Source organism: Ancalomicrobiaceae bacterium S20 (assembly GCA_040269895.1).
Classification (GTDB): Bacteria; Pseudomonadota; Alphaproteobacteria; order Rhizobiales; family Ancalomicrobiaceae; genus Methyloraptor; species Methyloraptor flagellatus.
On record CP158568.1, the window covers coordinates 397,726 to 509,170 of the forward strand.

At 68.5% G+C, this 111,445-nt stretch carries 112 protein-coding genes and 3 pseudogenes (2 of these 115 running past the window's edge); 57 read left to right on the forward strand and 58 right to left on the reverse strand.

Annotated elements, in window-relative coordinates; translation table 11 throughout:
• From ABS361_01860 to ABS361_01880, 5 genes are all read right to left on the reverse strand, one after another.
• On the reverse strand, positions 1-522 hold the 5' portion of the coding sequence (locus tag ABS361_01860) for a DUF447 domain-containing protein (GenBank protein ID XBY45065.1). It extends 78 nt beyond the left edge of the window; only the first 522 of its 600 coding nucleotides appear in the window; its start codon is at positions 520-522; its stop codon lies off the left edge, out of view.
• Positions 519-2,114: a DUF6513 domain-containing protein gene (locus ABS361_01865; GenBank protein XBY45066.1), complete on the reverse strand. Its 1,596-nt coding sequence runs from the start codon at positions 2,112-2,114 to the stop codon at positions 519-521. Before ABS361_01865 ends, ABS361_01860 begins: the two co-directional genes overlap by 4 nt.
• A complete protein-coding gene (locus ABS361_01870) occupies positions 2,111-2,980 on the reverse strand; it encodes a hypothetical protein (GenBank protein XBY45067.1) in 870 nt (289 codons plus the stop codon). The genes ABS361_01865 and ABS361_01870 overlap by 4 nt, the downstream gene beginning before the upstream one ends.
• Positions 2,977-3,732, reverse strand: a complete 756-nt coding sequence (locus tag ABS361_01875; GenBank protein ID XBY45068.1) for a (5-formylfuran-3-yl)methyl phosphate synthase — start codon at positions 3,730-3,732, stop codon at positions 2,977-2,979. The genes ABS361_01870 and ABS361_01875 overlap by 4 nt, the downstream gene beginning before the upstream one ends.
• Before the next feature lie 302 nt (positions 3,733-4,034).
• Complete coding sequence (locus tag ABS361_01880; protein XBY45069.1) at positions 4,035-4,682, reverse strand: DUF3280 domain-containing protein; 648 nt, start codon at positions 4,680-4,682, stop codon at positions 4,035-4,037.
• Positions 4,683-4,906: 224 nt separating this feature from the next.
• Here ABS361_01880 and ABS361_01885 point away from each other — a divergent pair, with 224 nt between their 5' ends.
• The 6 genes from ABS361_01885 to ABS361_01910 all read left to right on the forward strand — a co-directional run bounded on the left by ABS361_01885 (position 4,907) and on the right by ABS361_01910 (position 10,579).
• Positions 4,907-6,103 (forward strand): ABC transporter substrate-binding protein, encoded by a 1,197-nt coding sequence (locus tag ABS361_01885; protein XBY45070.1) that lies wholly within the window; start codon positions 4,907-4,909, stop codon positions 6,101-6,103.
• Between the two features lie 99 nt (positions 6,104-6,202).
• Positions 6,203-7,177 carry a PQQ-dependent catabolism-associated beta-propeller protein gene (locus tag ABS361_01890; protein XBY45071.1) on the forward strand — a complete coding sequence of 325 codons (975 nt, stop codon included), beginning with the start codon at positions 6,203-6,205 and terminating at the stop codon, positions 7,175-7,177.
• A 171-nt stretch (positions 7,178-7,348) separates the two neighbouring features.
• Entirely contained in the window at positions 7,349-8,143 is a 795-nt protein-coding gene (locus ABS361_01895) for an ABC transporter ATP-binding protein (GenBank protein ID XBY45072.1), read from the forward strand.
• Positions 8,143-9,108: an ABC transporter permease gene (locus ABS361_01900; GenBank protein XBY45073.1), complete on the forward strand. Its 966-nt coding sequence runs from the start codon at positions 8,143-8,145 to the stop codon at positions 9,106-9,108. The genes ABS361_01895 and ABS361_01900 overlap by 1 nt, the downstream gene beginning before the upstream one ends.
• 5 nt (positions 9,109-9,113) lie before the next feature.
• Positions 9,114-9,812 (forward strand): hypothetical protein, encoded by a 699-nt coding sequence (locus tag ABS361_01905; GenBank protein ID XBY45074.1) that lies wholly within the window; start codon positions 9,114-9,116, stop codon positions 9,810-9,812.
• A gap of 158 nt (positions 9,813-9,970) precedes the next feature.
• Positions 9,971-10,579 (forward strand): hypothetical protein, encoded by a 609-nt coding sequence (locus ABS361_01910; protein ID XBY45075.1) that lies wholly within the window; start codon positions 9,971-9,973, stop codon positions 10,577-10,579.
• A 106-nt stretch (positions 10,580-10,685) separates the two neighbouring features.
• On the opposite strand, the gene ABS361_01915 is transcribed toward ABS361_01910, so the two are convergent.
• On the reverse strand, positions 10,686-11,153 hold the full coding sequence (locus ABS361_01915) for a metallophosphoesterase (protein XBY45076.1): 468 nt from the start codon (positions 11,151-11,153) through the stop codon (positions 10,686-10,688).
• Entirely contained in the window at positions 11,060-11,611 is a 552-nt protein-coding gene (locus ABS361_01920; protein XBY45077.1) for a metallophosphoesterase, read from the reverse strand. The genes ABS361_01915 and ABS361_01920 overlap by 94 nt, the downstream gene beginning before the upstream one ends.
• 267 nt (positions 11,612-11,878) lie before the next feature.
• Here ABS361_01920 and ABS361_01925 point away from each other — a divergent pair, with 267 nt between their 5' ends.
• Together ABS361_01925 and ABS361_01930 are read left to right on the forward strand one after the other, a co-directional pair.
• Positions 11,879-12,361 carry an NUDIX domain-containing protein gene (locus ABS361_01925; protein XBY45078.1) on the forward strand — a complete coding sequence of 161 codons (483 nt, stop codon included), beginning with the start codon at positions 11,879-11,881 and terminating at the stop codon, positions 12,359-12,361.
• A gap of 250 nt (positions 12,362-12,611) precedes the next feature.
• Positions 12,612-13,121: an N-acetyltransferase gene (locus ABS361_01930; GenBank protein XBY45079.1), complete on the forward strand. Its 510-nt coding sequence runs from the start codon at positions 12,612-12,614 to the stop codon at positions 13,119-13,121.
• A gap of 227 nt (positions 13,122-13,348) precedes the next feature.
• On the opposite strand, the gene ABS361_01935 is transcribed toward ABS361_01930, so the two are convergent.
• From ABS361_01935 to petA, 3 genes are read right to left on the reverse strand one after another with little or no spacing between them, the layout of a single operon-like run.
• Positions 13,349-14,215 carry a cytochrome c1 gene (locus tag ABS361_01935; GenBank protein ID XBY45080.1) on the reverse strand — a complete coding sequence of 289 codons (867 nt, stop codon included), beginning with the start codon at positions 14,213-14,215 and terminating at the stop codon, positions 13,349-13,351.
• A gap of 29 nt (positions 14,216-14,244) precedes the next feature.
• Positions 14,245-15,498: a cytochrome b N-terminal domain-containing protein gene (locus ABS361_01940; protein XBY45081.1), complete on the reverse strand. Its 1,254-nt coding sequence runs from the start codon at positions 15,496-15,498 to the stop codon at positions 14,245-14,247.
• 24 nt (positions 15,499-15,522) lie between these two features.
• Entirely contained in the window at positions 15,523-16,047 is a 525-nt protein-coding gene (petA, locus tag ABS361_01945) for a ubiquinol-cytochrome c reductase iron-sulfur subunit (GenBank protein XBY46780.1), read from the reverse strand.
• Positions 16,048-16,498: 451 nt separating this feature from the next.
• On the opposite strand from petA, the gene ABS361_01950 reads away from it, so the two are divergent.
• The 4 genes from ABS361_01950 (at position 16,499) to ABS361_01965 (ending at position 18,894) form a co-directional block, all read left to right on the forward strand.
• Positions 16,499-16,966, forward strand: coding sequence for a tRNA (cytidine(34)-2'-O)-methyltransferase (locus ABS361_01950; protein XBY45082.1), 468 nt, complete (start codon positions 16,499-16,501; stop codon positions 16,964-16,966).
• A gap of 131 nt (positions 16,967-17,097) precedes the next feature.
• The gene (gene hemF / locus ABS361_01955; GenBank protein ID XBY45083.1) at positions 17,098-18,015 is read left to right on the forward strand and encodes an oxygen-dependent coproporphyrinogen oxidase; all 918 of its coding nucleotides are present in this window, start codon (positions 17,098-17,100) and stop codon (positions 18,013-18,015) included.
• Between the two features lie 95 nt (positions 18,016-18,110).
• Positions 18,111-18,470, forward strand: coding sequence for a hypothetical protein (locus ABS361_01960; protein ID XBY45084.1), 360 nt, complete (start codon positions 18,111-18,113; stop codon positions 18,468-18,470).
• Between the two features lie 205 nt (positions 18,471-18,675).
• A complete protein-coding gene (locus tag ABS361_01965) occupies positions 18,676-18,894 on the forward strand; it encodes a DUF2158 domain-containing protein (GenBank protein ID XBY45085.1) in 219 nt (72 codons plus the stop codon).
• A gap of 94 nt (positions 18,895-18,988) precedes the next feature.
• Here the strand turns inward: ABS361_01965 and ABS361_01970 are convergent.
• From ABS361_01970 to ABS361_01985, 4 genes and pseudogenes are all read right to left on the reverse strand, one after another.
• Positions 18,989-20,181 (reverse strand): annotated as a pseudogene (locus tag ABS361_01970) (CCA tRNA nucleotidyltransferase).
• A gap of 98 nt (positions 20,182-20,279) precedes the next feature.
• Entirely contained in the window at positions 20,280-20,564 is a 285-nt protein-coding gene (locus tag ABS361_01975; GenBank protein XBY45086.1) for a DUF6111 family protein, read from the reverse strand.
• A gap of 37 nt (positions 20,565-20,601) precedes the next feature.
• A complete protein-coding gene (locus tag ABS361_01980) occupies positions 20,602-21,273 on the reverse strand; it encodes a CoA pyrophosphatase (GenBank protein XBY45087.1) in 672 nt (223 codons plus the stop codon).
• Positions 21,270-21,947, reverse strand: a complete 678-nt coding sequence (locus ABS361_01985; GenBank protein ID XBY45088.1) for a DUF1285 domain-containing protein — start codon at positions 21,945-21,947, stop codon at positions 21,270-21,272. The genes ABS361_01980 and ABS361_01985 overlap by 4 nt, the downstream gene beginning before the upstream one ends.
• A 336-nt stretch (positions 21,948-22,283) precedes the next feature.
• Here ABS361_01985 and ABS361_01990 point away from each other — a divergent pair, with 336 nt between their 5' ends.
• The 9 genes from ABS361_01990 (at position 22,284) to mazF (ending at position 33,723) form a co-directional block, all read left to right on the forward strand.
• Positions 22,284-23,291, forward strand: a complete 1,008-nt coding sequence (locus tag ABS361_01990) for a MoxR family ATPase (GenBank protein ID XBY45089.1) — start codon at positions 22,284-22,286, stop codon at positions 23,289-23,291.
• Positions 23,292-23,311: 20 nt separating this feature from the next.
• Entirely contained in the window at positions 23,312-24,277 is a 966-nt protein-coding gene (locus tag ABS361_01995) for a DUF58 domain-containing protein (GenBank protein ID XBY45090.1), read from the forward strand.
• Positions 24,277-27,123: a DUF4159 domain-containing protein gene (locus tag ABS361_02000; protein XBY45091.1), complete on the forward strand. Its 2,847-nt coding sequence runs from the start codon at positions 24,277-24,279 to the stop codon at positions 27,121-27,123. The genes ABS361_01995 and ABS361_02000 overlap by 1 nt, the downstream gene beginning before the upstream one ends.
• 10 nt (positions 27,124-27,133) lie before the next feature.
• Positions 27,134-29,209 (forward strand): hypothetical protein, encoded by a 2,076-nt coding sequence (locus ABS361_02005; protein XBY45092.1) that lies wholly within the window; start codon positions 27,134-27,136, stop codon positions 29,207-29,209.
• Between the two features lie 85 nt (positions 29,210-29,294).
• On the forward strand, positions 29,295-30,170 hold the full coding sequence (locus ABS361_02010; protein XBY45093.1) for an S-methyl-5'-thioadenosine phosphorylase: 876 nt from the start codon (positions 29,295-29,297) through the stop codon (positions 30,168-30,170).
• A gap of 121 nt (positions 30,171-30,291) precedes the next feature.
• A complete protein-coding gene (locus ABS361_02015) occupies positions 30,292-32,406 on the forward strand; it encodes a HAMP domain-containing methyl-accepting chemotaxis protein (GenBank protein ID XBY45094.1) in 2,115 nt (704 codons plus the stop codon).
• A gap of 155 nt (positions 32,407-32,561) precedes the next feature.
• On the forward strand, positions 32,562-33,089 hold the full coding sequence (locus ABS361_02020) for an adenine phosphoribosyltransferase (protein XBY45095.1): 528 nt from the start codon (positions 32,562-32,564) through the stop codon (positions 33,087-33,089).
• A gap of 56 nt (positions 33,090-33,145) precedes the next feature.
• Positions 33,146-33,388: an AbrB/MazE/SpoVT family DNA-binding domain-containing protein gene (locus ABS361_02025; GenBank protein ID XBY45096.1), complete on the forward strand. Its 243-nt coding sequence runs from the start codon at positions 33,146-33,148 to the stop codon at positions 33,386-33,388.
• Positions 33,388-33,723: an endoribonuclease MazF gene (gene mazF, locus ABS361_02030; GenBank protein XBY45097.1), complete on the forward strand. Its 336-nt coding sequence runs from the start codon at positions 33,388-33,390 to the stop codon at positions 33,721-33,723. Before ABS361_02025 ends, mazF begins: the two co-directional genes overlap by 1 nt.
• A 12-nt stretch (positions 33,724-33,735) precedes the next feature.
• Here the strand turns inward: mazF and epmA are convergent, their stop codons facing one another.
• Entirely contained in the window at positions 33,736-34,788 is a 1,053-nt protein-coding gene (epmA, locus tag ABS361_02035) for an EF-P lysine aminoacylase EpmA (GenBank protein XBY45098.1), read from the reverse strand.
• 140 nt (positions 34,789-34,928) lie between these two features.
• Between epmA and efp the strand changes: the two genes are divergently transcribed.
• The gene (gene efp, locus ABS361_02040) at positions 34,929-35,495 is read left to right on the forward strand and encodes an elongation factor P (protein XBY45099.1); all 567 of its coding nucleotides are present in this window, start codon (positions 34,929-34,931) and stop codon (positions 35,493-35,495) included.
• Positions 35,496-35,596: 101 nt separating this feature from the next.
• Here the strand turns inward: efp and ABS361_02045 are convergent, their stop codons facing one another.
• From ABS361_02045 to ABS361_02055, 3 genes are all read right to left on the reverse strand, one after another.
• Positions 35,597-37,243, reverse strand: coding sequence for a Na/Pi cotransporter family protein (locus tag ABS361_02045; GenBank protein ID XBY45100.1), 1,647 nt, complete (start codon positions 37,241-37,243; stop codon positions 35,597-35,599).
• A 183-nt stretch (positions 37,244-37,426) separates the two neighbouring features.
• Complete coding sequence (locus tag ABS361_02050) at positions 37,427-37,906, reverse strand: MaoC family dehydratase (GenBank protein ID XBY45101.1); 480 nt, start codon at positions 37,904-37,906, stop codon at positions 37,427-37,429.
• Positions 37,906-38,364, reverse strand: coding sequence for a MaoC family dehydratase (locus ABS361_02055; GenBank protein ID XBY45102.1), 459 nt, complete (start codon positions 38,362-38,364; stop codon positions 37,906-37,908). Before ABS361_02055 ends, ABS361_02050 begins: the two co-directional genes overlap by 1 nt.
• Positions 38,365-38,614: 250 nt before the next feature.
• On the opposite strand from ABS361_02055, the gene ABS361_02060 reads away from it, so the two are divergent.
• Positions 38,615-38,905 carry a DUF4282 domain-containing protein gene (locus ABS361_02060; protein XBY45103.1) on the forward strand — a complete coding sequence of 97 codons (291 nt, stop codon included), beginning with the start codon at positions 38,615-38,617 and terminating at the stop codon, positions 38,903-38,905.
• 147 nt (positions 38,906-39,052) lie between these two features.
• On the opposite strand, the gene ychF is transcribed toward ABS361_02060, so the two are convergent.
• Positions 39,053-40,150 carry a redox-regulated ATPase YchF gene (gene ychF / locus ABS361_02065; protein ID XBY45104.1) on the reverse strand — a complete coding sequence of 366 codons (1,098 nt, stop codon included), beginning with the start codon at positions 40,148-40,150 and terminating at the stop codon, positions 39,053-39,055.
• 88 nt (positions 40,151-40,238) lie between these two features.
• On the opposite strand from ychF, the gene ABS361_02070 reads away from it, so the two are divergent.
• From ABS361_02070 to ABS361_02085, 4 genes are all read left to right on the forward strand, one after another.
• The gene (locus ABS361_02070; GenBank protein XBY45105.1) at positions 40,239-40,739 is read left to right on the forward strand and encodes a hypothetical protein; all 501 of its coding nucleotides are present in this window, start codon (positions 40,239-40,241) and stop codon (positions 40,737-40,739) included.
• 84 nt (positions 40,740-40,823) lie between these two features.
• A complete protein-coding gene (locus tag ABS361_02075; protein ID XBY45106.1) occupies positions 40,824-42,332 on the forward strand; it encodes a PepSY domain-containing protein in 1,509 nt (502 codons plus the stop codon).
• Positions 42,333-42,502: 170 nt separating this feature from the next.
• A complete protein-coding gene (dcm, locus tag ABS361_02080) occupies positions 42,503-43,687 on the forward strand; it encodes a DNA (cytosine-5-)-methyltransferase (protein ID XBY45107.1) in 1,185 nt (394 codons plus the stop codon).
• The gene (locus ABS361_02085; GenBank protein ID XBY45108.1) at positions 43,684-44,103 is read left to right on the forward strand and encodes a very short patch repair endonuclease; all 420 of its coding nucleotides are present in this window, start codon (positions 43,684-43,686) and stop codon (positions 44,101-44,103) included. Before dcm ends, ABS361_02085 begins: the two co-directional genes overlap by 4 nt.
• Here ABS361_02085 and ABS361_02090 read toward each other — a convergent pair.
• From ABS361_02090 to ABS361_02125, 8 genes are all read right to left on the reverse strand, one after another.
• Entirely contained in the window at positions 44,076-44,924 is an 849-nt protein-coding gene (locus ABS361_02090; GenBank protein XBY45109.1) for a hypothetical protein, read from the reverse strand. The genes ABS361_02085 and ABS361_02090 overlap by 28 nt on opposite strands.
• A 92-nt stretch (positions 44,925-45,016) precedes the next feature.
• Positions 45,017-45,736: an aminoacyl-tRNA hydrolase gene (gene pth, locus ABS361_02095; protein XBY45110.1), complete on the reverse strand. Its 720-nt coding sequence runs from the start codon at positions 45,734-45,736 to the stop codon at positions 45,017-45,019.
• A gap of 214 nt (positions 45,737-45,950) precedes the next feature.
• Positions 45,951-46,541: a 50S ribosomal protein L25/general stress protein Ctc gene (locus ABS361_02100; GenBank protein XBY45111.1), complete on the reverse strand. Its 591-nt coding sequence runs from the start codon at positions 46,539-46,541 to the stop codon at positions 45,951-45,953.
• 242 nt (positions 46,542-46,783) lie between these two features.
• Positions 46,784-47,395, reverse strand: coding sequence for a Uma2 family endonuclease (locus ABS361_02105; protein ID XBY45112.1), 612 nt, complete (start codon positions 47,393-47,395; stop codon positions 46,784-46,786).
• 63 nt (positions 47,396-47,458) lie between these two features.
• Entirely contained in the window at positions 47,459-48,286 is an 828-nt protein-coding gene (gene proC, locus ABS361_02110) for a pyrroline-5-carboxylate reductase (protein XBY45113.1), read from the reverse strand.
• Positions 48,283-48,783, reverse strand: coding sequence for a YbjN domain-containing protein (locus ABS361_02115; GenBank protein XBY45114.1), 501 nt, complete (start codon positions 48,781-48,783; stop codon positions 48,283-48,285). The genes proC and ABS361_02115 overlap by 4 nt, the downstream gene beginning before the upstream one ends.
• A 462-nt stretch (positions 48,784-49,245) precedes the next feature.
• A complete protein-coding gene (locus ABS361_02120) occupies positions 49,246-49,524 on the reverse strand; it encodes an accessory factor UbiK family protein (protein ID XBY45115.1) in 279 nt (92 codons plus the stop codon).
• Between the two features lie 218 nt (positions 49,525-49,742).
• Positions 49,743-51,440: a methyl-accepting chemotaxis protein gene (locus ABS361_02125; GenBank protein XBY45116.1), complete on the reverse strand. Its 1,698-nt coding sequence runs from the start codon at positions 51,438-51,440 to the stop codon at positions 49,743-49,745.
• A gap of 397 nt (positions 51,441-51,837) precedes the next feature.
• On the opposite strand from ABS361_02125, the gene lgt reads away from it, so the two are divergent.
• The 8 genes and pseudogenes from lgt to ABS361_02165 all read left to right on the forward strand — a co-directional run bounded on the left by lgt (position 51,838) and on the right by ABS361_02165 (position 59,430).
• Positions 51,838-52,662 carry a prolipoprotein diacylglyceryl transferase gene (gene lgt, locus ABS361_02130; GenBank protein XBY45117.1) on the forward strand — a complete coding sequence of 275 codons (825 nt, stop codon included), beginning with the start codon at positions 51,838-51,840 and terminating at the stop codon, positions 52,660-52,662.
• A 67-nt stretch (positions 52,663-52,729) separates the two neighbouring features.
• Positions 52,730-53,783, forward strand: a pseudogene (locus ABS361_02135) (class I SAM-dependent methyltransferase).
• Positions 53,784-53,952: 169 nt separating this feature from the next.
• Positions 53,953-54,720, forward strand: coding sequence for a peptidoglycan editing factor PgeF (pgeF, locus tag ABS361_02140; GenBank protein ID XBY45118.1), 768 nt, complete (start codon positions 53,953-53,955; stop codon positions 54,718-54,720).
• A gap of 133 nt (positions 54,721-54,853) precedes the next feature.
• Positions 54,854-56,008 carry a Xaa-Pro peptidase family protein gene (locus ABS361_02145; protein ID XBY45119.1) on the forward strand — a complete coding sequence of 385 codons (1,155 nt, stop codon included), beginning with the start codon at positions 54,854-54,856 and terminating at the stop codon, positions 56,006-56,008.
• A gap of 203 nt (positions 56,009-56,211) precedes the next feature.
• Complete coding sequence (locus tag ABS361_02150; protein XBY45120.1) at positions 56,212-56,763, forward strand: hypothetical protein; 552 nt, start codon at positions 56,212-56,214, stop codon at positions 56,761-56,763.
• Positions 56,764-56,960: 197 nt separating this feature from the next.
• Positions 56,961-57,893: a ribose-phosphate pyrophosphokinase gene (locus tag ABS361_02155; protein ID XBY45121.1), complete on the forward strand. Its 933-nt coding sequence runs from the start codon at positions 56,961-56,963 to the stop codon at positions 57,891-57,893.
• Positions 57,894-58,013: 120 nt separating this feature from the next.
• Positions 58,014-58,844, forward strand: coding sequence for a TetR/AcrR family transcriptional regulator (locus ABS361_02160; GenBank protein ID XBY45122.1), 831 nt, complete (start codon positions 58,014-58,016; stop codon positions 58,842-58,844).
• Positions 58,783-59,430: a dihydrofolate reductase family protein gene (locus tag ABS361_02165; GenBank protein XBY45123.1), complete on the forward strand. Its 648-nt coding sequence runs from the start codon at positions 58,783-58,785 to the stop codon at positions 59,428-59,430. The genes ABS361_02160 and ABS361_02165 overlap by 62 nt, the downstream gene beginning before the upstream one ends.
• Before the next feature lie 22 nt (positions 59,431-59,452).
• On the opposite strand, the gene ABS361_02170 is transcribed toward ABS361_02165, so the two are convergent.
• The 3 genes from ABS361_02170 to ABS361_02180 all read right to left on the reverse strand — a co-directional run bounded on the left by ABS361_02170 (position 59,453) and on the right by ABS361_02180 (position 62,086).
• On the reverse strand, positions 59,453-60,745 hold the full coding sequence (locus ABS361_02170; protein XBY46781.1) for an ATP-binding protein: 1,293 nt from the start codon (positions 60,743-60,745) through the stop codon (positions 59,453-59,455).
• 154 nt (positions 60,746-60,899) lie between these two features.
• Positions 60,900-61,637 carry a response regulator transcription factor gene (locus tag ABS361_02175; GenBank protein ID XBY45124.1) on the reverse strand — a complete coding sequence of 246 codons (738 nt, stop codon included), beginning with the start codon at positions 61,635-61,637 and terminating at the stop codon, positions 60,900-60,902.
• Between the two features lie 8 nt (positions 61,638-61,645).
• Entirely contained in the window at positions 61,646-62,086 is a 441-nt protein-coding gene (locus ABS361_02180) for a MarR family transcriptional regulator (GenBank protein XBY46782.1), read from the reverse strand.
• Positions 62,087-62,611: 525 nt separating this feature from the next.
• Here ABS361_02180 and ABS361_02185 point away from each other — a divergent pair.
• Both ABS361_02185 and ABS361_02190 read left to right on the forward strand, forming a co-directional pair.
• A complete protein-coding gene (locus ABS361_02185; protein ID XBY46783.1) occupies positions 62,612-63,502 on the forward strand; it encodes a branched-chain amino acid aminotransferase in 891 nt (296 codons plus the stop codon).
• A 128-nt stretch (positions 63,503-63,630) separates the two neighbouring features.
• The gene (locus ABS361_02190; protein ID XBY45125.1) at positions 63,631-63,990 is read left to right on the forward strand and encodes a hypothetical protein; all 360 of its coding nucleotides are present in this window, start codon (positions 63,631-63,633) and stop codon (positions 63,988-63,990) included.
• Here the strand turns inward: ABS361_02190 and ABS361_02195 are convergent.
• The 8 genes from ABS361_02195 to ABS361_02230 form a co-directional block, all read right to left on the reverse strand.
• Positions 63,977-64,450 carry a molybdenum cofactor biosynthesis protein MoaE gene (locus ABS361_02195; protein ID XBY45126.1) on the reverse strand — a complete coding sequence of 158 codons (474 nt, stop codon included), beginning with the start codon at positions 64,448-64,450 and terminating at the stop codon, positions 63,977-63,979. The two genes, ABS361_02190 and ABS361_02195, sit on opposite strands and share 14 nt — an antisense overlap.
• A 1-nt stretch (position 64,451) precedes the next feature.
• Positions 64,452-64,703 (reverse strand): molybdopterin converting factor subunit 1, encoded by a 252-nt coding sequence (moaD, locus tag ABS361_02200; protein XBY45127.1) that lies wholly within the window; start codon positions 64,701-64,703, stop codon positions 64,452-64,454.
• Between the two features lie 111 nt (positions 64,704-64,814).
• Positions 64,815-65,402, reverse strand: a complete 588-nt coding sequence (gene pgsA / locus ABS361_02205) for a CDP-diacylglycerol--glycerol-3-phosphate 3-phosphatidyltransferase (protein ID XBY45128.1) — start codon at positions 65,400-65,402, stop codon at positions 64,815-64,817.
• A 131-nt stretch (positions 65,403-65,533) separates the two neighbouring features.
• On the reverse strand, positions 65,534-65,917 hold the full coding sequence (locus tag ABS361_02210; protein ID XBY45129.1) for a VOC family protein: 384 nt from the start codon (positions 65,915-65,917) through the stop codon (positions 65,534-65,536).
• Positions 65,918-65,989: 72 nt separating this feature from the next.
• On the reverse strand, positions 65,990-66,688 hold the full coding sequence (locus ABS361_02215) for a YafY family protein (protein ID XBY45130.1): 699 nt from the start codon (positions 66,686-66,688) through the stop codon (positions 65,990-65,992).
• 103 nt (positions 66,689-66,791) lie between these two features.
• The gene (locus ABS361_02220; GenBank protein XBY45131.1) at positions 66,792-67,376 is read right to left on the reverse strand and encodes an NYN domain-containing protein; all 585 of its coding nucleotides are present in this window, start codon (positions 67,374-67,376) and stop codon (positions 66,792-66,794) included.
• 139 nt (positions 67,377-67,515) lie between these two features.
• A complete protein-coding gene (uvrC, locus tag ABS361_02225; protein XBY45132.1) occupies positions 67,516-69,606 on the reverse strand; it encodes an excinuclease ABC subunit UvrC in 2,091 nt (696 codons plus the stop codon).
• Positions 69,607-69,914: 308 nt separating this feature from the next.
• Positions 69,915-70,685 carry an SDR family oxidoreductase gene (locus ABS361_02230; GenBank protein ID XBY45133.1) on the reverse strand — a complete coding sequence of 257 codons (771 nt, stop codon included), beginning with the start codon at positions 70,683-70,685 and terminating at the stop codon, positions 69,915-69,917.
• Between the two features lie 488 nt (positions 70,686-71,173).
• Between ABS361_02230 and ABS361_02235 the strand changes: the two genes are divergently transcribed.
• Both ABS361_02235 and ABS361_02240 read left to right on the forward strand, forming a co-directional pair.
• Complete coding sequence (locus tag ABS361_02235) at positions 71,174-71,878, forward strand: outer membrane protein (protein XBY45134.1); 705 nt, start codon at positions 71,174-71,176, stop codon at positions 71,876-71,878.
• Between the two features lie 339 nt (positions 71,879-72,217).
• Entirely contained in the window at positions 72,218-72,895 is a 678-nt protein-coding gene (locus tag ABS361_02240) for an outer membrane protein (protein XBY45135.1), read from the forward strand.
• Positions 72,896-73,003: 108 nt separating this feature from the next.
• Here the strand turns inward: ABS361_02240 and ABS361_02245 are convergent, their stop codons facing one another.
• The 8 genes from ABS361_02245 to ABS361_02280 form a co-directional block, all read right to left on the reverse strand.
• A complete protein-coding gene (locus tag ABS361_02245; protein ID XBY45136.1) occupies positions 73,004-73,612 on the reverse strand; it encodes a glutathione S-transferase family protein in 609 nt (202 codons plus the stop codon).
• A gap of 129 nt (positions 73,613-73,741) precedes the next feature.
• Positions 73,742-74,971: a DUF1176 domain-containing protein gene (locus tag ABS361_02250; protein ID XBY45137.1), complete on the reverse strand. Its 1,230-nt coding sequence runs from the start codon at positions 74,969-74,971 to the stop codon at positions 73,742-73,744.
• A 57-nt stretch (positions 74,972-75,028) separates the two neighbouring features.
• A complete protein-coding gene (locus ABS361_02255) occupies positions 75,029-75,745 on the reverse strand; it encodes a ribonuclease T2 (GenBank protein ID XBY45138.1) in 717 nt (238 codons plus the stop codon).
• Between the two features lie 74 nt (positions 75,746-75,819).
• Positions 75,820-76,284 (reverse strand): hypothetical protein, encoded by a 465-nt coding sequence (locus ABS361_02260; GenBank protein ID XBY45139.1) that lies wholly within the window; start codon positions 76,282-76,284, stop codon positions 75,820-75,822.
• A 206-nt stretch (positions 76,285-76,490) separates the two neighbouring features.
• Positions 76,491-77,366, reverse strand: a complete 876-nt coding sequence (gene rlmJ / locus ABS361_02265) for a 23S rRNA (adenine(2030)-N(6))-methyltransferase RlmJ (protein XBY45140.1) — start codon at positions 77,364-77,366, stop codon at positions 76,491-76,493.
• Between the two features lie 741 nt (positions 77,367-78,107).
• A complete protein-coding gene (locus ABS361_02270) occupies positions 78,108-78,347 on the reverse strand; it encodes a cold-shock protein (GenBank protein XBY45141.1) in 240 nt (79 codons plus the stop codon).
• Positions 78,344-78,739, reverse strand: coding sequence for a hypothetical protein (locus ABS361_02275; protein ID XBY45142.1), 396 nt, complete (start codon positions 78,737-78,739; stop codon positions 78,344-78,346). Before ABS361_02275 ends, ABS361_02270 begins: the two co-directional genes overlap by 4 nt.
• Positions 78,740-79,027: 288 nt before the next feature.
• Entirely contained in the window at positions 79,028-79,657 is a 630-nt protein-coding gene (locus tag ABS361_02280) for a DM13 domain-containing protein (protein XBY45143.1), read from the reverse strand.
• Positions 79,658-79,907: 250 nt separating this feature from the next.
• Here ABS361_02280 and ABS361_02285 point away from each other — a divergent pair, with 250 nt between their 5' ends.
• Complete coding sequence (locus ABS361_02285) at positions 79,908-80,576, forward strand: MBL fold metallo-hydrolase (GenBank protein ID XBY45144.1); 669 nt, start codon at positions 79,908-79,910, stop codon at positions 80,574-80,576.
• A 52-nt stretch (positions 80,577-80,628) separates the two neighbouring features.
• Here ABS361_02285 and ABS361_02290 read toward each other — a convergent pair whose 3' ends face one another.
• Positions 80,629-81,003, reverse strand: coding sequence for a DUF3775 domain-containing protein (locus tag ABS361_02290; protein ID XBY45145.1), 375 nt, complete (start codon positions 81,001-81,003; stop codon positions 80,629-80,631).
• Positions 81,004-81,525: 522 nt separating this feature from the next.
• Here ABS361_02290 and ABS361_02295 point away from each other — a divergent pair.
• From ABS361_02295 to ABS361_02320, 6 genes are all read left to right on the forward strand, one after another.
• Positions 81,526-82,020: a DUF1097 domain-containing protein gene (locus ABS361_02295; GenBank protein ID XBY45146.1), complete on the forward strand. Its 495-nt coding sequence runs from the start codon at positions 81,526-81,528 to the stop codon at positions 82,018-82,020.
• A 188-nt stretch (positions 82,021-82,208) separates the two neighbouring features.
• Positions 82,209-82,562 (forward strand): DMT family protein, encoded by a 354-nt coding sequence (locus ABS361_02300; GenBank protein XBY45147.1) that lies wholly within the window; start codon positions 82,209-82,211, stop codon positions 82,560-82,562.
• Between the two features lie 7 nt (positions 82,563-82,569).
• Positions 82,570-82,833 carry a SemiSWEET transporter gene (locus ABS361_02305; GenBank protein XBY45148.1) on the forward strand — a complete coding sequence of 88 codons (264 nt, stop codon included), beginning with the start codon at positions 82,570-82,572 and terminating at the stop codon, positions 82,831-82,833.
• Between the two features lie 95 nt (positions 82,834-82,928).
• Complete coding sequence (locus tag ABS361_02310; GenBank protein XBY45149.1) at positions 82,929-83,186, forward strand: type II toxin-antitoxin system ParD family antitoxin; 258 nt, start codon at positions 82,929-82,931, stop codon at positions 83,184-83,186.
• A 3-nt stretch (positions 83,187-83,189) separates the two neighbouring features.
• Positions 83,190-83,489, forward strand: a complete 300-nt coding sequence (locus tag ABS361_02315; protein XBY45150.1) for a type II toxin-antitoxin system RelE/ParE family toxin — start codon at positions 83,190-83,192, stop codon at positions 83,487-83,489.
• Between the two features lie 131 nt (positions 83,490-83,620).
• Positions 83,621-84,823 carry a pyridoxal phosphate-dependent aminotransferase gene (locus ABS361_02320; GenBank protein ID XBY45151.1) on the forward strand — a complete coding sequence of 401 codons (1,203 nt, stop codon included), beginning with the start codon at positions 83,621-83,623 and terminating at the stop codon, positions 84,821-84,823.
• Positions 84,824-84,899: 76 nt separating this feature from the next.
• On the opposite strand, the gene ABS361_02325 is transcribed toward ABS361_02320, so the two are convergent.
• Positions 84,900-85,619 carry a cytochrome c biogenesis CcdA family protein gene (locus ABS361_02325; protein ID XBY46784.1) on the reverse strand — a complete coding sequence of 240 codons (720 nt, stop codon included), beginning with the start codon at positions 85,617-85,619 and terminating at the stop codon, positions 84,900-84,902.
• Positions 85,620-85,633: 14 nt separating this feature from the next.
• A complete protein-coding gene (locus tag ABS361_02330; protein XBY45152.1) occupies positions 85,634-86,026 on the reverse strand; it encodes a thioredoxin family protein in 393 nt (130 codons plus the stop codon).
• Positions 86,027-86,329: 303 nt separating this feature from the next.
• On the opposite strand from ABS361_02330, the gene ABS361_02335 reads away from it, so the two are divergent.
• Both ABS361_02335 and ABS361_02340 read left to right on the forward strand, forming a co-directional pair.
• Complete coding sequence (locus tag ABS361_02335; GenBank protein XBY45153.1) at positions 86,330-87,598, forward strand: glycosyltransferase family 87 protein; 1,269 nt, start codon at positions 86,330-86,332, stop codon at positions 87,596-87,598.
• 123 nt (positions 87,599-87,721) lie between these two features.
• On the forward strand, positions 87,722-88,219 hold the full coding sequence (locus ABS361_02340; GenBank protein ID XBY45154.1) for a DUF992 domain-containing protein: 498 nt from the start codon (positions 87,722-87,724) through the stop codon (positions 88,217-88,219).
• A gap of 176 nt (positions 88,220-88,395) precedes the next feature.
• On the opposite strand, the gene ABS361_02345 is transcribed toward ABS361_02340, so the two are convergent.
• Positions 88,396-89,715 carry a hemolysin family protein gene (locus tag ABS361_02345; protein XBY45155.1) on the reverse strand — a complete coding sequence of 440 codons (1,320 nt, stop codon included), beginning with the start codon at positions 89,713-89,715 and terminating at the stop codon, positions 88,396-88,398.
• Positions 89,716-90,165: 450 nt separating this feature from the next.
• On the opposite strand from ABS361_02345, the pseudogene ABS361_02350 reads away from it, so the two are divergent.
• Both ABS361_02350 and msrP read left to right on the forward strand, forming a co-directional pair.
• Positions 90,166-92,187 (forward strand): annotated as a pseudogene (locus ABS361_02350) (elongation factor G).
• 294 nt (positions 92,188-92,481) lie between these two features.
• Complete coding sequence (gene msrP / locus ABS361_02355) at positions 92,482-93,462, forward strand: protein-methionine-sulfoxide reductase catalytic subunit MsrP (protein XBY45156.1); 981 nt, start codon at positions 92,482-92,484, stop codon at positions 93,460-93,462.
• A gap of 717 nt (positions 93,463-94,179) precedes the next feature.
• Here msrP and ABS361_02360 read toward each other — a convergent pair.
• Positions 94,180-95,070: a LysR family transcriptional regulator gene (locus ABS361_02360; GenBank protein XBY45157.1), complete on the reverse strand. Its 891-nt coding sequence runs from the start codon at positions 95,068-95,070 to the stop codon at positions 94,180-94,182.
• A gap of 340 nt (positions 95,071-95,410) precedes the next feature.
• Positions 95,411-96,370 (reverse strand): thioredoxin-disulfide reductase, encoded by a 960-nt coding sequence (gene trxB, locus ABS361_02365; protein XBY45158.1) that lies wholly within the window; start codon positions 96,368-96,370, stop codon positions 95,411-95,413.
• A 443-nt stretch (positions 96,371-96,813) separates the two neighbouring features.
• Between trxB and ABS361_02370 the strand changes: the two genes are divergently transcribed.
• The gene (locus ABS361_02370; GenBank protein XBY45159.1) at positions 96,814-97,278 is read left to right on the forward strand and encodes an Lrp/AsnC family transcriptional regulator; all 465 of its coding nucleotides are present in this window, start codon (positions 96,814-96,816) and stop codon (positions 97,276-97,278) included.
• A gap of 320 nt (positions 97,279-97,598) precedes the next feature.
• Positions 97,599-98,678: an ELM1/GtrOC1 family putative glycosyltransferase gene (locus tag ABS361_02375; GenBank protein XBY45160.1), complete on the forward strand. Its 1,080-nt coding sequence runs from the start codon at positions 97,599-97,601 to the stop codon at positions 98,676-98,678.
• Positions 98,679-98,682: 4 nt separating this feature from the next.
• On the opposite strand, the gene ABS361_02380 is transcribed toward ABS361_02375, so the two are convergent.
• The 3 genes from ABS361_02380 to carB all read right to left on the reverse strand — a co-directional run bounded on the left by ABS361_02380 (position 98,683) and on the right by carB (position 104,074).
• Positions 98,683-99,720 carry a glycosyltransferase family 4 protein gene (locus ABS361_02380; GenBank protein XBY46785.1) on the reverse strand — a complete coding sequence of 346 codons (1,038 nt, stop codon included), beginning with the start codon at positions 99,718-99,720 and terminating at the stop codon, positions 98,683-98,685.
• Between the two features lie 128 nt (positions 99,721-99,848).
• Positions 99,849-100,322 (reverse strand): transcription elongation factor GreA, encoded by a 474-nt coding sequence (gene greA / locus ABS361_02385; protein ID XBY45161.1) that lies wholly within the window; start codon positions 100,320-100,322, stop codon positions 99,849-99,851.
• Positions 100,323-100,594: 272 nt separating this feature from the next.
• A complete protein-coding gene (carB, locus tag ABS361_02390) occupies positions 100,595-104,074 on the reverse strand; it encodes a carbamoyl-phosphate synthase large subunit (GenBank protein XBY45162.1) in 3,480 nt (1,159 codons plus the stop codon).
• A gap of 332 nt (positions 104,075-104,406) precedes the next feature.
• Here carB and ABS361_02395 point away from each other — a divergent pair, with 332 nt between their 5' ends.
• Complete coding sequence (locus tag ABS361_02395; protein XBY45163.1) at positions 104,407-105,654, forward strand: GTP-binding protein; 1,248 nt, start codon at positions 104,407-104,409, stop codon at positions 105,652-105,654.
• A gap of 61 nt (positions 105,655-105,715) precedes the next feature.
• Here ABS361_02395 and ABS361_02400 read toward each other — a convergent pair whose 3' ends face one another.
• Entirely contained in the window at positions 105,716-106,396 is a 681-nt protein-coding gene (locus ABS361_02400) for a class I SAM-dependent methyltransferase (GenBank protein XBY45164.1), read from the reverse strand.
• Positions 106,397-106,668: 272 nt separating this feature from the next.
• On the opposite strand from ABS361_02400, the gene ABS361_02405 reads away from it, so the two are divergent.
• From ABS361_02405 to ABS361_02415, 3 genes are read left to right on the forward strand one after another with little or no spacing between them, the layout of a single operon-like run.
• Positions 106,669-107,634 carry a neutral zinc metallopeptidase gene (locus ABS361_02405; protein ID XBY45165.1) on the forward strand — a complete coding sequence of 322 codons (966 nt, stop codon included), beginning with the start codon at positions 106,669-106,671 and terminating at the stop codon, positions 107,632-107,634.
• Positions 107,635-107,692: 58 nt separating this feature from the next.
• Entirely contained in the window at positions 107,693-108,187 is a 495-nt protein-coding gene (locus ABS361_02410; protein XBY45166.1) for a hypothetical protein, read from the forward strand.
• 52 nt (positions 108,188-108,239) lie between these two features.
• Positions 108,240-108,728: a hypothetical protein gene (locus ABS361_02415; GenBank protein XBY45167.1), complete on the forward strand. Its 489-nt coding sequence runs from the start codon at positions 108,240-108,242 to the stop codon at positions 108,726-108,728.
• Between the two features lie 24 nt (positions 108,729-108,752).
• On the opposite strand, the gene ABS361_02420 is transcribed toward ABS361_02415, so the two are convergent.
• Positions 108,753-109,466, reverse strand: coding sequence for an HAD family hydrolase (locus ABS361_02420; GenBank protein ID XBY45168.1), 714 nt, complete (start codon positions 109,464-109,466; stop codon positions 108,753-108,755).
• Positions 109,467-109,695: 229 nt separating this feature from the next.
• Here ABS361_02420 and ABS361_02425 point away from each other — a divergent pair, with 229 nt between their 5' ends.
• Positions 109,696-110,907: a TCR/Tet family MFS transporter gene (locus ABS361_02425; GenBank protein ID XBY45169.1), complete on the forward strand. Its 1,212-nt coding sequence runs from the start codon at positions 109,696-109,698 to the stop codon at positions 110,905-110,907.
• Between the two features lie 53 nt (positions 110,908-110,960).
• Here the strand turns inward: ABS361_02425 and carA are convergent, their stop codons facing one another.
• On the reverse strand, positions 110,961-111,445 hold the final stretch of the coding sequence (carA, locus tag ABS361_02430; GenBank protein XBY45170.1) for a glutamine-hydrolyzing carbamoyl-phosphate synthase small subunit. The gene runs 730 nt beyond the window's last position; 485 of the gene's 1,215 nt are visible here — the last part of the coding sequence; the start codon falls outside the window, past its right edge; its stop codon occupies positions 110,961-110,963.

A 111,445-nucleotide genomic window follows, 5' to 3' on the forward strand; every position in this document is an offset into this window, starting at 1 on the left:
CGGGCCGGCGGTCTTGTCGATGGCGATCTTCAGATAGGCGAGTTCGGTCTCGACCTTGTCGGGCGACAGCATGCCGAGGCGCGTCGACAGGATCGCGGCCTCGAGCACGGCCGCCTGGGCGCGGTTGAAGCCGAGGAAGGGCGTGTGGCTCGCGGCATGGACGACGCGGCAGGCGAAGCGCGGCCGGGTCGCGTCGTCGGTGAAGCCGACGACCTCGAGCTCCATGTGGCCATGGGCGTCGGCCAGGCGTACGCCGTCGACCTGTTCGGCGGGCAGCATCGGCCAGTCGCGCCGGCCGGTGACGTGGCCGGCGATCACGCGCACATCTGACGGGCACGAGGCGACCGCGAAGGGGTGGCGCGCCAGATTGTCGATCGCCGGGGAGGGCCGGAACGGCGCCAGCACCCACTCGGCGCCGGCCTTGCGCTCCGCGTCGCTGGCGCGGATCAGGCCATAGGGCGCGACATGGAAACGGCCGTCGGCGTTCCGGGTCGCGACCACGGTTTCCAGGATGAAGGTCATGGCGCGTCGGTTCCCTCCGGGTCCGGGGTCTCACCAGCCGCAGCGGCGGCATCGCCGGAAGTGTCCTCCGGGCCATCGTCCTTGGCCCCGCCCTTGCGCTGGCGGCGGGTGGCGAGCGTGTGGCCGGCGTCGCGCAGCCGGGTCAGATCCTCGGCGCCGCGCGGGGTGGCGACGCCGAAGTCGAGCGGCTCGTCCTGGGCGTAGCGCTTGCCGAGCGCATGGGCGAGCTCGGCCTTCATCAGTTCGGTGCCGAGATAGAAGGCGTGGCCGCCATCGGTCTCGACGCCGAGCTGCGGGAAGAACTCGAGCGCGTCGCGGCCGACCGCATGAACGTCGCGATTGTAGATGTGGACGCCGTCCTCGGCGACCTCGATGCGGTAGTTCTTGTCCTTCACCTGCGCCGCCGCCTCGGCGATGCCGGCCGGCGTGTTGGCGTAGGGCCGACGGTCGTGAAGACCGCTCAAGGCCCCCGAATAGCCCTTGGGCAGGCCGCCGTCGCGCTTGGCGGCGTACATGATCCGGCGGGCGAGGTCGTGTTCCTCGATGGTGCGGCGCGTGTGCGGGCTCACCTGCACGACCAGCACCGCGCCGATGTCGAGCTCCGAGCAGATGCCGAGGAGCGTGGCGGTGATGCCGGTCGTGTCGGCCTCGGTCAGTTCGGTCAGATTGCCGGTGCCCATCAGCATCGGCGCTTCGGGGAAGCGGTCGCGGAACGCCTGGTAGCGCGTCACCGAGCGGGTGAAGCCGAAATGGATCGGGTCGAGGATCGGGTCGGCCAGATAGGGCAGGCCCCAGGCCTCCATGCGCTCGACCGCGCGATAGAGGCTGTCGAGGTCGTGCGGCCGGGCCGGCACCAGCACCGGCACGGACGCGACCTCGCGGGCGAGGTCGAGCGTGTCCTCGTTGAGCGAGAGCAGGAAGTCGGCGCCGGCGAGCGCGCCGGTCCTCAGTTCGTCGACCGAGGCGGAATCGACGCTGACCCGGAAGCCCTCGGCCTTCAGCGCCCGCACGGTGTCGGCGAGATGCGGGAACGGCGTATCGGGCAGGCAGCCGAGGTCGATCACGTCGGCGCCGGCGGCCGCGAGCACCCGCGCCTTGGCGACCACGCCGGCGACGTCCATCTCGGCCGCATCGACGATCTCGGCGAAGATGGTCAGGCGGTGCTCGGAAAGGTCGGGCTTCTTCTGGCCGCGGCCGAAGAACTGCGGCAGGTCGACCAGCTCGTCCGGCCCACGGACCACGGCCGCGCCGAAATGGTGCGCGAGCGCATCGAGATCGGCGCGGCAGCGGCCGGGCACGATGATCTGCGTCGCGCCGTCCGGGATCGTGACGCGCCGGCGAATGATGTCCTCGGTCATCAGCGCGGCGACCTTCACGCCGACGTCGACGATATCCCACTCGAAGGTCGTGCCGTCGGCGCGCTTGCCGGCGATCTCGGCCATCACCGTTTCGACGCGCGGCCGGGCGTAATGGCCGGTCAGGAGCACGATGCGTTCCGGCGCCGTCGCCGGCGCCAGCGGGGCGGGCGCGGCCGGGGCGGCGGGGTGCTTGTCGGCGGGTATGGCGGCCGGTTCGTCTCGGCGGTCGTTCATCGCGTCATGTCCGGGTTTCCGGTCCGGCCGGCCGGAGTGGCGTCTTCGTCTCGGGCGTCTCGCGGCTGCACCCTATCGTCTCGGGTCGGCGGTGCGAAGTCCGCCGGCGTGACGCGCCGGCCGAGGGATGTTTCGGGCTCGGCCAGTGCCTCGGCGAGGCGCGGCCAGTCGCGCGGGCCGACGAGGCGCACGATCGGGGCGCGTCCGGCACGGTCCATCTGCGGGGCGGCAAGTCCGGGCGCGGTCTGCGGTTCCGCTTTGCCCGCGGCGTCGGGTAGGGCCTCGGCTGCGAGGAAGTCCGGGAACGCCGCGTCGAGAATGTCCGGCCTCAGCCGCGTCGGATCATCGTCGGCGGCCGGCTCGGCCGACTTCACCAGCACGAGCGTCGCGGCACCGATCGCGCGGGCGACGATCAGCGCGGCGCTGTCGGAGGTCAGCGCCCAGCTCTCAGGGATGCCGGGGACGCCGGCGCGCCAGTTCGATGGTGTCCACAGCACCGGGCGGCTGGAACGCGCCGCGGCTGCCGCGACGGCGGCCTCGGCATGGATGGGGGCGCCGCCGAGCCGCTCGGCCAGCACCTCGGCGAAGGCGCCCATGGCGTCGAGCGCCAGCCGGTGGGCGAGGCCGTCGGAGAAGCCGAGCCGTGCCTGCGCGGCGCGCACCGCATCGGCGAACAGGCCGCCGCCCGGCACGATCACCACCGGCACCGGGCAGGCGACGACTTGGCCCAGCAGCGCGTCGAGCGCGTCCGATCCCATCAGACTGCCGCCGAGCTTCACGACGGCCACACGCGACTTCACGTTCACGGCAACCGGGGTGCCGGTCGGCGTCTCGCGCGGGGTCGCTTCGGGTGTCGGGGCGGTCATTCGGCGGCGTGGCGCGATGTCGCGGCGGCGCCCGTGGAGGCGGCCGTGGCGACGAGCGCGCCGAGGCCGGCGGCCGCGGCGCGGACGCGCTCGGGGTCGAGCGGGCGGGTGCGGTCGCCGCCCTCGCAGAGCCCGCCGCGGAAGCCGATCAGGTCGGGGCCGAGCGGCACCAGACGATCGATGTCGGCGACCTTCAGCGAGCCGGCGAGGCCGGTCATCAGGCCATGCGATCGGGCATGGCCGATGAAACCTGCGAGTGTATCGAGACCCGTGATGGTCAGCAGGCCGTCACCCTTGCCCATGGTGTCGATCATCACGCCGGCAAAGCCCGCGTCGGCGATCCTCACAACCAGAGACAGGTCGAGGCCGTGGTCGGCGAGCAGCACCGCGACCAGCCTTGTCCGCCCGGCGAGGCGCCGGCCGAGCGCGGCGACGAGTGCGGGCCGGTCGAGTTCCGGGTAGAGCCCGACCTTGACCATGTCGACGCCGGTCGCCGCGATCCGATCCGCCGCGACGAGCGCGGCATCGGCATCGCGGTGATCACCGATCACCGCGGTCACGAGCCGGTCGGCGAACGAGGCATTCGCCCGCACGGCGCTCACGATTCCGGTCACGGTCTCTGGCGTCAGCGCGCCGAGCGGGCCGGCGGAAGGATCCTTCGCGTCGATCAGATCCGCGCCGGCCTCGGCCGCGAGCAGGGCCTCGGCCGGGGTGGAGACGCTGACGAGAAGGCGGGTGCGCGGGCGCGACATGGCGATCGGATCGTTGGAGGAGCGGCGGTTCGGCGGCACGATAGTCGAGCCGGCGGCGCGACGATAGCCGTCCGCGTGTCGCGGCTTCCGATCCGTGATGAAGGGGCTGATGTTTCGATTCCGCCGGCTCGCGTGAGCGGCGAGGCGGTTGTTCAACCACTTCAACAGCGGGCAGATTCACGAGTCGGCAGAATCGGTTGCGGATGATCGCTGCGGGCGGGAATCATCGGCCTGCGGTCGTGGTTCCGGGCGAGCGAACAGCGTGGGCCGTCGGTGTGGGCTTGAAATTTCAGGCTGAGATTTCACTTCAGCCGCGGTTCGCTGAGCCGGTTCTTGAACAGCCAGCGGACGCCGCGCAGCCACATCTCGTCGGTGTCGCCGTTGACGTCGACGCTGACCGAGCGGACCAGATCGCCGCTCGCGGCATCGCGGACGGCAATGTCGAAGTGGATCAGCACCGGGGTCAGTTTCTGCACTCGGCCGAGCACGGAGAGCTCGGCGCCGGCCGCCTTGGCGATATCGGCCTCGCAGCCGTTGCATTTGGTCAGTGGGCTCTTGTCGTCGATCTCCTTGGCCTGGGGCCCGAGATCGACGACGGCGTAGGAGGCGCCGGCGAGCAGCTTGCGCATCTCCTCGGAGACGAGCGTCAGGCGCCGTTTGTCCTCGGCCGAGGCGCCGCCGTTCATGAGCGCCATGGCGGCCGCGGCGGGGTCGCCGGTCGCGTCCTGCGCCGCGCCCGGGTCGCCCAGCTCGAAGGGAAGGACTGCAACCGTCGCGGGTGCGGCTTCGGCGGATCCAGGGGCACCGAGGAAGGCCGCGAGCACCAAGGCGGCGACCCTGCCCGCGCGCCGTAAGGTGGCGTTCGGCGATGCTGTCGATGCCGGGTCATGGCAGACGCCGGTTGCATCACGGCGACCGACCTCGGCCGTAGTCGGTGCGGTGGCGGCCATGGCGGACATCCGGCGGACGGGGGGCAATTGAGCGCTCATGGAGCCAAGGGTAGGGCATCCCACGGGGTGCGCAAGAGTGTCGCGGCGGATGCTTCGAACCGCGCGAAGCTTAGGGAACTCTTACGCTATTTGAGTTGCCAGTCGGTCCCCCCCTGATAAGGTCCGCCGCAAAACGGCATCCGGCGGGACACGTATCCGGCCGGCCATCATCCGGGAGGATGTCCATGACGAAGGCGAACCCCTTGGCGCGGGTCGCGCTCATGACGGCCGTCGGCGCGGCATTCGCGGCGACCAGTTTCCTGTTCGGGGCTGCTCGGGCCGAGGCCGACGAACTCGCGGTCGGCATGCTCTGGCAGAAGCGGCCGCCGCCGGACATCTACGACGCCGATCCGCCGCCCGACGACGAGGGCATCGCCGGCGGCCAGCTCGCGATCAAGGATACCAACACCACCGGCCGCCTGATCGGCATGTCGTTCAAGGAGGAGGAGAAGGTCCTCGAGCAGGACGACGATCCGATTCCGCCGCTCAACGAGCTCCTCGACGCCGGCATCAAGTTCATCATCACCAGTCTGCCTTCGGACAAGCTGCTCAAGGTGTCGGACGCGGTGAAGGGCAAGGACGTCGTCCTGCTCAACGCCGGCAACGCCGACGACCGGCTGCGGCAGGAGGACTGCCGCGCCAATGTGTTCCATGTCGCGCCGTCGCGGGCCATGCTGACCGATGCGCTGGCGCAGTTCCTCGTCTTCAAGCGCTGGCGCAAGTGGATGGTCGTCTACGGCCCGCACGACGGCGACAAGCTCTATGCCGACGCGCTGCGCAACTCGGCGAAGAAGTTCGCGGCGAAGGTCACGGCCGAGAAGCTCTGGGAATTCGGGCCGGACGGCCGCCGCACCGCGCAGCAGGAGGTGCCGCTGTTCACGCAGGGGCTCGACTACGATGTCGTGGTGATCGCCGACGAGGCCGGCGAGTTCGGTCAATATGTCGAGTTCCACACCTGGGATCCGCGTCCGACCGCCGGCACCGCGGGCCTGTCGCCGGTCAGCTGGGATCCGGCCGCTGAGCAGAACGGCGCGGTGCAGCTCAACAACCGGTTCAAGAAGCTCGCGAACCGGAAGATGAACTCGCTCGATTTCAACGCCTGGCTCGCGGTGCGCGCCGTGACCGAGACCTCGGCGCGGCTGAAGTCGACCGACTATGCCACGCTCAGGAAGGCGATCCTGTCGCCCGAGCTCGATCTCGCCGGCTTCAAGGGCGTCGGCTTCTCGTTCCGCGACTGGGACCAGCAGCTCCGGCAGCCGATCCTGCTCGCCAGCGCCGCCGCGCTCGTGTCGATGTCGCCGCAGCCGGGCTTCCTGCACCAGCGCAGCATTCTCGACACGCTCGGCGTCGACAAGCCCGAGAGCAAGTGCAAGCTGCAGTGACAGCCGGGACTGAGTGACCGGGGGTCGCGACGACCCGAAAACCATCAAGGCCGCACGGCTCCGCCCGCAAGCGGCCTCTCGATCCGGGAGGGATTACCCATGAAGAGCCGCATCGCCGCCGCCATCCTCGCGCTCGGCACGATCGCCGCCGCCGCACCGGCGGACGCCTATACCGTGTTCGTCTCCAACGAGAAGGACAACACGATCACGGTGATCGACAGCAAGACGCAGACCGTGACCAAGACCTTCAAGGTCGGCCGCCGTCCGCGCGCGATCACGCTCTCGAACGATCAGAAGGTGCTCTATATCTGCACCTCCGACGATCACCACATCGAGGCCTACGATACGACGACCTTCCAGCGCATCGCGACGCTGCCCTCGGGTCCGGATCCGGAGCTGTTCACGCTGTCGCCGGACGGCAAGTTCCTCTACGTGGCCAATGAAGACGATGCGATGATGACCACCATCGACATCGCCCAGAACAAGAAGGTCGACGAGATCCCGGTCGGCGTCGAGCCGGAAGGCATGGCGGCGAGCCCGGACGGCAAGCTGGTGATCGTGACGTCGGAGACGACGAACATGATCCACTTCATCGACGTCGCCAGCCGCAAGCTGATCGACAACGTGCAGGTCGATGCGCGGCCGCGCTACGCCGAATACACCGTCGACGGCAAGCGCCTGTGGACCTCGGCCGAGGTCGGCGGCACCGTGACCGTGCTCGACGGCGAGACGCGCAAGCCGATCAAGAAGATCACCTTCGAGGTGCCGGGTCTCAACAAGGAGGCGATCCAGCCGGTCGGCATCCGTCTGACCAAGGACGGCAAGAAGGCCTTCGTCGCGCTCGGTCCGGCGAACCGCGTCGCGGTGATCAATGCCGAGACCTTCGAGGTCGAGAAGTACCTGCTCGTCGGCCAGCGCGTCTGGCAGCTCGCCTTCACGCCCGACGAGAAGCTGCTCTACACCACCAACGGCGTCTCCAACGACATCTCGGTGATCGACGTGCAGAACCTCAAGACGATCAAGTCGATCAAGGTCGGCCGCTATCCCTGGGGTGTCGTGGTCAAGAACGACTGACGTGGGGCAGGAACCGCTGCGGCAACCCGGCAACGGGGTCATCCGGTCGGAGCCATGGTTCCTGCCGGATCACGCGTCGGGCCCGTGAGCGCATTCGCGCGTTGACTCGAGCCGGCCGCGACCGTCTCGATAGAGGCTTTCGCAGTTGGCGGATCGGACGAGGGAAGCGGAATGGTCGGAGTGATGGAAGGGGCGCGCGGCGCGCCGCCCGCGATCGGAGCCGGGCCGTTGGCGCTGGACATCGCGCATGTCAGCCACGCCTTCGGCGCCCGCAAGGCGCTCGACGACGTATCGCTGACCGTGCCCGAGGGCCGGTTCGTCGCGCTGCTCGGGCTCAACGGCGCCGGCAAGACCACGCTGTTCTCGCTCGTCACCCGGCTCTACGACAATGTCTCCGGCTCGATCCGCATCTTCGGCCACGACCTGCGCCGCCAGCCGATGCAGGCGCTCGCGCGGCTCGGCGTGGTGTTCCAGGCCAAGACGCTCGATCCGGAACTGACCGTTCTGCAGAACTTCACCTACCACGCCGCGCTGCATGGCTACGGCAAGGCCGAGGGGCGCCGCCGCGCCGAGGTGCTGCTGGCGCGTGTCGGCCTTGCGGACCGTATCGGCGACAAGGTGCGCAATCTCTCGGGCGGCCAGTCGCGCCGGATCGAGATCGCCCGCGCGCTCTTGCACGAGCCGCGCTTCCTGATCCTCGACGAACCGACCGTCGGTCTCGACATCAAGGCGCGCGCGGCAATCGTCGAGGTGGTGCGGTCGCTGATCCGCGACGAGGGCCTCAGCGTCTTGTGGACGACGCATCTCTTCGACGAGGTGCGGCCCGAGGACGATGTCGTGCTCCTGCACCAGGGCCGTGTGGTCACGACCGGCACCGGCGCCTCGATCGTCGCGGCGACCGGTCAGGACAATCTCCAGGCCGCGTTCCGACAGTTGACCGGCACCGCCGCCGAGGAGGTCCACTGATGCACGGAACGCTCGATCGTCCCATGCCGGCTGCCGAGCCGGCGCGATCCGTCGATGTCGGCCTGCCGCGCTTCGGCTATTGGCACTGTTTCTACGGCATCCTGAAACGGGAACTGCTGCGCTTCCTGCTCCAGCGCGGCCGGTTCATGTCGGCGCTGGTCCGGCCGCTGGTCTGGCTGTTCATCTTCGCCGCCGGTTTCCGGTCGGTGCTCGGCGTCTCGATCATCCCGCCATACGAGACCTATGTCCTCTACGAGGTCTATGTCACGCCGGGCCTGATGGCGATGATCCAGCTGTTCGGCGGGCTGCAGTCGTCGCTCTCGATGGTCTACGACCGCGAGGTCGGCTCGATGCGCATCCTGCTCACGAGCCCGTATCCGCGCTGGTTTCTGCTCACCTCGAAGCTCTTCGCCGGTACCGCGATCTCGGTGATCCAGGTCTATGTCTACCTCGCCATCGCCTGGTGGTGGGAGGTGGAGCCGCCGCACATCGGCTACATCATGGTGCTGCCGGCGCTGATCCTGTCGGGGCTCATGCTCGGCTCGATCGGCCTGTTCCTGTCGTCGCTGATCAAGCAGCTCGAAAATTTCGCCAGCGTGATGAACTTCGTGATCTTTCCGATGTTCTTCACCTCGTCGGCGCTCTATCCGCTCTGGCGGGTGCGCGAGGCGAGCCTGACGCTCTACTACGTCTGCAACTTCAACCCCTTCACCTATTGCGTGGAGCTGATCCGCTTCACGCTGCATGCGAAGTTCGACGTGCCGACCTCGTGGGATCAACTGGTCCTGATGTTCACCTCGATGGACAAGGGCAACGTGTTCGACCCGCTGTCGTCGGACTATCCGGGCTTTGTCGCGTTCCTCGTCGTGTTGTTGACCACGGCCGTGTTCCTCGGCCTGTCGATCCTGGCCTATGATCCGTCGCGGGGGCTCATCGGCCGCCGCGGTGGCCCTGAAGGAGCTTGATGATCATGTCGCGTTGGTTCTCCCGTCGTCCGCTCTCGCGTGTCCCCGACCGCCGAGACCCGGAACGCCGTGGCCCGGCCCGTGCCGCGCGCACCGGCTTCGCCGCGCTTGCGGCCGTGCTGGCCATGGCGGCAGCGACGTCGCAAGGACGGGCTGCCGCCGCCGATCCGGATTGGCCCTGCATCCAGGTGCGCAATCCGGAGATCTCGGCGACCGCGATCTGGGGCGGGCCGGAGCTGAAGGGCGAGGCGCTCGACTGGACCTCGGACTATAAGATCGCCAACGTCGTGCGCGAGATTGCCTCGCGGCGCACGCCGATCGAGCAGGCCGAGAAGACCATCGATGCCTTCGCCGCCGGCGAGGGGCCGAAGGATCTCCGCCTGACCCGGCTGTTCGTCGGCATGCTCGAGGTGGTCAATCAGGAGCGCCAGCGCGTGATGTCCGGCATCGTGCGCTATTCGCGCAAGCAGCACGCGCTCGCCGACCGGATCGAGAAGGTCGGCGACCAGATCAATGCGCTGAAGGCCGGCAAGCCCGTCGAGGGCGTCACTCAGGCCGACCTGCAGAAGCTCGAGGACGAACTCGTCTGGGACCGCCGCGTGTTCGACGAGCGGAACCAGGCGCTTCAGTATGTCTGCGAGAGCCCGGTCAACCTGGAACAGCGCGCCTTCGACCTGGCGCGGATGATCCAGGAGAAGATGTGAGGGAAGGGGTACAGGATTCCGTCGCGCTCTGCCCGGCAGGGCTGCATCCATCGATCCGGACCGTCGAATCGAATCGTGGAGCATTGCCGTCGGCCCTTTCGCGCCCGGCCCCGTTCGGTTAAAATTCCGTCAACGAGGGTTTTGCGTCGGGGCGGGTGATGGTCGAGCGGATCGGGACGGGCGAGGGGGCGAAGGTCAGGAGCCTGCAGGACGCGCTGCGCAAGATGCGCGTCGTGTCGACCGAACGTCAGGACGTGCTCGCGGACCTGTCGCAGGCCGAGAAGGCCAGGCTGGAGCTGCTCGCCGAGGAGCTCGCCGACGTCTTCAAGGAAGTGCCCGAGAACGCCGACATCTTCGCCTTCTCGGTCGCGGGGGGCGAGCCGCCGCGGCTCTGGATCGACATGACCAGCCATGTCGTGATGGCGCGCGACCGGCGCACGTATCGGTTCCTCAAGGATACCCGCCTCGGCCGTACCATCATTCTCGAGACGCCCAGTCTCGACGACATGGCCGACTGCATCACCAATTATGTCGCCGAGCGGCTGATCGAGCGCGAGCGGGCGATCGAGGCGGACTGGCTGGTCACCAAGCTGCGCGAGGATCAGGCCAAGATCGCCCATACGCCGGCGGCCGAACTCGCCGCCGCCGTGAAGCCGGAGCCGAAGCGCGGCAACCCGCGCCTGCGCGGCGTCCTGACTTTCCTCGCCGGGCTCCTCGTCGGCTCGGCGGCGATCGTCGGCTACGCGTGGTTCCAGGTCGGGCACTGACGGGCGACCCCTTATACCCACGGTCCGGACGTCGGCTCGGTCGCTCTCAGCTTCGGCTCGAGCAAACGGCGCTCACCGCTGCCTGCACAAGAATAACGCCCCCCGCTCAGCCCGAACGCAGGGCGCCGCCGCGTGCTTCCGACGGGTCGATGATCTGACGGGCGATTTCGACAGGCCCACGCGCAGTGTCCGGAAAGCCGCGCTCTATCCGGGTCGTGCGCCACGCCCCCGGACCGCCTTCGATCTCGAACAGGCTCCAGCCGGCCCCGCGTTTCTCCGGGCCCGGCGACTTCGATGCCGAGGGCACGCCGATGACCGGCACCGCCGCATCGGAACCGTCGATCCAGTCGATGCTGGAACGGTGGGTATGACCATGCAGCACCAGTTCGGCGCCGGATTGCCGGATCACCTGCCGGAAGCGTTCGGCGCCGACCAGCCGGGCGGCCCAGTGGATGGCGTTGCGCGACGGCGGATGGTGGATCAGCACGGCGCGGTAGAGCCCTTCGCGGCCGAGATGGGCGAGCAGTTCGGCCAGCCGCAGCGCCTGGCTGGCGTCGAAATGGCCGGTCGCCATGAACGGACCGGTGGGCTTCGCCGACGAGACGCCGACGATCGCGACGGGGCCGCGCCGGCGCACGAAGGGAAGCGCACGATGTCGCCGTCGTCGCCGCACATGTAGTCGCCCCAGCTCTCGGTCGCGCGGTGCAGCGCGCCCGGCACATAGGCGTCGTGGTTGCCCGGCACGACCGAGACGTCGTGCGGGCTGCCGAGGCTCGCGATCCACTGCCGGGCCGGCTCCAGCTCGGCGTCGAGCGCGATGTTGACGATGTCGCCGGTCACGGCGACATGGTCGGGCGCATGGGCGCGCAGGTCCGCGACCAGGGCGTCGAGCACCGCGGGCCGCATGCCGCCGCGGCCGCGGTTCAGTCGCCAGTTGAGGTAGCCGAGCACGCGCTTGCCGATGAGCTCGCGCAGACGGGGCTCGGGCAGCGGCCCGAGATGCGGATCGGAGATATGCGCGAGACGGAACATGCGGGGACGGGATCCTCGGACAAGCGCAGCCGCGCCTTCCATGTGGTTCGGCAAGGTCGGCGGCCGCCTCGGCGCCAGGCGACCTCTCGCGGGCAGCGGCCCCGCATCACGCTGTTGGATTTAGACAATAGGGCGGTAACCGTCCAGAGTGAGATATCGGGTGCGCATTCATGATAAATTGTCCGAGTGATTGCGCGTGACCCTGCGGAATGGCTAAGTGATTGCCGTTGCTGATGCCGGCTCGGGGGCCGGGTTGAGGGGCTTGTCGTGAACCCAGTCGTCGAGGCCATGAAGCCGCTGATCGAGCGGGCCGTGACGTGGGGTGCGCTCATTGTGCGCCCGATGTCGCTCGGCGTCCGGGCGGTCATTGCCGATGGCGAGGGCGGCGTGTTCCTGGTCAAGCACAGCTATGTGCCGGGCTGGTACCTGCCGGGGGGCGGCGTCGACGCCGGCGAAACCTGCGACGCGGCGCTGCGCCGCGAGGTGCGAGAGGAGGCCGGGTTCGAGGTCGAGGACGAGCGGTTGCGCCTGTTCGGCCTCTATCAGAACGCGCGCGTCTCCCGGCGCGACCACGTCGCGCTCTACGTGGTCGAGCGCACCCGCCGGATCGAGCCGGTGCCCTACCCGAATCGCGAGATCGTCGAGGCGGGGTTCTTCCCGCTCGATCGCCTGCCCGACGACACCACGCGCGCGACCCAGGCGCGGCTTGCGGAGGTGTTCGCGGGCGCGGCGCCGTCGGAGATCTGGTGAGGCCGAGGTCCGCGGGCGCGTGGCGAACCCGCGGCGAGGCGCTTGCAGTCGCGCGCCCTTCGTGTTAGCTGCGTCCCCCATGTCCATGATGACGATCGCACGACGACGATAAGACGGCCCCGCGGGTTTCGCCCCGCGCTTGCCGCATCGCGTCGTCACGATCGTCTGCTCGCCGGCAGGGATGACCCCGGCAGCGTCGGTTCGAGCCGCGTCGAACTCTCGACCCGCATACCCTCCGGGACCCATGGACATGCTGAGCCCCCTCTTCATTCTCCGGCCGATGGAACACGACGATCTTCCGGCCGTCGACGATCTGCTCGATCTTGCCTTCGGCCCCGGCCGGCACGCGCGGACCGCGTCGCGGCTGCGCGAGGGCGTGGCGCCGGATTTCAATCTGTCGCTGGTCGCGCTGTTCGGCGGTCGGCTCGGCGGCACGCTGACCATGACGCCGATGCGGATCGGCAACCATCCGGCGCTGCTGCTCGGGCCGCTGGCCGTGCATCCCGACTTCGAAGGCAAGGGCGCCGGCCGCGCGCTGGTCCGGGCGGCGCTCGCCGCCGCGGCCGAGCGGGGCCACGAGATCGTGCTGCTGGTCGGCGACGAGCCCTATTACGGCCCGCTCGGTTTTGAGCACGTCTCGCCGCAGAAGATCCAGTTGCCGGGACCGGTCGCCCCGAACCGGGTGCTGGTCGCGGAGCTGAAGCCGGGCGCGCTGGCACAGGTCTCGGGCCTCTGCATGCGGGCGCTCAAGGCCAGCTGAGACGGCACCCGCGGGTCGGCGCTCCGCCCGCCCGCATCCATTGCGAGGACTGTCGAGGTCATGGAGCGGCACGGGCGCCCGCGCCGCCGAGGCGATCGGCCGCGCTCCGATCCGCCAGACCTGCCCGCGTAAGCCGCGCCCGCCGATCCGGATCCTTGTGCTTCCCAAAATAAAAGGGGCCCCGCGAACGGGGCCCCTCGATCATGTCGGATCGGAACGACTTCGCCTCAGTGGGCGATGTCCTTCCAGACCTTCTGCTTGGTGTAGTAGAGCAGGCCCGCGAAGACGACGAGGAAGAGCATGACCTTGAGGCCGACGCGCTTGCGCTCCTCGAGCTTCGGCTCGGCCGTCCACATCAGGAAGGCCGAGACGTCGCGGGCATAGTTCTGCAGCGTGCCCGGGGTGCCGTCGTCATAGGTGACCTGGCCGTCCGAGATCGGCTGCGGCATGGCGATGCACGAGCCGGAGATGAACGACGTGTTGTAGTTCAGGCCCGGGCCGCATTCGTGACCCTTCGGCGCGTCCTTGTAGCCGAGGAGCAGGCTGTAGATGTAGTCCGGCCCGTACTCCTGGTACTGCGTGAAGGCGTCGAACACGAACCACGGGAAGCCGCGGTGCACCGCGCGCGCCTTGGCGAGCAGCGACATGTCCGGCGGATAGGCGCCGCCGTTGGCCGCGCGCGCCGCCTGCTCGTTCGGGAACGGCGAAGGGAAGCGGTCCGACAGACGGCCGGCGCGCTCGAACATGTCGCCGCTATCGTTCGGGCCGTCCTGGACCTTGTAGCCGCTCGCGAGCGCCTTGGCCTGATCCGCGGTGAAGCCCGGGCCGCCTTCTTCCGCGAGGTTGCGGAACGACACGTACTTCATCGAGTGGCAGGCCGAGCAGACCTCCTTGTAGACCTTGTAGCCGCGCTGCAGCTGGGCCTTGTCGAACTTGCCGAACGGACCGGCGAAGGTCCAGCTCTGCCGATCGACGACCGGGCCGTGCGCCGCGGCGGCTTCTTCCGCCGCCTGCACCGAGCCGGCGAGGCCGAGGGCCACGACCGCCGCGCCGAGGAGCTTGGCGACCGACTGACCGGAAAGGATCGTCTTCATGAGGGATATCTCCTGATCTTTTCCGGCTCTCAGCCCTTGTGGTCCGACGCCGCGGCGCCGCCGTGCTTGGCGAGGATGGCGTCCGAGATCGAAGCCGGCAGCGGCTTCGGGGTCTCGATCAGACCGAGCACGGGCAGGATCACGAGGAAGTGGAAGAAGTAGTAGAAGGTCAGCACGCGCGACCAGATGACGAAGGCGCCCTCCGGCGGCTGCGAGCCGAGGTAGCCGAGGCCGACGCAGACCGCCGCGAAGATCCAGAAGAACTGGCGATAGAGCGGACGGTAGGTGGCGGAGCGGACCTTCGACGTGTCGAGCCACGGCAGGACGAACATGACCGCGATCGCCGAGAACATGGCGATGACGCCGCCGAGCTTGTCCGGGATCGCGCGCAGGATCGCGTAGAACGGCAGGAAGTACCACTCGGGGACGATGTGCGCCGGGGTGACCAGCGGGTTCGCCTCGATGTAGTTGTCCGGGTGGCCCATGTAGTTCGGCACCCAGAACAGGAACCAGCCGAACAGCACGAAGAAGCACACCATGCCGAACGCGTCCTTGATGGTCGCGTAGGGGGTGAAGGCGACCGAGTCCTGCTCGCTCTTCAGCTCGACGCCCGCCGGATTGTTCTGGCCGACCACGTGCAGCGCCCAGACGTGGAGGATCACCACGCCGACGATGACGAAGGGCAGCAGGTAGTGCAGCGAGAAGAAGCGGTTCAGCGTCGGATTGTCGACCGAGAAGCCACCCCAGAGCCAGGTCACGATCGGATCGCCGACGAAGGGCAGCGCCGAGAACAGGTTGGTGATGACGGTGGCGCCCCAGAACGACATCTGGCCCCACGGCAGCACATAGCCCATGAAGGCGGTCGCCATCATCAGCAGGAAGATCAAGACGCCGAGGATCCAGAGGACCTCACGCGGATCCTTGTAGGAGCCGTAGTAGAAGCCGCGGAACATGTGGATGTAGACCGCGATGAAGAACATCGAGGCGCCGTTGGCGTGCATGTAGCGCAGCAGCCAGCCCCAGTTCACGTCGCGCATGATCGCTTCGACGGAGGAGAAGGCGAGGCTCGTGTGCGGGGTGTAGTGCATCACCAGCACGATGCCGGTGATGAGCTGCACCGCGAGCATGGCGCTCAGGATGCCGCCGAAGGTCCACCAGTAGTTCAGGTTGCGCGGCGTCGGATAGGCCACGAACGAGGAATGGACGAGGCCGACGATCGGAAGGCGCTTCTCGAGCCACTTCGCGGCGCCGCTCTTGGGAACGTAGGTCGAATGACCCTGCATGGGACTGCTCCTTGAGACTTGGCGTCAGCCGATCTTCACGACCTTTTCGGAGATGAACTCGTAGGGCGGCACGATCAGGTTGAGCGGCGCCGGGCCCTTACGAATGCGGCCGGAGGTGTCGTAGACCGAGCCGTGGCACGGGCAGAACCAGCCGTCGTACTCGCCGGCGTGGCCGAGCGGCACGCAGCCCAGGTGCGTGCAGGTGCCGACGACGATCAGGAGCGAATCGTGACCCTTCTTGACGCGCTCCTGATCCGTCTGCGGATCCGGCAGCGTCTTGATGTCGACATTGCGGGCCTCTTCCATCTCCTTCGCGGTGCGATTGCGAATGAAGACCGGCTTGCCGCGCCACTTGACGGTGACGATCTGACCCGGCTGGACCGAGGAGACGTCGACCTCGGTGGAGGCGAGGGCGAGCGCGGAAGCGTCGGGATTCATCTGGTCGATGAAGGGCCAAGCCAGCGCCGCAACGCCGACTGTGGCGACCGCGCCCGTCGCGAGATAAAGAAAATCGCGTCGGGTCGGTTCAGCCGTATCCAAAGTAGCCAAGGTCGGATCCTCTCGATGACGTCGGATCGATCGTCCTCCGATCGATCCCTTCCGCAGATGCTGACCGATCGCGTCGGGCACGGGTCGGCACAGCCATGCGGCGCGCGGGGCGCGATGATCATAGATCCGATGTTTGCGAGGAGCATACACCGGATCGGACAGACCACATGCCCATGTCGTCGATGGCCCGATCGAAACGGATACTGGAAATCCGTTTCGATCGAACCACCGGGCGCTGAGGATCGGGGCGGAAGAGGGCTGACGCCCTTGCCCGATCGCGCGGTGTTTTGACACCACTCTCAACGCTTGTCCAGCACGCCGAAAGGCATAAACGACCGTCCTGTCGCACTGCGGCAGGGAAGACGCGCTCCGCCGTTTAACGCCGAGCCAAGGCTCGCGAAAGAGCGTGGTTTTCCGCAGCAACGCCCGTCACCTTTCCGAAAGGTTCGTCATGCCGCGTCTGGCGCTCTACCAGCCCGACATTCCACAGAACACCGGCACGCTGCTCCGCACCGCCGCCTGTCTCGGGATCGGCGTCGATCTGATCGAGCCGGCCGGGTTCGCGCTGACCGACAAGAACTTCCGCCGTGCGGGCCTCGACTATCTGCCGGCCGCCACGCTGACGCGGCACATCGACTGGGCGGCCTTCGAGACGGCGCGCCGCGCCGAGCGACGCCGGGTCGTGCTGCTGACCACGCGGGCGGCGCTGCCCTACACGGCGTTTTCGTTCTCGGCCGAAGACGTGCTGATGGTCGGTCGCGAGTCGGCCGGCGTGCCGGACCATGTTCACGACGCGGCGGACGCGCGCGTGACCATCCCGATGCGGGAAGGCATGCGCTCGCTCAATGTCGCGATCGCCGCGGCGATGGTGCTCGGCGAGGCGCTGCGGCAGGTCGAGGGGTTTGCGCCTGTCGCGTAGAGGCCGTCGGGCCGCCGCGGTCCGGGCGCTGGGCTCGACCCGGACGCCAAGTCTTTTGCGGGCGGAGGTTCACTCCGACCAGACCTTGTTCTAAGACGCAGATCCCGCCACCCGACCCCGGAGCCCCGCCCATGTCCACTCACGCTGCACCGTCCGCGCATCCGCTACCCGCCGATATCGAGGCGAAGAAGGCCGCGGCGAAGGTCTGGTTCGAGGCGTTGCGTGACCGGATCGTCGCGGCGTTCGAGGTGATCGAGGACGATCTGCCGGCCGGGTTGCCGCAATCGGGCGATGCGCCCGGCCGCTTCGTCAAGACGCCGTGGTCGCGTACGGACCATTCCGGCGCGCCGGGCGGCGGCGGCGTCATGGCGATCATGAAGGGGCGGGTGTTCGAGAAGGTCGGCGTGCACGTCTCGACCGTGTTCGGCGAGTTCGCGCCGGAGTTCCGCAACCAGATCCCGGGTGCGGCCGAGGATCCGCGCTTCTGGGCGAGCGGCATCTCGCTGATCGCCCATATGCAGAACCCGAACGTGCCGGCCGTGCATATGAACACGCGCATGGTGGTCACGACCCGGCAGTGGTTCGGCGGCGGCGCGGATCTGACGCCCGTGCTCGACCGGCGCCGCACGCAGGACGATCCTGATACGATCGCCTTCCATGCGGCGATGCGGACGCCCTGCGCGGACCACGGGCGCGACTACGACCATTTCAAGCAGTGGTGCGACGAGTACTTTTTCCTGAAGCACCGCAACGAGATGCGCGGTATCGGCGGCATCTTCTACGACTATGTGAACACCGGCGATTTCGACGCCGATCTCGCCTTCACCAAGGCGGTCGGCCTCGCCTTCGCCGATATCTATCCCGCGCTGGTGCGCGCCAATTTCGCCACGCCCTGGACCGAGGCCGATCGCGAGGAACAGCTGATCCGGCGCGGACGCTATGTCGAGTTCAACCTGCTCTACGATCGCGGCACGATCTTCGGCCTGAAGACCGGCGGCAATGTCGATTCGATCCTGTCGTCGATGCCGCCCGTGGTGAAGTGGCCCTGAGCGCGGCGAGGCCCAGGTTACCCCTTGTCAGGACAGGGAAACCGTCATCAAAATCCTTCCCTAAGGGCATTTCAGCTCTTGAGGGGGGATTTGTGATGAGACTTTGGATCATGGCCCTTGTCGCCCTGGTCGTTTCGACCGGCGCGGCCTTCGCGGACCCGATGAAGTGGAACATCCGCGCTTTCGACAAGTACGCCGTCGACGTCACCTTCTATTCGCAGAACCGCAAGGCGGCGTGGCCGGGCAACGGGCAGGTCTGGACGATCCGCGACTACAAGGTTCACAGTTTTTCCCTGAACTGTATCGCCGGCGAGAAGATCTGCTACGGCGCATGGGTGCGCGGCAATGACAAGAAAAGCTGGGGTGTGGGGCACCACAATTCTCATCGCTGCACCAGTTGTTGCTATACCTGCGGCAATACCGCCTCGACGCCGGTCATCAATTTGAACGAGTGATCGCGACCCCTTGCCGGGCGCAGGAGGCCGGGGGCGCAAGGCGTCGTCCTCGACCTTCGGCACGGCGACGCCTGAACTTTTCCCGCGTGCGCGTCATTGCCCCGTCGTCGGGTCCAGACAGGATCTGCCCGCCCGAACCGGGCGCCGGCGGGGCGTGCGACAATCAGGGTCCGCCGCCCCGCTTCAAAACAGACGGGAGCGATCCATGACCGAACAGACCTACACCCCCGGCGACGTCGTGACACTCAAGTCCGGCGGCCCGGCCCTGACCGTGACCCGCCTGCTCGAAGCCGAGATCGAGGTCGTCTGGTACGCCGACGCCGAAGAGGTGTTCCGCAAGGACGTCCTGCCGATCGTCGCCGTGACGGGCCTCGAGCTCGACGAGGACGTCGAGGACGAAGAGGAAGAAGAAGACGAGGAGTGATCCCGGCTTCGGACCATGATCGCGGCCGGGGTGACCGGCCGCGTTTTCATGCCGACGGCCCCGTGCGTGTCGAACGCTGACCGGGGATCGCGCTTCAAGGCGGCGTGAGGCCGAGCCGCGACAGGATCGCGGCGCGGTCGAGTTCGAAATCGCTGTCGATCCAGAGCTTTTCGGCCGCGCGCACCAGTTCGCCGATGCGCGGCCCCTTCTCGATACCGAGCGCGGCGAGATCGCGCCCCGCGATCGGGGTCGCCGGCGGCGTCCAGCGGAACGGCAGCGACAGGAGATGGACGAAGCGCTCGTCCGCCGCGATGCGTGCCCGTGCCGCCGCCAGCGCCAGCGCATCGCGAAAGCCCTGTGGCCCGAGATCGTAGAGCAGTACGCGCGCCGCACGCTCGTCGAACTCCCCGCCGACCCGGAACGCGCCGGTCACGGCGGTCAGCATGCGAAAGCGTTCGGCATTGAGAGGCGCAGCCTCGTGGCGAGCGCGCTCGCGTCGGCCTCCGTCCATGCCGCGAGCGCGGCGAGGAACAGCGGCGCGTCGGCCTTGCCGCCGGGCGCGACCACGGTGTCGCGGGCCACGGCATGCAGGCGCGCGAAGCCGCCGAGATCGGCGGCGCGGCCGAGGACGCGGCCGAGGATGCCCCAGTCGCTCATGATCCTGATGCAGCCCGGGGCGCCGGCGGCGACGACCAGCTTGGCCATCTCCTGGCCGACGCGTTCGGCCGAGAGACCATCGAGACCGTCCCGATTGCGCAGGATCGCCTCCAGGCCGGCGCGGTCCGGGGCGCCATGGCCGTAAGCCGCGTGGAAACGGAAGAAGCGCAGCGAGCGCAGGTAGTCCTCGCGGATGCGCGCGTCGGGATCGCCGATGAAGCGGACGCGGCGGGCAAGGCAATCCTCGATGCCGCCGACGAAGTCGTGCACGGTGCCGTCGGCCGAGCAATAGAGCGCGTTCATCGTGAAGTCGCGCCGGTGCGCGTCGGCGGCCCAGTCGCGGCCGAAGGCGACGACGGCGCGGCGGCCGTCGGTCTCGACGTCGGTCCGGAGCGTCGTCACTTCGAACGGGTGGCCCTCGACCACCACGGTGACGGTGCCGTGCGCGATGCCGGTCGGGATCACCTTGAGGCCGGCGGCGGCGGCGCGGCGGCTGGTCAGTTCGGGAACGGCGGTGGTCGCGACGTCGACGTCAGCGACCGGCAGGCCCATCAGCGTGTTGCGCACCGCGCCGCCGACGACCCAGGCGGCATCGCCCTCGACCTCAAGCGCGGCGAACAGCCGTCGGATCGGGCGACCCGTGAGCCAGGGCGCGTCGGCGAGCGCGGCCCGATGCGTCGCAGGTCGCGCGTCGGGGCGCGTCTCCGAATGATGGCGCGGGCCGGGCGTCATTCGAAATGGCCGGGAACCACTTTCCCGTCCTTGAACTGGTCCGGCACATAGGTCTTGCCGAGCGGGGAGTCGCGGAACGCCGAGAGCCCGAGAAGGCCGGCGACGACCAGCACCAGCCCGATCAGCACCAGCGTCTGGAACGGCGCGCCGACGAACAGGCCGGGGCGGCCGTCCGGGCCGACCGGCAGCGTCGAGCCGCGCCGGCTGAGCAGCGTGGCGACGGCATAGCCGATGAAGGGCAGGGCGAACAGGCCGGCGAGGATCAGGACGAGACGCAGCATGGGGATGGGGCTCGGGATGCCGGCGCGGCGCGGGCGTTCAGGGGATTTCGGCCGCGGCGCCGTAGACGTGCTCGTAGACCTGCCGGAGGATTCCGGCGGTCACACCCCAGATATAGCGACCTTCCCACGGCATTTCATAGAAGTACCGCGTCGTGCCCTGCCACTGGCGGCTCTGCAGCACGTGATTGACGCCGGTCATCAGGAAGGAGAGCGGCACTTCGAACACGTCCGCGACCTCGCCGGGGTTCGGCACCAGCCGGAAGCCGGGTCGCACGAGGCCGATGACCGGGACGATCCGATAGCCCGAATTCGTCACATAAGGCGTGAAGCAGCCGACCGGTTCCACGAAGCCGCGGTCGAGGCCGATCTCCTCCTCGGCCTCGCGCAGCGCGGTCGCCACGGGGTGCGGATCCTCGGCGTCCATCTTGCCGCCCGGAAAGGCGACCTGGCCGGCATGCGACTTCAGATCCGCGGTGCGCAGGGTCAGGATGATGCCGGCCTCGGGCGAGCGATCGACGACCGGGATCAGCACGGCCGCGTCGCGCGGCGCGGCGTGGCGCGCGAGGCCGGGGTTCAGCACGTGGTCGCCGAGCGGCGTCCGGAGTGCGAGCTCGGCCTCGTCGAAGGTCAGATGCGGCGCGGCGCGGCGGCGGAAGTCCTCGGCCGTGAAGGGCAAGGGCGGCAGGTTTTGGGGCGCGAGATCGGTCACGGGAGCCCCGCCTCGTCGGCCGGCACGGCGGGGAAGAAGCGGCCGCCGGCATGAACGCCGAACCAGGCGCGGCCATCGACGACCGCCTCCGTGCCATGCTCCACCAGCTCGTACATGACCGCGCGGCCGAGCCGCGCCTCGAGCCGGCCGCGCACCAGTACATAGGGCTTCAGGCCGCCGTTCTCGGCGTCGATCACGAAGCGCAGCGGATGCTCCGCGCCGGCCTCGATCACGTCGCCGACATTGGTACGGAAGGTCAGCCGCTGATCGGGGCCGTCACCCTGCGCATGCATCTCGACCGCGACGAAGGGGGCGTCGTCGACCGTGATGCCGCATTTCTCGACCGGGGTGACGAGATAGGTCTTCCCGTCCTCGTCGCGGCGCAGCACGCTCGCGAACAGCTTCACCAGCGCCTCGCGGCCGATCGGCGTGCCCATGTAGAACCAGGTGCCGTCGGCGGCGATGCGCATGTCGATGTCGCCGCAGAAGGGCGGGTTCCAGCGCTCGACCGGCGGCGGACCCTTCGCCCCGGCCGATCCGGCGCGCGCGATCAGTGCCTCCAGGCCGCCGGCCGGAGCGCGCACCGCTTCGCTCGCGCTCGTCCGGTCCGCCGGCGCGCGGCCGGAGGTTTCGCCTGCCGTCACGTTGTCGTGAGCCCGAGCCTCGTCGGCCATTGCTTATCCACACTTGGTTTGGCGCTGGCGCGCTGTCTCGGTCGTCTTCGGCCGCGCCTCTCGCGCGCCGCCGACGGCCTTGAACCGCTGATGTAGAGGCCGGAAAGGCCGAAGAAAAGCATGCGGCCGTCGATCGAGGGTCGCGGCCTCATGGTTTCGCCATGATCGCCCGCGCGCAATGGCTGCGACAAGCACGGATGGTCTTGTCGCGCATTCGGGGGTGCGCGTGACCGGCGATCCTGTCAAACTCAATCGTACGACGGTTCGAAGAACGACGGCAGGCGGCGCGCTCCCGCACATCGAGCGGCCGTTTCGGGACAAGAAGAGGCGACGCGCATGAGCGCCATGGTGGACACGATCCGGGTCGACGAGAAGGCGATCGTCGAGGAGGCCGAGGGCGCGGTCGCGACGCTCGCCGAGGTGCGCCGCGCCATCGGCAAGGTGATCTTCGGCCAGGAAAGCGTGGTCGAGCGCTCGCTGGTGACGATCCTCGCCGGCGGCCACGGCCTCCTGGTCGGCGTGCCGGGCCTCGCCAAGACCCGGCTGGTCGAGACGCTCGGCACCGTGCTCGGGCTCGACGCCCGGCGCATCCAGTTCACGCCGGACCTGATGCCCTCGGACATTCTGGGCTCGGAAGTGCTCGACCAGGCGCCGGACGGCAGCCGGTCGTTCCGGTTCCTGAAGGGGCCGATCTTCTCGCAGCTCCTGATGGCCGACGAGATCAACCGCGCCTCGCCGCGCACGCAGTCGGCGCTTCTGCAGGCGATGCAGGAGTATCACGTGACGGTCGCCGGCGCCCGGCACGACCTCGCCCGGCCGTTCCACGTGCTCGCCACCCAGAACCCGCTCGAGCAGGAGGGCACCTATCCGCTGCCCGAGGCGCAGCTCGACCGGTTCCTGATGCAGATCGACGTGCATTATCCGGATCTCGCCTCCGAGCGGCGGATCCTGACCGAGACGACCGGCGTCGGCGAAGGCGCGGCGAGCGCCGTGCTCAACGCCGAGAGCCTCGCCTCGATGCAGCGGCTGGTCCGGCGCATGCCGGTGTCGGAGAAGGTCGTCGACGCGATCCTGTCGCTGGTGCGCTCGACGCGGCCGAGCGACGAGCCCGACGACATCACGCGCCACATCGCCTGGGGCCCGGGGCCGCGCGCCGGGCAGGCGCTGATGCTGACGGTGCGTGCGCGTGCATTGTTCGACGGCCGGCTGGCGCCGTCGCTCGACGACGTGCTGGCGCTGGCCGAGCCGGTGCTGCAGCACCGCATGGCCTTGACCTTCGCGGCGCGCGCCGACGGCGTCACGCTGCGCGACGTGATCACGCGCGCCAGGGCGCGGCTCGGCTGAACCGGACCGAAGGAGGCGACGTGGCGGCAGAGCTGAGGTCCGGCAAGGCAAACAACGGTGAGGACGCCGGGCGGGCGGGGCTTTCCTACGTCCGTGCCGCGAAATCGCTGTCGTCGACGCTGCCGGATCTGCTGGTCGAGGCCCGGCGCGTCGCCGCGACGGTCGCCGCCGGCTGGCACGGCCGCCGGCAGGCCGGGCCGGGCGAGACCTTCTGGCAGTTCCGGCCGTTCTCGGCGGGCGAGTCGATCACGCGCATCGACTGGCGCCGCTCGGCCAGGGACGATCATCTCTATGTCCGCGAGCGGGAATGGGAGAGCGCACACACGGTCTGGCTCTGGCCCGACCTGTCGCCCTCGATGGAGTTCCGCTCGCGCCTCGCCACGGTCTCCAAGCGCGACCGTGCCGTGGTCGTCACGCTGGCGCTCGCCGATCTGCTCGCCCGCGCCGGCGAGCGCGTCGGTCTGCCGGGCATCCTGAAGCCGACGCCGAGCCGGCAGGCGGCCGAGCGCGCCGCCGACGCGGTGGTGCAGCTGGCCGAGAAGCGCGCGCTGCCCGATCCGACGCCGATCCGGCGCTTCTCGGACGTCGTGCTGATCGGCGATTTTCTCGATCCGCTCGAGACGATCGAGGCAAACGCCGCCCGCATCGCCGGATCGGGCGCGCGCGGCCATCTCGTGCAGGTGATGGACCCGGCCGAGGAGACCTTCCCCTTCGCCGGCCGCACCGAATTCCGCGATCCGGAGACCGGCGAACGCATCGTCGCCGGCCGCGCGGAGACCTGGAGCGAGGCCTATCGCGAGCGGCTCGCCGTGCATCGCGACGGTTTGCGTGCGCTCGCCGCGCGGCTCGGCTGGACCTTCATGCTGCATCACACCGATCGTTCCGCCGCCGAACCGCTGCTCGCGCTGCATGCGCGGCTCGGTGCGGGCGGGGGTGCCAACATCAGGGCCGGGGGGAGCCTGCCGACGATGGAGGTCGCATCCTGATGGGCTTCCTGCCCCTCTCCTTCGTCTCGCCCTTCGTGCTCGGCGCGCTGATCGCGCTGCCGGCGATCTGGTATCTGCTGCGTCTGACCCCGCCGAAGCCGCAGGAGGTGACGTTCCCGCCGACGCGGCTCCTGTTCGAGATCATCAAGCGCGAGGAGACGCCGTCGAAGAGCCCGTGGTGGCTGACGCTGCTGCGCCTGATCCTCGCGACGCTGGTGATCCTGGCGCTCGCCGGTCCGGTCTGGCGGCCGGCGGCCGATCTCGACGACGCCAAGGGGCCGCTCTGGCTGGTCGTCGACAACGGCTGGGCCGCCGGCGACCATTGGCAGGCGCGGGTCGAGCACCTGACCCGCATGGTCACGCGGGCCGGCGACCGCGCGCGCCCGGTGGTGCTGGTCGCGACCGCCGACGGCGCCGCGCAGCGCTTCGAGCCGGCGGCAGCGGAAGATCAGGCGACCCGGCTCGCGGCGCTGGAGCCGCGGCCGTGGAGCGTCGATCGCGCGGCCCTGGTCGAGGGTCTGCGCAAGAGCGCCGAGAAGACCAAGCCCGGCTCGATCGTCTGGCTCGCCGACGGCATCGACGATGGCAATGCCAAGAGCTTCGCCGAGACTTTGACGTCGCTCGCCGCCGGTGCGCCGGTGACGGTCGCCTCGACCGGCGACCGTCCGCCCTTGGCACTTACCGAGGCCGACAACGGCCTCAAGGCCATGACCGCGACGCTCGTGCGCCCCGATCGCGACAGCCCGCTCGAGGGCAAGCTGCGCGCCTTCGACGCCAAGGGCCGTGTCGTCGCCGAGACGCCGTTCGCCTTCGCAACTGGTGCGACCGCGACCACCGGCGCCTTCGATCTGCCGATCGAACTCCGCAACGAGATCGCCCGCGTCGATGTCGTCGACGAGAGCCATGCGGCGGCTGTGCAGTTGCTCGACGAGCGCTGGCGCCGCCGCGCGGTCGGGCTCATCTCGGGCGTCACCGCCGACCAGCAGCAGCCGCTCCTGTCGCCGGTGCACTATCTTCAGAATGCGCTCAGGCCCTTCGCCGAGGTCCGCGAGCCGAAGGGCGATCTCGCCCAGTCGGTCAGGGATCTGGTTCGGCAGAACGTCTCGGTGATCATGACCGCCGACGTCGGCACCATGGTCGGCGAGGTCGAGAAGACGCTCGCCGACTGGGTCGGGCAGGGCGGCGTGCTGGTGCGCTTCGCCGGTCCGCGGCTCGCGGCCGTGCGCGGCGGCGACAAGCTGGTGCCGGTCGAATTGCGCCAGGGCGGCCGCACGCTCGGCGGCGCCCTGTCCTGGGCCGAGCCGCAGACGCTCGGCTCGTTCTCGCAGAGCTCGCCCTTCGCCGGGCTCGCGGTGCCGAAGGACGTCAGCGTCACGCGGCAGGTGCTCGCCGAGCCGAAGCCCGATCTGGGGCCGAAGACCTGGGCGAGCCTCGGCGACGGCACACCGCTCGTCACCGCGGCGCGGCTCGGCAATGGCTGGGTGATCCTGTTCCATGTCACCGCCGACACGAGCTGGTCGAACCTGCCGCTCTCCGGCGCCTTCATCGAGATGCTGCGCCGGGTCGTCGCCTTCTCGGCCGCGCTCGGCGCCAAGGACACAGGCGAAGCGGCGAAGTCGACGGACGGCGCCGTGCTGCTGCCGCCGCTCCGGCTGCTCGACGGTTTTGGCCGTTCGGTCGGTCCGAGTGCCGAGGCGAAGCCGATCGCCGAACACAGCGAGACCGCGCTTCGGCCGAACCGCGAGCATCCGCCCGGGCTCTACGGCTCCGAGGACGCTTTCGTGGCGCTGAACCTGATGCGCAAGGGCGATGTCGTGGCGCCGGTCGACCTCTCGGGCGTCGGCGGCGTCCGCCAACTGACCCTCAGCCGGGAAGGACCGAAGGACCTGAAGCCGTTCCTGTTCGCCGCCGCGCTTCTGGCGCTTATCCTCGATGCGCTCGCCGTGCTCTGGCTCGGCGGCCGGCTGCACGGTCGCCGTCCGGCAGCCGCGGTGGTGCTGTTGGCGCTCGGCGTCGGCGCCGGGCTCGCGGTCGTCGCGCCGGCCCCCGGCCTCGCGGCCGAGCCGGCGCGGTCGAAGGCGGCGGAGGATTTCAACCGGCAGGCCGCGCTCGGCACGCGCCTCGCCTATGTGATCACCGGCAATGCCGAGATCGACGACACCTCGAAGCGCGGTCTCGAGGGCCTGACGCGGGCGCTCGCCGACCGTACGGCGCTCGAACCGGCCGCGCCGGTCGGCGTCGATCTGGCGCGCGACGAACTGGCCTTCTTCCCGCTGCTCTACTGGCCGGTCGACCCGAGCGCCGGCCAGCCGAGCGCGGCGGTGCTGGCGCGCATGGACGCCTTCATGAAGAACGGCGGCACCATCCTGTTCGATACGCGCGACGCGCTCTCCGCGCCGGCGCTGCGCGGCAACGGCCGCACCACGCCTGCGACCGAGGCATTGCGGCGCATCCTCTCCGGCCTCGATGTGCCGGAGCTGGAGCCGGTGCCGTCCGACCACGTGCTGACCAAGAGTTTCTATCTCTTGCAGGATTTCCCCGGCCGCTACGAGGGCGGCCAGCTCTGGGTCGAGGCGACGCCGGCGCGCGATCCGGCGCAGGCGAACGAGCGTCCCGTGCGCCCCGGCGACGGCGTGACGCCGATCATGATCTCGTCGAACGATCTCGCCGGCGCCTGGGCCCTGACCGACGGCGGCGATTTCCTGTGGCCGACCGTGCCGCCCGATCCGCGCCAGCGCGAGATGGCCTACCGCGTCGGCATCAACGTCGTCATGTACACGCTGACCGGCAACTACAAGGCCGATCAGGTCCATGTGCCGGCGCTGCTCGAACGGCTCGGACAGTGAGGGCGCGCGGATGAACCTGTCGCTCGCCTTCGCCCCCGTCCTGCCCTTGGCCCTGATCGCCGCGCTCGGGCTCGTCGCGCTGGCGCTCGCCGTCTGGGCAATCGTCTCCGGCATCCGCGGCTCCTGGCTCCGGCTCGCCGCCGTCGCGGCCTTGCTGATCGCGCTGCTCGACCCGATCGTCAGCCGCGAGGACCGCGAGCCGCTGCCGAGCGTGGTCGCGCTGGTCACCGACAAGAGCCAGAGCCAGATGCTCGGCAATCGCGCCGCCGAGACCGAGGCGGCGCGGGCGTCGCTCGCGAAGTCGCTCGCCGCGATGCCCAACGTCGAGCTGCGCGAGGTCGCGGCCGGCAACGACCGCGACGGTGTGGAGACCGACGGCACGCGCCTGTTCGAGGCGGTCGGGCAGGCGCTCTCCGACGTGCCGCCGGACCGGGTCGCCGGCGTCGTCATGCTGACCGACGGCCAGGTCCACGACGTGCCGAAGGACGTCGGCCAGCTCGGGTTCAATGCGCCTGTTCACGCGCTGATCTCGGGGCGCGACGGCGAGATCGACCGGCGCGTCGCGGTGACGCTCGCGCCGCGCTTCGGCCTCGTCGGCCAGAAGCAGAAGATCGCCTATCGCGTGATCGACAGCGGCACGGCTGGCGGCGGCCGCGTGAAGGTCTCGATCCGGCGCGACGGTCAGCCGGTCGGCGAGGCGAGCGTGATCCCCGGCGAGACGGCCAATGCCGAGGTCGAGATCACCCACGCCGGCGACAACATCGTCGAGATCGACGCCGAGCCGCTCGCCGGCGAGCTGACCGCGCTCAACAATCGCGCGGTGGTGACCGTCGAGGGTATCCGCGAGCACCTGCGCGTGCTGCTCGTCTCCGGCGAGCCGCACGCGGGCGAGCGCACCTGGCGCAATCTGCTGAAGTCCGACGCCTCGGTCGATCTCGTCCATTTCACCATCCTGCGCCCGCCGGAGAAGCAGGACGGCACGCCGATCAACGAACTGTCGCTGATCGCCTTCCCGACCCGCGAGCTGTTCCAGGAGAAGATCAGCGAGTTCGACCTGATCATCTTCGATCGCTATCAGCGCCGCGGCATCCTGCCGGCGATCTATTTCGACAACATCTCGCGTTACGTCCGTGACGGCGGCGCGGTGCTGGTCGCCTCGGGGCCGGACTTCTCCGGTGCCGGCAGTCTGTTCCGCACGCCGCTCGCCAGCGTCCTGCCGGCCGATCCGACCGGCGGCGTGGTCGAGGATCCGTTCGTGCCGCTGGTCAGCGACATCGGTCGCCGCCATCCGGTCACGCGCGATCTGCCGGGCGGCGCCGGCGACAAGCCGTCCTGGGCGCCGTGGTTCCGCATGGTCGAGGTCGCGCCCTCGGGCGGCACCTCGGTGATGCAGGGACCGGGCGGGAAGCCGCTGCTTCTCCTGTCGCGCGAGGGCAAAGGCCGCGTCGGGCTCCTGACCTCGGATCACGTCTGGCTGTGGGCGCGCGGCTTCGAGGGCGGTGGGCCGCACGGCGTGCTGCTGCGCCGGCTCGCGCATTGGCTCATGAAGGAGCCGGACCTCGAGGAGGAGGCGCTCAGGCTCACCGCGCGCGGCCGCGATCTCGTGGTCGAGCGCCAGACCCTCGGCACGGAGGTCAAGCCGGTCGAGGTGACCCGGCCGACCGGCGCCAAGCAGACCGTGGCGCTCAGGCAAGAGCGCGCCGGGCTCTGGCGGGCTACGCTTGAGGGGCGCGAACTCGGGCTCTGGCGCGTCACCGATGGCGAGCGGACCGCGCTCGCCAATGTCGGGCCGGCCAATCCGCGCGAATATACCGACGTCCTGTCGACGCCGAAGGTGCTGGCCCCGATCGCCGCGGCGACCGGCGGCAGCGTGCGGCGCATGATCAAGGACGACAAGCTCGCGCTGCCGCGCGTGCTGCCGGTCCGCGCCGGCGCCACCATGGCCGGCTCGGACTGGATCGGTGTCAGGCTGACCGAGGCGAGTGTGCTCAAGGGCGTTGATCGCCTGCCGCTGTTCACGGGCTTCCTGGGCCTCGCGATCCTGCTCGGTCTGGTCTCGGCCATGTGGTGGCGCGAGGGGCGGTGACCGGCTTTATGTCGTTGCCTCGCGCGGCGGAATCGGCAAACTCTCCCCGGCGTCGCATCGAGGCGGCGCGGGCGGGAGACCGGGCATGACGAAATCGATCGTGGGCATCATCGGCGGCTCGGGCCTCTATGATCTGCCGGGTCTGCACGATGCGCGCTGGGTCCGGCAGGAGACGCCCTGGGGCGCCATGTCGGACGAGGTGCTGCGCGGCGCGATCGGCGATACCGAGATCGCCTTCCTGCCGCGCCACGGCCGCGGGCACCGGTTCTCGCCCTCCGACATCAACTACCGCGCCAATATCGACGGGCTGAAGCGGATCGGCGTTACCGATGTCGTCTCGGTGTCGGCGACCGGCTCCTACAAGCACGAGCTGGCGCCCGGCACCTTCGTGCTGATCGATCAGTTCGTCGACCGCACGGTGAAGCGCGAGAGCTCGTTCTTCGGTGCGGGCTGCGTCGCGCATGTGCCGTTCGGCCATCCGACCAGTCCGGGCCTGATGGACCGCCTGCAGGCGGCGGCCGAGGCGGAGCAGATCCCGGTTGTGCGCGGCGGCACCTATGTCTGCATGGAGGGGCCGCAGTTTTCGACGCTGGCGGAGAGCCTCTGGTACAAGTCGGCCGGCTTCGACGTGGTCGGCATGACCAACATGCCGGAAGCGAAACTCGCCCGCGAGGCCGAGATTCCTTACGCCACCGTTGCCATGGTCACCGACTACGACTGCTGGCACCCGGACCACGATCATGTCGACGTGCAACAGGTCATCAAGGTCCTGCTGGCCAACGCCGACAAGGCCCGCCGCCTGATCGCACGTTTCGCCAAGGATTTCCCGGCCGAACATCCGGCCTGCCCGATCGGCGCCGACACGGCACTCGAATTCGCGCTGATGACCGCGCCCGACAAGCGTGATCCGGCGCTCTTGGCGAAGCTCGATGCTGTCGCCGGTCGCGTCATGGGCCGATGAGCAAATCGGATGACGTGGAATTTCGAGGCTTCGACGAAGATAATGCTTCGCATTTAATCTCACATATACGTTTTGAGGCTGACTCTGTCGCCCCGAGGGAACAATTCTCGGGGAGATGGTCGTGGCTGGTGTCGAAGGTCGTGCCCGGTTCGGGATCAGTTATCGTCTGCCGTTGATGATGATCGGGCTTTGCCTGCTGGTGGCTGCCGGTGTCGGTTACGTCGGCTACCAGAACGCCCGCGACGGCCTGATCGCAGCCGCCCAGCGCAATCTGGAATTCGTGGCCGAGACGCGCGACGATGCCGTCGCGACGCGGCTGGCAACGGTGCTCGGCGCGACCACGACGCTGGCCGACAGCGTCACGGCCAAGACCGCCGCCGAGAAGTTCACCGGTGCCTTCGAGTTCAGCGAGGCGGACGTCGCCAAGATCATCGAGTTCTACAAGACGCCCGCGACGCCTAAGGAGCGCATGGCGCTCGACGGCAACCGGCACCCGACCATCTATTCCTTCGCCCATAAGGATCTGCACGGCACGATGCGCGTGCAGGCCGAGCAGCTCGGGCTCGACGACATCTTCATCATCGAGCCGAAGGGCCGCGTGGTCTATTCGGTGACCAAGTCCGCCGAATTCGCCCGCAAGATCGGCGAAGGCGATTTTCCGCGCCCGGCGCTGAGGACGCTGGTCGAGCGCATCAAGGCGGATCCGGGGAAGCTGGCGGTGCTCGATCTCGATCCGACGGCCCCGCCGGCTGCACGCACGCTCTATTTCGGGCGAGGCATCGGCGCGGATGGCGAACTCGGCGTGCTCGTCGTCGCGCTCTCGGCCCGGGGCCTCGGCGAAGGCAGGGCCTCCGACGGTGTTTCGACGGCCATCGTCGGCGCGGACGGCAGCGCGCGGCTCGGCACGATCCCGCCCGAAAAGGCGGAAGGCGTGGCTGCGCTGGTCCGTGGTCTGCCATCGACGGAGCGCAGCGGCTTCTCGTCGCTCGCGGACCGGGGCGGTGCCGGCGCCTTCGCTGCCTGGCGCAAGGTGCATGCGCCGGGGCTCGACTGGACGGTGCTTGCGATCCAGGACGCGGATGTGGCACTCGCCAGTGTCGATGCCATGCGGACGCGTCTGACGCTCACGACGTTGGGATTGCTCGTCCTTGCGGTGGTCGTGGCGGTGATCGGCGTCCGGACCGTCACACGGCCGCTCGCCGCGCTGGTCGTGTCGCTGCGCGGCATGGCGGCCGGAGCGCGGGATATCGAGATCACGGTGGCGAACCGCTCCGACGAGATCGGCGAGATCGGCCGCGCGGTCGATGCGATCCGCGGCCGGCTCGATGCGGAGGCGCGCGAGCGCGAGACGGCGGCTGCCGAAGCGAGCCGCCGTGACGAGACCGAGCGCCATCGCCTGCTGCTCGGGCTTGCCGACGATTTCGAACGCGAGGTCGGCTCCGCCATCGCTGAGGTCGGCGAGCGAGCTCGCGCGCTCAAGGTGGCGGCGTCCGGCATGGCCGACCTGGCGAGGGGCGCCCTCGGCCGCTCCGACAGCGTCGCCGAGGCCGCAGCGACGGCGAGCAGCGAAGTCCAAGGTGTGGCCGGGGCGGCCGCGCAGCTCGATGGCGCGATCCGCCGGATCGCCGGCCTGATCGACCGCTCCCGTGCGGTGGCCGAGGAGGCGACGCAACAGGCCTCCGCGACCACGGGCATCGTCGGCTCGCTCGAGGTCTGCGCCAACCGCATCGGCGACGTCGTGACGCTGATCGATTCGATCGCGAGCCAAACCAATCTGCTCGCGCTCAATGCCACGATCGAGGCGGCGCGCGCCGGCGAGGCGGGCAAGGGCTTCGCCGTGGTCGCGTCGGAGGTCAAGCAGCTCGCCGGGCAGACTTCAAAAGCCACTGAAGAGATCGCCCGGCAGGTGAGCGAGATCACCGCGGCGACCGCCGCGGCGGTGTCGGCGATCGGCACGATCCAGACCAAGGTCGGGCATATCTCCGACGCGGTGGTCGATGTCTCCGGCGCGATCGAGGAACAGACCGTCGCGGTCGGCTCGATCGCCGCCGGCGCGAGCGGCGCGACGCGCGGCACCGCGCGGGTCACCGACGACGTCGATGCGCTGCGCGACGCGGCCGGCCGCACCGACATGGCCGCCGGCGAGGTCGCCGGCAGCGCCGACGCCCTCGATCACGAGGCCGATGTGGTGCAGAAGCGCGTCGGCTCGTTCCTGGCGCAGATCCGCGCGGCGTGAGGGGGGCGGGGGATGCGGAGAGGGCGGGCTGATCAATCGTCCGCCGCCCACTTTACGCTCGCCGCCCGCGCCGATAGGTTGCCGCACCGGCGCGTCTCGGTTGGCCGGTCCGGCGGTTGCGCGTCCTCTCGTTCCTCGTCAGGGCAGCCGCCGTCATGAACCTCCGCGATACGATCCGCACCATCCCCGATTATCCGAAGCCGGGGATCATGTTCCGCGACATCACCACGCTGCTCGGCGATCCGCGCGCCTTCCGCCGCACGGTCGACGAGCTCGTGCAGCCCTATGCCGGCACCAAGATCGAGAAGGTCGCCGGCATCGAGGCGCGCGGCTTCATCCTCGGCGGGGCGGTCGCGCACCAGCTCTCGGCCGGCTTCGTGCCGATCCGCAAGAAGGGCAAGCTGCCGCACACGACCGTGCGCATCGCCTACAGCCTCGAATACGGCGTCGACGAGATGGAAATCCACGAGGACGCGATCCTGAAGGGCGAGCGCGTGATCCTGGTCGACGACCTGATCGCGACCGGCGGCACCGCGACCGCCGCCGCCCAGCTCCTGCGCAATCTCGGCGCCGAGGTGGTCGCGGCCTGTTTCATCGTCGACCTGCCGGAGCTGGGCGGCGCCGCGAAGCTGCGCGATATGGGCGTGCCCGTACGGACCCTGGTCGAGTTCGAGGGGCATTGACGGGACGCGCGGCTGTAGCCATCTTGTGTCGATACAATGTATCGACGGAGGGCGTCATGCACGTGCGGGTCAAGAAGTGGGGCAACAGCGCCTCCGTACGCCTGCCGGCAGCCATTCTCGAAGCGGCCAATTTGTCGATCGACCAGACCGTTGACATTCGCGAAGAGAACGGTCGGGTGGTGATCGAGCCCGTTGCGGATCCTGCCGTGGATCTCGATGCGTTGGTCGATGCCATTACCGAGGAGAACCGTCACGACGAGGTCTCGACTGGCGCGTCGGTCGGTGCCGAGGCGTGGTGATGGCGTCGGACTTCGTCCCCGAGGCCGGCGACATCGTCTGGCTCGCTTTCGACCCGCAGGCGGGGCACGAGCAGGCCGGCCATCGGCCGGCGCTCGTCCTGTCGCCGGCCCGCTACAATGAGCGGTCGGGACTGATGCTCTGCTGTCCGCTGACGACCAGGATCAAGGGCTATCCGTTCGAGGTCGCGATCGCGGGCGATCCGCCGACGGTCGTGCTGAGCGATCAGGTGAAGAGCCTCGACTGGCGCAGTCGCGGGGCCCGGCTGAAGGCGCGCGCCACGCATGACGAGCTCGCCGCCGTTCGCGCTCGGGTTAAGGCGCTGCTCGGCGGTTGAAGCCGTCTCGCGTCACCCCGCCACCGGCGCCCACAGCACATCGTCGATCCGGGGGGCGCCGAGCGCCAGCATGACCAGGCGATCGAAGCCGAGCGCGATGCCACTCGTCGCCGGCATGGTCGCGAGAGCTGCGAGGAAATCCTCGTCGAGCGGGTAGTCCTCGCCGTAGATCCGGCGCTTCTCGGCCATTTCGAGCCCGAACCGGCGACGCTGTTCGATCGGGTCGGTCAGTTCGCCGAAGGCATTGGCCAGTTCGACGCCGCAGGCGAACAGTTCGAAGCGCTCGGCGACGCGCGGATCGTGCGCGGTCGGGCGGGCGAGCGCGGCCTCGTGGCTCGGGTACTCGTAGAGGATCGCCGGCCGGTCGTCGCCGAGGTGCGGCTCGACCTTTTCGGCCAGCACGCGCGAATAGATGTCGGACCAGGTGTCGTCGGCGGCGAGCGCGACGCCGGCGGCGCGGGCGCCGGCCGCGAGCCGCTCGCGGTCGGGTTCGCCGGCCGGGTCGGTCGGATGCAGCGTCGCGAGTAGGTCGATGCCGGCGAAGCGGTCGAAGGCCTCGGCGACCGTGATCCGCTCCGGCTCGGCATAGGGATCGGCGCTGCGGTCGCGGAAGCGGAACGGGCCGCCGCCGGCCGTGGTCGCGGCGATCGCGAGGAGGTCGGCGCAGTCGCGCATGAGGTCTTCATAGGGGCTGCCGACCCGATACCATTCGAGCATGGTGAACTCGGGATGGTGCAGGGCGGTGCGCTCGCGGTTGCGCCAGACGCGGGCGAAATCGAAGATGCGCGTCTCGCCGGCTGCGATCAGCTTCTTCATGGTGAATTCCGGCGAGGTGTGCAGGTAGCGCTGCCGCGGCACGCCGTCGGGGCCGAGGAGCGTGGTCGCGAAGGCATGCAGATGTGCCTCGTTGCCGGGCGAAACCTGCACGGCGGGACACTCCACCTCGGTGAAGTCCTCGGCCTCGAACCAGTCGGTCAGCGTACGGCGCAGGCGATTGCGGGTGATCAGGGCCGCGCGGCGGTCGGCATGGCGGGCAGGGGACCACCAGCGCGCATCATTCGTCATCGACCCACTTCCCTTCCGCGCTCGAAAATGCCAGAGAGACGCCCAACGAAGCCGGCTCCGTTCCCGTCAATCAGGAACGGAGCGTTCCGCGTTTGCGCGGCCGGCTCCCCGATTCGCATCATTCTTTCGAGGTTCCACCCGTGAAGGTCAACGCTCAGTCGCTCCGCAAGGGCAATGTCGTCGAGATGGACGGCAAGCTCTACGTCGTTCTCTCCGCCGAAAGCTTCCACCCGGGCAAGGGCACGCCGACCACCCAAGTCGACATGCGCCGCATCTCCGACGGCGTGAAGGTGTCCGAGCGCTGGAAGACCACCGAGCAGGTCGAGCGCGCCTTCCTCGACGAGCGTCCCTACACCTACCTCTACCAGGACGAGGAAGGCTACACGTTCATGAACAAGGAGAACTACGAGCAGGTCGTGGTTCCCAAGGACGTGATCGGCGACATGGCCGTCTATCTCCAGGAAGAGATGGAAGTGCAGCTGTCGCTGTTCGACGGCGTGCCGGTCTCGATCGAGCTGCCGGCGCGCGTGATCCTCGAGATCGTCGACACCGAGCCGACCGTGAAGGGCCAGACCGCGTCGTCGTCCTACAAGCCGGCCATGCTGTCGAACGGCGTCCGCACCATGGTGCCGCCGCATGTCGCGACCGGCACGCGCATCGTCGTGATGACCGAGGACGGCTCCTACGTCGAGCGCGCCCGCGATTGATTTTCCGCCCGACGACGGTGTGAACGAGGCGCCCGGTCGCAAGGCCGGGCGTTTTTTGTTGGGCGGCTGCCCGTCGAGACGGAGTTGAAACGCCGCCGCGCTCACACCGAGCGGAGCCGGCTCGAACGCAATTCGCCGCTGCGCTCCAGGACGCCGTGGGCGGTCGCGGCGATGTGGGCCTCGATGCGCTTCAGGTCGCGGGTCAGGTCGAGTTCGAGCGCGCTGACCGGCAGCAGGAAGGTCTCGCCCGTGCGCATCAGCGCCATGTGGCGGTCGCGCACGGCCTGTTCGAGATCGCGGAAACCTTCCTTCTCGGCGACCAGCCGGCGCGCGGCATCGGCATCGGCGAACATGAACACCGCCATGGCGAGCCGCAGGTGCTCGGCGAGGCGGGCATGCATCGCGTCGATGGCCGTGACGGTCTCGGGCGGCAGGCGCATCTGGTTGCGCAGGCGCTTGCGCGCGAGCTCCATGACGTTCTTGTCGATGATGTCGCCGATATGCTCGAGGTTGATCGCCAGCGACAGGATCTCGTCGACACGCCGGCGCTCATCGTCGCCGAGATCGTCCTGCGGGATGGCGGCCATATGATGCTGGATCGCGGTGTTGAGCCGGTCGAGCACGTCGTCCATGCGGCTGACCGCACCGATCCGCTCGCGATCGTCGTCGCGGAACACGGCGCGGGAGCCGGCGATCATCGCCTCGACCGTATCGACCATACGCATGGTCTCGCGCGCCGCGTCGGAGATCGCGACCGTCGGGTCGGAATCGGGCGTGGCGCCGAGATAGACCGGCTGGCCCGGGCGACCTTCGGAGCGGTCGGGCAGCAGGCGTTCGAGCACGGTGGCGAGCGGCTTCAGCACCGCCAGGAAGGCGAGCGCGGTCGCCAGATTGAACTGGACGTGGAAGTCGGCGGGTATGCGCGCGAAGGGCTCGCCGCTCGCGACGAGCAGGCGGGCGACGGGCGCCGCGAAGGGTAGCGCGATCGCGGCGCCGAGCAGGCGGTTGGCGAGGTTGCCGAGCGGCAGACGCAGCCGCGCCGGCTCCGCGCCCCATTCGGCGACGACCGGGTTCAGCGCCGTGCCGATGTTGGCGCCGAGCACCATGACCAGCGAAGCTTCGGGCGTGACCACGCCGGCGGCGGCGAGCGACATGACGAAGATCACGATCGCCACGCTCGAATGCGCCGCCCAGCCCAGCAGGGCGGCGAGCGTCAGTGTGACGAAATGGTCGCGCGTGACCAGACCCATCAGCTCGCGCAGCGCATCGGACGCTTCGAGTGGCTGCAGGCTCTCGACCAGCATCCGGAGCGCCAGCAGCATCAGGCCGAGGCCGATCACCGCCCGGCCGCATTCGCGCAGCACGGCGCCGCGGCTCTTGGCCGACAGCAGGACGCCGATCAGCACCAGAACGGGCGAGACGGCGGCGATGTCGAAGGACACCACCTGCACGACCAGCGTCGTGCCGACATTGGCGCCGAGCATGACCGCGAGCGCCGGCACGAGGCCGATCAGCCCGGCCGAAGCGAAGGCGCTCGCCATCAGCGCGGTCGCGGTGCTGCTCTGCAAGAGCGCGGTGACGACCAGGCCGGCGAGCATCGCCTGCAGGCGGTTGCCGCGGCCCTGGCCGAGCCAGGTGCGCAGCGTGGCGCCGAAGGCCGATTGCACGCCCGCGGTGACGAGCTTCACCGACCAGAGCAGCAAGGCCACATCGCCGGCGAGCTGCAACAGGACGCGCGCTGATGACATGGCCAATCCTTCCCGGACTCCGTGCGAAGCGCGCCGACGGATGACCCGGTCCGATGGCTCCGTCAGGGAAACAGCGTAGACCCGATGACGCGGCGGGTCGATATTTTTCCGCAAGTGCGTTGGTGGATCATCTGAAAGTGTGCAGCCGGCTATTTTGTTTCGCTCGACGTGCCGGCTCTAGCCTCAGGCCTTGGGGCGCGTCGGCCACATCACCGTGCCGATGAATTCGAACACCAGCTCGCCGTGCTGGTTGAAGCCCTGATTGCGGCTGCGCAGCACGCCCCAGCCGGGGCGCGAGGCAGAGGGGCGGGCCTCGATCACCTCGTTCTTGTAGGTGATCGTGTCGTCGACATAGACCGGCTTCAGCCAGCGCATGTCGTCGAAGCCGGGCGAGGGGCCGACGGTGACGAGGTCGTCGCCACGGGCGAGCGCCGCGCGCGTCTCGCGCTCGAAATGGGCGACCATCAGCTTCATCCAGACCGCCGCGGTGTGCCAGCCGGAGGCGCAGAGCCGGCCGAACAGCGAATTCCGCGCGCCTTCCTCCGACAGGTGGAACGGCTGCGGATCGAAGCGGCGGGCGAAATCGACGATCTCCTCGGCGCTGAAGCGGTAGCTGCCGATCGTCTCGGTGTCGCCGATCGCGATGTCGTCGAGATACTTCATCACGCGGCTCCCCGGCGGCGGAAGATGATCGGGCACTGCATGGTCATGACCGTGTCGCCGTGCTGGTTGTCGACCGTGAAGCGGAACCGCACCAGGCCGATCTCGGGCCGGCTCTTCGAGGGACGGGCGTCGAGCACTTCGGTCCGCGCGGTCAGCCGGTCGCCGGGCCTGACCGGCTTCGTCCAGCGCAGCGTCTCGATGCCCGGCGAGCCGAGCGAGGTCGAGCTGGAGAGCAGGTGGTCGCACAGGAGCCGCATCATCGCCGAGGCGGTGTGCCAGCCCGAGGCCGACAGGGAGCCGAGCAGGGAGGCCTTGGCCGCCTCCTCGTCGACGTGCATCGGCTGCGGGTCGTAGAAGCGCGCGAACTCGAGGATCGCCTCGCGCGTCATCTCGGTCGCCCCGAGGGCGATCGTCTCGCCGGGGTGGAAGTCTTCGAAATGCCTGATCCCGTCGGTCATGATCCGTCCGTGTTGGTTCCGGGGGCCTCGAATCTGGATATCGGACCCGAGCGCCCGATCCGCGCGTCGGCGGGTGCGCGGCAAGGAGCGCGCGATCGAATTCCGTTCGATCCCCCATGCGCGATCGTCTCGGATCGCGTATGGAGGGGGGATTGTCGGCTCCGGCCTGGCTTGTCTGGCCGCCTCGGGCGCCTGCGCCGGGACGCGGCGGCCACGATCCGATTTTCAGTCTCGAAGAGGACGCGACCTCATGATCTCGAAGTTTCTCTCGCTGGACGAGTTCATCACGCCGGGGCTCATCAAGCCCTTCTATCTGGTCGGTCTCGCCTGTCTGTCGCTCTATGCGCTGCTCGGTCTCCTCGGCGGGCTCGGCTCGCTGTTCGTGTCGCCGAGTGTCGGCCTGACGATTCTCCTGTCGACGGTCGTGTCGGTGACGCTCGGCTTCATCGGCCTCCGGATCACCGCCGAACTCTATCTGGCGATCTTCCGTCTGCACGATCGCTTCGTCGGCGGCCATCCGAAGGACGGCATCCCGGAGTGATCGGCGAGACACGGCCGCGACAGTAGCGGAGCCTCTCATGATGACGAAAGGGGCCCGCGGTGCCGGGCCCCTATGCGTTTCTGCGGATCAGACGTTGGTCGAAAGCCTCGCCGCGCCGTCTCATGACGGGTGCCGGCGGGCCTTGGATCAGGCGTTGAAGCGGAACAGCATGATGTCGCCGTCCTGGACGACATATTCCTTGCCTTCGTCGCGGGCCTTGCCGTTCTCCTTGGCGCCGGCTTCGCCGTTGAAGGCGACGTAGTCGGCATAGGCGATCGTCTGGGCGCGGATGAAGCCGCGTTCGAAGTCGGAATGGATCACGCCGGCGGCGCCCGGGGCCTTGGTGCCCTTGACGATCGTCCAGGCGCGCGCCTCCTTCGGGCCGACCGTGAAATAGGTGATCAGACCGAGCAGCGCGTAGCCGGCGCGGATCAGGCGGTCGAGGCCGGGCTCCGCGAGGCCGAGCGTGTCGAGGAATTCCTTCTGCTCGTCGTCGGCGAGCTGGGCGACCTCGGCCTCGATGGCGGCCGAGATGACGACGCTGCCGGCGCCCTGGCGGGCGGCCATTTCCTCGACCCGCGCCGAATGGGCATTGCCGGTCGCGGCCGAGGCTTCCTCGACGTTGCAGACGTAGAGCACGGGCTTCGAGGTCATCAGCGTCAGACCGTCGAAGGCCGCGCGGTCCTCGGCCGAGACCTTGAGCACGCGCGCGGGCTGGCCGTTCTGCAGCAGCTCGAGCGCGCCTTCCATGAGCGGCAGCAACTGCTTGGAATCGCGGTCGCCGCCGGCGGCCTTCTTGCGCAGCGGCACGATGCGGCGTTCCAGGCTGTCGAGATCGGCGAGCATCAGCTCGGTCTCGACGGTCTCAGCGTCGGCGACCGGATCGACCCGGCCTTCGACATGGGTGATGTCGCCCGACTCGAAGCAGCGCAGCACGTGCACGATCGCGTCGACCTCGCGGATGTTGGCGAGGAACTGGTTGCCGAGGCCTTCGCCCTTGGAGGCGCCGCGCACCAGGCCGGCGATGTCGACGAAGGTGATGCGGGTCGGCACGATCGAGCCCGACTTGCCGATCCGGGCGATCGTGTCGAGGCGCGGATCCGGCACCGCGACCTCGCCGGTGTTCGGCTCGATGGTGCAGAACGGATAGTTGGCGGCCTGCGCGGCGGCGGTCTTGGTCAGCGCGTTGAAGAGGGTCGACTTGCCGACGTTCGGCAGGCCGACGATGCCGCATTTGAAGCCCATGGGAGGTCTTTCCGGATCGGTGTTCTGGAGAATTTCGTGGCCGTGTTTAGAGGGGAGGGCAACGGCCGCGTCAAGGGCGGAAAGCGCCGTGGGCGTGTCCTGCCTGCCGCATCCGCCCTCCGCAGTCCTTCGGGGCTTGTCGCGTGGGGGCGTCTCGGGGCACAGTCGCCGCCATGAGGGGCCTGAATTCCATCCGTCGCGCGATCCGCGGCTGGCGCGACGTCGCCGGCATGCTGGCGCTCGTCGCGATCCTGGCGCAGGCCGCGCTCGCGGGGCCGCGACGCCGCGCGCCGCGCTCGATCCTTACGTCGCCGCGCTCGGCGTCTTCTGCTCCGGCGACCATGACGGCGCGGGTGTCGTCGGCTCCGGGGCGCCCACGCCGGCCGACCACGACGGTCATGGCGACGCATGCTGCCTCGCCGCCTGTCTCGGCGGCTTCCCGGCCGGTCCCGCGCTCGCGGCCGCTTCGGCGCCGGCGCTCGTCGCGCCGCGTCTCGTGGTCGTCGACCGCCTGATCCCCGATGCATGGCGGGCCCGGCCGACCGTCGGTCGTTCGGGCTTCGACGCCCGCGGCCCGCCACGCGTCTGACCCCCGACACGTCAGCACCCTCTCCCGTTTCTCCCGACCGCCGGCATCGTGCCCGTGTGCGGTCGCGTCGGAGTTCAATTCCCCATGTCCACCACCCTCGATGCCGCCGATGCGGCGGCGCCCGCACGCGCGGCTGATGTCAGTCCGCTCTATCGCGCGATCTGGCGCTGGCACTTCTATGCCGGCCTGATCGCCGTGCCTTTCATGATCCTGCTGGCCGTCACCGGCTCGATCTACCTGTTCCACAACGAGATCGACCGGACGGTCTTCGCTTATCGCCACATCGTGACGCCGTCGGCGACGCCGCTTGCGCCGAGCGCGATCGTCGAGAAGGCGCTCGCCGCCAACCCGGGCGCCAAGGCGCTCAGCTACCGCGATCCGCCCGCGGCCGACCGCTCGGCGATCGTCAAGATCACCTCGGCCGACGGGCCGACCTTCGTCTATGTCGATCCGGGCAGCGGCAAGGTGCTCGATCAGGTGGCGCGGCGGCTCGAGTTCCATCAGGTCACGCGCAAGATCCACAGCCTGGAGTTCTTCGGCATGGTGCCGAACCGGATCATCGAGGCGATCGGCGGCTTCGGCCTCGTGCTGGTGGTGACCGGCGTCTATCTCTGGTGGCCGCGCAACCAGACCGGCGGCGTCTATACGGTGCGCGGCACGCCGGCGCGGCGCGTCTGGTGGCGCGACCTCCACGCCGTCACGGGCGCGGCGGGCGCGATCGTGATCTTCTTCCTCGCCGCGACCGGCATGCCCTGGACCGGGTTCTGGGGCGAGCGCTTCAACGACGCGGCGCGCGAGGCCGGGCTCGGCTTCCCGGCGCTCGCCTGGGGTGACACGCCGAAGATCGCGCCGGTCTATCTGCCGGCGGGCACGGCGGCTCCGGCGGCTGCTCCTGCTGATGCCCATGCCGGACACGTCATGGCTCCCGCCGACGCCGGCGGAGACCATGCGGGCCATGGTGCGGCGGCCGCGCCGGCGCCGAAGACCGGCGATGTGCTGGAGAAGCCCGGCTGGGCGGTCGAGCGCGCCGACCAGCCGGCGTCGAAGCCGGTGCTGGCGCCGTCGATCGGGCTCGATCGGGCGGTGAAGATCGTCATCGACCGCGGCCTGATGCGCGGCTTCGAAATGGCGCTGCCGCAGAGCGAGACCGGCGTCTATACGGCGGCGATCTATCCGGCCGATCTCGCCAAGGAGCGGACGATCCACCTCGACCAGTACTCGGGCGCGCCCATCGCCGACATTTCGTTCGCGGATTACGGCCCGATCGGCAAGGCGGTCGAATGGGGCGTCAATGTCCACATGGGCCAGGAATGGGGGCTCTTCAACCAGCTCCTGATGGTCGCCGGCTGCCTCGCGCTGGTGGTCGCTGCCGTCTCCGGCACGGTGATGTGGTGGAAGCGGCGGCCGGCCGGCAAGGTCGGCGTGCCGCCGATGCCGCAGGACCGTCGGATCTATGTCGTGCTCTGGACGATCGCGGTGGTGTTCGGTGCGCTGTTCCCGATCACGGGTCTGGCGATCCTCATCATGATCGCGCTCGACCTTGCGGTGATCCGTACGGTGCCGGCATTGCGCTCGGCGTTCGGGCGTGGGTGAGAAGATCGTCCGACGCGGGCAGATTGCCCGCGTCGGATGTCGGCAGAAGCGAGAATCTGCTTTCATGCGTAGGAACATTGTGCGAACATCGCACGGCGTTCTTTCACCTGGAGACGCCCTCGCCCAAAGTGGGAGAGCGATTCTCGCATCTGTCGGAGCGTTGGAACGAAATGAAGGTCGTCGGTCTCTTCGCCGGTATCGGCGGACTTGAGAGTGGCCTAGCGGAGGCTGGACACGAGGCCGTCATGCTCTGCGAAGTGTGGGAGCCGGCGAGGGCCGTCCTTTCCCATCGCTACCCGAATGTCCCGCTCGAGCCGGACGTGGTCGATCTGCGTGCCGTACCTGTCGAGGCGGATCTCGTCGTGGCCGGGTTTCCGTGTCAAGATTTAAGCCAGGCTGGCCTGACCGCCGGCATCGCGGGAAGACGATCCGGCCTGGTCGGACATGTCTTCCGCCTGCTCGACGAACGGCGCGTGCCTTGGGTCGTACTCGAGAACGTCTCGTTCATGTTGCATCTCGACGGAGGCAGGGGTCTCCGTACGCTGATCGAAGCGTTCGAGGAACGCGGCTATCGCTGGGCCTATCGGATTGTAAACTCGCTCGCCTTCGTGCCGCAGCGGCGCGAGAGGGTTTTGTTCGTAGCGACGACGACCGATGTAGATCCGGCAGACGTTCTGCTCTGCGACGAGGTGACGGCTACTCAAGTCGAGACGACGCTCGCGACACATGCCCACGGTTTCTACTGGACGGAGGGGGTCCGTGGGCTCGGCTGGGCGCCCGATGCGGTGCCGACGTTGAAGAACGGCTCGACGGTGGGCATCGCCTCACCGCCTGCAATTCTCCTGCCCGATGGGCGTGTCGTGACCCCCGATATCCGCGATGCGGAGCGCCTCCAAGGCTTCTCGGCCGACTGGACCGCCGCCGCCGAAGCTGTCGGGCGGCCGTCGTTGCGCTGGTCGTTGGTCGGCAATGCCGTGACGGTGCCGGTCGCAACATGGCTTGGCAGTCGCCTCGCCACTCCCGGCCGTTATGATCCCGACCGCGACCGTGACCTCTCGGGCGATACGCGTTGGCCGAAGGCAGCGCGTGGCGATGGCCGCAGGCGTCTCCGGGTCGACATCGGTCCGTTCCCGGTCTGGATGCACAGGCCGGCGCTCGACGACTTCCTAAAATATGAGGGCAAGGCGCTGTCGGCACGGGCCACCCGCGGTTTCCTTGGCCGTACGCAACGCAGTACCCTGCGATTTGTGCCCGGATTCCTCGATCGGATCAGGGCACATCTAGACCGTATGGAAGCGATTGCTCCGGTACCGAGAGTGTCTTTGCCACGGATCGCGGCCGTCGCTGCGGAATGAAGGCGCCAAAGCCGGATGATCCCCGCCGCAGTGCACTGATGGCACGAGTTCGACAACGTGGGACGGCACCTGAGTTGGCTGTAGCGGCCATCCTGCGCAGTCTCGGTCTCGCATACCGCCTCAACGTTCGCTCGCTCCCGGGCTCCCCCGACTTTGCGAACAAGCACCGCAGGTGGGCCATCTTCGTGATGGGATGCTATTGGCACCATCATACCGCTTGCCGATCTGCAACCGTGCCCAAGACCAATGAGGCCTTCTGGCGCGGGAAATTCGCTGCCAATCGGCTGCGCGATGCGCGCGCTGTCCGGTCGTTGCGCGCTGCCGGTTATCGAGTGCTTCTGGTTTGGGAGTGCGAGGTCGACGCGCCCGATGACCTGCGTCGCCGACTTCAGAGATCCTTGAACCGGGTCGCATAGATATGGGCGAGTCGATCGATCATCGAAGCATAATGGTAGATGTCGCCTTCCTGCGGTGCGGGTGGCGTTTCCATCAACGACACGGGGGAGCCGTCGTTGACGCAATCCACGAGTACGATTGAGATCGCGTCGTAGCCGACATCTCCGGGTTTGGATCGCTTCGGCAACTGGCGGATCTTGTCGACGGCGAGGCCCGCGTCGCGCGGCTGGCGGTGCAGGCTCCACTCCGGATCGGTCGCCCGCGTCTTCTTGTTAAGGTCCGGGCTCAGGTAGCGTTCAGCGACATTGACCATCGTGAAACCTGCCGCGATCGCCTGATCCGTCGCTCCATGCACGGTCAGATGTGACGAGTTGAGCTCGTCATAGAGACGAGGTAGCGCGCGCTGGTGTGCCGTCATGCAGGCCTTGGCCTCGAGGGCCATCAACACGCTGCCGACCGGCGCCTCGCGCAGTGTCGGGAGAGTAGACAGAATGGCGCGTTCTTCGTCGCTCAGGTCGACCTCGTAGTCGGCAGCCATGATCTCGAGTGTTCGGCCGGCTGTGGGCGCCTGCCCTGCGGAGGGCGTACATAGCACGAGGTCGAGATTCTTCTTTCGATCGTGGACGAAATCGCGCATCTCGTGATTGATGCCGAACGCGACCCGTCCCTCATCCACGTGCCGCCGCAGCAAGGAACAACCGAGCATCAGATCGAAGACGATCCCCCAACAGGCCACCTTCGAATGGTGATCGCTGCGCGAATGGTATTGCCAGCGATTGCCGAAACGGTCCTCGCGCGTCGGTTTCGACAGCGTGCGTACCAGGATTTGTGTACCGCGCATAGAAGAGCTCGCCCGAGTCGCTGGAACTGCGACCGCGTGACGTTAGAGACGCAACGGACGTGTGTCGAGATCGGCAGGCGCCGGCGTAAGAATCACCCGCCGGGCCGCCGGCCCGGGCCCTTCTTCAGGGCGAGCAGCTTTTGCAGTGTCTCGGCCATGGCGTTCTTGGCCGTCGCCGTCGGGCCGGACGGCTTCGGGGCGACCGGAGCGGCCGGGGTCGGCTTCTCGATGCGCGCGGGCTTGTCGCCGCGGGCGAGCAGGGCGACGTCGTTCTGGTAGCCGGCATCGTCGCCGGCGACGAGCTTCGGCGCGGCGGCGGCGAGCGCATCGATCAGCGCATCGAGCCAGTCCTGATCGGCCTTGGCGAAATTGCCGAGGACCCAGCCGGTCACCAGTTCCTTGGCGCCGGGGTGGCCGATGCCGAGGCGCACGCGGCGGAACTCGGGCCCCATGTGGGCCTGGATCGAGCGCAGGCCATTGTGGCCGGCGTGGCCGCCGCCGGTCTTCATGCGCATCTTCGACGGCGGCAGGTCGAGCTCGTCGTGGAAGACGACGATGTCGGCGAGCGGGATCTTGTAGAACTGCGCTGCGGCGGCGACCGAACGGCCGCTCTCGTTCATGTAGGTCAGGGGCTTCAGCGCCACGACCTTCTCGCCGCCGATCGTGCCTTCGCAAAGCTCGCCGGAGAACTTGCTCCGCCAGGGCGAGAATGCGAACTTCCGCGCGATCGCGTCGATCGCCATGAAGCCGATGTTGTGGCGGTTGCGGGCGTATTCATCGCCCGGATTGCCGAGACCGACGAGGAGCAGCATCGCGGATCACTCGGATGGGGTCGGACGGGTAAGGTCGGACCGCGTGGGGAGGCGGGACGCCTCGACCCGGACGTGGGCGGTCGAGGCCGACGTCATGGCGCGGAGCCGAGGATCGCGGCACCGGAGCGGAGCACGGGCCGGGGCCTGGTCCTGCGCCCACGGCTTTCAGTAAGAAGCGCGGCGGCGCGAGGGGACGCGCCGCCGCACAATCCGATCACGCGGCGTCTTCGCTGAAGCCGGCCGGCGGAGCGATGGTGACGATCGTGAAGTCGCGATCGCCGATCACCGGCTTGGCGCCTTCCGGCAGCTTCACGGCCGAGATGTGCACCGAATCGTTGATGTCGAGCGTCGACACGTCGACGTCGATCGCTTCCGGGATCGCGTCGGCGCGGACCGACAGCTCGATGTCGTGGCGCACGTAGTTCAGCGCACCGCCACGCTTGATGCCCGGCGACTTGTCCTGGCCGTGCACGTGCACCGGCACGAAGACGGTCACGGTCGCGCCAGCGGCGACGCGCAGGAAGTCGACGTGGACCAGCGTGTCCTTGACCGGATCGAGCGAGTAGTCCTTCGGGATGACGAGGATCTTCTCGCCGTCGATGTTGATCGTCGCGACGGTGGTCTTGAAGCCGCCGGCGCGCAGACGCTTGTCGGCTTCCTTGAAGTCGATCGCGATCGGCAGCGGGGCCTTCTTGTCGCCGTAGATGACGGCGGGAATCTTCTTCTCACGACGAAGCGCGCGCGCGGACCCCTTTCCCACGCGTTCACGCGACGACGCCTGCAGTTCGTAAGACTGACGGCTCATGGTCACGTTCCTTCAAAAACACGAAGAGCCGACCGGGGGATTGCGCCCGCCGTGGCTCTCGGGTCTTCAGTCCCAATGTCGCGACGCGCGGCACCGGGGTCCCGCACCGCCTCCAGGGGGGTCGATCACGGGGACGGGGGTCCATACACGATGGGGGGGCGGAACGCAACGCGCGGGCGTAAATCGATGCCGGGGAAAATGCCGGCCGCCCGGGGCGCGGACGGTGCCGGGCGCGCGCCCGTTCAGGTCCCGGGAATGTCGGCGAGGCGCAGTGTCAGGCCGCGGATCCGGTCCGGGGTCAGCGCCGTCTCGGCCGGATAGGCGCGGCGCTCGGCGTAGCCGGTCGGGGTCGGGGTCTTGTGCACATGGGTGACCCGCTCGGCGGCGTCGATCACCCAATATTCGGTGACGCCGAGTTCGGCGTAGAGCCCGGCTTTGACCCCGAGATCATAGCCGAGGCTGGTGTCGGAAATCTCGATCACCAGGGAGACGTCGCCAGCCTTCAGCTCGGCATAGGGCGTCCCGGCGGAATAGAAGATGAAATCGGGCTCCAGATAAATGAATTCCGCAAGACGCCAGCCCGGCTCGGGAGCAAAGGAGATCTCTTTTGGCCGATTGTCGCCCAGATAAAGATTGAGATTGATCCTCAGGATCTCGTGTCGCGCGCCCTTGGCTGCCATGGGGATGAGCTCTCCACGCACGAGCTCGATGCGCTCGTCCGGCTCCAGCACGCCGACCTCGACCATGCGGTCGAGGTCGGCCACCCGGAACAGGCGGCGCGCGAGGCCATCGGACTTGAGGGCGATCGGCTGGTTCATGGGGCGAAGCCTACCACGGGCGCGGGCAACCCCCAAAGCCGCGGCTGCGGAACGACAACCGCGATCGAGGGCAGGCGCAGCGATAGGCCAGGACCGAGTTCAGCCGGCCGAGAGCTCGCGGGAGCGGTTGGCCGCCGCCGCGACGGCTGCATCCATCAGCGGCTGCAGCGCATCGTCTGCCATCAGCACGGCGAGCGCGGCCGCCGTGGTGCCGTTCGGCGAGGTGACGTTCTTGCGCAGCGTCGCGGGATCGAGCGGCGACTGGAACATCAACTCGCCGGCACCTTCAACCGTGGCGCGGGCGAGGCGGGCGGCGAGGTCGGCCGGCAGGCCGGCCTTGCGGCCGGCTTCGGCCAGCGCCTCGGCGAGCAGGAACACATAGGCCGGGCCGGAGCCCGAGACCGCGGTCACCGCATCGATCAGGTCTTCGGTCGCGACCCATTCGACCTTGCCGATCGCCGACAGGAGCGCGGTGACGAGTACGCGCTGCGGCGTCGTCACCGCCGCGTTGGCGGCGCAGGCGGTGATGCCGCGGCCGACCTGCGCCGGCGTGTTCGGCATGGCGCGCACGACCGCGCGGGCACCGAGACCGGCCTCGATCGAGGCGATGGTCTTGCCGGCGGCGACCGAGACCGCGATCGTCTCCGGACCGATCAGGCCGCGCAGCGTCGGCAGCACGGCGTCCATCACCTGCGGCTTGACGGCGATGAGGATTACGGCGGCGGTGACGTCGGCCGGCGGCGTCGTCTCGAGGCGCAGGCCCTTTTCGGCCGCCAGCGCGGCCATTTCCGGCGCCGGGTTCGGATCGAGGATCACGACACCGTTCGCGGGCAGGCCGCGCTCGATCCAGCCGGCGAGCATGGCGCCGCCCATCTTGCCGGCGCCGACCAAAACCAGCGGCACCGCCGCGCGCAGATCTCCGCTCATGCTTCTCCCGCCGTCTCGAACAGCGCGCCATCCAGCGCCTCGCGGGCGCTCTTACCCGCCCAGACCACGAACTGGAAGGCCTGATAATACCGTTCGCAGGCCTCGATCGCGCTGGTCAGCATGGTCTCGACCTGCCGCGTGGTCGGCTCGACGCCGCCGGCGAGCAGCAGCGCGTGGCGATACATCACCACGCCCTCGGAGCGCCACAGATCGAAATGGCCGAGCCACATCTGCTCGTTGACCGCCGCGAGCAGCCGCGTGACCTCGGTCTTGCGCGCCTCGGTGACCTTGAGGTCGAAGGCGCAGGCGAGGTGCAGCGCCTCGACTTCCTCCATCCACGAGAACGAGACGTGATAGTCGCACCAGCGGCCATTGACCGAGATGGTGATCTCGTCGTCGCCGGAGCGTTCGAAGCTCCAGTCCTCGAGCGCAGCGATGTGCTCGATCACGTCCACCGGGTTCGATTGCCGCTCGAAGTCGAATTCGATCAGGCTCATGAGCCTTGTCCTCGCAAGCGAGAGGGACGGTCAGAGGCGGGAACGCGACGCTACCGAACGCGACAGAAGAAAGCCCCGGCACCGTCGGACGCGCGAAACCCGGTCGCGCGACACCTCCGGCGGGGAAAACTCGCCCACGTGTTCCACGGTCGCCGGCCGGATCGCCGGGAGACCGCGAATCTCTGTTGTTATTCAGTATAGGGACCGATGACTCCCGTGCGACAGCGCCCGAAGGACACGGTGAGCCGAAAAATGTGGACCACTGAGGTGCCGGCTGTGGACGAGGTGTGAATAACGACGTCTCGAAAACTGTCCCCGCCGGGGTGTGCCGCGCGAGAGACGGAACGGCTTCGCGTACCGGACCGGCACCGCCCAAGCAAAACACCCGGCCGAGAGGCCGGGTGTTTTGCTTGGGCATGGAGAGCGCCGAAGCGGGGCGCTTCCGTCCGGTGCGGCAGCCGGTCAGGGCGCGTCGGTGCTGCGCGCTTCGTCGCCGGAAAGCCTGGTCTCGAGCGCGGCGATGCGCTCCTTCAGGGCCTCGTTCTCCTCGCGTGCCTTGATCGCCATTTCGCGGACGACGTCGAATTCCTCGCGCTTGACGAGGTCCATGTCGGCGAGAAACCGCTCGGCCTGGGCGCGGAAGGCGGTCTCGACTTCGCGCCGGACGCCCTGGGCGACGCCGGCGGCGTCGGTCATCAGCTTGGCGAACTCGTCGAAGATGCGGTTCGAGGTCTGCGTCATCGGGAACTCCTTCGAGCTGGCGCTGGTCCGCGAACCTCACGGACGCCGCAGAGGGGGCGAACGATTTCGGTGTGGCGGCGACGTCCATTGCGGCTGTTATGGGGACCGGCGCGGCGCTCCGCAAGACGGGGGAGGACCGCATCCCGGTACAAAACAACGCCGGCCCCTGTATCAGAGGCCGGCGGGGTCGTCGCTGGTGTGGGCGCGCGCAGCCGGCGTCAGGCGGCCGCGTTCAGATCCCTGACGAAGGTCTCGACGGTCTGGCGCAGGGAAGCCGCCTGGCCGGACAGGTCGCCCGACAGGCCCATCAGCTGGGTCGCGGCGGCACCGGTCATTTCGGCCGCCTGACCGACGCCGCCGATGTTGGCGGTGACCTGGGTCGCGCCGGTCGCCGCCTGCTGGCAGTTGCGGGCGATTTCGCCGGTCGCGGCACCCTGTTCCTCGACCGCGCTGGCGATCATCGAGGCGATGCCCTTGATGTCGGCGATCACGCGGACGATCTCGGTCATCGACCTCACGGTGCCGTCGGTCGCCTGCTGGATCTCGCCGACCTTGGTGCCGATCTCCTCGGTGGCGCGGCTCGTCTGCGAGGCGAGCTGCTTCACTTCGGCCGCGACCACGGCGAAGCCCTTGCCGGCCTCGCCGGCACGGGCCGCCTCGATCGTGGCATTGAGCGCGAGCAGGTTGGTCTGGTCGGCGATGCCCTTGATCAGGTTGATCACGTCGCCGATCGCCGCGGCCGACGAAGCGAGCGCCGCGATCCGGCCATTGGAGGCTTCGGCCTCGGCGAAGGCCTTGTCGGCGACGTTGGCGGAGTGTGACACCTGTCCGTTGATCTCGCGGACGGAGGCGGCCATCTCCTCGGCCGACGCGGCCACGGTCTGCACGTTGGACGCGGCCTGTTCGGCGGCGGCGGAAACCGACTGCGCCTGCCTCGAGGTCTCCTCGGCGGTGGCGGAGAGGTTTCGAGCGGCCGAGGCAACGTCACCGGACGACTTGGCGAAGGCGTTCGACAGGCCCTGCATCTGCTCCACGAAAGCCTGCGCGAGGCGCTCGCGCTTTTCGAGGACCGTGCGTTCGCGCTCGTCGCGCGCCGCCTGTTCGCGGCGGTGCTGTTCGGCCTGGCCGAGCTGTGCGCGCAGCACGTCGACCGCCTTGGCCATCGCGCCGACCTCGTCGCCGCGACCGGTCCCGTCGACGGGCTGATCGAGATCGCCGCGGCCGAGACCGTCGAGGCGGGCCATCAGGCCCCGGATCGGGGTGACGACGCCGGTGCGCGTGAGGTAGACGGCGGTGCCGGCGATGAGCAGGATCGCGAGCGTCACGCTGCCCACCGCCTTCAGGAACGTCGCATTGGCGATATCGGTGACCTTCCGGGCCTGATCGTCGCGGATCGCGTCGAGCTTCTTTCGAATGTCGGCGACCATCGCGTAGATGCGATCGATCGCCGGCCGGCATTCCTGCGTCATCAGCGCGGCCGCCTTCTGGACCGACGAAGCATCGGTGCCCTGGCCGGCCCGGATCGTTTCGGCACAGGGACCGTTGAGCGCGCTTTCATAGACCTGACCGATCTGCCGGATCTCGGCGGCGAGCGAGGGCGTCGCGCGGGTGGCTTCGTCCAGCCGCTCCTTCATCGTCGCCCTGGCTTCCTTGATGTCGGCCATCGCCTTGGCGTCCTGTTCGGGGGCGTCCGCCAGGACCAGCGCGTAGATGGCCATACCGGTTCGGACCGCCGTGACATTGGCTCTGGCGATCAAGGTCGCTGCGGCGGCCGGGCCGTCGATGACCTCCTGATTGAGATCGTCGATCACATTGAGCTGTCGCCCGGTCATGACCACACCCGCCAGGCTCGCCGCTCCGAGCATGAGCAAGAGCGACAGGATCTTCCAGATCAGGGACCAGTTCTGGTAGCGCATGGCGGGTCTCGTTAAGTTGGGGCTTTGTAGAATTTCAATTGCCGGAGTCCTGAAAGAATAGTGATATCTATTTGGTTAATCAGATATAAAAATCGCGTTTCATCGACGTAAAATATCAGTAAATGCGACCGTTTGATTGTATTGGATTGCCTCTTCGAAGCGAAAATTGCTTTTTTATATCTCTTTTCTTACAGATAACCCATCGCCGTGGTGTTATTGGGCGATGATCGTCCCGCTCGCTTGGGGCCAGCTTCCGCACGCATGATTGCCGGCTCATCGGTCCGCTGGATCCGTGCGGTGGCCGATCCGTGCCACCTCGGGTGATCCGCCTTGACGCCGTCGCAGGGCGAGAACACTGTCCGACCGCGCTTCAACGGTAGAAGGCCGGCCGGATCCGATGCCCCTCTATGCAATCCCGTTTCCCGACATCAATCCGGTGCTGATCTCCGTCGGCCCGCTGGCGATCCGCTGGTATGCGCTCGCCTATATCGCCGGCATCCTGATCGGCTGGTGGTATCTGCGCCGGGTCGTGGTGGCGGATCGGCTGTGGGGCAGCCTGCCGCGGCCGACGCCGCTCGAGCTCGACGACTTCGTCGTCTGGGCGACGCTCGGCATCATTCTCGGCGGCCGGCTCGGCTATGTGATCTTCTACAATCCGGCGCATTACCTCGCCGACCCCTACGACATCCCGCAGCTGTGGAACGGCGGCATGTCGTTCCATGGCGGGCTGGTCGGCTCGATCGTCGCCATGTGGTGGTTCACGCGCGGGCGCGCCTTCTCATTGATGACGCTGTTCGACCTGTTCTCGGCCGCCGCGCCGATCGGGCTCCTGTTCGGGCGGCTCGCCAACTTCATCAAGCCGGAACTGTGGGGCCGGCCGACGGACGTGGCCTGGGCCATGGTGTTTCCCGGCGCCGGGCCGCTGCCGCGTCATCCGAGCCAGCTCTACGAGGCGGGGCTCGAGGGGATCGTGCTGTTCGCCGTCCTCGCGGTCATGATCTGGAACCGCGACGCGCTGAAGCGCCCCGGGACCATCGCCGGCACGTTCGGGATCGGCTACGGGCTCGCGCGCATCTTCGTCGAGTTCTTCCGCGAGCCGGACGCGCAGCTCGGCTACCTGCTCGGCTTCGTGACGATGGGGCAGATCCTGTCGCTGCCGCTGGTGATCGCCGGCGCGGGTCTCCTGATCTGGTCGGCGCGCCGCCGGACCGCCATTGCCTGAGGGGGATCCGGTGGGGCCGACGCCGCTCGAACATCGCGTCAAGGCCCTGATCCGGCTCGACGGGCCGATGCCGCTCGCCGACTACATGGCGCTGTGCCTCGGCGATCCCGAGCACGGCTATTACATGGCGCGCGAGCCGTTCGGCCGCGACGGCGACTTCATCACCGCGCCGGACGTCAGCCAGATGTTCGGCGAGATGATTGGCGCCTGGGTCGCCGAGGTCTGGACCCGGATGGGGCGGCCGGCGCCGTTCCAACTGGTCGAGCTCGGGCCCGGGCGCGGCACGCTGATGAGCGATCTCCTGCGCACCGCGCGGCTGGCGCCGGGCCTCACCGAGGCCGCGCGGCTGACGCTGGTCGAGACGAGCCCGCGGCTGCGGGCGCGGCAGGCGCAGGCGCTCGCCGGCGGGCCGGTCGTGCCGACCTGGGTCGGCGGCATCGCCGAGATCCCGGCCGGGCCGATGATCGCGGTCTCGAACGAGTTCTTCGATGCGCTGCCGATCCGGCAATACCAGAAGCACGACGGCGTGTTCCGCGAGCGGGTGATCGGCCTCGATGCCGAAGGCCGGCTCGCCTTCGGGCACGGGCCGGCGAGCCTCGCGGAGACCGACCTGCCGGTGCAGGCGCGCAAGGCGCCGGATGGCGCGATCCTCGAACTGGCGCCGATCGCCTTCTCGGTCATGCTGGGGCTCGCCGCGCGGATCGCCCGCGACGGCGGCGCGGTGCTGGCGATCGACTACGGCTATGTCGGCCCGGCGCTCGGCGACACGTTCCAGGCCGTGCGCTCGCACGAGCCGATCGCGCCGCTCGCCCGCCCCGGCGAGGTCGATCTCACGGCGCATGTCGATTTCGCCGCGCTCAGCCGCGGCGGCGGCCGGTGGCGCCCGCGTGTTCGGGCCGGTCGAGCAGGGCGACTTCCTGTTGTCGCTCGGGCTTGCCGAACGCGCCGGCGCGCTCGGCCGCGGCAAGGACCCGGCCGTGCAGCAGGGCATCGTCGAGGATGTCACGCGGCTGGTCGCGCCGGCGGAAATGGGCACGCTGTTCAAGGTGATCGCCGCGACCGGTCGGGACGTCGTGCCGCCGGGCTTCGGCATCGACGAGAGCTTGCGCGATCACGCCTGAGTGGCATGGCCGATGCCCTGCAGCGGGCAGCGCGATGTGGCATCAGCAGGGCCGACGGCGTGTCGTGGCCGCTGAGCACCCCGGCGTTGCCGGGGTTTGACAGGCCGGGCGGCGGTCGACACGATCGCGCCCGCTCAGACGACCGTTCACCGACCATCCGGAGGCCGCCTTGATCCGTTCCGAGACCCTCGACCGCTTCGGCGGCATCCGTCACGGCTTCTTCACCCGCGAGGGCGGCGTCTCGACCGGGCTCTACGACAGCCTCAACATCGGCTTCGGCTCCAACGACGATCGCGCGGCGGTGACGGAGAATCGCGGCCGGGTCGCGGAGGCGCTCGGTGTCGCGCGCGGCCGGCTCGCCATGCCGTTCCAGATTCATTCGGCCGATGTGGCGATCGTCGACGAGCCCTGGGCGGCCGGCGAGGGGCCGCGCGCCGATGCGGTGGTCACGAATCGGCCGGGTGTCGCGGTCGCGGTGTCGACCGCCGATTGCGGACCGATCCTGTTCGCCGATCCGGCCGCACGCGTGATCGGTGCGGCGCATTCGGGCTGGAAGGGCGCGTTCGGCGGCGTCATCGAGGCGACGCTTACGACCATGGAGACGCTCGGCGCCGAACGCAGTCGCATCGTCGCCGTGCTCGGGCCGACGATCTCGAAGGCGGCCTACGAGGTCGGGCCGGAGTTCGTCGCAAGGTTCGAGGCCGCCGATCCGGCCAATGCGCGGTTCTTCTCGGCCTCGACGCGCGACGGTCACGCCATGTTCGACTTGCCGGGCTATGTCGTGTCGCGGCTTCAGGCGGCCGGGGTCGGCTCGGCCGAATGGCTCGGCCTCTGCACCTATGGCGAGGAGGCGCAGTTCTTCTCGTATCGGCGCATGACCCACCGAGGCGAGCCCGACTACGGCCGGCTCGCCTCGGGCATCGCGCTCGCCGACTGACCGGCCCGCTCGCGCAACGACACGGCCCGCGAAGGCGTTTGCGGACCGGTGCGGGATCGCTCGAACATCTAGGGTCACGTCCGTGGCCGGTCACGACAGGATTTCGCCGGGCGAAATCACCGGGGAGGGTGCGATGGCGCTGCATTTTTCGGCCGAGGAGTTCGCCGCCCGCGAGGCGCGCGTGCTCGCCGCGATGAAGACGCAGAAGCTCGATGCGATGCTGCTGTTCGCGCAGGAGTCGATGTACTGGCTGACCGGCTACGACAGCTTCGGCTACTGCTTCTTCCAGTGTCTGGTGCTCACGGCCGACGGCACCAAGGTGCTGATGACCCGCGCGCCCGACCTGCGTCAGGCGCGGCACACGTCGAACCTGCAGGACATCCGGGTCTGGGTCGACAAGGGCGAGGCGAGCCCGGTGCTGCAGCTGAAGGAGATCCTGTTCGAGCTCGATCTGCTCGGCACGCGGCTCGGCGTCGAATACGACACGCACGGGCTCACCGCTCGCAACGGCCGGCTGATCGACGAGCATCTGGCGAGCTTCGCCGATCTCGTCGACGCCTCGGAGGTGATCCCGCCGCTCCGGGCGGTCAAGTCGCCGGAGGAAATCGTCCATATCCGAGAGGCGGCGCGGCTCGCCGACCGCGCGCTCGAGGCCGGGATCGCCGAGATCCGGCCGGGCGCCGACGAAGGCCGCATCCTCGCTGCCATGCAGGGCGCGGTGTTCGAGGGCGGCGGCGACTATCCGGCCAACCCCTTCATCATCGGTTCCGGCGCCGACGCGCTGCTCTGCCGCACCAAGACCGGCCGGCGGGTGCTCGACACGCAGGACCAGATCACGCTCGAATTCGCCGGTGCCTACCGGCACTACCACGTCGCCGGCATGCGCACGGTCGTGGTCGGCGAGACCCGGCCGCGGCATCTGGAGCTGCACGACGCGGCGAGCGAGGCGCTCGCGGCCGTCGAGGCCGAGATGGTGCCGGGCAAGAGTTTCGGCGACGTTTTCGACGCTCATGCGCGCGTGCTCGACGGCCGGGGCCTGCTCGCCCACCGGCTCAATGCCTGCGGCTACTCGCTCGGCGCCCGCTATGCGCCGTCGTGGATGGACTGGCCGATGTTCTATCGCGGCAATCCCGCGCCGATCGTGCCGAACATGGTGCTGTTCGCGCACATGATCCTGATGGATTCCGAGACGCAGACCGCCATGTGCCTCGGCCGCACCTATCTGACCACCGAGGGCCTGCCGGAGGCCCTGAGCCTGGCGCCGATCGATCTCGTCGCGCGTGGCTGAGGGCCGCGCGGCGCTTCGGCGACGGCTTGCGATCGGCGGCGTGCGATCGTCCGGGCGCCGTGTTGCGCGCGGGCCGCATCCTGTGGCGGGACGGCATCGCGCGGTGGACCGGCGGCGGCTTTCCCGCTAGGACTCATGGCCGTCGTGTCGCATGAGGACGCCGTTCGGCGGGCCGGCGCATGCCACCAGTTCGGGAATACGAGATGGGCCTTCGTTCCGGGCGCCTCGCCGCCGTCGTCAGCACCGCGCGCATCGCCGCGATCGCCTGTCTCGCGCTGTTGCCGGCGGCCTGCGGCCGCAGCGACACGATGGTGGGTGTCGAGCAGGCCATGTCGGCGACCGGCGGGCCGGCCCGCCTGCCGCCGCTCAAGGTCGCGCCGCCGGTCGGCAAGCCGACCGTCCTGTTCCTGCCGTTCTCCGGTCTGCCGGTGAACACCGCCGACGACATCTATCGGCGCATCCGCGCGCGCGCCGACAAGGAAGGCCTCGCGCTGGTGCTCAGGCTCGAGGAGCCGGCGACCTACCGCGTGCGCGGCTATTTCGTCGCACTCGGCGGCGATGCGAGCTCGGTCGTGACCTTCACCTACGAGATCTTCGACGCCTCCGGCCGGCGCGTGCACACGTTCACCGGCCAGGAACTGTCGCCGCAGGCCGACGGCGATCCTTGGTCGGGCGTCGAAGGCCCGACCAACGAGCACCTCGCCGAACGCGCCGTGCAGGCGATCAAGGCCTGGGTGACGCGCGCCGAGCCCTGACCCCGGGGACGCGAGGACATGCCGCGACGGACCGGCGTCGTTCGCCATGTTCGCCGCTCGTGGGTGCCGGTCCGGATTCCGCGGTTTACGCGCCGGGTTCACGTTGCTAAAAGCGCGGCACTCCCTGAGGCCGGCGCTGTCCCGACGTGCTCTTCGTCCGGTCCTCCCGTGTTCCCAGATGCGATGAGGCTGCGCCCATGAAACTCGTCAGCGGCAACTCGAACCGCGTGCTCGCCGACGCGATCGCCGGATACCTCGACCAGCCGCTCGCGAATTGCCTCGTGCGCCGGTTCGCCGACCAGGAGATCTTCGTCGAGCTGCAGGAGAACGTCCGTGGTGCGGACGTGTTCGTCATCCAGTCGACGAGCTACCCGGCCAACGACCATCTGATGGAACTCCTGATCATGATCGACGCTCTGCGCCGGTCCTCGGCCAAGCGCATCACCGCGGTGCTGCCCTATTTCGGCTATGCCCGCCAGGACCGCCGCGCCGCCGGCCGCACGCCGATCTCGGCCAAGCTCGTCGCCAATCTGATCACCCATGCCGGCGCCGATCGCGTGCTGACGCTCGACCTGCATGCCGGCCAGATCCAGGGCTTCTTTGACATCCCGACCGACAACCTGTTCGGCGCCCCGGTCATGATGCGCGACATTAAGGAGCGCTACCGGCTCGAGAACACCATGGTCGTGTCGCCGGACGTCGGCGGCGTGGTGCGCGCCCGCGCGCTCGCCAAGCGCATCGACGCGCCGCTCGCCATCGTCGACAAGCGTCGCGAACGGCCGGGCGAATCGGAAGTCATGAACATCATCGGCAACGTCGACGGCCGCGACTGCATCCTGGTCGACGACATCATCGATTCGGGCGGCACGCTGTGCAACGCCGCCGAGGCGCTGCTCGCCAAGGGCGCGGCTTCGGTCACGGCCTATTGCACCCACGGCGTGCTGTCGGGCGGCGCGGTCACGCGCATCTCGTCGTCGCGGCTGAAGGAACTGGTCATCACCGACTCGATCCAGCCGACCGAAGCGGTCAAGGCGGCGCCGAACATCCGCACGATCTCGATCGCGCCGCTGATGGGCGAGGCGATCGCCCGCACCGCGCTCGAACAGTCGGTGTCTAGCCTGTTCGACTGATCGGGCCGGCTCCGCAGCCGGCCGATCGCCATTCGGGTGGGTCCGAAACGGCCCGTCCGATATGGCGGGAGCGGCCGGTCGGTCCTATCTTCGGATGGGAACCCGAACGGAGCACCGCCCATGGCCACCGAGAAGCAGAAGACGCGCATCGTCGAGGCGCTGCTGGCGCTCGCCGCCGAGAAGGACTTTTCCGCCATCGGGCTCGCCGAGATCGCCGAGCGGGCGGAACTCGACCTCGCCGAGCTGCGCAAGGCCTATGACGGCCGGATCGCGATCCTGGCCGAATTCGTCCGCCGCATCGATGCCACCGTGCTCGCGGGCGACGATCCGGCGATGAAGACCGAGCCGGTGCGCGATCGGCTGTTCGACGCGATCATGCGCCGCTTCGACGCGCTGACGCCGTACCGCGCCGGCGTGAAGGGCCTGATCCGCGCCGCGCGCCGCGATCCGGTGCTCGCGGCCGAGATGAACAAACTCGCGCTCGTGTCGCAATCCTGGACGCTGGCCGCCGCGGGGCTGGAGACCGGCGGGCTCAAGGGCCTCGCCCGCGCGCAGGCGCTGGCGCTCGCCTATGTCCGCGTGCTCGAGGTCTTCCTCGAGGAGGAGGACCCGCAACTGCCGAAGACCATGGCCGCGCTCGACAAGGCCTTGAAGCGGCTCGAGGGGCTGGCCGAGCGGGCGCGCAAGGTCGAGGGGCTGCTGGCGCCGTTGAAGCGGGTCGCGTGCGGCCTGGCGTCCTGGCGTGGCCGGTCGCGTCGTGACGCCGAGCCGCCCCGTCCCCCGCGCCGGGCGGCGAGGCGACCGCGACCGGGGCGGTCTAGGGAACTTCCGCGCTCCCCGGGCATTTGGCGCTACGCGCGACCGCGCGTCGTCGCGCTTGGGGGGAGACATGATCAAGGTTCGCGTTGCGGCATTCTCGATTTCGCTCGACGGCTACGGGGCCGGACCTGATCAGAGCCTCGAAAATCCGCTCGGCGTGCGCGGCATGGAACTGCATGGCTGGGCTTTTCCGACGCGGACCTTCCAGACGATGTTCGGGAAGGACGACGGCGAGACCGGCGTCGACGAGAGCTTTGCGGCACGCAGCTTCGAGAATGTCGGCGCGTGGATTCTCGGGCGCAACATGTTCGGTCCGGTGCGCGGGCCTTGGCCCGATGAGAGCTGGCGCGGCTGGTGGGGCGACGAGCCGCCTTATCACGTGCCGGTCTTCGTGCTGACGCACCATGCCCGGCCGCCGCTCGACATGCAGGGCGGCACGACGTTCCATTTCGTCACGGACGGGCTCGAGGCCGCACTCGATCGCGCCAAGGCCGCGGCCGGAGGGCGGGACGTGCGGATCGGTGGTGGCGTCGCCACGATCCGTGGCTATCTCCAGTCGAAACTGATCGACGAGATGCATCTGGCGCTCAGCCCGGTGCTGCTCGGGACCGGCGAGGCGCTGTTCGCGGGGCTCGACCTGCCGCGGCTCGGCTATGCCTGTCGCGAGCGCGTCGAGGGCGAACGCGCGACGCATCTGCTGATCGCTCGGGACGGCTGATGACCGGCGGTCCCGCCTCCGTTCAGCCCGGAATCCGAACCACCGCCCGCAACCCGCCTCTCGGGCTCTTGTCGAGCGTGATGTCGCCGCCATGGCCGCGCGCAATGTCGCGGGCGATGGCGAGGCCGAGGCCGGTGCCGCCCTCGTCCTGATTGCGGGCGCCGTCGAGCCGGTAGAACGGCCGGAACACGTTCTCGCGCTCGCTCTCCGGCACGCCGGGACCGTCGTCGTCGACCTGGATGGTCAGCCAGCCGTGCGTGTGCCGACCGGCGATCTCGACATGGTCGGCATAACGGCAGGCGTTGCCGACCAGATTGCCGATCAGGCGCTTGAACGCGTTCGGGCGCACGGTGACGACCGGGGCGCCCTCGAAACTCTGCGCCACCTCGAAGCCGGCGCGCTCGGCCTCGATCTGGATCGCGCGCAAGGTCTCGGCGATGTCGGTCGCGACGCTGTCCTCGTCGCCGTCGCCGCGGGCGAAGGCGAGATAGGCCTCGAGCATAGCCTGCATCTCGCCGACGTCGGCCTCGAGCGCCTCGATCTCGGCGGAGGGCGGGAACAGTGCCAGTTGCAGCCGGAACCGGGTCAGGATCGTGCGCAGGTCGTGGCTGACGCCGGCGAGCATGGTCGTGCGCTGGTCGATCTGACGTTCGATGCGCCGGCGCATCTCGATGAAGGCTTCGGAGGCCTTGCGCACCTCGCGGGCGCCGCGCGGCGCGAAGGCCGCGACCGGGCGGCCCTTGCCGAAACTCTCCGCGGCGCGCGCCAGCATCTGGATCGGGCGGATCTGGTTGCGCAGGAACAGGATCGCGATGCCGATCAGCACGAAGGCGGTCGAGACCATCCAGACGATGAAGATATGCGAGTTCGACGCATAGGCCTGGCCGCGCTTGGCGAAGACGCGCAGGATCTTGTCGGGGAGCAGGACGCGGATCTCGATCAGGTCCGACTTGCCGACCGTGTCGATCCAGAACGGCCGGCCGATGTAGCGGACGATCTCTTCCGACAGCGCCGAATCGAGCAGCGAGAAGAACGGCTTGGGGATCGGCGGCGGCAGGCCTTCCTGCGGCAGGATCGAGATCGAGACGTTGAAGTCGCGCCGGGCGATCTCGGTGATCTTGTCGTAGTTCGGGTCCTGCGGGTAGGTGTCGATGATGGCGATGATCGCCGCCATGTCGCGCGCCAGCGCCTCCGACAGGCGGCGCGTGACGAGCTGCCAGTGCCGCTCCATGAACACGTAGGCGACCACCGACTGCAGGATGAGCATCGGCAGGATCACGATCAGCAGCGAGCGGCCGTAGAGGCCCTTCGGCATGCGATCGGCGAGCCAGCGCGCGAACAGCCGATAGGCCGAGACCGGCCGCGTCAGCGTCTTTACCGCGCGCACGGCCGGGGCGGCCGCGGAGCGGTCGCCGTGCGGTGGCGGCTCGGTCTTCGGTGCGGGGTGCTCGGCAACGCTCATGACAGGCTCAGTCGATCTTCAGCCTGTAGCCGATGCCGCGCACCGTCACCAGATAGATCGGGTTGGCCGGGTCGATCTCGATCTTGCGGCGCAGCCGGTTGATCTGGACGTCGGCGGTGCGGTCGCCGAGCGTGCTCTCGCCGGCGACGATTTCGTGGCGCGGGATCGTCTCGTCCGGCCGCTCGGCGAACATCTTCAGGAGCTGCCGCTCGCGATCGGTCAGCCGGATCATCTCCTCGCCGCGCCACAGTTCCTCGCGCTCGACCTGGAACACGAAGGGACCGAAGCGGATCTCCTGGCCCTTCGGCTTAAGCGCCGGGCCGCCGCGCTTCAGGATATTGTTGATGCGCAGCAGCAGTTCGCGCGGGTCGAACGGCTTCGACAGATAGTCGTCGGCGCCGATCTCGAGGCCGCGGATGCGGTTCTCGGTCTCGGTCAGCGCGGTCAGCATCAGGATCGGCACCTGCGAGCCGGCGCGGATCGACCGGGTCAGGTCCATGCCGCTCTCGCCCGGCATCATCACGTCGACGACCAGGAGATCGAAGTCGAACGAGCTGAGCTTCTTGCGCGCCTCGGCGGCGCTCTCGGCGACCGTCACGCGGAAGCCGCGGTCGGCGAGGAAGCGCGAGATCAGCGTGCGGATGCGGCTGTCGTCGTCGACGACGAGCAGATGCGGCGCCTCGTCGGCCGGCGGGGCGGGCGTGGGCACGATCGACGACGGTGCGGCGGGCGATCGGTCGGTCATCTACGCCCTCACGGTTTGGAGGCGGAGGAGGCGATGCGGCCCCGCTCGTGTTCGTTGATCATCAGGCGCAGGAACTCGCGCGCCGCCGCGGCTGCGTCCGGGCCGAGCGCGTCGAGCGCGGCGCGGATGCGCGTCGACTGCGGGGCGGCGAGTTCGCTCGCAAGCGCGCGGCCCTTGTCGGTGGCGTAGAGCAGCCGCTGACGGCGATCGGTCGGGCCGGGCTGCTGCACGACATAGCCGGCATCGAGCAGCTCGCGCAGCACGCGGCCGAGGCTCTGCTTGGTGATGCGCAGGATGTCGAGCAGCTCGGCGACGGTCATGCCGGGATTGCGGTTGACGAAATGCAGCACCCGATGATGCGCGCGGCCGAAGCCGAAACTGTCGAGGATCGCGTCCGGATCGCCGACGAAGTCGCGGTAGGCGAAGAACAGGAGCTCGATCATCTCCATCGGCGTCGTCTCGCCCGGCGCCGGCTCGGCGCGGCGGGGTGAGCGGGGAAAGGGCACGCGCGCCGGGGCGAGTACCGCGACGTCGTCCGGCTCCGGGCCGTCACCGGGCGCATGGCCCCTCTGTTTGGAATTTATGTCAGCCATGTTGACTTAAAACATTCCATTCGTTACCCGTGAAGCCGCCCGGACGAAAGGATCTGTCCCACGTCGCCGGCCTCGGGAACGGAACGATTCCGTGCCCTGTCAGGGGCGGGCGCGTCGATCCTGCCGGGCGAGACGGCTGGCGCGGCCCGAACTCCGGGTGCAAGATATCGGCTGCGGCGCGCCAACGCAAAGAACGTGTCGCTGCGATGATGATCCCGCCCGGCGGCGGCGTCCGGACCTCTGGTCCGGGCCGGCGCCGAGGAGCGGGGCTCTCGCGGCGGATCGTCCGGGCCCGAACCACGGGGGCGCGGCCCGGGAGGAAAACGATCGGCCGATCCGGCGGACGGAGGTCCGCGGAGCCGGCCGACAAATCGGAGAAGCATCATGGCTCTGCCATTCGATCAGCGCGAGGGCGTCATCTGGTTCGACGGCGAGTTCGTCGACTGGAAGGACGCCAAGGTCCATGTGCTGACGCACGGCCTGCATTACGGAAGCTGCGTGTTCGAGGGGCAGCGCGCCTATGGCGGCGTCGTGTTCAAGCAGCGCGAGCACCACGAGCGTCTCAGGACCTCGGCCGAGATCCTCGGCTTCGAGCTGCCCTATAGCGCGGCCGAACTCGATGCGGCCTGCGAGGAACTGCTCCGGCGCATGAACTTCGTCGATGCCTATGTCCGGCCGGTCGCCTGGCGCGGTTCGGAGATGATGGGCGTCTCGGCGCAGAACAACACCATCCATGTCGCGATCGCCGCCTGGGAGTGGCCGAGCTACTTCTCGCCGGAAGAGCGCGCCAAGGGCATCCGGCTCGACATCGCCGAATATCGCCGGCCGGATCCTCGCACCGCGCCGTCGAAATCGAAGGCCGCCGGCCTCTACATGATCTGCACGATCTCCAAGCACGCGGCCGAGCGGAAGGGCTATGCCGACGCGCTGATGTGGGACTACGAGGGCTATGTCGCCGAAGCGACCGGTGCCAACGTGTTCTTCGTCGAGGGCGGCAAGATCCACACGCCGCTCGCCGACCGGTTCCTGGACGGCATCACCCGCCGCACGGTGATCGATCTCGCCAAGCGTCGCGGCCTCGAGGTGATCGAGCGCCGCATCAAGCCGGAAGAGCTCGCCGGCTTCTCCGAGTGCTTCCTCACCGGCACGGCGGCGGAAGTGACGCCGGTCTCCGAGATCGGCCCCTATACGTTCAAGCCGGCGGAGATCACGCTCGGCCTGATGACCGACTATTTCGCCGAAGTGCAGCCGAAGCGCGCCGCGGCGGAGTGATCGGCAGGGGACATGAGTGCGAAGGGGCGGCGGTGAGCCGCCCCTTTTTTGTTTGGGTGGCTGCGATTGCTCCCGCGTCCCCCTTGCGGCAGTATCGCGCCGTCCGTTCGGGACCCTTGGAGGTTTTCATGTCGTTTGTTCGCAGGAGCGCTGTCGCGCTCGCCTTCGCCGCTTGCCTCATGCCCGCCGTTGCGCTCGCCGACCCGGTCGGGAAATACGACGTCGAGGGCAAGGGGCCGGATGGCGAGGAGTATTCCGGCACCGTTTCCGTCGAGCGCACCGGCGAGACGTTTCGCGTCGTGTGGCTGATCGGCGGTGAGAAGTCGGTCGGCACCGCAGTCGGCAACGACAATTTCTTCGCCGTCTCCTACAAGCAGAAGAGCGACACCGGCATCGCGGTCTACGAGAAGGACGCCGACGGCTGGATCGGCGTCTGGACCTATGCGGGCGGCAGGAAGATGGGCACCGAGCGGTTCACCCGGAAGTGACGCCCCAGCGCGCGGCGGCCGCGTCGTCGGCCTCGCGCGCGTCGACCCAGCCGCCCTCCGTGCCGTCTCGGCGGTGTTCCTTCTTCCAGAACGGCGCGCGCGTCTTCAGGAAGTCCATCAGGAATTCGGCCGCCTCGAAGGCGGCGCGGCGGTGCGGCGAGGTCGCGATCACCAGCACGATCGGCGCGCCCGGCGCGATCTTGCCATAGCGATGGATCGCGGCGAGGCCGAGCACCGGCCAGCGCCGCGATGCCTCCTCGGCGACGCGCGCGATCTCGGCTTCGGCCATGCCCGGATAATGTTCGAGTTCGAGCGCGGCGAGCGTGCCGTCCTCGGAGCGGCACAGGCCTTCGAAGGTCACGACCGCGCCGACGTCGGTACGGCCGGCGGTCAGCTTGGCCGTCTCGGCGGCGGTGTCGAAGGGCTCGGCCTGGACGCGGACGGTGATCGGGATCGCCATCTCAGCCCCCGGTCATCGGCGGGAACAGCGCCACTTCGCGCGCATCGCCGAGCGGCGTGTCGGCCGTGACATGCATCTGGTCGATCGCGACGCGGATCACCTCCGGGCGCTCGAAGGCGTAGTCGTATTCCTCGCCGCGCGTCTTCAGCCAACGGACCAGCTCGCCCGCCGTGGTCACCTCGGCGGGAAGAGCGATCTCCTCCTCCGGCTTGCCGACGCGCTCGCGCACCCAAGCGAAATAGCGGATCTTCATCGGGACCTCTTCGGCGCCCGCGCGTGGCGGGGCCTCTCTTGGACACGCTGCTGTTAGACGCGCCGGGTCCGGGCGCGTTTCATGCGCCGAGGCCGTGCGGCAGCGCCGGTCTCACGGCCGGCGTTCAGGCTCGGCGATCAGATGCCCGATACCGGCACGGAAATAGTCGTAGCCAGTATAAAGGGTCAGGATGGCGGAAATCCAGAGCAGGACGAGGCCGATCTCGACCGTGTAGGGCAGCACGCGTTCGCCGGCCGGACCGACGACCAGGAAGCCGACCGCGACCAGTTGCGCGGTGGTCTTCCACTTCGCGAGCCAGGTCACGGGCACGCTGACGCGCAGTTCGGCCAGGAATTCGCGCAGGCCCGAGACCAGGATCTCGCGGCAGAGGATGATCACCGCCGCGACGATCGACCAGCCGTGAATGATGTGATCGTCGACGAGGACGAGCAGGCAGGCTGCGACCAGGAGCTTGTCGGCGATCGGGTCGAGCATGCGGCCGAGCGCCGACTGCTGTTGCCAGGCGCGGGCCAGATAGCCGTCGAAGAAGTCGGTGATCGCCGCGGCCGCGAACAGGCCGAAGGCGATCCACCGCGACGTCTCGGTCGGCGTGCCCGGCAGCGTGAAACACGCCACGACCGCGGGAACGGCCAGAATCCGTCCATAGGTCAGGATGTTGGGAAGACTGAAGGCCGACATGTTCAGCGGGTGTCCCTCTCGCCCGCCAGAGAGCACACCGGTCAGCCCCGCGTCAACTGCGCCGGCCGCAAGGCGGAAGCCTCGCGACCGGCGGGCTGTCTCGGACGGTCGGGTCGTTACGGCCGCCTTCGTCAACGCGGGTCGGGGGCGAGCACGAAGGCGCGCAGCCGGTGGCCATCGGGATCGAGCGCCGTGAAGGCGCGGCCGAAATCATGCGTCGTCGGCGGCTCGATGATCGTGACGCCGGCCGCGGCCCAGTCGGCATGCAGCGCGTCGAGCGCCGCATGGTCGGCGAGGGCGAAGCCGAGTTCGGTCATGCCCGGGCCGGCCCCGGCGGCCGGGCGCGGCGCGACCGTATGCTGCGACCACAGGCCGAGTTTTGTGCCGTTCGGCAGCACGAACGGGACGAAGGTCGGCGAGACATCGACCGGCGCCAGCCCGAGCACGCGCTCATAGAAGGCCGCGCTCGCGACGGGATCATCGACATAGAGGAGCGTGTAGTTGGGGATGTTCATGTGCGTTCCCTGATCTCACGGCCGGCCCCTGGTGCAGGGGCGGCGACGGGAACGGTCTAGACGCTGCTGCTGTCAGATTTTGTCAGCAATCTTCGCGGGCAGCGTCTTGCGCCAGGCCCGCAGCAGGGCGGCGCGCCGCTTCGGGTAGTGCGTTTCGGTGGGCGCGATCTCGCTGATCCGGTCGACGCGGAAATGCCGGAAGTCGCTGCGCATCTCGCACCAGGCGGCGACGATGCGCACGGATTCGAAGAAGGCGAGCGCGAAAGGCCAGATGCGCCGCCGCGTGACGCGCCCGGCCTCGTCGCGGTAGCCGATGTCGAGGCGATGTTCGCGGCGGATCGCGATGCGGACCGGATCGAGGTCGATATCGCCACCGACGATCGCGGCGCCGGGGCCGATCAGGAGACCGCTGTCGTCGAGCATCGTCCTGAGGTCGGGCGGCAGCACGGCGCCGACCTTGGCGAGCACCGTCTCGGCCGCGGCACCGAGCCGGCCATCGGCTCGGGCACGGACCCAGCGCGCGCCGAGCACGAGAGCCTCGATCTCGTCCTCGCTAAACATCAGCGGCGGCAGCATGAAGCCGGGCTTCAGCACATAGCCGAGCCCCGGCTCGCCGGCGATATCGGCGCCCTGCGCCTGCAGCGTGGCGATGTCCCGGTAGAGCGTGCGCAACGACACACCGAGCCGGTCCGCGAGCACAGTCCCGGTGACCGGCGCGCGATAGCCGCGCAGGATCTGGATCAGGTCGAGCAGGCGTTCGGCGCGGGACATGGGCGTGTGGTCGGCTGGCGGACTTCAGACGCCGGAGCCTAGCACAGGTGCTGACGAAATCTGGCAGCAGAACGCTGGTCGAGCGGCATGCCCGACCGAGTGTCTACGCTGCGGGCCAAGCGATGCGGCGCTCGAAATCGGAGTGCCAGAGCAATTCCGGGGCGATCTTGTGGTTTGGGAATGTGACGAGAGCGACTTGCAGGCCATTGATGCGCGCATGCTTCATCGCGGGGATGCAATCGGTGTCGCCGGTGATCAGAATCAAGCGTTCGACGGTTTTCAGTGCGGAGAAGTTTGCCATGTCCAAGCCAATTCGCATGTCCACGCCCTTCTGTTCGAAATCGGGCTTGAAGTCGGCGTCCGTCAGCGGCTTGGCGGCGATCGGGATACGCTTCGGTTTGAAGCCTCGAAACTTCAGTACACCGCGGCGCACAGCGAAGAGGTTTCTTGCTGCGAGATCGCGCAGCCAGTGATCGGACCCTGTGAACTCGTGAGGCTCACCCGACACGGGCAGGGTTGTCGTTCCTACATAAGGCGCGCAGTCGTAATAGAGGATGCGCAACAAATTCTCAGTTGGCTCGATGCAAGCGTGCGCGACCTTCTCGATATAGTCGGGCTCATGCTTGAAGCCGGCCTTGCGTGCGAGAACACGCAGATGTCCGCCATCGATGAGAACGGCAACACGCAATATAAAACCCCCGAGCGTCGCCGCGCGGGGGTTTGATAAATGCCCGCCTACGGGCGTAGCGGATATGCGCGCAATATGAGTTGCGCCGTCGCGTGTGTCAACGTGATGCGCAGCTTCCGATCAGTCAAAGACGCCCGCCTCACCCCTCCACCACACCCTCGTGGAAATAATCGTAGATCGTCTCCGCCATGGTCTCGGAGATGCCGTCGACGGTCATCAGGTCGCCGACGCCGGCGCGGCCGATCGCCTTGACGGTGCCGAAGTGATTAAGGAGCGCGCGCTTGCGCGTCGGGCCGATGCCGGGGATCTCGTCGAGGCTCGATTGGCGGATCGCCTTCGAGCGCTTGGCGCGGTGCGTGCCGATCGCAAAGCGGTGCGCCTCGTCGCGCAGGCGCTGGACGAAATAGAGCACCGGATCGCGCTCGGGCAGCATGAAGGACGGCTTGCCGTCCTGGAAGAACTTCTCGCGCCCCGCGTCGCGATCGGCGCCCTTGGCGATGCCGACCAGCGGGATCTCGGTCGCGAGGCCGAGCTCTTCGAGCACGGCGCGGGCGGCCTCGAGCTGGCCCTTGCCGCCGTCGATGAAGACCAGATCCGGCCAGGGGCCGAAGCCGGTCTCGTCGCGCGGCGCCTCGGCCTTGGAGCCGCATTCCTTGACCAGGCGCGAGAAGCGGCGGGTCAGCACCTCGGTCATCATGCCGTAGTCGTCGCCGGGGGTGAGCTCGGTCGAGCGGATGTTGAACTTGCGGTACTGGCCCTTCACGAAGCCCTCGGGGCCGGCGACGATCATGCCGCCGACCGCGTTGGTGCCCATGATGTGGCTGTTGTCGTAGACCTCGACGCGCTTCGGCGGCTCGGGCAAGCCGAAGACCTCCGCCAACCCGGCGAGCAGCCGGCCCTGGCTCGAACTCTCGGCGAGCTTGCGCCCCAGCGCCTCGCGGGCGTTGAGCGCGGCATGGTCGACCAGATCCTTCTTCTCGCCGCGCTTCGGCACGGCGATCTCGACGCGCATCTCGGCGCGCTCGGAGAGCGCGGTTTCAAGCAGCTCGCGCTCCTCGAGATCGTGGCTGAGCAGGATCAGCTTCGGGATCGGCTTGTCGTCGTAGAACTGCGCGAGGAAGGATTCCAGGATCTCCTGGGGGCCGAGCGTCTTGTCCGCCCTGGGGAAGAAGCCGTGGTTGCCCCAGTTCTGGCCGGTGCGGAAGAAGAACACCTGAATGCAGGTGTGGCCACCTTCCTGCGCGATCGCGAAGACGTCCGCCTCCTCGATGCCCTGGGGGTTGATGCCCTGGTGCGACTGGACATGGCTCAGCGCCGCGATGCGGTCGCGGTAGACCGCCGCGCGTTCGAAATCGAGATCGGCGGAGGCCGCCTGCATCGCTTCGGCGAGCTCGGCCTTCACGGCGGAACTCTTGCCGGACAGGAACGCCTTCGCCTCCTTGACCAGTTCGGTGTAGTCGGGGATCGCGATCACGCCCGTGCAGGGCGCGGCGCAGCGCTTGATCTGGTGCAACAGGCAGGGCCGCGTCCGGGTCTCGTAGACGGAATCGGTGCAGGTGCGGATCAGGAACGCCTTCTGCAGCGAATTGATCGTGCGGCCGACCGCGCCGGCGGAGGCGAAGGGGCCGAAATAGGTGCCCTTGCGCTTGCGCGCGCCGCGGTGCTTCACCAGCGCCGGCGCCTCGTGATCCTCCGAGATCAGGATGTAGGGGAAGCTCTTGTCGTCGCGCAGCAGCACGTTGAAGCGCGGCCGCAGGCGCTTGATCAGGTTCGCCTCGAGCAGCAGCGCCTCGGTCTCGGTCCGGGTCTGGACGAACTCCATCGCCCGCGTCTCGCGGATCATCCGCGCGATGCGATTGTTGGAAAGGCCGTTGCCTCGCGCGTAGTTGGAAACGCGCTTCTTAAGGCTGCGCGCCTTGCCGACGTAGAGCACGTCGCCGTCCTGGTCGAGCATGCGATAGACGCCCGGCGCATTCGGCAGCCGCTTCACATAGGCCGCGATCAGCTCGGCGCCGGCCAGCCCCGGACCGGTCGGATCGAGACCGTCGGCGGCCGTCGAGGCAGCGGCTTCGATCGCGTCGGGCTCGACGGCTTCCGGCTCGTCGCCGTCCGGGAGGACGTCGGCGTCCTCTTCGTCTTCGTCCTCGCCGTCCAGCTCGATATCGGCATCGAGCAGGCCGAGCGCTTCGTCGTCCGCGTGGGCGCGTGCGGAAACGTCCGTCGCGTCCATGGACGGCGGCGTCGTGCTGTGGGTCGGTTCGGAGCGGGCCGGTAGCGGAGAGGCGGGCTCTGCGCGCCGGCCGGTATCGTCTTCGATCATCGCCTTGTAGGGCCAAGTGGCGGGTCGGGTGGCGCGTCACGGGTCGAGTGCCTCGCCGCGGAGCGGGCGCGCGGTCTTGCGACTCGGGCAGGCCGGCGCGCGGCGTCGGTCTTCCTATATGGCGTGTCGGCGGTGAAAAATCACGCGCGGACGCCGCCCACGCACATCATTCGCAGGCGTGTGCGACGGAGCCCATTCACCGACGTCTACGACGCGGCTCACTCACCGACGTCGACGACATCAGGCGTTTCCCACGCCAGATGCTGGCCGCCGTCGAGGCAGACCATCTGGCCGGTGATCGACGGGGTCTCGACGAAATAGCGGATGGTGCGGCCGAATTCCTCCAGCCGCGGGCCGTAGCCGAGCGGCACGGCGGCGGCCTGGCGGGAGAAGTCGTCGCCGATCTGATGCGTGCTCTGCAGGGTCGGCCCTGGGCCGATGGCGTTGACCCGGACGCGCGGCGCCAGTCCCTGCGCGAGTGTGCGCGTCGCCATCCACAGCGCGGACTTTGCCAGCGTATAGGAGAAGAACCGCGGCGTCGGCCGCAGCACGCGCTGGTCGATGATGTTGACGATGTGACCCTCGGTGCCCTCGGGCAGGCGGTTGACGAAAGCGTCGGCGAGCAGGCACGGCGCGGTCAGGTTGACCCGCAGCTGTCGTTCGAACAGGTCCGGATCGAGCTCGCCGATATCGTCGCGCTCGAACATCGAGGCGTTGTTGACCAGCAGGCCGAGCGGCCCGAGCGCGGTTTCGGCCGCGGTGACGATGCCGTAGATCGCCTGGATGTCGGCGAGGTCGCCGGTCACGACGGCGGCGCGGCCGCCCTCGGTGCGGATCTCTCGCGCCAGCGCCTCGGCATCGGCGCGGCTCGACCGGCAATGGATCGCGACGCCCCAGCCGTTGCGGGCGAGATCGCGGACGATCGCAGCGCCGATCCGTCGGGCGCCGCCGGTCACCAGCGCATTCTTCGGGGCGATTACGCGCAGCATGGCGGCCACTCGCTGTTGTTACGTCGGGAGCGTGCATCGGGCAGGCGGCATCGCCGGCGCGACGTCGTTCAAAATACGCCAGCTGAGACGCGGCGGATCGCCGCCTTGCGAAAAAGTGTCTATTGCCCGGTGGTGGTAACGATCGGCCGGAAGCCTTGCGAGGCGAGGCCGATCAGCGGAACCGCATGCTCGTTCAAGGGCGTCCCGCGCAAGCGGAGAAGGGCGGATTTCGGCGCCGATGTGTGCGCAAGCCGGTCGGCGCGAGGGGCAGGGTCCGCCGGCGCCCGGTCGGCGGAACTGTTGTTGCCGCATGGAGATCCTGGGGCGGCGACGCCACGATATCGTCCCGGACCGATCACATTGCCTTCGACCTGTCGCCCCAATGGGGGGCTTCACTCCGGATCGAACGCCGGAGGCTCGAGCTTCGGCGTCACGGCATCCCGCGCCCCCTCGCGTATCGGTGGGGCGATCTGACGAAAGGTCCAGACATGAACCGCTCCATCCTCCGCTCTGCCCTGGGCGCGACCGCGCTCCTGGTGTTCGGCGGTGCTGCCCAGGCCGCCGATCTCTATCGTGCGCCCCCGGCGGTCGCGCCGGCCGCCGTGCCGACGGCGATCCCGGCCTATGCCTTCAACTGGACGGGCTTCTACGTCGGCGCGAACCTCGGCGGCCGCTGGCTGCAGGATCGCGGCAACATCGCCGGCAACCCCTATGGCCTGAACTCGACGAGCTTCGTCGGCGGCCTGCAGGGCGGTTACAACTACCAGATCGGCAACATCGTGCTCGGCCTGGAGGCCGACGTGGACTACGGCCGCAACAGCCGGACCTCGCTGCTGGCGACCGGCGACCAGATCCGCACCCGTCTCGACTGGTCGGGCTCGGTGCGCGGTCGTGCCGGCTACGCCTTCGACCGCTTCCTGGTCTACGGCACCGGCGGTCTCGCCTGGGCGAACTTCGACACGCGCGGCACGGATGCGGCCGGCAATACGTCGTCGTCGAGCCGCACCCGCGCCGGTTGGACGGTCGGTGGCGGCCTCGAATATGCCGTGACCAACAACGTCTCGGTCCGGGGCGAGTATCTCTATGCCGACTACGGCAGCCCGACGATCAGCTACCCCGGCACGGCGGTCGGCTCGCATCGCGAGACCCTGACGTCGCACCTGGCCCGGATCGGCGTGAACTGGAAGTTCTGAGCCGCAGCCCGAACGTCCGAGAGCGGTATCCGATCAGACCGGATCGGGTACCGCTTTCCTGTTTGTCGCATCCGTTTCTTCCGATCGGCGCGGTTCGCCGCGATCCGGCCTTTGCTCCCAAGCGACGGCGTCCGGTTCCGCATTGCGCGGCCGGGCGCCGTTGGTGTTTTCGGCGTCGTCTGACAGCGGGAGCGGTGCACAAGTCTCGTTGCGCTGCGGCAGCCTCAGCGGTGTTAACCACGTTTCCGAACCGCTCCTTAACCGCGATCGCCCTATTAGGGTTACCAGTTCCCCGGCAGAGCCTCCGGGGCTCGGTCTCATCAACGAAGGATATTTTCCATGTTCCGCGTTTCCTTCGCCTTCGCGAGCGCGCTCACGCTCCTGGCCGCCGGCCCGGCTCTGGCTGCCGACATGTACGGCGGCAACCCGCCGCCGGCCGCCTACACCGCCTATCAGCCGGCCGGAACCGCGCCGGGCAACTGGCAGGGTGCCTATATCGGCGTTCAGGCCGGCTACAATTTCGGTGGCGCCCGTGACCGCTTCAATGGCGGTCCGACCGTGAGCCCGAGCTTCGGAGGCGCCGTTGGCGGCGTCTACGGCGGCTATAACGCCAATATCGGCCAGAACGTCGTGGTCGGCGTCGAAGCCGACGCCAACCTCTCGGGCCAGAGCTCGACCTCGACGGTCGGCGGCGTGAACTACAAGAACCGTTCCGGCTGGAACGCCAGCCTGCGCGCCCGCGCCGGCGTCGGTTTCGAGCGCGTCATGCCCTACGCCACCGCCGGTGTCGCGCTGGCCGAGAACAAGGTCTCGACCCCGACCGCCTCGTCCACGCCGACCAAGGTCGGCGTCGCGCTCGGCGTCGGCATGGAAGGCCAGATCACCAACAACATCATCGCGCGCGGCGAATACATGTATCAGGGCTTCGGCAACTCGACCCACACGCTCGGCGGCCAGACCCTGACCAGCTCGTTCTCGAACAACCAGCTCAAGGCCGGCGTCGCCTACAAGTTCTGAGATCGCGACCCGCCGGCATCCGGCGCGATCCTTCGCCAACCAAAAAAGCCCGGCCGCATCTGCGGCCGGGCTTTCGCATTTGGGCGATCCGCGTGACGCAGGCTCGTCTCAGGGGACGACCTTGGTCTTCTCGAACGACGGAACGCGCGCGGCGAAGGCGTCGAGCCAGGTGACCAGCTTCGGATGCTCGGCGCGCCAGGCACCGGCGAAGCGCAGGTCGAGGTAGCCGAACGCGCAAGCGAGCGCGATCTCGCCGACGGTCAGCTGTTCGGGCAACGCCGGCGGCGCGGCCTCGAGCATGGCGAGCACGCGCGCGACCTTGCCGGCCTGATGGTCGACCCAGGTCTTCGAGCGCTCGTTCTCGGTGCGCATGCGGTTCTCGTAGACCTGCAACAGCGCGGCATCCATCAGGCCGTCGGCGAGCGCCTGCAGGCGCAGCGCGGCGAAGCGGGCCTTGGGCTCGGCCGGCAGGATCTTGCCGCCGCCGGCGAGGTGATCGAGGTACTCGACGATGACGCGCGAGTCGTAGAGCGCGAAGCCGTCCTCGCCGACCAGCACCGGGATCTTGCCGAGCGGGTTCTGGCTGCGCAGCGAATCCGAGGGGTTGTTGGTGTCGGCGACCTCGATCGTGATCCGATCCATCAGGCCGAGTTCATAGGCCGCGATCTTGACCTTGCGGCCGAAAGGCGAGGGCGGGGAGGAGCGGAGCACGTACATGGGGAGCGCGAACCTTGTCCTTGGTCGAACGGAGCCTCGGGTATAGGGCCGCGCATCGGGGAGGGGAAGCGCGTCCAGGGCATGGACGGATGCGCGTTTGCGTGAGCCGGCTCCGCCGCCCGTCCCGGCTCAGCGCGGGAACACGCGGGTCCAGCTGTCCGGCTCGCCGCCGCCGCAATCGGCGTTGGAGCGGAATTCCTCCATGGCGAAGGCGAAATCCTTCCAGCGCCACTGACCGCGGCTGCCGCAATCGGCGCCGCCGCGGCCGCGGAAGGTCGAGGTCAGCCGGGCTTCCTTGCTGTCGAAGGCGATGTTGAACACCAGATCCGAGCCCCTCCAGCCGAAGGCCGGATCGAAACTGGCGAAATAGAGCGGCGTGATGCCGCCGATCTCGCCCGATTCGACAACCCAGATCCGGTAGCTGACATTGCCAGCCGAGGCGGCACAGGGGATGCCGTAGAGCATCGCCGTCTTCGACAGGGGGCCGATCACCGGCTTCACCGCCTTCAGGAGCGGCGAATTCGGCGCCTCGCAGTCGCTGGCGGCCATGTGGCGCTCGATGAGGCGCGGCGGCACGCCCTGGCGGACGATCAAGTCGGCCTTAGTCACGACAGGCGCGGGCGCGAGGCCCGGCGGAGCGACCGCCTCGCGCTTGGCGCCCTTCTTGCCGAGCCGCTCGTCGGTCCAGGCGAGGAGCTTGTCGAGGCCGTCGAGCGTGAAATCGGCGTCGTGAGGCGCGCCGGCGACGTCGATATATTCGAGCCGCAGCGTCTTTGCCTTGAGGAGGCTCGCGAGCAGCGTCGCGGCCGTCTTCTGGTCGGTCAGCCAGAAGGCGTCCGGGCGCTCGAACGGCGCATAGCCCGTGCGCGGGTCGAGATCGAACAGGCGCTTGCCGTCGACGCGGACGCTGATCGGGCGCTCGCGGTCGGCGATGGCGCCCGGCATGATCACGCCGAGCGCGATGCCGTCGCTGCCGGGCAGCCGGCCAATCAGCAGCGCCTGCAGGCCGCTCGCCGAGGCGAGGCTGGCGCGGCAGAGGCCCGCGGCCGGATCGCAGGCGCCGTTCCAGCCGGCGAAGGCCTTTGTCTCGAAATTTGCCGGGCTGGCGGGCGACTGGGCTGCGGGTGGCTGGGCTGCGGCCGGCTGACCAGCCGAGGGGTGGACGACCTCGCCCGGTGCGGCTTGGGCCGGGGCGGCGGGCGCGGCTTCGGCCGGCTTTGCTTCGGTGCTGGCGGGCGCCGCGCCGCCGGGCGCTTTCTGGGCTTCGGCGGAGCCGATCACGCCGAGGGCGAGACCGCAGGCGAGGACGCGGCCGAGAAGCGGCGCGCGGCGCGGAAATACGAAAGACACGGACGTCACGACGGCTCCGTTCCAATCACGAGGACCAAATGGGATATGGGGCTCGAGCGAGAAAAATCAGCCGCGCACGGCGGGCATGAAGACGCGATCGATGCGGCAGGCGCGGCGATCGACCTCCGGGCAGGCGCGAAACCCGCTCAGATCCTTCTTGATGCAGAGCCGGACCTCCTGGAGGTTCCGGCGGTCGCAGAGCACGGCGATCTCGCCGGCATCGAGCGTGCGGTTGCTGTCGCGAAACGCGCGTTCGACCTCGCCGGGGGCGACCATCTCGGGCTTTGCGGGCGCGACATAGGCGGCAGGGATTCGGATTTTCGACACGAGCGAGCGGATCGCGGCGAAGTAGCGCTCCGCGGTCATGCCGGAGCAGGTGCCGTGCTTCTCCCATTCGTGGCGGATCAGAGCAGGGTTCGGCATCAGATCGAGCATGCCGCGCACGAGGCCTTCCGGCAGGCGGCGGTCGCCGGGGCACGAGGACGGGAAGCCGCGATCGTACTGCGGCCACAGGCCGTGGACGACGAAACCGTAGGGCCGCGTGCATTGCACGTCGCCGCGCGCAGCGCCCGGACCGGCGCAGTAGGTCGGCGACCAGGACAGCGACAGAACCCAGAAATCGAAGTCACCGGGCACGCCGCCGGCACGCGCGGAACCCGCGAAGGGCGTCGCGACCACGAGCAGCATCGCCGCGATCAGGCCGAACATCGTCGCGCGCACCTCGCCGAGCAGGCCGGTAACAGGCCGGCGAGCCAGCATGGAGTTCGGACTACGTTCGGACATGGGCGGGCTTCCGGCGAGAACGGGATCGGCAATCGGGCGAACGGCGGGCAGGGACGAGGCGCCGCGCGGGCGCCTCACCACCACTTGCGCACGGTCCGGCAGGTGCCGTCGTGCTGGCGCCAGGGTTCGCGGCCGGCGAGGCAGAACTCGACGTTCCAGCTCACGCCGGCGAAACCGTAGTTGTTCTCGATCAGATAATAGAGCTGCGGATGCTTGCCGTTGTTCAGCAGCGCATGCGCCTGACAGTAGCGGCGCACGGTCGGGCTGTTGCGGTCGAAGGCCCAGAGGCGGATCTGGCGGACCTTTTCGACCGCGCCGAGGCTCTCGCCGCGGTGATTGACGTTCATGTCGGCGTAGGAGAACCGGTCGCGGATCGTGTCGAGCACGGCGGCATCGTCGCAGGACGGCAGCGCGGCGGCGGAGGGCATCGCCAAGACGGCCTGTTCGACAATCCCGGCTGTGGCCGGCGCGACGGTGCCGAGAAACGACGCGAGCAGGGCGGAGCCGGCGAGGATGGGGGCGGCGAGACGGCGAGACATCGTCGGACTCCTCGAAGTTGACCCGACTCGGGTTAACGCACGTTAACGAATGTGGTCGGGACGATGCTCGACCCCGGTCCTGCGGTCAAGGCCGCGCCGGGGACATGCGTGCCCGTGCCGTCGATCGATTGCAAACGGAAAACAGGAGAGCCCTGCCGCGGTTCCCTCGGGCGGGGCGCTCCGTCGTGGTCTGGTAAATCGGAGCTTTACTCCGGCACGATCCAGCGCACCGAAGCGCCCGCACCAGGGCCGACGGAGAGCCGCTCGGCCAGCGCGCGGCCGAGCGTGGCGATCTCGCCGTCGAGCTGCCAGGGCGGACTCACGACCACCATGCCGCAGGCCGACAGAGGCCGGTCGGCCGCGACACGCGCGACCCGGAACTCGGCCGCGAGGATCTTACGAATGCCGGTGTCGGCGAGGCGCGCGTAGAAGCGCTTCACCTCGGCCTCGTCCTTGATCGGATACCAGAGCGCGAAGACGCCGGTCGCGAAACGGCGATAGCCCTCGACGAGCGCATCCGTCAGATGGCGGAACTCGTCGCGGCTCTCGAACGGCGGATCGATCAGGACGAGCCCCCGGCGCTCCTTCGGCGGCAGGAAGCTCTTCGGCGCGAGCCAGCCGTCGAGTTCGATCACCTTGGTCTGGATGTCGCCGGCGAAGCGCGCGGCGAGCGTCTGGGCGTCGGCCGGATGCAGTTCGGTCAGGGTCAGCCGATCCTGCCTGCGCAGCAGGGTTCGGGCGATGGCGGGCGAGCCTGGATAGTGGCGCAGGGCCTCGGGCGCGAGCGGGCCGGCGGCGGACTCGTGGTCGTTCGCGTGGGCGACGGTCGCCAGATAGGGCGCGATCAGCTCGGCGGCGGCGCCGGCGAGCGGCTTGGCGAGCAGCCGGGCGATGCCGTCGCGCCACTCGCCGGTGCGGGTCGCCTCGTCGGCCGCAAGGTCGTAGAGGCCGATGCCGGCGTGGGTATCGAGGATCCGGAACGCGGCGTCCTTGCGCTGCAGGCCGAGGATCAGGCGCACCAGGACGGCGTGCTTGAAGACATCGGCGAAGTTTCCGGCATGAAAGGCGTGGCGATAGTTCATCGGGTGTACGGCAATTGGCGTGCGGTGATCAGCGTGCGGGGATCTCGATGCGGCGGCCTCGGGCGAGCGGGGGCGCGCTATGCGGACGGGCTGAGAGCGGGCCGACGACCGGCCGGGGGCATGGCGGCGAGCCCCGGCGGATCATCGTGGATATGGGTGGTCACGGGTCGTGAGCAGCGCCGCGATCGGAGATACGGGGCGGCGCGACATTCTCGTCGCCAAGCCACAGGGCTCGGCGCTGCTGCCGAATGCAGCGAAGTCTCGGACGGCCGTCTGTGGCCGGTGGTTTGGCCCCGAAGCCGACGAGTTCGGTCGGCGCCGTGGCCGACGGCAGCGAATTCCAATGTGGTCATCGGGTCGCCCTTCCGCGGGAAAGGCTGGTCCGACAACAGGTCTGGCCGCGGGATCGGCCGGTCGCTGGAAGACGGGCTCTGTAAAATCGAGGGCCCGAAGATTGGGGTCCAGGCAAAAACAATGGACCGGGAGGCGCGTCGAACCGACGACTGCCCGCGTGGCGCATACGCCCGATGGGCTACCCGGTGGGCTGGACGACGGACTCGACCGTCGCGGCCGGTCCCCGCCACCTTGGGAGCGCTCGCGTTCCGGATGGCGCCCCTGGCGCGCCGATCGCGCGCGAAACGCGGTCTGGCGTGCCCGCATCGCCGGGAAGCGATGCCCGGACGAAACTGCACCATCGAAAGATCAGGGCACCGGCGGCGTCGCCGGTGCCCGGTATCACTATCAGTCTTCCGGCATCTCAAAAGCCGGGGCCTCAGCCTCGCCGCCCTCGAGCGGCTGCAGGTTGACGGCCTTCGGGCCCTTGCCGCGCTTGTCCGGCTCGGTCTCGAACGAGACCTTCTGGCCCTTGTCGAGCGTGCCGAGACCCGAACGCTCGACAGCGCTCACGTGCACGAACACGTCCGCACCACCCTCTTCCGGGGTGATGAAGCCGTAGCCCTTCTCGGCATTGAAGAACTTCACGATGCCGTTCTGACGCGGGCCGCGCTCGACGGTCGGGCGCGGGGACGCGGACGGAAGCCGCCCTCGGCGCCACCGCCGAAGCCGCCGCCCTCGTCGCCGCCCTCGAAGCGACGGCGCGGACGGAAGCCGCCCTCGTCACCGCCGCCGCCGAAGCCGCCGCCACCGAAACCGCGGTCGCCACCGCCGAAGCCGCCACGGTCGCCGCCGCCGAAGCCGCCGCGACCACGTCCACCGCCGCCGCCGAAGCCGCCGCGATCACCACCACCGAAGCCACCGCGGTCCCCGCCGCCGAAACCTTCGTCGCGACCGCCGAAGCCGCGATCACGCCCGCCGCCGAAACCGCCGCGATCACCGCCACCGCCACGGCCGCCGCCGAAACCACGATCTCTCATTCCAAAGTCCTTTCCCGCGGGGATTGCCCCGTCACACGACAGCAGGCCCGAAAGCAGTCGCCTTCGCGCCCGAGATAGGCAGTCACGTTACGTCGGGACCAGGAATTGCGCGTTTGTCTGAAAAGAACCGGCCGCGCCGCCGTCTCGCCCAAGTTCCGAACCGCCGCCGATACGATTTATGACCGAGACGGGGCAAAAGGGCAAGGGCGCGCATAGAACGAAACCGCCCGCGCGCCGAAGGAAAAGGCGGCGGGTCAACTTGACCGGAGGGTCAATCCTCCGAAGACATCAGGTCGTCGGCTCCAAACGGGCACTCGCGACCACGATCTTGCGTCGTTTGCTCCAGATCACCACGGATCTATAGGTCGAAGGATCGACTTCGGCCGGCATCCGATAGATCTGACGGCCGACGATCTTCTTCAGTCGGCCAAGGGATACGCGTTTCGACGTGAGCACGTCGTCGGGCTTGGCGATGCGGTCGCCGGCGACGAGCAGGATTTCGAGATCCGGAACTTCGGAGACCTGAAAATCCTCGAGTTTCAACTCTCGGGCGGTGCTGGTCGGCTGAACGGTCACGGTGCCGGAGCCGCCATCCGGGATGGCGGCGCGGAACACACCTCTGAACCGCCGTTTCAGCGGATCCTTCTCGACCGTGGAGGCCGTGGCGGCGATCTTCTTGCCGGCCTTGCCCTTCTTGTCGGCGGCCTGGGGCGTCGGCTGGGCCGCGGGAATGGTGGTCGTGGTCGGCGGATTGTCGATCTTGAAGGCGCGCAGCGGTCCGGGGACCGCGGCGTCGCCGGCCTCGGTCGAGCCGGCAAAGGCCGGCCCGACGGGCAGGGCACCCGCGACGCCGCACAGCATTGCGATCCCCGCGAGGGCGGAGCCGGCAAAGGCGGGTCGGCATGCGATCGGAGGCATCGCGAAATCCTCGTCGCGCCCCACCGGGCGGCCACGGACTTGAGGCCGTGGACAAGAAGCGAAGCGTGAAATCGGGCGAAGGCTCGTCAGTTCCTCCCGATTAGCACGATCATCCTTAATACGAAACAAATTCGAGCGGCTTGAACGATCCGTCGCCGCAGGGCGACTGTCGCGGTCTCGATGCCGACGCTATATGGGGTTCATCGCCTTCGCGTGCACCCCCGCCGCACCTCCGTGGAGACCGGTTTCGATGTCCGATCAGACCCCGCCGTTCCGCATCGCCGTCGTTCCGGTCACGGCGTTCCAGCAGAACGCCAGCATCCTGTTCGAGACCGCCACCAAGACCGCCGCCGTGGTCGATCCTGGCGGCGACGTCGACAAGATCCTCGCGGCGATCGGCGAACTCGGCGTCTCGATCGAGAAGATCCTGATCACCCACGGCCATATCGACCACGCCGGCGGCGCGGCCGAGCTCAAGGAGCGGCTGGAGGCCGAAACCGGCCGCACGATCCCGGTCGAGGGGCCGCACCGGGCCGACTTCGTCCTGCTCGACCGCCTGCCCGAGACCGCGGCGCGCTGGGGCATGGAAGGGGTGCGCAAGCTGTCGCCGGATCGCTACCTCGACGAGGGCGACACCGTCACGGTCGGCTCGATCGGCTTCGAGATCCTGCATTGCCCCGGCCATTCGCCGGGCAGCGTGGTATTCTTCCAGCGCGAGGCGCGGTTCGCGCTGATGGGCGACGTGCTGTTCCAGGGCTCGATCGGCCGCACCGATCTGCCCGGCGGCGACCATGCGACGTTGATCCGCTCGATCACCGACAAGGTGCTGCCGCTCGGCGACGACGTGGCGTTTCTGCCGGGCCATGGCGGCATGAGCACGGTCGGCGAGGAGCGGCGGTCGAATCCGTTCCTGCGCTGATCGCGGGCGGGTCTTGCCGGCCGGGCGGGCGCTCGTCTCGGCCCTCGCGCGTTCAGGCCTCGTCGTCGAGGCCCATGGCGGCGAGCCCTTCCTCGAGCAGGTCGCCGACGTTCGGGATGCCGAGAAGGTAGCGCGCTGTCGAGCGGGTCGCGCGTTCGCCGGCCCGGCGCACGGCGGCGGGCCATTCGGTCGGCTCGAAATCGCCGCGGCCGATCCACACCAGGGCGACCAGATCGGCCTGCTCGTCGACATCGAGCCCGTTGATGACGCCGGCGACCACGTCGCCGGTCGCGTCGCCCGCCAGATCGGCGAGCACGTTGCCACCGTCGTCGAAGGCGTCCTGTGCCGCGCCGCCGCCACCGTCCTTGGCGTCGAGCAGGCGAAAATGCTCGATCAGCTCCCTGACCGTCTCGACCGAAATATCCATGGGGCCCCTCCCGGCTTGGTTCGTTGTGACGCGCGGTCCGTGCCGTCCGGCCGGATCGCCAAGATGGGACGGCGACGGTCGCGGCGCCTTGAGACGGATCAAGGAGCGCGATCAGTGGGGCGGATCGATGGTGGCCTCGCGGCGGCTGTCCGAGAGGCTTTCGATCTCTCCATCGGGCCGTGCTGGTCGGGCCGCGCGGCCGAACGTCTCACCCCTGTGCTGTGCGGTGCAGAATTCACGGGTCGATCGGGTCGACGCTGCAGGTAAAGTCGCATGTAAGTCGGCGTTAAAATCGATTTAAATCAACGGGTTCGGTTTTGCAGTCGTGTGTATTCGCAGGTGCGAAATGTCAAATTGAACAGTGCATTTTGTGATCGAATACGTGGCAATGACAGAAAATCGCGCTTGATGCATAGTCTTCCTGTCGGGGGCAGGGCGCCGAAAGCGCCCGCGATGGCGCGCGGCCGGGAGGGGCCGTGCGGCGCGATCGTGCCTCCCGGCCACCAATGGGAGGGAAGAACCATGAATCTCGTCACCGCTCTGGCCATCGTCATCGGCGCGCTGGGCGCCATCGCCACCTATCTCGTGCTCGGTCCGGCGGCTGGTCTCCAGCTGCAGATCTGGATCGTGTTCATCGCCTGGGCGAGCTACTTCCACTGCGGCGGCAACGAGGCGGCCGCCAAGAGTTCGTTCGTCGCCAACGTATGGGGCGCGGTCTGCGCCACCGTCGCGCTGATCCTGATCGGCAAGCTCGGCGGCCAGGGGCTCATCGTGATCTCGATCATCGTCGGCGTGACCGTGGCGATCATGATCCTCGGCGCCCATGTGCCGCTGCTCTCCGCGATCCCGGCGGCGGTCTACGGCTATGCCGCGACCGCCGGCTACGCGCTGCTCTCCAAGGCCGATGCGATGAACTTCGCGCCGGGCGGCGTGCTGACCACCGTGGTGCTGTCGTGTCTCGTCGGCGTCATCTTCGGCTGGCTGTCGGGCAAGATCGCCGGCGCGATCGCCAAGTGAGGCGCGCGCGCCTCTGAGCCGGGCCCGGGCTCGGCACTCGAGATCCACGGTCGCGGCCCCGGTTGCCGCGACCGTGGCGCTTCAGCATGCACGAGGCGCAGGTCTCGCATGTCCGAAGCGGCCGCGACTGGATTTTCGGCGCGTCACCTGCAATTTCCTCGGACAGTTTTCCCTGTCGAGGACATCCCATGCCGCAGATCGCCAACGGCTACGCGACGCCGGTCCTGCTCCTGCTCCTGTCGAACGTCTTCATGACCTTCGCCTGGTACGGACATCTCAAATTCACCGATCGGCCGTTGTGGCAGGTGATCCTGGCGAGCTGGGCCATCGCCTTCTTCGAATATTGCATCGCCGTGCCGGCGAACCGCTGGGGTCACGAGATCTATTCGGCCGCGCAGCTGAAAACGATCCAGGAGGTCGTCACCCTCCTCGTCTTCGCCGTATTCTCCTATCTATACCTCGGCGAGCCGATCGGCTGGAATCACGCCATCGGCTTCGCCCTCATCGCGCTCGGCGCGTTCTTCATCTTCCAGAAGTGGTAATCCCGACATGTCCCAGTCGCTCATGGTCGAGGCCCTCGGCGGCCTCGCGGCCCTGTTCACGACGCTGTGCTGGCTGCCGCAGGTCGTGAAGGTGATCCGCGACCGGGATACGTCCAGCCTGTCGCTCACGACCTTCGCGACGCTGGTCACGGGCCTCGCTTTCTGGCTCGCCTATGGCGTGGCGATCCAGAGCTGGCCGATCATCATCGCCAACTCGCTGACCCTCGCGCTCAACGCCACGATTCTCGCGGTGAAGCTGCGCTACGGGTGAGGGCGCGCGACGTTCGGCAAGCGGACGGCGGATCGGCGGCATGCCGGTTGTCAACGATCGCCGATCGTCGCATCCTTCATGTCAGGAGCATCGCCATGAAGCTGAACGTTGCCCTTTCCGACGATTTGGCGGCCTTTGTCGAGGCCAAGGTTGCGTCCGGACGCTATGGGACGTCGGCGGACGTGGTGCGCGAAGCCCTGCGTCTCATGGAGTTCGCGGAAGCGCGGGCTGAAGATCGCATCATGACCCTCCGTGAGCAGTGGGACGAGGGCATCGCCAGCGGCGATGCAGGTGAGATCGACTTCGAAGTGCTCAAGCGGGAGGCGCGGCGGCGCCTCGGTGCCGAGGGCTGAGACGTGACGCGGCTCCTGTTCACTGAACGGGCACGTCGCGACCTCCTCGATATATGGGCCCACGTCGCTCTCCGGAGCCCTGCAGCCGCCGATCGGATTCTGGACCGAATCGCAGATCGTTGTACGATCCTTCGAACGTTTCCTGCGGCGGGTCCGGTGCGGCCCGATATCCGGCCTGGGACGCGTGTTCTCGTTGTCGACCGCTGGCTCGTGCTCTATCGGCAGATCGAGGACGACGTGCAGGTGGTGCGCATCGTCGACGGGGCTCGCGACCTCGCGCGGCTGGATTGGCCGACCGACTGACGCCGGGCCCTCTCCCGACGCCACGCCGATGCGCGCCTTTGCGCTTGCTCGTGCCCGCGCGCGAGACTAGGGTCCGGCCGCTTTCGCGGGTGCGACCTTTGTGCACGCGCGACCACACGGAGAACGATCCCATGGCCTTCCTCGCCGACAGCCTCGCCCGCATCAAGCCTTCCGCGACCATCGCGGTCACGAACAAGGCGCGCGAGCTGAAAGCGGCGGGCCGCGACGTGATCGGCCTCGGTGCCGGCGAGCCGGACTTCGACACGCCCGAGAACATCAAGGAAGCCGCGATCAAGGCGATTCGCGACGGGCTGACCAAGTACACCGCCGTCGACGGCATCCCGGAGCTCAAGGCGGCGATCGTCGCCAAGTTCAAGCGCGAGAACGGCCTGACCTACAAGCCGTCCCAAGTGTCGGTCGGCACCGGCGGCAAGCAGGTGCTCTTCAACGCGCTGCTCGCCACGATCAACCCCGGCGACGAGGTGATCATCCCGGCGCCGTACTGGGTCAGCTATCCGGACATCGTGCTCCTCGGCGGCGGCGTGCCGGTGTTCGTCGAGACCTCGATCGCGACCGGCTTCAAGGTCACGGCCGAGGCGCTCGAGCGCGCGATCACGCCGAAGACCAAGTGGCTCATCTTCAACTCGCCGTCGAACCCGTCGGGCGCCGCCTACACGCGCGACGAGATCAAGGCGCTCACCGACGTGCTCATGCGTCATCCGCAGGTGTGGATCCTGTCGGACGACATGTACGAGCACCTCGTCTACGACGACTTCGTCTTCACGACCCCGGCGCAGGTCGAGCCCGCTCTCTACGAGCGGACCCTGACCATGAACGGCGTGTCGAAGGCCTATTGCATGACCGGCTGGCGCATCGGCTACGGCGCCGGTCCGGAACTGCTGATCAAGGCGATGGCGAACCTGCAGTCGCAGTCGACGTCGAACCCGTCCTCGATCTCGCAGTATGCCGCGGTCGAGGCGCTGAACGGGCCGCAGGACTTCATCCCGGCCAACAACAAGGTGTTCAAGGAGCGCCGCGATCTCGTGGTCTCGATGCTCAATCAGGCGAACGGCATCACCTGCCCGACGCCGGAGGGCGCCTTCTATGTCTATCCGTCCTGCGCCGGCACGATCGGCAAGACCTCGCCGTCGGGCAAGGTCATCGGCTCGGACGACGACTTCGTCAGCGAGTTGCTCGAGGTCGAGGGCGTCGCGGTGGTGCAGGGCTCGGCCTTCGGCCTGGCGCCGCACTTCCGCATCTCGTATGCGACCGCGACTTCGGCGCTGGAGGAGGCCTGCCGCCGCATCCAGCGCTTCTGCGGCAACCTGCGCTGAGGCGACGGCACCTCGCACACGGATCGAGGGGCGCTCCATCGGGGCGCCCCTTTTCGTTTGCCTCGCCGGTGTTGTCTCAGAACCGCGTGGTGAGCGTGGTCAGCCAAGCGGGCGATACCGCCACGAGCCAGCTCTCCAGCATCTTGTCGGCGCCGCTCAGGATCGCGCAGCCGATCAGCACGAGGACGAAGCCGAGGACGATCTTGGCGCTGGCGCCTCCGGACATCAGTCGGTTGCGCCAGCGCATGGTCAGGCCGCGCGAGGCTGTGCCGATCAGGGCGAGCGGCGCGGCGGCGCCGAAGCCGAAGGCGGCCATGGTCGCGGCGACGCTGCCGAGCGATTCGCCTTGGGCTGCCAGAACGCTCGCCGCCCCGAGCGTCGGGCCGACGCAGGGGCTCCAGACGGCACCGAGCAGCAGGCCGATGCCGAACTGACCGGCGAGCCCGTGTCCGGACACGCCCTGCAGCCGGGCGTCCGCCCATCGGCTGATCGGTGCGCCCGCGGCGGCCAGGCGATACTGGAGCGGCGGCAGCGCCAGTACGGCGCCGACGCCGATCATGAGCACGGCCGCGACGGCGCGGAACACGGTGCCGTCGATGCCGATCGCGAAGCCGATCGTCGCCACGAAGAGGCCGACCGCCACGAAGGCGAGCGCGACCCCGCCGGCGAGCGCCAGCGGTCCGTACCGATGCTCGCCCGCCGCGCTGCCGAACACGATCGGCAGCAGCGGCAGCACGCAAGGGGACAGGACGGAGAGAACGCCGGCGAGGAACGCCAGCCCCATCGTGCCGATGATCATGACGGCCTCGCTCAGATCGCCCGGTCGAGAAGGGCGGCGATCGTGGCCGGGTTGGTGTCGCCGACCGAGCGTCCCGTCTCCTTGCCGCTCTTGAAGGTGATCAGCGTGCTCTGCGCCTGCGCCTTGAGGCGGCGCACGACGTCCTTCTGATTGTCGAAGTCGACGCGGACGACGAGCAGATCCTTGAACTTCGGATCGGCTTCGAGCTTCGACAGGATCGGCGCCTGCGCGGCACAGACCGGGCACCAGGGGGCGTGGATCTCGACCAGGATCGAGCGGCCCTTCGACAGCGCGGCCTCGAAGGCGGCGTCGGTATAGGCGACGGTCTCGGCACGGGCGGCCGGAGCGGCGGCCATGACCGCCAGCAGGGCGGCGGAGGCGAGAACGATGCGGCGCGAAATCATGTCATGTCTCCTTGGAACGTCACCGGCGGCGCGGTGGCTGCATGAAAGCGGACAGGAGCCGTTCGACGCCTCTGGGGAAGCGGCATCCGGGAACCCGGGACTTCAGGTCCGTCAGGTTTGTCGCGGCTGGCGACGCCGCGTTACGTCCGCGGCGGCGGTCACACGTGGTCGTGATCCTGCGTGAAGGAATGGTCGCGGCAGGGCCATGATCGGTCTGGCCCGGCGCACCGTGCCAAGCTTCGTTAAGCGGCGGCCGGCATCATGTGGCCGGCCGTCGCTCGGGGGACGGCGACGGTGGTGGACATGTTCGAAACCCTCAAGAGCGGCCGGTTCTTCGACGCTGGGCGTGCGCGGGTCTATGCTTGGCTGACGGCCGGGTTGACCGCGGCGATCGCGATCGGTTGGATCGCGCTGTCGCGCGACGGCATCGATCCGACCGGCAAGCCGCTCGGCACCGACTTCGTCAGTTTCTATGCCGCCTCGAAGATCGCGCTCGACGGCGCGGCCGCGGACGCGTGGTCGATCGCGCGGCACGGCCTGGAGGAAGCGCGGCTCTTCCCCGGCGAACACGACTACACGGCGTTCTTCTATCCGCCGGTGTTCCTGCTCGTCTGCCTGCCGCTCGCCTTGATGCCCTATTTCGTCGCGCTCGGCGTCTGGCTGGTGGCGACCGGCGCGGCGGCGATCGCCGTGTTGCGCCGGCTCGGGCGCGGTGCCGACGGGCGGGCGCGGATCGGGCTTGCGGCGATGCTCGGCTTTCCGGCCGTGTTCGTGAACGCCGGCCATGGGCAGAACGCTTATCTCTCGACGGCCCTGTTCGGCGGCGGCGCGCTGCTGCTCGACCGGCGACCGGTCCTCGCCGGCGCGCTGCTCGGCGGGCTGGTGTTCAAGCCGCATCTCGCGATCGTCCTGCCCTTCGCGCTCGCGGCATCCCGGCGCTGGCGCGCCTTCTTCGCCTGCGGGGCGTCGGCGCTCGGGCTGATCGGGCTCTCGGCGGGGCTGTTCGGGCTCGATGCGTGGCGCGGCTTTCTCGCCGGCTCGGCCGTGGCGCGCGCGACGCTCGAACAGGGGCTGGTCGAGCCGGCCAAGATGCAGAGCGTGTTCGCGGCGGTGCGGTTGGTCGGCGGATCGGTGGCCGCCGGTTACGGGCTGCAGGCGCTGGTCGCCGTGGGTGTCATCGTCGTGCTGACGCACGCGCTCCGGCGGGTCTCGTCGGCCGGTCGGCGTGCTGAATCGCGACCGGGCGAGACCGAAGGGGCGGCGATGGCGGCGGCGGCGCTGCTCGCGAGCCCGTTCCTGCTCGACTACGATCTCATGCTTCTGGCGATCCCGCTCGTCGTGCTGACCCGGACCGGCCTCGATCGCGGCTTCCGACCCTGGGAGATCGCTGTTCTGCTTGCTGCATACATATTGCCGCTCGTCTCGCGCTCGATCGGCCTAGCGCTGCATGTGCCGCTCGCGCCCATGGTCGTGCTGGCGGTGTTTGCGCTGGCGGTCGGGCGGATCGGATCGGCGGCGGGCGCCAGAGATGACGAACCCACGCGCGAGGCCGGCGAGCTCCCCGCCGGCTGACCGGCGGCTCTGCATTGCTGCCGGGGCCGGACGATGCGGCATCCGTATGGCCCCGACTGGCCCGGCCGCCTGAAGATCGCCACAAGCGGGACGTCTTCTGCCGGTGTTGAGATGGAGATTCCCATGAAGATGTTTCGCGTTCTCGCCGGCGGCCTGCTTTCGGCCGCCGTTATCGGCGCGGCCTCGCTCGGGGCCGCCGTGCCGGCCTCGGCCGAGGCCCGCGTTCAGGTCGGCGTGCTCCGCTGCAAGATCGTCGGCGGGGTCGGTTTCGTGGTCGGTTCGTCGCGCGACATCGCCTGCCACTTCGCGCCCGCCGGTCGGGGACGCTCGGAACGCTATGCTGGCTCGATCGACCGGTTCGGCATCGATATCGGCGCGACGCGCAAGACCTCGATCGTCTGGGGCGTGTTCGCGCCGACCAACCAGATGCGCCCGGGCGCGCTCGAAGGCACCTATGTCGGGGCTTCGGCAGAGGCGACGGTCGGCGTCGGTGTCGGCGCCAATGCGCTGGTCGGTGGTTTCGATCGCTCGATCACGCTCAACCCGATCAGCGTCCAGACGCAGACCGGCGCCAATATCGCGGCCGGCGTCGCAGGTCTGAAGCTGCGCGCGCTGCGCTGAGCCGATCGTCTGTCGCTGTCCGATCACAATCGAAACGGCCCGCGCTCGTCGAAGCGCGGGCCGTTTTGCTGTCGATCAAATTTTGTCGGCGATCACATTCTGTCGGCGATCACATTCTGTCGGCGACCACATTTTGTCGGTGACCACAGAGGCCGGCGCTGCTGCCGGCGTGCGGCTCAGGCGATCTCTTCCTCGGGCAGCACACGCGTGCCGCCCTTGGGTGTGACCAGCACCTTGTCGATGCGGCGGCCGTCCATGTCGACGACCTCGAATACGAAATCGCCGATCGTGGCTTTGTCGCCCTCGGTCGGGATGCGGTTCAGGACCGAGAGCATCAGGCCGCCGAGCGTGTGATAGCCGCCGTGCTCGAGGTCCGGCAGATCGATCAGCCGCTCCAGATCGTCGATGCCGGTGTCGCCGTCGATCAGCCACGAGCCGTCGTCGCGCCGGAACGGCCCGCTCGGGTCGGGTGCGTCGACGTCGGCCAGGTCGCCGGCGATGCCCTCGATGATGTCGGTCAGCGTGATCAGGCCCATGAGCCCGCCGTACTCGTCGACGACGAAGGCGGCGTGCACGGGGGTGCCGCGGAAGCGCTCGAGCAGTTTCAGCACGGCCGCGCTCTCCGGCACGATCACCGGTTCCTTCACCGCGGCGCGCACGTCGAAGGGCCGGCCGGCGAGCGCGTCGGCGAGCAGGTCCTTCTTGTAGACGATGCCGACCGGCTCATCGATCGCGCCTTCGGCCACGATGACGGCCGAGTAGGGACATTCGGCGATCTCCTGCCTGATTCGCTCCGGCGGATCGTTCGGGTCGATCCAGTAGAGATCCGGTCGCGGCGTCATGATCGCGCGGACCGGGCGGTCGGCGATGCGCATGACGCCTTCGAGCATCTCGCGCTCTTCGGGGTCGAGGATGCCAGCCTCGACGCCTTCGGCGATCACGTGCTTGACCTCTTCCTCGGTCACGTCGGCGCCGGTGCCTTCGGTGACGCGGACGAGGCGCAGCACGGCGTTGGACGACATCGACAGAAGCGAAACGAACGGCTTGGTCGCGCGGCTGACCGTGTCGACGGTGCCGGCGACCGCTAGCGCGATCGGCTCGGGATTGGCGATCGCGATGCGCTTCGGCACCAGTTCGGCCAGCACGATGGTCACGAAGGTCATCAGCGTGATCACGACTGCGAAGGCGATCTGATGCGCCGCGACCGCGACCGCGGGCACGGTGGTGATCAGAAAATCGGCGAAACGATCCGACAGCTGGGCGCCGGAGGAGGCGCCGGCCAGGAGCCCGGTCAGCGTGATGCCGATCTGCACGGCGGACAGGAACCGGCTCGGGTTCTCGCCGAGTTCCAGAGCGCGCACCGCACGGGCGTCGCCATCCTCGGCGCGGGCCAGGAGGCGGCCTTTTCTGGCCGAGACGAGCGCCATCTCCGACATGACGAAGAACGCGTTCAGGACGGTCAGAAAGGCGAAAATTCCAAGTTCGACGATCAACATCTCAAAGTGCCGGGGGCGCCCCTCGGTTGCGGACGATCAACAGGATAGCACGTCCTTCTCCACGATGACACGACGAGCACGCGCATTCCCGCCCGGCGGTGCGACGACCCTGTGTCGGGCGCGCGTTCGGAGCGAAGCGAGGGACACCCACGCCCAGGCAGCCGCCGGTGAGATGGCGGATCTGAAATGTCACGATTTGATTTGCCCCATTGCCAGCCGGGGCGATCGGCGCGACCATCGTCGGCAGGTGATCCTCCGGCTCCCCGCGGGCCAGTGATCACCTGCCGCCAACCCGCGAGGGAGACGACTCCTTCGCGGGACGGACTAACCAGAACATAAAGAGAACAGGAGGCCATCATGCCGTCTGGACACGAAGGAAAGGGAGACGTCGGAAGAGGGAGAGCAACCGGGCCCCAGGGCGACGGGCCGAGTGCACGGGCGGCAACCGCCCGCACCGTCGCCATCGTGGGGCCGTTCGCGAGCGGCAAGACCACGCTGCTCGAAGCGATCCTCGAACGCACGGGCGCGATCGCCAAGGCCGGATCGGTCGCGACCGGCAACTCGATTGGTGACGCCACGCCCGAAGCGCGCGATCACCGCATGTCGGTCGAGCTCAACGTCGCGGAGTGCGACTATCTCGGCGATCACTACACCTTCCTCGATTGCCCCGGATCGATCGAATATCTCTACGAGGCGCGCGCGGCCGTCGCCGCCGCCGATCTGGCGATCGTCGTCGCCGAGCCGGATGCCAAGAAGATCCCGGCCCTGCAGGTCGTGATGAAGGCGCTCGAGGATCTCGGCGTGCCGCACCTGCTGTTCCTCAACAAGATCGACAAGGCCGACGAGAGCATCCGCGACACGCTGCGCCTGATGCAGCCGGCCTCGCGCGTGCCGCTGGTGCTGCGCCAGATCCCGATCTTCAAGCAGGGCATCGCGATCGGCACCATCGACCTCGCGCTCGAGCGGGCGCATGTGTTCCGCGAACACGCCGAGAGCACGGTCATCCCGATCCCGGACGACGAGCGCGCGAGCGAGGTCGCGGCGCGCTACGAGATGCTCGAACGGCTCGCAGACTATGACGACCATCTGATGGAGGAGCTGCTCGGCGACGTCGAACCGCCGCGCGACGAGGTGTTTTGCGATCTCGTGCGAGAGATGCGCGAGGGGCTGATCTGCCCGGTGTTCATCGGCGCGGCCGAGCGCGGCAACGGCGTGACGCGGCTCCTCAAGGCGCTGCGCCACGAGGCGCCCGGCATCAATGAGACGCGCGACCGGCTCGGGCTCGACGCCGGGGCCGACGCGGTGGTGCAGGTCTTGAAGACGCTGCACACGCCGCACGGCGGCAAGCTGTCGATCGCGCGCGTGCTCTGCGGCACGGTCGCCGACGGGCAGAGCCTGCAGCGCTCGGATGGCGCGGCCGATCGCGTCTCCGGCCTCTATCGGCTGATGGGCCGGGAGGCGGTGAAGCGCGGGCCGGCGGCGGCGGGCGAGACCGTGGCGCTCGCCAAGGTCGAGGTCGCGCGCACGGGCGACGTGCTGACATCGTCGAAGCAGCCGCCGGCGCAGCTCGTCACGCTGGACTTGCCCGAGCCGGTGATCGCCGTGGCGGTCACGACGACGGACCGCAAGGACGACGTCAAGCTCTCCGCCGCGCTCGCCAAGATCGCCGAGGAGGATCCGTCCTTGCGGGTCCGGCAGGATGCCGAACTCGGCGAGACGGTGATCGAGGGGCAGGGCGAGATGCATCTGCGCGTCGCGATCGAGAAGCTGAAGACGAAGTTCGGCGTCGCGGTCGAGACCCGCGCCCCGTCCGTGCCCTACAAGGAGACGATCCGCGGCAAGACCACCGTGCGCGGCCGGCACAAGAAGCAGTCCGGCGGCCATGGCCAGTTCGGCGACGTCGTGCTCGATATCGAAGCGGGTCCGCGCGGGTCCGGCTTCGCATTCCGCGAGACGATCACCGGCGGTGTGGTACCGAAGAATTATATCCCGGCGGTCGAGGAGGGCGTGCGCGAGATGCTCAGGACGGGCGCCTTCGGCTTCCCCGTGGTGGATGTCACGGTGACCTTGACCGACGGGTCGTATCACTCGGTCGACAGCTCGGATCAGGCGTTCAAGACCGCCGCGCAGATCGGCATTCGCGAGGGCTTGCCGAAATGCGCGCCGGTGCTGCTCGAACCGGTGCTCCGGGTCTCGGTCGCGGTGCCGTCCGAGGCGACCGCGCGGGTGAACCAGATCGTCACCGCCCGGCGCGGCCAGTTGCTCGGCTTCGACGGCCGTCCCGGCTGGGACGGCTGGGACGTGGTCGAGGCGCTGATCCCGCAGGCCGAGATGAATCACCTGATCGTGGAGATCCGATCGGCCAGTCAGGGCGTTGGTACATACCGGCAGGCCTTCGACCATCTGGCCGAACTGACCGGACACCTCGCTGCGAAGATCGAGGCTCGCCAGAAGGCGGCGCACGCCGCCTGAACGGTAGACGAAACCGAGGCCGCGCATGCGGCCAGAGGTGGCTTCATCTGACAGCGGAGGGAGCGGCCGGGGCGTGTGGGGCGCCCCGGCCGAATTTTTTGTCTGCGGATTGGCTGCGACGGCGTAACGCCGGGCGGCGGCGGTGAGTCGAAAGCCTGTACGGCGATCGGCGCGTGGGGGCGCGCCCACGGCGCGCGAGCCCACACGCTTCGATCACGCCGGATTTATGCAACCGGGCTTGCTGCTGCGTCGTACCTCAAGCACATCATCGTATCGTCAGCGCGAGGTCACGACATGGTCAGCTTCATCCGCCGCCGTCCCTGGGAGATCCGCGAGAGCGCGGCGACGCCGGAGGCCCTGTTCTTCGATCGCCGCCAGGTGCTGGCCGGGCTCGGCGGCGCCGTCGCGGCCGGCGGCCTGATCGGCGCGGGCGCGATCGGCAGTTCGCGGGCGGCATTTGCGGCCGGCGGGCCGATCGACGACCTGTTCCCGCCCAAACGCAACGAGGCGTTCAAGCTCGACAGGGCGCTGACGCCGGAGGCGGCGAACGGCTCCTACAACAATTTCTACGAATTCGGCTTCGACAAGGGCATCGCCGATCGCGCCGCGAAGCTGAAGCCGTTTCCGTGGAGCGTGACGATCGACGGGCTCTGCAACAAGCCGCAGAAGCTCGACGCGGTCGAGCTGATCCGCAAGATGCCGATCGAGGAGCGGCTCTACCGGCACCGCTGCGTCGAGGCGTGGTCGATGACCATCCCCTGGACCGGCTTCCCGCTCGCCGAACTGGTCAAGCTCGCCGACCCGAAGCCGGAGGCGAAATACCTGCGCATGGAGACATTCCTCGATCCGAAGATCGCGGTGATGCAGGCGCAGACTTGGTATCCCTGGCCCTATGTCGAGGGCCTGACCCTCGCCGAGGCGACCAACGACCTCGCCTTCATCGCGATCGGCGCCTATGGCAAGCCGCTGCCGAACCAGCACGGCGCGCCGCTTCGGCTCTCGGTGCCGTGGAAGTACGGCTTCAAGTCGATCAAGTCGATCGTGAAGTTCTCCTTCGTGAAGGAGCGGCCGAAGAGCTACTGGGAAGGGCTGCAGGCGTCCGAGTACGGCTTCTGGGCCAATGTGAACCCGGCCGTGCCGCATCCACGCTGGAGCCAGGCGACCGAGCGCGTGCTCGGGACGCCGGACACGGTGCCGACCCAGATCTACAACGGCTACGGCGAGCAGGTCGCCGGGCTCTACAAGGATCTCGCGGGCGAGCGGCTGTTCATGTGACGGTACGCGGCCCAAGGGCGGCCGCGAGCGACATCAGAAAGAAAAGAGGCCGGATCTCCGAGAGGGGATCCGGCCTTTTAAGTCGTGAGTTGCCCCCCGAAAGGGGCGATGCGATCCAGAGGGGAGAACCGCCGGTCGAAGATGCGTCTGTAACCGGCGTCACATGAATCGTTTTAGTCCTGATTCGTTGAAAAATCATTAAGGGGCAGAACTGACAGGGAATTGCCGCAGAGATATGGAGCGATATCCGGGCGATCATGTCGGTATTCAGCAATCGACGTGTCAATTTTGAAATTATGATGGCTTGTGAAATGCCAGATATGGCGCTCAAAAGAAGCAGTCAGGAAGCTGTCTATGGTTTGGAAGCATCGAACCCTCCGGGTGGACTTCGGATGGTCTGCCTGACTTGAATTGGAATATCAGTTTACGTGATGGTGATGAGCGTGCCTTGGCGCGGCGCTCGTCATTTTCTGTCCATTGCTGGAAAGACGGCGTGTCGGCGAACGGAAAACGACCCGATAATGTCCGAGAAATCGCCGCCGTGGCGTGTCGATCCGCCGATTTTCATTGATCGGGTGGAATACGTATTCGGAGTTCTTCGTAGACATGCCGAGCGGTGACTTTTCGGTCTGTGCGTCACCGCGGCAGACCGAAAGCAAAACGGCCGGAGGCTGATGCCGTCCGGCCGTTTGCGACATCGGGGCGGATTCGCGGACCTCAGTAGGTCCAGCGCTCGGCCTTGGTGATCAGGAAGTCGCGGAAGACTTTGACGCGCGCGGTGTTCCGCATCTCTTCCGGGTAGACGAAGTAGCAGTCGAGCGTCGGCACGTCGGCTTCCGGGATCAGCTGGACGAGGTCGCTGTCGGCCTCGATCAGGTAGTCCGGCAGCATGGCGATGCCGACGCCGCGCTGGGCGGCGCGCTTGATGCCGATCATGTTGTTGATCCGGAGCGCCGGCTTGCGCGGGCTGTTGGCCGGACGGCCGGCGGTCTCCAGCCAGTTCATGTCGCGCAGGTAGACCGGCGGCGACTGGCCGAAGGTGATCACGCGGTGCTCGTCGAGATCCTCCAGCGTCTCGGGGTTGCCGAAGCGCTTCAGATAGCCGGCGGCGGCGTAGAGGTGGAAGTGGATCGTGAACAGCTTGCGCTGGATCAGATCCGGCTGCACCGGCTGGCGGATGCGCAGCGCCACGTCGGCCTGGCGCATCGACAGGTCGAGTTCCTGGTCGTCGAGAATCAGCTCGAGCTCGACCTCGGGGTAGAGGTCGCAGAACTCGTTGATGCGGGCGGTGAGCCAGGACGAGCCGAGACCGACCGTGGTGGTCACGCGAAGGCTGCCGGACGGCTTCTCGCGCGTCTCTGCGAGGCGCGAGCGCGCCTGCTCGAGTTTGAGCATGACCTCGCGGGCGGTGCGGAACAGGAGTTCGCCCTGCTCGGTCAGGATCAGGCCGCGGGCGTGGCGATGGAACAGCGGTACGCCGAGATCCTGTTCCAGCGCGCTGACCTGTCGGCTGACCGCGGACTGGCTCATGTCGAGCGATTCGCCCGCGTGGGTGAAGCTGCCTGCTTCGGCCGCCGCGTGAAAGATCCGGAGCTTGTCCCAGTCCAAGGTGCCCCCCTCGAAGGTTCGGCATTCGCGGGAGATCGGGCCGATCCCGCTTCCGCGTCAACGCCTGGGGCCGGAACTATCGCGGGAAAATACGCAGATGTCATGCGCAAACGATTTATATGTACGATGAATTTCTCTGATCGGACGAGGTCTCCGCGTTGCCGTGATAGAAATGCATCGCATTCGGAGGGGCTACGGAGATGGGTCACAGGCGCTGCGATCGCGGTCGCTCGGGCACGGCGCGTCCCGAAAACAGGAACGGCGCCCCGCTCGATCGAGAGGGCGCCGTCCAATGTCTTCGGAACCGGCCGAGCCGCGCCCGATTACGCTGCGATCCGGCTCACTCGGCCGCTTCGGCGTGGTGGGTCGAGACGCCGGCCAGGAAGCGCTCGGCCTCGAGCGCGGCCATGCAGCCCATGCCGGCGGCGGTGACCGCCTGGCGGAACACGTCGTCGGCGACGTCGCCCGCGGCGAAGACGCCGGGAATGTTGGTCGCGGTCGAATGCGGCGCGGTCCAGATGTAGCCGGACGGCTTCAGACGCACCTGATCCTTGAACAGCTCGACGGCCGGCTGGTGGCCGATCGCGACGAAGACGCCGTGGCACGGCAGCTCGGTGGTCGCGCCGGTCTCGACGTTCTTCAGCCGCACGCCGGTGACGCCCGGCGGGTCGCCGGCGCCGAGCACCTCGTCGATGACGGAATTCCAGACCACCTCGATCTTCGGGTTCTCGAACAGGCGGTTCTGCAAGATGCGCTCGGCGCGGAAATGGTCGCGGCGATGCACGACCGTGACCTTGGACGCGTGGTTGGTCAGGTAGAGCGCCTCTTCGACCGCGGTGTTGCCGCCGCCGACCACGACGACCTCCTTGCCGCGGTAGAAGAAGCCGTCGCAGGTCGCGCAGGCCGAGACGCCGAAGCCGCGATACTGGGTCTCGGAGGGCAGTCCGAGCCAGCGCGCCTGGGCGCCGGTGGCGATCACCAGCGTGTCGCCCTGATAGATCTCGCCGGAATCGCCCTTCAGCGTGAAGGGCCGCTTCGACAGGTCGGCCTCGAGGATGTGGTCGTAGATGATCTTGGTGCCGACGTGCTCGGCCTGGGCGCGCATCTGCTCGACCAGCCACGGACCCTGGATCGGATCGGCGAAGCCGGGGTAGTTTTCGACGTCGGTGGTGACGGTCAGCTGGCCGCCCGGCTGGATGCCGGCGACCAGCACGGGCTCGAGCATCGCGCGCGCGGCATAGATGGCGGCGGTGTAGCCGGCCGGGCCGGAACCGATGATGAGAACCTTCGACGAGATCATGGGCTGGCGTCCTAGTGGCCGGATCCGACGGGTGCGTCCCGCATCCGTCGGATTGAATTGAGCGCGCGTCAAAAAGTCGATGGGCCGGATGTGCGGAGCGGACGGGTTCGCCCGCTTCGATCGAGCCACCGGAATTCGGGTGCGGGAGCATAGCCGGAACAGCTTCTTGCGTCACCCGGGCTCGGATTATTCCACATGTTGTGGTGCGGAGGGTCGGGTGCCAGGGCGCGCGGCGCCGCACACGCTTGCGTGGGGCGCATGTCACGTTGGCCGAAACGGTCTCACGGGCGGGGATTACATCGGCGATCCGGTTTCGCTGCAGCGCAAAATCGGATAAGAATCGTGCCGCCGAACGTAACTTTATTGCGCAATCGGGCTCGTTCGCGAGCCGATAGCCTTTTGCCTTCCCTGCGGCCTGTGCCGAGAGCGGAGCCCGACATCCCATGAAGATCCGCCTGGACGAGACCGATTGGAAGATCCTGGCCGAGTTGCAGGCGGATGGGCGCATGACCAACGTCGAACTCGCGCGCCGGGTCGGGATCTCGGCGCCGCCGTGCCTGCGCCGCGTCCGGGCGCTCGAAGAGGCCGGCATCATCACCGGCTATCGGACCATGCTCGACGAGAAGGCGCTCGGCTTCGACCTGACCGCCTTCGCCTTCGTGTCGCTCGCGACTCAGGCCGAGGCCGATCTGGTCGCGTTCGAGGAGCGCGTCCGGGCCTGGGCGATCGTGCGCGAGTGCTGGATTCTCAACGGCGACGTCGATTTCATGCTCAAATGCGTGGCCAAGGATCTGCGCAGCTTTCAGGATTTCGTGATCAACGAGCTGACCAAGGCGCCGGCGGTGGCGGGGGTCAAGACCGCCCTGACGTTGAAGACGGCGAAGTCCGAACCGACCGTGGCATTCTGAGACGTCGTGTTGCCGGGCGCCGGTTGGTCCCGGTTCTGAAAGAACGATCCGCTGTTCTCCACTCCACCGCCGTGGTGCGGGGAAATTCTTCGTGTAATTTTCCTTTGTTCTGCACATATCGCCGGATGAATTTCAGTATTCTGAGATATTTCCGATCGGATTTCGAATTCATGTTTTTCATCAGAGTAAGTATTCGTTCTGGATACGGCAGTTTGGCACCTTCGTGGCGTTATTATATCTGCATGTTTCTGTCGAGGATTTGCGCATGCCGCGCGGCGAAACTATGATCGTCTTGCGCTTCTCCAAGGTGGGCGGTCGGTTTGCGAATCCTGGTTCTCCGAGACAAGAAGCCCGGGCACTACCATCAGGCCGAGGGGATCGCGGCGGCGGCCGCGCGCATCGAGCCGAACGCGATCGAGCGGCTCGACGTTCGGCCGCGCCGGCTTGCCCATGACATGCTGCGGCGCCGGCTGCTCGGCTGGTTCCTTCACCGGCCCGAACTCGGGCTCCGGCTCTTCTATGGTATCGATGCGCGGCGGATCGCGCCTTTCGACATGATCGTCGGCTCCGGACGGCCGACGATCGCGGCCGGCGTGCTGCTGTCGCGGCTGCTCGGCGTACCCTTCGTCTATTCGGGCTGGCCGGACGGCTACGATCCGGACGTGTTCGGCCTGATCCTGGTCGACAGCCCGCGCAAGGCCGGCGCTCCGAACGCCGCCTTCGTGCCGGTGCCGAGCCTGATCGATCCGACGGCGCTGCCGAAGCCGAAGGCGCTCAAGGCACCCGCCGACCTGCGCGGCGCGGAACTGGCGCTCATGATCGGCGGCGAGGCGCATTCGCACCACTATCGGCCCGAGGACTGGGCCAAGCTGGTGACCTTCATCGTCCGCACGTCGGAAACGCTCGGCATCCGCTGGCACGTCGCGACCTCGCGCCGGACGCCGCCGGAGATGCGCGGGCGGCTGGAGGCCCTGCTCGCCGAAGGGCGGATCGTCGAGTTCGTCGACTTCGAGCGCGACGGGCCCGGGTCGGCCGACCGGCTCTATGGCGCCGATGCGGTGGTCGTCACCGAGGATCTGATCTCGATGCTGTCGGAGGCGCTGACCGCGCGCCGGCCGGCGGTGGCGCTCGCGCCGTCGCAGGTCAAGAAGACCTCGGACTTCGAATGGGTTGCGGTCGAGGCGGCGGCCGGGCACGTCGCGGTCATGCCGATCGCGACGGCGACGCCGGAGCGTTTCGCCGACGCATTGGTCGATCTGGCGCCGCCGGAGGACGACGTGCGCGGCCGGATCGCCTCGGCGCTGCGCAAGGTGGTGCCGCATGTCGACGGCGCGCCGCGCGTGCCGCCGGAAGACCGCGACGCCGCGGGGCGCGGCAGCGATCGCTTCGCCGCCGAATGAGGGTTCAGCCGGTGGCCCAGAGCCGCTCGTAGACTGCGATGATCGCGGCGGCTTCGGCCTCCAGCGTGAAATGATCGACGACGTGCCGGCGGGCCGCGCTGCCCATCGCAGCACGGGCACTCGCATCGGCCATCAACGGTTCGAGGGCCGCGACCATCGCGCCGACGTCGCCCGGGGCGACCAGCCGGCCGGTCTCGCCCTCGACCACCAGCTCGGGAAACGCGCCGACCGTGGTCGCCACCACCGGCACGCCGGAGGCCATGGCTTCCAGGGGCGTCAGGCCGAAACCTTCCCAGCGCTGCGGCGCGACGAAGATCGCCAGCCGTCGATACCATGCCGCGATCGCGTCGACGTCGACCTCGCCGGCGAAGACGATCCGGTCGGCGAGGCCGGCGGTCAGCACGCGCGCCTTCAACCCGTCGAGGAAACCGGTGTGCTGCGCGGTCGCTCGGCCGAAGATCACGGCCGAGAAGGCGGGATGGCCCGGCAGCAGCCGGATCATCGCGTCGACGAAGACGTCGGTGCCCTTCTGCGCGCGGATGCGGCCGAAGCAGCCGATGCCGAATTGGCCCGGCAGGCCGGCCGTGGTCCAAGCGGTGGCGGGATCGGGTGCGGGATGGAAGCGCTCGGCGTCGATGCCGTGGCGGATCACGGTCGAGGGGCGGTCAAGATAGGCGGCTGTCGCCGACGACGTCGAGATCACCGCGTCGACGCGGCCGATCAGAAAGCGCGACCAGGCGGTGTGACGGCGCTGCGAGGCAGAGGTGAAGACCACGCGCAGGGGCATGCGCAGGAGGTCGCGCAGCAACAGGCCGGCGAGGGTCTCGACATTGCGGCGCGCATGCCAGATCCGGAAAGGCCGGCCGGGCGGGCGCTTCCAGAAACTCAGGAGATCGCTGAAGCCGATGCGCGGCACGCGGTCGCCGAGGCCGGGGCCGAGCGCGGCGATGGCGATGCGGCTCGCCTGGAGTGGCACCAGCCGCTGGATCGTGGCGGTCACGCCGGAGAGGCGGCGCTTGAAGTTCGGCGCGACGACCTCGATGGCGGCACCGCGGGGAGGCCGGGCGTCACGCGGGCGGGCGCCATCTTGTCGGGCGTCACCCGGCCGCGCCGGCTCGACGGCTGCGGCCGCACCCTCCCGCGCGGGCGGTGCGGCCACGGGCGGGCGCATCAGGCGAACCGGACCTTGATGATCTCGTAGGAGCGGGCGCCGCCGGGCGAGATCACCTCGACGGTGTCGCCGACGTCCTTGCCGATCAGCGCGCGCGCGATCGGGGAGGAGATCGAGATGCGGCCGAGCTTCACGTCGGCTTCCATGTCGCCGACGATCTGGTAGCTCTTCTCCTCCTCGGTGTCCTCGTCGAGCAGCGTCACCGTCGCGCCGAACTTCACCTTGGTGCCGGAGAGCTTGGTGATGTCGATGACCTCGGCGCGGCTCAGCTTGTCCTCGAGCTCGGCGATACGGCCCTCGTTGAGGCTCTGCTGCTCCTTGGCGGAGTGATATTCGGCGTTCTCCGAAAGGTCGCCATGGGCGCGCGCTTCCGAGATGGCGTTGATGATGCGCGGCCGCTCGACCTGCTGGCGGTTCTTCAGCTCCGCCTCGAGCGCGGCGAAGCCCGCCGGCGTCATCGGAATCTTTTCCATGGGTCTTCACCCTTCCAAGTCGCGTCGCCCGACGGCAGCGCCGGGCGGACAAAAAGATCGAGGGCGCGGTTCCGCTGGAACCGCCCCTCCACAAACGGATCGTTCCGGGGACGAGAGACCTCGCGAGCGCCCCATGCTCGCGCGGTCGATCACCCTCGACGTCCGGCTAACGCACCTGATGCGGCAGACACGACCGGCTCCCGCATCCCGTTCGGGCCGCGACCCCGTCCAGGATCGCTATCCACCTCGGGCGTGGGAGCCGCGACGTCCGCTCAGGCTTCGGCCGCGAAGTAGGATTGCAGCGGCCGAACTTCCAGTTCGCCGGCGGCATAGGCCACAATGGCCTCGGCCGCGGCGACGGCACCGGCGAGGGTCGTATAGTACGGCACCTTGTGCAAGAGGGCCGCACGACGGAGCGAGCGGCTGTCCGCCAGCGCCTGGGCCCCCTCGGTCGTATTGAAGACGAGTTGGACCTCACCGTTCTTGATAGCATCGACGATGTGCGGGCGGCCTTCAAGAACCTTGTTGATCTTGGAAGCCGGGATCCCCTGCGCCTGCAGGAACCGCGTCGTGCCCGAGGTCGAGATCACCTTGAAGCCGATGTCGGAGAGGGCGCGGATCGACGGCAGGATGCGATCCTTGTCCTCGTCGCGCATCGACACGAACATGGTGCCGCCGGTCGGCACGCGCGTGCCGGAGCCGAGCTGCGACTTGGCGAAGGCGATCGCGTAGGTGCGGTCGAGACCGATGACCTCGCCGGTCGACTTCATCTCCGGTCCGAGCACCGTGTCGACGCCGGGGAAGCGCGCGAACGGGAACACGGCTTCCTTGACCGCGACATGGTCGAGCGTCTTGCGCTTCAGGCCGAAGGAGCCGAGCGCCTCGCCGGCCATGACGCGCGAGGCGATCTTGGCGACGGGCAGGCCGATGGTCTTGGCGACGAAGGGTACCGTGCGCGAGGCACGCGGGTTCACCTCGAGGATGTAGACCACGTCGTCCTTGACCGCGTACTGCACGTTCATCAGGCCCCCGACGTCGAGGGCGAGGGCGAGCGCCTTGGTCTGGCGCTCGATCTCCTCGACGATCTCGGCCTTCAGCGAATGGGTCGGCAGCGAGCAGGCGCTGTCGCCCGAGTGAATGCCCGCTTCCTCGATGTGTTCCATGATGCCGGCGATGAAGACGTCCTTGCCGTCGCAGAGCGCGTCGACGTCGACCTCGATCGCGTCCGACAGATAGCGGTCGAACAGGAGCGGCGACTTGCCGAGCACCATGTTGATCTGGCCGGTCTTGTCGTTCGGATACTTGGCCTTCACGTCGGCCGGCACCATGCCGGGCAGCACGCCGAGCAGGTACTCGTCGAACTGGCCCTCGTCGCGCACGATCATCATGGCGCGGCCGCCGAGCACGTAGCTCGGGCGGACGACCAGCGGGAAGCCGAGCTCGGCGGTGACGAGGCGCGACTGCTCGATCGAATAGGCGATGCCGTTCTTCGGCTGCTTGAGGCCGAGCTTGTCGAGCAGGCGCTTGAACCGGTCGCGGTCCTCGGCGAGGTCGATCGCGTCGGGCGAGGTGCCGAGGATCGGGATGCCGGCCTTCTCGAGGCTCTCGGCGAGCTTCAGCGGCGTCTGGCCGCCGAACTGCACGATCACGCCGTGCAGCGTGCCCTTCGACTGCTCGACGCGCAGGATCTCCAGTACGTCCTCGGCCGTCAGCGGCTCGAAATAGAGCCGGTCGGAGGTGTCGTAGTCGGTCGACACGGTCTCCGGGTTGCAGTTGACCATGATGGTCTCGTAGCCGGCGTCCGAGAGCGCGAAGCAGGCGTGGCAGCAGCAGTAGTCGAACTCGATACCCTGGCCGATCCGGTTCGGACCGCCGCCGAGGATGACGACCTTCTTTTTGTCCGAGGGCCGCGCCTCGTCGTCCGGCGCGGCGCCGAACGGGACTTCGTAGCTCGAATACATGTAGGCGGTCGGCGCGGCGAACTCGGCCGCGCAGGTGTCGATGCGCTTGTAGACCGGATGCACGGCGAGTTTTTCGCGCAGCGCCTTCACGTCGGCCTCGGCAAGGCCGGCGAGTTCGGCGAGGCGCGCGTCCGAGAAGCCCATCGCCTTCAGCGAGCGCAAGGCTCCCGCGGTCTGCGGCAGACCGTGCTTGCGCACCTTGGCCTCGGTCTCGACGATGGCCTCGAACTGGTCGAGGAACCACGGGTCGATCTTGCAGGACTGGTGGATCTGGTCCTTGGTGACGCCGAGGCGCAGCGCCTGCGCGACATGGCGCAGCCGGTCCGGCGTCGGCGTGCCGAGCGCGGCGCGGATGGCGTTCTTGTCGTCGCCCTGGCCGAGGCCGGGGATCTCGATCTCGTTGAGGCCGGTGAGACCCGTCTCCAGGCCGCGCAGGGCCTTCTGCAGGCTCTCGGCGAAGGTGCGGCCGATGGCCATGACCTCGCCGACCGATTTCATCGAGGTGGTCAGCTGCTGGTCGGCGCCCGGGAACTTCTCGAACGCGAAACGCGGGATCTTCGTCACCACGTAGTCGATCGTCGGCTCGAACGAGGCCGGGGTGGCGCCGCCGGTGATGTCGTTGGCGAGCTCGTCGAGCGTGTAGCCGACGGCGAGGCGCGCGGCGACCTTGGCGATCGGGAAGCCGGTCGCCTTGGAGGCCAAGGCGGACGAGCGCGACACGCGCGGGTTCATCTCGATGACGACCATGCGGCCGTCTTCGGGGTTCACCGCGAACTGGACGTTGGAGCCGCCGGTCTCGACGCCGATCTCGCGCAGCACCGCCAGCGAGGCGTCGCGCATGATCTGGTATTCCTTGTCCGTCAGCGTCAGCGCCGGGGCGATGGTGATCGAATCGCCGGTGTGCACGCCCATCGGATCGATGTTCTCGATCGAGCAGACGATGATGCAGTTGTCCGCCTTGTCGCGGACGACCTCCATCTCGAACTCCTTCCAGCCGAGCACCGATTCCTCGATCAGCACTTCGGTGGTCGGCGAGGCGTCGAGGCCGCGCTCGACGATCTCCAGGAATTCGTCGCGGTTGTAGGCGATGCCGCCGCCGGTGCCGCCCATCGTGAACGACGGCCGGATGATCGCGGGCAGGCCGATGTCGGACAGCGCTTCGAGCGCTTCGATCAGGCCCTTCGACACGTAGCGGCGCTTGCGCGCCTCCTCGCCCTTGGCCCAGTCGAACTCGAAGGTCTGGGCGAGCTTCTTCTTGTCGGCGTCGGCGACGTCGAGCGCCTGGATGCGCGCGAGTTCGGCGTCATAGGTGCGCTTGTCGGCGCGCTTCAGGTCGGCGGCGTCGGCGAAGCGGGCGCGCGGGGTCGAGAGGCCGATCTTGGTCATCGCCTCGCGGAACAGCTCGCGGTCCTCGGCCTTGTCGATCGCCTCGGCCGTGGCGCCGATCATCTCGACGCCGTACTTCTCCAGCACGCCCATCTTGCGCAGCGACAGCGCGCAGTTGAGCGCGGTCTGGCCGCCCATTGTCGGCAGGAGCGCGTCCGGGCGCTCCTTTTCGATGATCTTGGCGACCACCTCCGGGACGATCGGCTCGACATAGGTCGCATCCGCCAGCTCCGGATCGGTCATGATCGTCGCCGGGTTCGAGTTGACCAGGATGATGCGATAGCCTTCAGCCTTCAGCGCCTTGCAGGCCTGCGTGCCGGAATAGTCGAACTCGCAGGCCTGGCCGATGACGATCGGGCCTGCGCCGATCACGAGGATGCTCTTGATGTCTGTGCGCTTGGGCATTCTGAGGCTCGCGTTCGTCGTCCAAGAGACCGGCTGCGGACGGTTGCGTCGCAGCGGGAGGCCCGCAGGCGACCGGCTCCGTCGGCCGCGCGTTGAGGTCGCGCATGGTCGCCGGGGCGCTTCGTGTCGATCGGTCGGGGTGAGACCCGTGGGCTTATAGGGGAAAAGGCCGGAGACTGGAAGAGGGCGGAAACGGCCGGGGAAAACCTCGTCTACGCCAGCGCTCTCGCCGGTTTCGCGCCCTGTCGCGGCGATCTGGCCGGACTCCGAATTGCCACAATTCGCTTGGTAATGTTATGTTATAACATATCATATCAAGCGGAGATCGCGGCATGACCGACCTCGTCCCTTCCGGCCTCGCCCCTTCAGACCATCGCCTGCCGGTGACGGTGCTGTCCGGCTTTCTCGGCGCAGGCAAGACCACGCTGCTCAATCATGTCCTCAACAACCGCGAGCACCGGCGCGTCGCGGTGATCGTCAACGACATGAGCGAGGTCAACATCGACGCCGATCTGGTGCGCGAGGGCGGCGCCGGCCTGTCGCGCACCGACGAGAAGCTGGTCGAGATGACCAACGGCTGCATCTGCTGCACGCTGCGCGACGACCTGCTCCTCGAGGTGCGCCGGCTCTGCGCCGAGGGCCGGTTCGATCACCTGCTGATCGAGGGCACCGGCATCGCCGAGCCATTGCCGGTCGCCAGCACCTTCTCGTTTCGCGACGAAGGGGGCGCGAGCCTCTCCGACGTGGCGCGGCTCGACACGATGGTCACGGTCGTCGATGCGATCAACCTGCTCAAGGACTATGGCTCGCAGGATTTCCTGCGTGACCGCGGCGAGACGGCCGGAGAGGGCGACGACCGCACGCTGGTCGATCTCCTGGTCGAGCAGATCGAGTTCGCCGACGTCGTGGTGATCAACAAGATCTCCGACGTGGCGCCGGATCAGGCCGATCTGGTGCGCAAGGTCGTCCGCGCCCTCAACGCCGATGCGCGCATCGTCGAAACCGATTTCGGCCGGGCGCCGCTCGACGCGATCCTCGATACCGGGCTCTTCAGCGAGGAGAAGGCGTCCAAACATCCGCTCTGGTACAAGGAGCTCTACGAGCCGCACGCGCATGTGCCGGAGACTGAGGAATACGGCATCGCGAGCTTCGTCTACCGGGCACGGCGGCCGTTCGATCCGATGCGCTTCGATGCCTTCACCAAGGCGACATGGCCGGGCCTCGTGCGCGCCAAGGGGCACTTCTGGTTCGTCACCCGGCCGGACTGGGTCGGCGAACTGTCGATCGCCGGCGCGGTCTGCCGGGTGACGCCACTCGGGCGCTGGTGGGCCTCGGTGCCGCGCTCGCGCTGGCCCGACCACCCCGAGGGGCGCCGGATGATGGAGCGCAACTGGGACCGCGTCTGGGGCGACCGCCGGCAGGAACTGGTGTTCATCGGCGTCGGCATGGACGAGGCGGCGATTCGCGCCGCGCTCGACGACTGCCTTGTCGGCACAGAGACCGGCTCGGCGCTCGGTTCGGATCGGGCGCGGCGGATGCCGGACCCGTTCCCGGCCTGGGGACGGCCCGACGCGGCCTGAGCCGGCGCTGCTGCGATCGCCGTCGCGGCGACGGGACGGCGATCGAGACGCTGGGCCGCGTTCAGGACTTCCGCGCCGAAAATGCCATCCGGCGTTGGTCGAAGCCGAAGTTCGGCGTCAGCCGCTCCGCCGTGAAGCCGGCCTGGATCAGCTTGCCGAGCATCGTGCCCTCGGTGTAGCGCGACAGGCCGACGGTGTTGCGCAGTTGGCGGTAGGGCGAGAAGAAGGTCGCCGCCAGCCCGGCGACGGCGGCGAGCAGGAAGCCGTGCCTGAGCGCCATGCCGAGCAGGTTGCCGACGTCGGCGACGATGTCATCGCCGGGCGGGATCACGTCGGCGATCACCAGCCGACCGCCGGGCGCGAGCAGCGCGTGAGCCTCGGCGAGCAGTCCGTCGGCCTCCTCCGGCGTCAGATATTGCAGCACCGAGTTGATCACGATCAGATCGACGCGGCCGTCCCAGGCCGGTCTCAGTTCCTCGGGCGCCGGGACCAGAATCGTCTCGGAGCCGCGATGGCGTTCGGCGAGCCGTTCGCGCGTCGCGGTCGCGGCATCGACCAGCAGCAGCCGGCCGCAGTGGGCGGCGATGCGCGGCGCCGCAGAGGCGTCGCCGCAGCCCCAGTCGAGCACGACCGCGTCGGGGCGCGGGACATGCGCGATGAAGTTCTCGGCGATCCTGGCGTAATGGACGTCGCGATGACGATCCGAAACGTAGATCCGGTGGGCGCTATTCCAGAAGTCCAACCAGGATCGGGGCATGAAATCAACGCGCTCCCTTGAAAACCCTCAGACGGTAACAGACGGCGATGCTTTGACAATTGAAGCCGGCCCCCTGTGACAGACGTGACCGAACGTCGGTCGGACGGGTGGCGGATAAGTCACAATGCGGATGGCCCGTCGCCTCGTGGCGCAAGGGCAACGGCGCCTGCCGGCGGGGCGGGCGGACGGGGATCTTCTTTGCGTCGCGATCGTCGGGTAATGAAGAGGGGCGAGAGACGCGACCGGGAGGGTGCCGCATGCGCTGGGAAGGCCGCCGCGAGAGTTCGAACATCGAGGACCGTCGCGACGATGGCGGCGACGACGGTGGCTTCAGCGCCGGGCCGGGCGGTGGGTATTCCGGCGGCGGTTTCGGCGGCTTTCCGATCAACCTCGGCGGCGGCGGCATCGGCACGATCGTCGTCGTGCTGATCATCGCCTGGGTGCTCGGCATCAATCCGCTGACGCTGCTCAGCGGCCAGCCGATCGGACCGGGGCCGGCGCAGGTGCATCGCCAGCCCTCCGCGCAGACCCCGCGCGTCTCCTCTGCCGAGGAACAGCGCAACGCGCGCTTCGTTTCGGTCATCCTCGCCGACACCGAGGACCGCTGGAAGACGCTGCTGCCGCAGCAGGCGGGCGAGCTCGTGCAGCGCGCCGCCGGCATGCGGTATCAGGATCCGACGCTGGTGATGTTCCGCGGCACGACGCGCTCGGGCTGCGGCCAGGCAGAAACGGCCTCGGGGCCGTTCTATTGCCCGGCCGACCAGAAGGTCTACATCGACCTCGCCTTCTACGACGAGCTCAAGACGCGGTTCAAGGCGCCGGGCGATTTCGCCCAGGCCTATGTGATCGCGCACGAGATCGGCCACCACATCCAGAACATGCTCGGCATCCTGCCGGCCTTCAACAAGGCCCGGCAGCGCATGAGCGAGCGCGACGCCAACCGCGCCTCGGTGCGGGTCGAGCTGCAGGCCGACTGTTTCGCCGGCGTCTGGGCCAAGGCGGCGCAGAACGACCGCGACTTCATCGATCCGGGCGACATCGAGCAGGCGCTCAACGCCGCCTCGCATATCGGCGACGACGCGATCCAGAAGTCGATCCGCGGCTATGCCGTGCCGGACAGCTTCACGCACGGCACGTCCGAGCAGCGGGTGCGCTGGTTCAAGCGCGGCTTCGAAAGCGGACGCCTCGGCGCCTGCGATTCGATCAACGCGCAGCAGCTCTGACAAGTCCCGAACGGCGGCCGAAAGGGCCGCCGTTCTCCGTTCCGATGAGGGGTTCAGTATGCGCAAAAACGTTTTGGCCGTCGGGTTGCTGCTCTCGTTTGCCGGCGGGATCGCGCCGGCCCTCGCGGCGGACCCTTGCGAGGCCGGCAAATGGCCGCTCGCCCGCGAGATGGGCTGGTTCCAGAGCGCGACACTCGCCAAGCCCGGCGCGGCCCTGCTGCCGGGCCACGCCGCGGTGATCGCGCTGCAGCCGACCGACAAGGTGCAATACCTTGTGCCGTCGAGCCGCAAGCCGGCCGACAAGACGTTCGGCGAGGTCGTGTCGACGGCGGTCGCGAGCGAGGGCGTCTACCAGATCACGCTGTCGGACGAGGCCTGGATCGAGGTCGTGCAGGGCGGCAAGCTCGTGAAGGTCGAGGCCTTCACCGGGATCAAGGAATGCCCCGGCCTGCGCAAGAGCGTGCGCTTCAAACTCGCGCAGGGTCCGGCGGCGATCGAGATTTTCGGCGCGGCGGGCGACCGCCTGCTGGTGGCGGTCGCCCCGGCCGAGTGACGGCGCGCTGCGCGGCCGGTAGGGCATCAGACGGTAACGAAGGAGAACGAGAATGCGTGTGGGTGTCGTCGGCCTTGGAATGCTCGCCCTCGTCGCGGCCACGTCTGCCAAGGCGGCCGACCCTTGCGACGGCACCAAATGGCCGTTGTCGCGAGAGCTCGCGTGGTTCCAGACGGCGAAGCCGGTGAAGTCTGGCGCGATCATGCTGCCCGGCCACGCCGCGGTGGTCGAACTCCAGCCCATGCAGCGTGTCGACTATGCGGTTCCGCTCAACATCGGCTGGAAGACCGCCAACACGTTCGGCGCCGTGATCACGACCGCGACCACGCCGGGGGTCTATCAGGTCACGATCTCGGACTCGACCTATGTCGGGGTCGCGCAGAATGGCAAGATCGTTACGGCCATGGCGATGCAGACGCTGAAGGGATGCCCTGGCCTCAACAGAAGCGTGCGGTTCCGGCTCGGGCAGGGTCCGGCCGCGATCCAGATCGGCGGCGCCAAGGGCGACCGCGTGCTGGTGGCGATCGCGCCGGAGGATTGACGACCGGCGTCGCGCGGCGCGGGCTCAGCCCGCCTCGCGCTCCGCCCACCAGCCGAGCACGCCCTCGATGGTCTCGAGCGTCACCAGACGCGGCAGGTCGGGCGGTGCTTCCGCGTGCTCGTGTTCCCAGACGATATGATAGGGCACGTGCAGGCCCCAACTGCCGGCCTCGATGGCCGGCAGGATGTCCGATCGCAGCGAGTTGCCGACCATGGCGGCGCCGAGCGGGCCGGACCCGTGGCGCGCGAAGATGCGCCGGTAGGTATCGGCATCCTTTTCGCTGACGATCTCGAGCGCATCGAAGAAGTCGCCGAGGCCGGAGCGGGCGATCTTCTGCTCCTGGTGCAGCAGGTCGCCCTTGGTGATCAGCACGAGGCGGACCTCGCCGGCGAGCGCTTCCAGCGTCTCGCGCACGCCCGGTAGCGGCTCGACCGGATGTTCGAGCATGGATCGGCCGATCGCCAGGATCTCGGCGACGGTCGTGCCGGGCAGCCGTCCCTCGGTCACTTCGAGCGCCGTCTCGATCATCGACAGCGTGAAGCCCTTTATGCCGTAGCCGTAGAGCGCGAGGTTGCGCTTCTCGACCGCGAACAGGCTCTTCTTCAGGGTCGCGGCATCGGCGTGATCGTCGACCAGCTCGAAGAAGCGCTTCTGCGAAAGATCGAAGAAGGTCTCGTTGTGCCAGAGCGTGTCGTCGGCGTCGAAGCCGATGGTGTGGATCTCGACCATGGGCGCCATGCTGGCACGGGTCGGGGGACCGGTCCAGCGTGCGGAAGCCGGCGTGATGGGGACCGCGGGCATGGCGGGGGCAGCGCGGTCCGATCGCGCGCCCGACATCGCTCATCGATTTGGGTCCGGCTGCGCGGCCGCGTGCGCGTGCTTGACGGAGCGGGCGTCGTGGTGTCCGGTGCGCCGGCGCCAGCTCCACCGGATCTGGACGCTGGACCGTTGCCATTCGAGAAAGCGCATGAGCCGAGACGCGTCCCGCCGGGGCCTCATCTTCGTCGTCGTCACCGTCCTGCTCGATGTGATCGGCATCGGCATCGTCATTCCGGTTCTGCCGAAGCTGATCGTGTCACTGACCGGCGAAGGGGTCGATCGCGCGGCGATCGACGGCGGCTGGCTGATCTTCACCTACGCGGCGATGCAGTTCCTGTTCGCGCCGGTGATCGGCAACCTTTCCGACCGGTTCGGCCGGCGGCCGGTGCTGCTCGTCTCGGTCGCGACCTTCGGGCTCGACAATCTGGTCTGCGCGCTGGCGCCGACGCTGCCCTGGCTGTTCGTCGGCCGGGCTCTGTCGGGTCTGTCGGGCGGCAGCTATACGAGCGCGGCCGCCTTCATCGCCGACGTGTCGACGCCGGAGACGCGGGCGCGCAACTTCGGCTTCATGGGCATGGCCTTCGGTGTCGGCTTCGTGCTCGGGCCGGTGATCGGCGGGCTCGCCGGCGAGTTCGGGCCGCGGGTGCCGTTCTTCGTCGCCGCCGGCGTCAGCGTGCTCAATCTCCTGTTCGGCTTCTTCTTCCTGAAGGAGAGTCTGCCGGCCGAGAAGCGCCGGTCGTTCTCGCTCGCCCGCGCCAACCCGCTCGGCGCCTTGCGGGAGATGCGCAAATACCCGGCGCTTTGGCCGCTGGCTGCCGTCGTGGTGCTCTACCAGATCGGCCACGACGCCAATCCGTCGGTCTGGTCCTATGCGGGCAAGCTCAGGTTCGGCTGGAGCGAGGCTGATATCGGCCTGTCGCTCGCCGCGGTCGGCATCGCCATGTCGATCGTGATGGGCGGGCTGATCGGGCCAATCGTGAAGCGCTTCGGCGAGCGCCGCGCGGCGCTGATCGGCCTGTCGCTCGCGGCGGTCGGTTTCACGGGCTATGCCTTCGCGCCGGCCGGCTGGGTCATGTTCGTTTTCATTCCGGTCTTCGCCTTCATCGGGCTGATCGATCCGTCCTTGCGGGCGATCGCGGTCGGACAGGTCGCGGAAGACGCGCAGGGCGAGTTGCAGGGGGCGATCGCCAGCCTGAAGGGCCTGACCATGGTCGGCTCGCCGATCCTGATGACGCAGGTGTTCGGTTTCTTCACCGGGCCGCACGCCCCGGTCTATTTCCCTGGTGCGCCGTTCCTGGTCGCCGCCTGCCTGATGCTGATCGGTATCGTCATTCTGAAAAGCTACGGCCGGGCACGCTGAGGGCAGCGGCCCGGCCGTTCATTCTCTTGCCGTGCGTGTAAGGGCTTCGAGCGTCAGACGCGCTCGGGCAGCTTCGCCTCGCCCTTCTTCTCCCGGATCAGGTTCACGAAGCGGGTGAACAGGTAATGGCTGTCGCGCGGGCCGGGCGAGGCCTCCGGATGGTACTGCACCGAGAACACCGGCTTGTCCTCGAGCGCGATGCCGCAGTTCGAGCCGTCGAACAGCGAGACATGCGTCTCCTTGACATTGGCCGGGAGCGTCGCGCGGTCGACCGCGAAGCCGTGGTTCATCGAGGTGATTTCGACCTTGCCGGTCGTGTAGTCCTTGACCGGGTGGTTCGCGCCGTGATGGCCCTGGTGCATCTTGACGGTCTCGGCGCCGAGCGCGAGGCCGAGCATCTGGTGGCCGAGGCAGATGCCGAAGGTCGGCAGGCCCGATTCGACCACCGCCTTGATGGTCGGCACCGCGTAGACGCCGGTCGCGGCCGGGTCGCCCGGGCCGTTCGACAGGAACACGCCGTCCGGCTTCAGGGCGAAGA

What these genes read in the sequence shown, in the direction of transcription:
- epmA (XBY45098.1), bottom strand. Translation starts at nt 34,788, where the DNA reads ATGACGAATGATGCGCGCTGGTGGTCCCCTGCCCGCCATGCCGACCGC.
- proC (XBY45113.1), bottom strand. Translation starts at nt 48,286, where the DNA reads ATGAGCGGAGATCTGCGCGCGGCGGTGCCGCTGGTTTTGGTCGGCGCC.
- ABS361_01950 (XBY45082.1), top strand. Translation starts at nt 16,499, where the DNA reads ATGCCGCGTCTGGCGCTCTACCAGCCCGACATTCCACAGAACACCGGC.
- ABS361_02215 (XBY45130.1), bottom strand. Translation starts at nt 66,688, where the DNA reads ATGTCCCGCGCCGAACGCCTGCTCGACCTGATCCAGATCCTGCGCGGC.
- ABS361_01935 (XBY45080.1), bottom strand. Translation starts at nt 14,215, where the DNA reads ATGAAGACGATCCTTTCCGGTCAGTCGGTCGCCAAGCTCCTCGGCGCG.
- pgsA (XBY45128.1), bottom strand. Translation starts at nt 65,402, where the DNA reads ATGTCGGCCTTCAGTCTTCCCAACATCCTGACCTATGGACGGATTCTG.
- ABS361_02395 (XBY45163.1), top strand. Translation starts at nt 104,407, where the DNA reads ATGACCGACCTCGTCCCTTCCGGCCTCGCCCCTTCAGACCATCGCCTG.
- ABS361_01965 (XBY45085.1), top strand. Translation starts at nt 18,676, where the DNA reads ATGACCGAACAGACCTACACCCCCGGCGACGTCGTGACACTCAAGTCC.
- mazF (XBY45097.1), top strand. Translation starts at nt 33,388, where the DNA reads ATGGCGTCGGACTTCGTCCCCGAGGCCGGCGACATCGTCTGGCTCGCT.
- ABS361_02085 (XBY45108.1), top strand. Translation starts at nt 43,684, where the DNA reads ATGAAGGCGCCAAAGCCGGATGATCCCCGCCGCAGTGCACTGATGGCA.
- lgt (XBY45117.1), top strand. Translation starts at nt 51,838, where the DNA reads ATGCCCCTCTATGCAATCCCGTTTCCCGACATCAATCCGGTGCTGATC.
- ABS361_02005 (XBY45092.1), top strand. Translation starts at nt 27,134, where the DNA reads ATGAACCTGTCGCTCGCCTTCGCCCCCGTCCTGCCCTTGGCCCTGATC.
- ABS361_01875 (XBY45068.1), bottom strand. Translation starts at nt 3,732, where the DNA reads ATGTCGCGCCCGCGCACCCGCCTTCTCGTCAGCGTCTCCACCCCGGCC.
- rlmJ (XBY45140.1), bottom strand. Translation starts at nt 77,366, where the DNA reads ATGAACTATCGCCACGCCTTTCATGCCGGAAACTTCGCCGATGTCTTC.
- ABS361_02155 (XBY45121.1), top strand. Translation starts at nt 56,961, where the DNA reads ATGAAACTCGTCAGCGGCAACTCGAACCGCGTGCTCGCCGACGCGATC.
- ABS361_02345 (XBY45155.1), bottom strand. Translation starts at nt 89,715, where the DNA reads ATGTTGATCGTCGAACTTGGAATTTTCGCCTTTCTGACCGTCCTGAAC.
- ABS361_01915 (XBY45076.1), bottom strand. Translation starts at nt 11,153, where the DNA reads ATGGCGACCGGCCATTTCGACGCCAGCCAGGCGCTGCGGCTGGCCGAA.
- ABS361_02370 (XBY45159.1), top strand. Translation starts at nt 96,814, where the DNA reads ATGAAGATCCGCCTGGACGAGACCGATTGGAAGATCCTGGCCGAGTTG.
- ABS361_01990 (XBY45089.1), top strand. Translation starts at nt 22,284, where the DNA reads ATGAGCGCCATGGTGGACACGATCCGGGTCGACGAGAAGGCGATCGTC.
- ABS361_02190 (XBY45125.1), top strand. Translation starts at nt 63,631, where the DNA reads ATGTCGTTTGTTCGCAGGAGCGCTGTCGCGCTCGCCTTCGCCGCTTGC.
- ABS361_02425 (XBY45169.1), top strand. Translation starts at nt 109,696, where the DNA reads ATGAGCCGAGACGCGTCCCGCCGGGGCCTCATCTTCGTCGTCGTCACC.
- ABS361_02415 (XBY45167.1), top strand. Translation starts at nt 108,240, where the DNA reads ATGCGTGTGGGTGTCGTCGGCCTTGGAATGCTCGCCCTCGTCGCGGCC.
- ABS361_02210 (XBY45129.1), bottom strand. Translation starts at nt 65,917, where the DNA reads ATGAACATCCCCAACTACACGCTCCTCTATGTCGATGATCCCGTCGCG.
- pth (XBY45110.1), bottom strand. Translation starts at nt 45,736, where the DNA reads ATGCTGCTCCTCGTCGGTCTCGGCAATCCGGGCGATGAATACGCCCGC.
- ychF (XBY45104.1), bottom strand. Translation starts at nt 40,150, where the DNA reads ATGGGCTTCAAATGCGGCATCGTCGGCCTGCCGAACGTCGGCAAGTCG.
- ABS361_02240 (XBY45135.1), top strand. Translation starts at nt 72,218, where the DNA reads ATGTTCCGCGTTTCCTTCGCCTTCGCGAGCGCGCTCACGCTCCTGGCC.
- uvrC (XBY45132.1), bottom strand. Translation starts at nt 69,606, where the DNA reads ATGGACGCGACGGACGTTTCCGCACGCGCCCACGCGGACGACGAAGCG.
- ABS361_02165 (XBY45123.1), top strand. Translation starts at nt 58,783, where the DNA reads ATGATCAAGGTTCGCGTTGCGGCATTCTCGATTTCGCTCGACGGCTAC.
- ABS361_01905 (XBY45074.1), top strand. Translation starts at nt 9,114, where the DNA reads ATGTCGCGTTGGTTCTCCCGTCGTCCGCTCTCGCGTGTCCCCGACCGC.
- ABS361_01890 (XBY45071.1), top strand. Translation starts at nt 6,203, where the DNA reads ATGAAGAGCCGCATCGCCGCCGCCATCCTCGCGCTCGGCACGATCGCC.
- ABS361_02025 (XBY45096.1), top strand. Translation starts at nt 33,146, where the DNA reads ATGCACGTGCGGGTCAAGAAGTGGGGCAACAGCGCCTCCGTACGCCTG.
- ABS361_02275 (XBY45142.1), bottom strand. Translation starts at nt 78,739, where the DNA reads ATGAGAGATCGTGGTTTCGGCGGCGGCCGTGGCGGTGGCGGTGATCGC.
- ABS361_02175 (XBY45124.1), bottom strand. Translation starts at nt 61,637, where the DNA reads ATGACCGACCGATCGCCCGCCGCACCGTCGTCGATCGTGCCCACGCCC.
- ABS361_02075 (XBY45106.1), top strand. Translation starts at nt 40,824, where the DNA reads ATGTCCACCACCCTCGATGCCGCCGATGCGGCGGCGCCCGCACGCGCG.
- ABS361_02260 (XBY45139.1), bottom strand. Translation starts at nt 76,284, where the DNA reads ATGTCTCGCCGTCTCGCCGCCCCCATCCTCGCCGGCTCCGCCCTGCTC.
- ABS361_01975 (XBY45086.1), bottom strand. Translation starts at nt 20,564, where the DNA reads ATGCTGCGTCTCGTCCTGATCCTCGCCGGCCTGTTCGCCCTGCCCTTC.
- ABS361_02060 (XBY45103.1), top strand. Translation starts at nt 38,615, where the DNA reads ATGATCTCGAAGTTTCTCTCGCTGGACGAGTTCATCACGCCGGGGCTC.
- ABS361_01920 (XBY45077.1), bottom strand. Translation starts at nt 11,611, where the DNA reads ATGTTCCGTCTCGCGCATATCTCCGATCCGCATCTCGGGCCGCTGCCC.
- ABS361_01895 (XBY45072.1), top strand. Translation starts at nt 7,349, where the DNA reads ATGGTCGGAGTGATGGAAGGGGCGCGCGGCGCGCCGCCCGCGATCGGA.
- trxB (XBY45158.1), bottom strand. Translation starts at nt 96,370, where the DNA reads ATGATCTCGTCGAAGGTTCTCATCATCGGTTCCGGCCCGGCCGGCTAC.
- ABS361_02195 (XBY45126.1), bottom strand. Translation starts at nt 64,450, where the DNA reads ATGGCGATCCCGATCACCGTCCGCGTCCAGGCCGAGCCCTTCGACACC.
- ABS361_02050 (XBY45101.1), bottom strand. Translation starts at nt 37,906, where the DNA reads ATGAAGTATCTCGACGACATCGCGATCGGCGACACCGAGACGATCGGC.
- ABS361_02290 (XBY45145.1), bottom strand. Translation starts at nt 81,003, where the DNA reads ATGGATATTTCGGTCGAGACGGTCAGGGAGCTGATCGAGCATTTTCGC.
- ABS361_02305 (XBY45148.1), top strand. Translation starts at nt 82,570, where the DNA reads ATGTCCCAGTCGCTCATGGTCGAGGCCCTCGGCGGCCTCGCGGCCCTG.
- ABS361_02145 (XBY45119.1), top strand. Translation starts at nt 54,854, where the DNA reads ATGGCGCTGCATTTTTCGGCCGAGGAGTTCGCCGCCCGCGAGGCGCGC.
- ABS361_01910 (XBY45075.1), top strand. Translation starts at nt 9,971, where the DNA reads ATGGTCGAGCGGATCGGGACGGGCGAGGGGGCGAAGGTCAGGAGCCTG.
- ABS361_02335 (XBY45153.1), top strand. Translation starts at nt 86,330, where the DNA reads ATGTTCGAAACCCTCAAGAGCGGCCGGTTCTTCGACGCTGGGCGTGCG.
- ABS361_01940 (XBY45081.1), bottom strand. Translation starts at nt 15,498, where the DNA reads ATGCAGGGTCATTCGACCTACGTTCCCAAGAGCGGCGCCGCGAAGTGG.
- ABS361_02120 (XBY45115.1), bottom strand. Translation starts at nt 49,524, where the DNA reads ATGACGCAGACCTCGAACCGCATCTTCGACGAGTTCGCCAAGCTGATG.
- ABS361_02285 (XBY45144.1), top strand. Translation starts at nt 79,908, where the DNA reads ATGTCCGATCAGACCCCGCCGTTCCGCATCGCCGTCGTTCCGGTCACG.
- ABS361_01900 (XBY45073.1), top strand. Translation starts at nt 8,143, where the DNA reads ATGCACGGAACGCTCGATCGTCCCATGCCGGCTGCCGAGCCGGCGCGA.
- dcm (XBY45107.1), top strand. Translation starts at nt 42,503, where the DNA reads ATGAAGGTCGTCGGTCTCTTCGCCGGTATCGGCGGACTTGAGAGTGGC.
- ABS361_02300 (XBY45147.1), top strand. Translation starts at nt 82,209, where the DNA reads ATGCCGCAGATCGCCAACGGCTACGCGACGCCGGTCCTGCTCCTGCTC.
- ABS361_02320 (XBY45151.1), top strand. Translation starts at nt 83,621, where the DNA reads ATGGCCTTCCTCGCCGACAGCCTCGCCCGCATCAAGCCTTCCGCGACC.
- ABS361_02045 (XBY45100.1), bottom strand. Translation starts at nt 37,243, where the DNA reads ATGTCATCAGCGCGCGTCCTGTTGCAGCTCGCCGGCGATGTGGCCTTG.
- ABS361_02150 (XBY45120.1), top strand. Translation starts at nt 56,212, where the DNA reads ATGGGCCTTCGTTCCGGGCGCCTCGCCGCCGTCGTCAGCACCGCGCGC.
- moaD (XBY45127.1), bottom strand. Translation starts at nt 64,703, where the DNA reads ATGAAGATCCGCTATTTCGCTTGGGTGCGCGAGCGCGTCGGCAAGCCG.
- ABS361_01870 (XBY45067.1), bottom strand. Translation starts at nt 2,980, where the DNA reads ATGACCGCCCCGACACCCGAAGCGACCCCGCGCGAGACGCCGACCGGC.
- ABS361_02280 (XBY45143.1), bottom strand. Translation starts at nt 79,657, where the DNA reads ATGCCTCCGATCGCATGCCGACCCGCCTTTGCCGGCTCCGCCCTCGCG.
- ABS361_02330 (XBY45152.1), bottom strand. Translation starts at nt 86,026, where the DNA reads ATGATTTCGCGCCGCATCGTTCTCGCCTCCGCCGCCCTGCTGGCGGTC.
- ABS361_01960 (XBY45084.1), top strand. Translation starts at nt 18,111, where the DNA reads ATGAGACTTTGGATCATGGCCCTTGTCGCCCTGGTCGTTTCGACCGGC.
- ABS361_01880 (XBY45069.1), bottom strand. Translation starts at nt 4,682, where the DNA reads ATGGCCGCCACCGCACCGACTACGGCCGAGGTCGGTCGCCGTGATGCA.
- ABS361_02160 (XBY45122.1), top strand. Translation starts at nt 58,014, where the DNA reads ATGGCCACCGAGAAGCAGAAGACGCGCATCGTCGAGGCGCTGCTGGCG.
- ABS361_02055 (XBY45102.1), bottom strand. Translation starts at nt 38,364, where the DNA reads ATGACCGACGGGATCAGGCATTTCGAAGACTTCCACCCCGGCGAGACG.
- ABS361_02020 (XBY45095.1), top strand. Translation starts at nt 32,562, where the DNA reads ATGAACCTCCGCGATACGATCCGCACCATCCCCGATTATCCGAAGCCG.
- ABS361_01885 (XBY45070.1), top strand. Translation starts at nt 4,907, where the DNA reads ATGACGAAGGCGAACCCCTTGGCGCGGGTCGCGCTCATGACGGCCGTC.
- ABS361_02235 (XBY45134.1), top strand. Translation starts at nt 71,174, where the DNA reads ATGAACCGCTCCATCCTCCGCTCTGCCCTGGGCGCGACCGCGCTCCTG.
- msrP (XBY45156.1), top strand. Translation starts at nt 92,482, where the DNA reads ATGGTCAGCTTCATCCGCCGCCGTCCCTGGGAGATCCGCGAGAGCGCG.
- ABS361_01930 (XBY45079.1), top strand. Translation starts at nt 12,612, where the DNA reads ATGCTGAGCCCCCTCTTCATTCTCCGGCCGATGGAACACGACGATCTT.
- ABS361_01865 (XBY45066.1), bottom strand. Translation starts at nt 2,114, where the DNA reads ATGAACGACCGCCGAGACGAACCGGCCGCCATACCCGCCGACAAGCAC.
- ABS361_02100 (XBY45111.1), bottom strand. Translation starts at nt 46,541, where the DNA reads ATGAGCCGTCAGTCTTACGAACTGCAGGCGTCGTCGCGTGAACGCGTG.
- hemF (XBY45083.1), top strand. Translation starts at nt 17,098, where the DNA reads ATGTCCACTCACGCTGCACCGTCCGCGCATCCGCTACCCGCCGATATC.
- ABS361_02090 (XBY45109.1), bottom strand. Translation starts at nt 44,924, where the DNA reads ATGCGCGGTACACAAATCCTGGTACGCACGCTGTCGAAACCGACGCGC.
- ABS361_02340 (XBY45154.1), top strand. Translation starts at nt 87,722, where the DNA reads ATGAAGATGTTTCGCGTTCTCGCCGGCGGCCTGCTTTCGGCCGCCGTT.
- ABS361_02230 (XBY45133.1), bottom strand. Translation starts at nt 70,685, where the DNA reads ATGCTGCGCGTAATCGCCCCGAAGAATGCGCTGGTGACCGGCGGCGCC.
- ABS361_02255 (XBY45138.1), bottom strand. Translation starts at nt 75,745, where the DNA reads ATGTCCGAACGTAGTCCGAACTCCATGCTGGCTCGCCGGCCTGTTACC.
- ABS361_02010 (XBY45093.1), top strand. Translation starts at nt 29,295, where the DNA reads ATGACGAAATCGATCGTGGGCATCATCGGCGGCTCGGGCCTCTATGAT.
- ABS361_02420 (XBY45168.1), bottom strand. Translation starts at nt 109,466, where the DNA reads ATGGCGCCCATGGTCGAGATCCACACCATCGGCTTCGACGCCGACGAC.
- carB (XBY45162.1), bottom strand. Translation starts at nt 104,074, where the DNA reads ATGCCCAAGCGCACAGACATCAAGAGCATCCTCGTGATCGGCGCAGGC.
- greA (XBY45161.1), bottom strand. Translation starts at nt 100,322, where the DNA reads ATGGAAAAGATTCCGATGACGCCGGCGGGCTTCGCCGCGCTCGAGGCG.
- ABS361_02310 (XBY45149.1), top strand. Translation starts at nt 82,929, where the DNA reads ATGAAGCTGAACGTTGCCCTTTCCGACGATTTGGCGGCCTTTGTCGAG.
- ABS361_02295 (XBY45146.1), top strand. Translation starts at nt 81,526, where the DNA reads ATGAATCTCGTCACCGCTCTGGCCATCGTCATCGGCGCGCTGGGCGCC.
- ABS361_01985 (XBY45088.1), bottom strand. Translation starts at nt 21,947, where the DNA reads ATGGCCGACGAGGCTCGGGCTCACGACAACGTGACGGCAGGCGAAACC.
- ABS361_02170 (XBY46781.1), bottom strand. Translation starts at nt 60,745, where the DNA reads ATGCCGAAGGGCCTCTACGGCCGCTCGCTGCTGATCGTGATCCTGCCG.
- ABS361_02180 (XBY46782.1), bottom strand. Translation starts at nt 62,086, where the DNA reads ATGGAGATGATCGAGCTCCTGTTCTTCGCCTACCGCGACTTCGTCGGC.
- ABS361_02410 (XBY45166.1), top strand. Translation starts at nt 107,693, where the DNA reads ATGCGCAAAAACGTTTTGGCCGTCGGGTTGCTGCTCTCGTTTGCCGGC.
- ABS361_02000 (XBY45091.1), top strand. Translation starts at nt 24,277, where the DNA reads ATGGGCTTCCTGCCCCTCTCCTTCGTCTCGCCCTTCGTGCTCGGCGCG.
- ABS361_02125 (XBY45116.1), bottom strand. Translation starts at nt 51,440, where the DNA reads ATGCGCTACCAGAACTGGTCCCTGATCTGGAAGATCCTGTCGCTCTTG.
- ABS361_02405 (XBY45165.1), top strand. Translation starts at nt 106,669, where the DNA reads ATGCGCTGGGAAGGCCGCCGCGAGAGTTCGAACATCGAGGACCGTCGC.
- ABS361_02245 (XBY45136.1), bottom strand. Translation starts at nt 73,612, where the DNA reads ATGTACGTGCTCCGCTCCTCCCCGCCCTCGCCTTTCGGCCGCAAGGTC.
- ABS361_02115 (XBY45114.1), bottom strand. Translation starts at nt 48,783, where the DNA reads ATGAGCCTGATCGAATTCGACTTCGAGCGGCAATCGAACCCGGTGGAC.